This is a genomic window from Serratia bockelmannii, assembly GCF_008011855.1.
In the GTDB taxonomy this organism is placed as follows: domain Bacteria; phylum Pseudomonadota; class Gammaproteobacteria; order Enterobacterales; family Enterobacteriaceae; genus Serratia; species Serratia bockelmannii.
The window spans coordinates 114,995-215,372 of sequence record NZ_VOUX01000032.1; the positions used below are offsets into that span (position 1 = coordinate 114,995).

Annotated in this window: 91 protein-coding genes (1 of these 91 only partly in view); 56 read left to right on the forward strand and 35 right to left on the reverse strand. The window is 60.6% G+C overall.

The genetic code is table 11. The annotated features are described in order from the left end of the window. The 5 genes from glgB to glgP all read left to right on the forward strand — a co-directional run. Positions 1-2,111 carry the 3' portion of a 1,4-alpha-glucan branching enzyme gene (glgB, locus tag FOT55_RS16135; protein WP_025304568.1) on the forward strand. It extends 76 nt beyond the left edge of the window, so 2,111 of the gene's 2,187 nt are visible here — the last part of the coding sequence; the start codon falls outside the window, past its left edge; the stop codon is at positions 2,109-2,111. Continuing rightward, a complete protein-coding gene (gene glgX / locus FOT55_RS16140) occupies positions 2,108-4,090 on the forward strand; it encodes a glycogen debranching protein GlgX (protein ID WP_060435146.1) in 1,983 nt (660 codons plus the stop codon). Before glgB ends, glgX begins: the two co-directional genes overlap by 4 nt. Before the next feature lie 15 nt (positions 4,091-4,105). Further along, positions 4,106-5,383 (forward strand): glucose-1-phosphate adenylyltransferase, encoded by a 1,278-nt coding sequence (gene glgC / locus FOT55_RS16145; RefSeq protein WP_025304566.1) that lies wholly within the window; start codon positions 4,106-4,108, stop codon positions 5,381-5,383. 135 nt (positions 5,384-5,518) lie between these two features. Continuing rightward, positions 5,519-6,949: a glycogen synthase GlgA gene (gene glgA / locus FOT55_RS16150; protein ID WP_147823716.1), complete on the forward strand. Its 1,431-nt coding sequence runs from the start codon at positions 5,519-5,521 to the stop codon at positions 6,947-6,949. Between the two features lie 141 nt (positions 6,950-7,090). Beyond that, positions 7,091-9,538, forward strand: a complete 2,448-nt coding sequence (gene glgP / locus FOT55_RS16155; RefSeq protein WP_025304564.1) for a glycogen phosphorylase — start codon at positions 7,091-7,093, stop codon at positions 9,536-9,538. Between the two features lie 59 nt (positions 9,539-9,597). Here the strand turns inward: glgP and glpD are convergent, their stop codons facing one another. From glpD to malT, 5 genes are all read right to left on the reverse strand, one after another. Next, the gene (glpD, locus tag FOT55_RS16160) at positions 9,598-11,106 is read right to left on the reverse strand and encodes a glycerol-3-phosphate dehydrogenase (RefSeq protein WP_043138961.1); all 1,509 of its coding nucleotides are present in this window, start codon (positions 11,104-11,106) and stop codon (positions 9,598-9,600) included. A gap of 246 nt (positions 11,107-11,352) precedes the next feature. Next, entirely contained in the window at positions 11,353-12,111 is a 759-nt protein-coding gene (locus FOT55_RS16165; RefSeq protein ID WP_004930797.1) for a DeoR/GlpR family transcriptional regulator, read from the reverse strand. Between the two features lie 50 nt (positions 12,112-12,161). Continuing rightward, positions 12,162-12,998: a rhomboid family intramembrane serine protease GlpG gene (gene glpG / locus FOT55_RS16170; protein WP_043138958.1), complete on the reverse strand. Its 837-nt coding sequence runs from the start codon at positions 12,996-12,998 to the stop codon at positions 12,162-12,164. A gap of 172 nt (positions 12,999-13,170) precedes the next feature. Next, positions 13,171-13,497, reverse strand: coding sequence for a thiosulfate sulfurtransferase GlpE (gene glpE / locus FOT55_RS16175; RefSeq protein WP_004930790.1), 327 nt, complete (start codon positions 13,495-13,497; stop codon positions 13,171-13,173). Between the two features lie 82 nt (positions 13,498-13,579). Beyond that, the gene (gene malT, locus FOT55_RS16180; RefSeq protein ID WP_147823717.1) at positions 13,580-16,294 is read right to left on the reverse strand and encodes an HTH-type transcriptional regulator MalT; all 2,715 of its coding nucleotides are present in this window, start codon (positions 16,292-16,294) and stop codon (positions 13,580-13,582) included. A 460-nt stretch (positions 16,295-16,754) separates the two neighbouring features. Here malT and malP point away from each other — a divergent pair, with 460 nt between their 5' ends. Together malP and malQ are read left to right on the forward strand one after the other, a co-directional pair. Beyond that, a complete protein-coding gene (malP, locus tag FOT55_RS16185; protein ID WP_147823718.1) occupies positions 16,755-19,160 on the forward strand; it encodes a maltodextrin phosphorylase in 2,406 nt (801 codons plus the stop codon). A 9-nt stretch (positions 19,161-19,169) separates the two neighbouring features. Next, on the forward strand, positions 19,170-21,260 hold the full coding sequence (gene malQ, locus FOT55_RS16190; protein WP_147823719.1) for a 4-alpha-glucanotransferase: 2,091 nt from the start codon (positions 19,170-19,172) through the stop codon (positions 21,258-21,260). Positions 21,261-21,444: 184 nt separating this feature from the next. Here malQ and nfuA read toward each other — a convergent pair whose 3' ends face one another. Further along, positions 21,445-22,020, reverse strand: coding sequence for a Fe-S biogenesis protein NfuA (gene nfuA / locus FOT55_RS16195; protein ID WP_025304558.1), 576 nt, complete (start codon positions 22,018-22,020; stop codon positions 21,445-21,447). Between the two features lie 58 nt (positions 22,021-22,078). Then, complete coding sequence (gene gntX / locus FOT55_RS16200; RefSeq protein WP_147823720.1) at positions 22,079-22,762, reverse strand: DNA utilization protein GntX; 684 nt, start codon at positions 22,760-22,762, stop codon at positions 22,079-22,081. A gap of 40 nt (positions 22,763-22,802) precedes the next feature. Here gntX and bioH point away from each other — a divergent pair, with 40 nt between their 5' ends. Together bioH and FOT55_RS16210 are read left to right on the forward strand one after the other, a co-directional pair. Next, positions 22,803-23,573, forward strand: coding sequence for a pimeloyl-ACP methyl ester esterase BioH (bioH, locus tag FOT55_RS16205; protein WP_025304556.1), 771 nt, complete (start codon positions 22,803-22,805; stop codon positions 23,571-23,573). A 270-nt stretch (positions 23,574-23,843) separates the two neighbouring features. Continuing rightward, positions 23,844-24,128 (forward strand): YdgH/BhsA/McbA-like domain containing protein, encoded by a 285-nt coding sequence (locus FOT55_RS16210; RefSeq protein WP_004930765.1) that lies wholly within the window; start codon positions 23,844-23,846, stop codon positions 24,126-24,128. A gap of 40 nt (positions 24,129-24,168) precedes the next feature. Here the strand turns inward: FOT55_RS16210 and FOT55_RS16215 are convergent, their stop codons facing one another. The 5 genes from FOT55_RS16215 to greB form a co-directional block, all read right to left on the reverse strand. Beyond that, positions 24,169-24,408 carry a FeoC-like transcriptional regulator gene (locus FOT55_RS16215; RefSeq protein ID WP_033639206.1) on the reverse strand — a complete coding sequence of 80 codons (240 nt, stop codon included), beginning with the start codon at positions 24,406-24,408 and terminating at the stop codon, positions 24,169-24,171. Next, positions 24,408-26,723, reverse strand: coding sequence for a Fe(2+) transporter permease subunit FeoB (gene feoB, locus FOT55_RS16220; protein WP_147823721.1), 2,316 nt, complete (start codon positions 26,721-26,723; stop codon positions 24,408-24,410). The genes FOT55_RS16215 and feoB overlap by 1 nt, the downstream gene beginning before the upstream one ends. A 62-nt stretch (positions 26,724-26,785) precedes the next feature. Then, complete coding sequence (gene feoA / locus FOT55_RS16225; RefSeq protein WP_043139125.1) at positions 26,786-27,010, reverse strand: ferrous iron transporter A; 225 nt, start codon at positions 27,008-27,010, stop codon at positions 26,786-26,788. Positions 27,011-27,616: 606 nt separating this feature from the next. Continuing rightward, the gene (locus FOT55_RS16230; protein ID WP_147823722.1) at positions 27,617-29,950 is read right to left on the reverse strand and encodes a Tex family protein; all 2,334 of its coding nucleotides are present in this window, start codon (positions 29,948-29,950) and stop codon (positions 27,617-27,619) included. Between the two features lie 157 nt (positions 29,951-30,107). After that, entirely contained in the window at positions 30,108-30,581 is a 474-nt protein-coding gene (gene greB, locus FOT55_RS16235) for a transcription elongation factor GreB (RefSeq protein WP_025304551.1), read from the reverse strand. Positions 30,582-30,811: 230 nt separating this feature from the next. On the opposite strand from greB, the gene cbpA reads away from it, so the two are divergent. From cbpA to envZ, 4 genes are all read left to right on the forward strand, one after another. Continuing rightward, positions 30,812-31,774 carry a curved DNA-binding protein gene (gene cbpA / locus FOT55_RS16240; RefSeq protein ID WP_025304550.1) on the forward strand — a complete coding sequence of 321 codons (963 nt, stop codon included), beginning with the start codon at positions 30,812-30,814 and terminating at the stop codon, positions 31,772-31,774. Between the two features lie 5 nt (positions 31,775-31,779). Further along, the gene (locus FOT55_RS16245; protein WP_004930739.1) at positions 31,780-32,085 is read left to right on the forward strand and encodes a chaperone modulator CbpM; all 306 of its coding nucleotides are present in this window, start codon (positions 31,780-31,782) and stop codon (positions 32,083-32,085) included. 256 nt (positions 32,086-32,341) lie between these two features. Next, positions 32,342-33,061 carry an osmolarity response regulator transcription factor OmpR gene (gene ompR, locus FOT55_RS16250; RefSeq protein ID WP_004709363.1) on the forward strand — a complete coding sequence of 240 codons (720 nt, stop codon included), beginning with the start codon at positions 32,342-32,344 and terminating at the stop codon, positions 33,059-33,061. Then, positions 33,058-34,428, forward strand: a complete 1,371-nt coding sequence (gene envZ, locus FOT55_RS16255) for a two-component system sensor histidine kinase EnvZ (protein ID WP_015379311.1) — start codon at positions 33,058-33,060, stop codon at positions 34,426-34,428. Before ompR ends, envZ begins: the two co-directional genes overlap by 4 nt. A 32-nt stretch (positions 34,429-34,460) precedes the next feature. On the opposite strand, the gene FOT55_RS16260 is transcribed toward envZ, so the two are convergent. From FOT55_RS16260 to FOT55_RS16290, 7 genes are all read right to left on the reverse strand, one after another. Continuing rightward, positions 34,461-34,940, reverse strand: a complete 480-nt coding sequence (locus tag FOT55_RS16260; RefSeq protein WP_016930378.1) for a type II toxin-antitoxin system VapC family toxin — start codon at positions 34,938-34,940, stop codon at positions 34,461-34,463. Then, positions 34,937-35,200: a FitA-like ribbon-helix-helix domain-containing protein gene (locus tag FOT55_RS16265; protein ID WP_004930730.1), complete on the reverse strand. Its 264-nt coding sequence runs from the start codon at positions 35,198-35,200 to the stop codon at positions 34,937-34,939. The genes FOT55_RS16260 and FOT55_RS16265 overlap by 4 nt, the downstream gene beginning before the upstream one ends. Positions 35,201-35,326: 126 nt before the next feature. Beyond that, entirely contained in the window at positions 35,327-36,946 is a 1,620-nt protein-coding gene (gene pckA / locus FOT55_RS16270; RefSeq protein WP_043138920.1) for a phosphoenolpyruvate carboxykinase (ATP), read from the reverse strand. Positions 36,947-37,140: 194 nt separating this feature from the next. Continuing rightward, positions 37,141-38,019 carry an Hsp33 family molecular chaperone HslO gene (gene hslO / locus FOT55_RS16275; RefSeq protein ID WP_147823723.1) on the reverse strand — a complete coding sequence of 293 codons (879 nt, stop codon included), beginning with the start codon at positions 38,017-38,019 and terminating at the stop codon, positions 37,141-37,143. A gap of 25 nt (positions 38,020-38,044) precedes the next feature. Further along, entirely contained in the window at positions 38,045-38,452 is a 408-nt protein-coding gene (gene hslR, locus FOT55_RS16280) for a ribosome-associated heat shock protein Hsp15 (RefSeq protein WP_025304547.1), read from the reverse strand. After that, positions 38,449-39,129 carry a GMP/IMP nucleotidase gene (gene yrfG / locus FOT55_RS16285; RefSeq protein WP_025304546.1) on the reverse strand — a complete coding sequence of 227 codons (681 nt, stop codon included), beginning with the start codon at positions 39,127-39,129 and terminating at the stop codon, positions 38,449-38,451. Before yrfG ends, hslR begins: the two co-directional genes overlap by 4 nt. 99 nt (positions 39,130-39,228) lie before the next feature. Then, positions 39,229-41,364: an intracellular growth attenuator family protein gene (locus tag FOT55_RS16290; protein ID WP_025304545.1), complete on the reverse strand. Its 2,136-nt coding sequence runs from the start codon at positions 41,362-41,364 to the stop codon at positions 39,229-39,231. A gap of 445 nt (positions 41,365-41,809) precedes the next feature. Here FOT55_RS16290 and nudE point away from each other — a divergent pair, with 445 nt between their 5' ends. Then, a complete protein-coding gene (gene nudE, locus FOT55_RS16295; RefSeq protein WP_015379304.1) occupies positions 41,810-42,364 on the forward strand; it encodes an ADP compounds hydrolase NudE in 555 nt (184 codons plus the stop codon). A gap of 51 nt (positions 42,365-42,415) precedes the next feature. Here nudE and mrcA read toward each other — a convergent pair whose 3' ends face one another. Then, entirely contained in the window at positions 42,416-44,974 is a 2,559-nt protein-coding gene (gene mrcA, locus FOT55_RS16300) for a peptidoglycan glycosyltransferase/peptidoglycan DD-transpeptidase MrcA (protein WP_025304544.1), read from the reverse strand. Positions 44,975-45,095: 121 nt separating this feature from the next. Between mrcA and pilM the strand changes: the two genes are divergently transcribed. The 12 genes from pilM to trpS all read left to right on the forward strand — a co-directional run bounded on the left by pilM (position 45,096) and on the right by trpS (position 55,125). Then, a complete protein-coding gene (gene pilM / locus FOT55_RS16305; RefSeq protein ID WP_060435129.1) occupies positions 45,096-45,929 on the forward strand; it encodes a type IV pilus biogenesis protein PilM in 834 nt (277 codons plus the stop codon). Next, positions 45,929-46,468: a PilN domain-containing protein gene (locus FOT55_RS16310; protein WP_147823724.1), complete on the forward strand. Its 540-nt coding sequence runs from the start codon at positions 45,929-45,931 to the stop codon at positions 46,466-46,468. Before pilM ends, FOT55_RS16310 begins: the two co-directional genes overlap by 1 nt. After that, on the forward strand, positions 46,461-46,955 hold the full coding sequence (locus FOT55_RS16315; protein ID WP_147823725.1) for a hypothetical protein: 495 nt from the start codon (positions 46,461-46,463) through the stop codon (positions 46,953-46,955). Before FOT55_RS16310 ends, FOT55_RS16315 begins: the two co-directional genes overlap by 8 nt. Next, on the forward strand, positions 46,948-47,310 hold the full coding sequence (locus FOT55_RS16320) for a HofP DNA utilization family protein (RefSeq protein WP_025304540.1): 363 nt from the start codon (positions 46,948-46,950) through the stop codon (positions 47,308-47,310). The genes FOT55_RS16315 and FOT55_RS16320 overlap by 8 nt, the downstream gene beginning before the upstream one ends. After that, the gene (gene hofQ / locus FOT55_RS16325; RefSeq protein ID WP_049294948.1) at positions 47,307-48,551 is read left to right on the forward strand and encodes a DNA uptake porin HofQ; all 1,245 of its coding nucleotides are present in this window, start codon (positions 47,307-47,309) and stop codon (positions 48,549-48,551) included. The genes FOT55_RS16320 and hofQ overlap by 4 nt, the downstream gene beginning before the upstream one ends. Positions 48,552-48,900: 349 nt before the next feature. Next, a complete protein-coding gene (gene aroK, locus FOT55_RS16330; protein WP_004391482.1) occupies positions 48,901-49,422 on the forward strand; it encodes a shikimate kinase AroK in 522 nt (173 codons plus the stop codon). Between the two features lie 106 nt (positions 49,423-49,528). Beyond that, on the forward strand, positions 49,529-50,629 hold the full coding sequence (gene aroB / locus FOT55_RS16335) for a 3-dehydroquinate synthase (RefSeq protein ID WP_025304538.1): 1,101 nt from the start codon (positions 49,529-49,531) through the stop codon (positions 50,627-50,629). Positions 50,630-50,785: 156 nt separating this feature from the next. Next, positions 50,786-51,799, forward strand: a complete 1,014-nt coding sequence (locus FOT55_RS16340; protein ID WP_049206049.1) for an SPOR domain-containing protein — start codon at positions 50,786-50,788, stop codon at positions 51,797-51,799. Positions 51,800-51,883: 84 nt separating this feature from the next. Beyond that, positions 51,884-52,696, forward strand: a complete 813-nt coding sequence (gene dam, locus FOT55_RS16345; RefSeq protein WP_147823726.1) for an adenine-specific DNA-methyltransferase — start codon at positions 51,884-51,886, stop codon at positions 52,694-52,696. A 50-nt stretch (positions 52,697-52,746) separates the two neighbouring features. Further along, on the forward strand, positions 52,747-53,424 hold the full coding sequence (gene rpe, locus FOT55_RS16350; RefSeq protein WP_004930320.1) for a ribulose-phosphate 3-epimerase: 678 nt from the start codon (positions 52,747-52,749) through the stop codon (positions 53,422-53,424). Continuing rightward, positions 53,417-54,115 carry a phosphoglycolate phosphatase gene (locus FOT55_RS16355; protein WP_043138894.1) on the forward strand — a complete coding sequence of 233 codons (699 nt, stop codon included), beginning with the start codon at positions 53,417-53,419 and terminating at the stop codon, positions 54,113-54,115. The genes rpe and FOT55_RS16355 overlap by 8 nt, the downstream gene beginning before the upstream one ends. Positions 54,116-54,117: 2 nt before the next feature. After that, positions 54,118-55,125, forward strand: a complete 1,008-nt coding sequence (trpS, locus tag FOT55_RS16360; RefSeq protein WP_043138891.1) for a tryptophan--tRNA ligase — start codon at positions 54,118-54,120, stop codon at positions 55,123-55,125. Between the two features lie 51 nt (positions 55,126-55,176). Here the strand turns inward: trpS and cysG are convergent, their stop codons facing one another. Genes cysG through nirB form a run of 4 tightly spaced genes read right to left on the reverse strand, consistent with a single transcriptional unit; the run spans position 55,177 to position 60,321 of the window. Further along, entirely contained in the window at positions 55,177-56,580 is a 1,404-nt protein-coding gene (gene cysG / locus FOT55_RS16365) for a siroheme synthase CysG (protein ID WP_147823727.1), read from the reverse strand. Between the two features lie 51 nt (positions 56,581-56,631). Next, the gene (nirC, locus tag FOT55_RS16370; protein WP_141999090.1) at positions 56,632-57,432 is read right to left on the reverse strand and encodes a nitrite transporter NirC; all 801 of its coding nucleotides are present in this window, start codon (positions 57,430-57,432) and stop codon (positions 56,632-56,634) included. A 16-nt stretch (positions 57,433-57,448) separates the two neighbouring features. After that, the gene (gene nirD, locus FOT55_RS16375) at positions 57,449-57,775 is read right to left on the reverse strand and encodes a nitrite reductase small subunit NirD (protein ID WP_019456155.1); all 327 of its coding nucleotides are present in this window, start codon (positions 57,773-57,775) and stop codon (positions 57,449-57,451) included. Next, positions 57,772-60,321, reverse strand: a complete 2,550-nt coding sequence (gene nirB / locus FOT55_RS16380; RefSeq protein WP_147823728.1) for a nitrite reductase large subunit NirB — start codon at positions 60,319-60,321, stop codon at positions 57,772-57,774. Before nirB ends, nirD begins: the two co-directional genes overlap by 4 nt. A gap of 303 nt (positions 60,322-60,624) precedes the next feature. Here nirB and FOT55_RS16390 point away from each other — a divergent pair, with 303 nt between their 5' ends. Beyond that, positions 60,625-61,893, forward strand: coding sequence for a cytosine deaminase (locus FOT55_RS16390; protein WP_269149658.1), 1,269 nt, complete (start codon positions 60,625-60,627; stop codon positions 61,891-61,893). A gap of 54 nt (positions 61,894-61,947) precedes the next feature. Here FOT55_RS16390 and tsgA read toward each other — a convergent pair whose 3' ends face one another. The 4 genes from tsgA to FOT55_RS16410 form a co-directional block, all read right to left on the reverse strand. After that, positions 61,948-63,132 (reverse strand): MFS transporter TsgA, encoded by a 1,185-nt coding sequence (gene tsgA, locus FOT55_RS16395; RefSeq protein ID WP_147823730.1) that lies wholly within the window; start codon positions 63,130-63,132, stop codon positions 61,948-61,950. Between the two features lie 191 nt (positions 63,133-63,323). Further along, positions 63,324-64,304: a LacI family DNA-binding transcriptional regulator gene (locus FOT55_RS16400; protein ID WP_147823731.1), complete on the reverse strand. Its 981-nt coding sequence runs from the start codon at positions 64,302-64,304 to the stop codon at positions 63,324-63,326. Between the two features lie 70 nt (positions 64,305-64,374). Then, a complete protein-coding gene (locus FOT55_RS16405; RefSeq protein WP_025304526.1) occupies positions 64,375-65,682 on the reverse strand; it encodes a 6-phospho-beta-glucosidase in 1,308 nt (435 codons plus the stop codon). Then, positions 65,679-66,017 carry a PTS lactose/cellobiose transporter subunit IIA gene (locus FOT55_RS16410; protein WP_025304525.1) on the reverse strand — a complete coding sequence of 113 codons (339 nt, stop codon included), beginning with the start codon at positions 66,015-66,017 and terminating at the stop codon, positions 65,679-65,681. The genes FOT55_RS16405 and FOT55_RS16410 overlap by 4 nt, the downstream gene beginning before the upstream one ends. Positions 66,018-66,369: 352 nt before the next feature. Here FOT55_RS16410 and ppiA point away from each other — a divergent pair, with 352 nt between their 5' ends. The 6 genes from ppiA (at position 66,370) to argD (ending at position 73,177) form a co-directional block, all read left to right on the forward strand. After that, positions 66,370-66,939, forward strand: coding sequence for a peptidylprolyl isomerase A (gene ppiA, locus FOT55_RS16420; protein WP_025304524.1), 570 nt, complete (start codon positions 66,370-66,372; stop codon positions 66,937-66,939). A gap of 155 nt (positions 66,940-67,094) precedes the next feature. Continuing rightward, positions 67,095-68,780 (forward strand): sensor histidine kinase, encoded by a 1,686-nt coding sequence (locus FOT55_RS16425; protein ID WP_043138870.1) that lies wholly within the window; start codon positions 67,095-67,097, stop codon positions 68,778-68,780. Further along, the gene (gene btsR / locus FOT55_RS16430; RefSeq protein WP_025304522.1) at positions 68,780-69,505 is read left to right on the forward strand and encodes a two-component system response regulator BtsR; all 726 of its coding nucleotides are present in this window, start codon (positions 68,780-68,782) and stop codon (positions 69,503-69,505) included. The genes FOT55_RS16425 and btsR overlap by 1 nt, the downstream gene beginning before the upstream one ends. A gap of 151 nt (positions 69,506-69,656) precedes the next feature. Continuing rightward, entirely contained in the window at positions 69,657-71,180 is a 1,524-nt protein-coding gene (locus tag FOT55_RS16435; RefSeq protein WP_033645261.1) for a helicase HerA-like domain-containing protein, read from the forward strand. Between the two features lie 72 nt (positions 71,181-71,252). Then, positions 71,253-71,828, forward strand: coding sequence for an aminodeoxychorismate synthase component II (locus FOT55_RS16440; protein ID WP_025304520.1), 576 nt, complete (start codon positions 71,253-71,255; stop codon positions 71,826-71,828). A gap of 131 nt (positions 71,829-71,959) precedes the next feature. After that, the gene (gene argD, locus FOT55_RS16445; RefSeq protein ID WP_025304519.1) at positions 71,960-73,177 is read left to right on the forward strand and encodes a bifunctional acetylornithine/succinyldiaminopimelate transaminase; all 1,218 of its coding nucleotides are present in this window, start codon (positions 71,960-71,962) and stop codon (positions 73,175-73,177) included. 40 nt (positions 73,178-73,217) lie between these two features. Here the strand turns inward: argD and FOT55_RS16450 are convergent, their stop codons facing one another. Together FOT55_RS16450 and crp are read right to left on the reverse strand one after the other, a co-directional pair. Further along, positions 73,218-75,296: a YccS/YhfK family putative transporter gene (locus FOT55_RS16450; RefSeq protein WP_147823732.1), complete on the reverse strand. Its 2,079-nt coding sequence runs from the start codon at positions 75,294-75,296 to the stop codon at positions 73,218-73,220. A 50-nt stretch (positions 75,297-75,346) separates the two neighbouring features. Then, a complete protein-coding gene (crp, locus tag FOT55_RS16455; RefSeq protein WP_004090925.1) occupies positions 75,347-75,979 on the reverse strand; it encodes a cAMP-activated global transcriptional regulator CRP in 633 nt (210 codons plus the stop codon). Positions 75,980-76,361: 382 nt separating this feature from the next. On the opposite strand from crp, the gene FOT55_RS16460 reads away from it, so the two are divergent. After that, positions 76,362-76,769, forward strand: a complete 408-nt coding sequence (locus FOT55_RS16460; RefSeq protein WP_025304517.1) for an OsmC family protein — start codon at positions 76,362-76,364, stop codon at positions 76,767-76,769. Positions 76,770-76,807: 38 nt separating this feature from the next. Here the strand turns inward: FOT55_RS16460 and FOT55_RS16465 are convergent, their stop codons facing one another. From FOT55_RS16465 to FOT55_RS16475, 3 genes are all read right to left on the reverse strand, one after another. After that, complete coding sequence (locus FOT55_RS16465; protein WP_025304516.1) at positions 76,808-77,677, reverse strand: phosphoribulokinase; 870 nt, start codon at positions 77,675-77,677, stop codon at positions 76,808-76,810. A 151-nt stretch (positions 77,678-77,828) separates the two neighbouring features. Beyond that, a complete protein-coding gene (locus tag FOT55_RS16470; RefSeq protein WP_004930376.1) occupies positions 77,829-78,062 on the reverse strand; it encodes a YheU family protein in 234 nt (77 codons plus the stop codon). Next, on the reverse strand, positions 78,059-79,039 hold the full coding sequence (locus FOT55_RS16475; RefSeq protein WP_147823733.1) for a hydrolase: 981 nt from the start codon (positions 79,037-79,039) through the stop codon (positions 78,059-78,061). The genes FOT55_RS16470 and FOT55_RS16475 overlap by 4 nt, the downstream gene beginning before the upstream one ends. Before the next feature lie 118 nt (positions 79,040-79,157). On the opposite strand from FOT55_RS16475, the gene FOT55_RS16480 reads away from it, so the two are divergent. From FOT55_RS16480 to tauD, 6 genes are all read left to right on the forward strand, one after another. Continuing rightward, on the forward strand, positions 79,158-79,760 hold the full coding sequence (locus FOT55_RS16480; RefSeq protein WP_025304514.1) for a LysE family translocator: 603 nt from the start codon (positions 79,158-79,160) through the stop codon (positions 79,758-79,760). A gap of 10 nt (positions 79,761-79,770) precedes the next feature. Continuing rightward, on the forward strand, positions 79,771-80,553 hold the full coding sequence (locus FOT55_RS16485; RefSeq protein WP_025304513.1) for a PhzF family phenazine biosynthesis protein: 783 nt from the start codon (positions 79,771-79,773) through the stop codon (positions 80,551-80,553). A gap of 114 nt (positions 80,554-80,667) precedes the next feature. Further along, positions 80,668-81,663 (forward strand): taurine ABC transporter substrate-binding protein, encoded by a 996-nt coding sequence (gene tauA, locus FOT55_RS16490; RefSeq protein WP_049294937.1) that lies wholly within the window; start codon positions 80,668-80,670, stop codon positions 81,661-81,663. 9 nt (positions 81,664-81,672) lie between these two features. Beyond that, positions 81,673-82,440: a taurine ABC transporter ATP-binding subunit gene (gene tauB / locus FOT55_RS16495; protein ID WP_025304511.1), complete on the forward strand. Its 768-nt coding sequence runs from the start codon at positions 81,673-81,675 to the stop codon at positions 82,438-82,440. Beyond that, positions 82,437-83,273 (forward strand): taurine ABC transporter permease TauC, encoded by an 837-nt coding sequence (gene tauC / locus FOT55_RS16500; protein ID WP_033631937.1) that lies wholly within the window; start codon positions 82,437-82,439, stop codon positions 83,271-83,273. The genes tauB and tauC overlap by 4 nt, the downstream gene beginning before the upstream one ends. Further along, on the forward strand, positions 83,270-84,118 hold the full coding sequence (tauD, locus tag FOT55_RS16505) for a taurine dioxygenase (protein WP_060448454.1): 849 nt from the start codon (positions 83,270-83,272) through the stop codon (positions 84,116-84,118). The genes tauC and tauD overlap by 4 nt, the downstream gene beginning before the upstream one ends. A gap of 6 nt (positions 84,119-84,124) precedes the next feature. Here the strand turns inward: tauD and FOT55_RS16510 are convergent, their stop codons facing one another. After that, positions 84,125-86,038: an ABC transporter ATP-binding protein gene (locus tag FOT55_RS16510; RefSeq protein ID WP_049206067.1), complete on the reverse strand. Its 1,914-nt coding sequence runs from the start codon at positions 86,036-86,038 to the stop codon at positions 84,125-84,127. Between the two features lie 129 nt (positions 86,039-86,167). On the opposite strand from FOT55_RS16510, the gene kefG reads away from it, so the two are divergent. The 7 genes from kefG (at position 86,168) to FOT55_RS16545 (ending at position 93,305) form a co-directional block, all read left to right on the forward strand. After that, complete coding sequence (kefG, locus tag FOT55_RS16515; protein ID WP_025159909.1) at positions 86,168-86,719, forward strand: glutathione-regulated potassium-efflux system ancillary protein KefG; 552 nt, start codon at positions 86,168-86,170, stop codon at positions 86,717-86,719. 2 nt (positions 86,720-86,721) lie between these two features. Further along, positions 86,722-88,530 (forward strand): glutathione-regulated potassium-efflux system protein KefB, encoded by a 1,809-nt coding sequence (kefB, locus tag FOT55_RS16520; RefSeq protein WP_147823734.1) that lies wholly within the window; start codon positions 86,722-86,724, stop codon positions 88,528-88,530. A 14-nt stretch (positions 88,531-88,544) separates the two neighbouring features. Continuing rightward, on the forward strand, positions 88,545-88,748 hold the full coding sequence (locus FOT55_RS16525; protein ID WP_015379274.1) for a YheV family putative zinc ribbon protein: 204 nt from the start codon (positions 88,545-88,547) through the stop codon (positions 88,746-88,748). Positions 88,749-88,860: 112 nt separating this feature from the next. Beyond that, a complete protein-coding gene (gene slyD / locus FOT55_RS16530) occupies positions 88,861-89,448 on the forward strand; it encodes a peptidylprolyl isomerase (RefSeq protein ID WP_004930407.1) in 588 nt (195 codons plus the stop codon). Positions 89,449-89,540: 92 nt separating this feature from the next. Beyond that, on the forward strand, positions 89,541-90,569 hold the full coding sequence (locus FOT55_RS16535) for a LacI family DNA-binding transcriptional regulator (RefSeq protein ID WP_060448453.1): 1,029 nt from the start codon (positions 89,541-89,543) through the stop codon (positions 90,567-90,569). A gap of 122 nt (positions 90,570-90,691) precedes the next feature. Continuing rightward, the gene (nhaC, locus tag FOT55_RS16540) at positions 90,692-92,131 is read left to right on the forward strand and encodes a Na+/H+ antiporter NhaC (RefSeq protein ID WP_147823735.1); all 1,440 of its coding nucleotides are present in this window, start codon (positions 90,692-90,694) and stop codon (positions 92,129-92,131) included. 1 nt (position 92,132) lies between these two features. Continuing rightward, complete coding sequence (locus FOT55_RS16545; RefSeq protein WP_025304504.1) at positions 92,133-93,305, forward strand: MalY/PatB family protein; 1,173 nt, start codon at positions 92,133-92,135, stop codon at positions 93,303-93,305. 15 nt (positions 93,306-93,320) lie between these two features. On the opposite strand, the gene FOT55_RS16550 is transcribed toward FOT55_RS16545, so the two are convergent. After that, a complete protein-coding gene (locus FOT55_RS16550; RefSeq protein ID WP_025304503.1) occupies positions 93,321-93,548 on the reverse strand; it encodes a SlyX family protein in 228 nt (75 codons plus the stop codon). Between the two features lie 356 nt (positions 93,549-93,904). Between FOT55_RS16550 and fkpA the strand changes: the two genes are divergently transcribed. The 9 genes from fkpA to FOT55_RS16595 all read left to right on the forward strand — a co-directional run. Continuing rightward, complete coding sequence (gene fkpA / locus FOT55_RS16555) at positions 93,905-94,744, forward strand: FKBP-type peptidyl-prolyl cis-trans isomerase (RefSeq protein ID WP_025304502.1); 840 nt, start codon at positions 93,905-93,907, stop codon at positions 94,742-94,744. Positions 94,745-95,117: 373 nt separating this feature from the next. After that, positions 95,118-95,840 (forward strand): helix-turn-helix transcriptional regulator, encoded by a 723-nt coding sequence (locus FOT55_RS16560; RefSeq protein ID WP_004930418.1) that lies wholly within the window; start codon positions 95,118-95,120, stop codon positions 95,838-95,840. After that, positions 95,840-96,229, forward strand: a complete 390-nt coding sequence (gene tusD / locus FOT55_RS16565) for a sulfurtransferase complex subunit TusD (protein WP_060435108.1) — start codon at positions 95,840-95,842, stop codon at positions 96,227-96,229. The genes FOT55_RS16560 and tusD overlap by 1 nt, the downstream gene beginning before the upstream one ends. Before the next feature lie 7 nt (positions 96,230-96,236). Beyond that, on the forward strand, positions 96,237-96,596 hold the full coding sequence (gene tusC / locus FOT55_RS16570; RefSeq protein WP_025304500.1) for a sulfurtransferase complex subunit TusC: 360 nt from the start codon (positions 96,237-96,239) through the stop codon (positions 96,594-96,596). Positions 96,597-96,605: 9 nt separating this feature from the next. Next, the gene (gene tusB, locus FOT55_RS16575; RefSeq protein WP_025304499.1) at positions 96,606-96,893 is read left to right on the forward strand and encodes a sulfurtransferase complex subunit TusB; all 288 of its coding nucleotides are present in this window, start codon (positions 96,606-96,608) and stop codon (positions 96,891-96,893) included. 143 nt (positions 96,894-97,036) lie between these two features. Then, positions 97,037-97,411 (forward strand): 30S ribosomal protein S12, encoded by a 375-nt coding sequence (gene rpsL / locus FOT55_RS16580; protein ID WP_004930426.1) that lies wholly within the window; start codon positions 97,037-97,039, stop codon positions 97,409-97,411. A gap of 96 nt (positions 97,412-97,507) precedes the next feature. After that, positions 97,508-97,978, forward strand: a complete 471-nt coding sequence (rpsG, locus tag FOT55_RS16585; RefSeq protein WP_004956203.1) for a 30S ribosomal protein S7 — start codon at positions 97,508-97,510, stop codon at positions 97,976-97,978. Positions 97,979-98,071: 93 nt separating this feature from the next. After that, on the forward strand, positions 98,072-100,186 hold the full coding sequence (gene fusA / locus FOT55_RS16590; RefSeq protein ID WP_025304497.1) for an elongation factor G: 2,115 nt from the start codon (positions 98,072-98,074) through the stop codon (positions 100,184-100,186). 70 nt (positions 100,187-100,256) lie between these two features. After that, the coding region (locus tag FOT55_RS16595) for a GTP-binding protein (protein ID WP_004202223.1) at positions 100,257-100,378 on the forward strand (122 nt) is incomplete at its 3' end.

Sequence of the window (100,378 nt, forward strand, 5' to 3'; positions counted from 1 at the left end):
GCATGCATGCGACCGATAACGGTCTGCAGGTGCGCGCGCTGCTGCCGGACGCCGGCGCAGTCTGGCTGGTAGAACAGCAAACCGGCCGGCGGCTGGTGCAGCTGAACTGCGACGATCCGCGCGGTTTCTTCAGCGCCGTGGTGCCGCGGCGAAAAAATCCTTTCCGCTATCAGCTGCAGGTCAGCTGGCGCGATCACCAACAGACTGTCGACGATCCCTACCGGTTTGGCCCGCTGCTGCAGGATATCGACAGTTGGCTATTGGCCGAGGGCACGCATTTGCGTCCCTATGAACGGCTGGGCGCCCACCTCGTTACGCTGGATGGCATCGACGGCGTCAGTTTTGCGGTCTGGGCGCCCAACGCCCAGCGCGTCTCGGTGGTGGGGGAGTTCAACTTCTGGGACGGCCGCCGCCATCCGATGCGTCTGCGGCGTGAGAACGGCATTTGGGAGCTGTTCCTGCCCGGCGTGCGGGCCGGCCAGCTGTACAAATATGAAATCGTCGATTGCTACGGCAATACCCAGCTGAAAGCCGATCCTTACGCCTTTGAGGCGCAGATGCGCCCGGATACCGCCTCGCTGGTGGCGCCGCTGCCGGAGGGGGTGCCGTCGACGCCGGCGCGCCGCCGCGCCAACGATTTTGACCAGCCGATCGCCATCTACGAGGTGCATCTTGGCTCATGGCGCCGCCACACCGATAATCACTTCTGGCTTAGCTATGGCGAGCTGGCGGTGCAGCTTATCGACTATGTGAAGGACATGGGATTCACCCATATCGAGCTGTTGCCGATCAACGAGCACCCGTTCGACGGCAGCTGGGGCTATCAGCCGCTGGGGCTGTATGCGCCGACCCGTCGCTTCGGCACGCCGGCCGATTTCAGGGCGTTCGTGGCGGCGGCGCATGAGGCGGGCATCAACGTGATCCTTGACTGGGTGCCGGGGCACTTCCCGAGCGACGCCTACGGCCTGGCGAATTTCGACGGCACCGCGCTGTACGAATACGCCGATCCGCGTGAGGGCTACCACCAGGACTGGAATACGCTGATCTACAACTACGGCCGTCACGAGGTGCGCAACTACCTGGCGGGCAACGCGCTGTATTGGCTGGAGCGTTTCGGTATCGATGCGCTGCGGGTCGATGCGGTGGCGTCGATGATTTATCGCGACTACAGCCGCGCCGACGGCGAGTGGGTGCCGAATTACTACGGTGGCAACGAGAACCTGGAGGCCATCGCCTTCCTGCGTTATACCAACCAAACTATTGGCCAGGCGCAGCCGGGCGCGGTGACGCTGGCGGAGGAGTCCACCGACTATCCCGGCGTCACTCTGCCGCCGGACGCCAACGGCCTGGGGTTCCACTACAAATGGAACCTCGGCTGGATGCACGACACGCTCAATTATATGAAGTGCGATCCGGTGCACCGCAAATATCACCACAACCAGATGACCTTCGGCATGCTGTATGCCTATACCGAGAACTTCGTGTTACCTATCTCGCACGATGAAGTGGTGCACGGCAAAAAATCGGTCCTCGACCGCATGCCGGGCGACGCCTGGCAAAAGTTCGCCAACCTGCGCGCCTATTACGGGTTTATGTGGGCGCATCCGGGCAAAAAGCTGCTGTTTATGGGCTGCGAATTCGCGCAGGGGCGCGAGTGGAATTTCGATACCAGCCTCGACTGGCATTTATTGGAAGGGTTGGATAACTGGCATAACGGCGTGCAGCGGCTGGTGCGCGATCTGAACCACTGCTACCGGCAGCAGGCGCCGCTGTACGAGCGCGACTACCGGCCGGACGGCTTCGAGTGGCTGGTGGTCGACGATCACGATAACTCGGTGTTCGCCTTCGCGCGCTACGATTCGCAGGGCAATGAGCTGATCGCCATCAGCAACTTTACCCCGGTGCCGCGCTACCGCTACCGCATCGGCCTCTCGCGCGCCGGTGACTACCGCGAGATCCTCAATACCGATTCGCACCACTATCACGGCAGCAACGCCGGCAATCAGGGGCGGGTCTCTTCTGAAGCGGTCGGCAGCCACGGCCGCGACTTCTCCATCTGCGTAACGCTGCCGCCGCTGGCGACCATTTATCTGCTGCGGGAGGCGCCATGACGGAGCTGACGGCCGGCCTCGCCGCGCCGCTGGGCGCGCATTACGACGGCGAAGGCATCAACTTTACCCTGTACTCGGCGCACGCCGAGCGGGTGGAGCTGTGCCTGTTCGACGGCCAGCAGCGCGAAGTGCGCCTGCCGCTGCCGGCGCGCAGCGGCGATATCTGGCATGGCTATTTGCCGGGCGGAAGGCCGGGGCAACGTTACGGTTACCGGGTCTACGGCCCGTTTGACCCGGCGAACGGACAGCGTTTCAACCCCAACAAACTGGCGCTCGATCCAGCCGCGCGCGCGGTGGAAGGGCCGGTGGGGGACCACCCGCACCTGCACGGCGGTTACGAGCAGCCGGACCCGCACGACAGCGCAGAGCTAATGCCGAAATGTGTGGTGGTGGACGAACGGTATGACTGGCAGGACGATCGCCCGCCTGCCACGCCCTGGGGCCAGACGGTGATTTATGAAGCGCACGTGCGCGGCCTGACGCTGCTGCACCCGAAGATCCCGCCGGCGCTGCGCGGCAGCTTCGCCGCATTGGGGCACCCGGCGATGATCGCCCACTTCAAACGCCTCGGCATCACCGCGCTGGAACTGCTGCCGGTGCAGCAACATACCTCCGAACCGCGCCTGCAGCGGTTGGGGCTGATCAACTATTGGGGCTATAACGTGCTGGCGCCCTATGCGCCGGACAACCGCTACGCCAGCCTGAGCACCGATGCCACGCCGCTGAACGAATTCCGCGATGCGGTCAAGGCGCTGCACCAAGCCGGCATCGAGGTGATCCTGGACGTGGTGTTTAACCACAGCGCCGAGCTGGATAGGGACGGGCCGATGCTGTCGCTGAGCGGCATCGATAACCTGAGCTACTACTGGCTGACGCCCGAAGGGGACTATGTCAACGACACCGGCTGCGGCAACACGCTGCGGTTGGATCAACCGCAAGGCGTGGCCTGGGTGATGGATTGCCTGCGTTTTTGGGTGCGGGAGTGCCACGTCGACGGCTTCCGTTTCGATCTGGGCAGCGTGCTCGGCCGCACGCCGGAGTTCGATCGCGATGCCCCGCTGTTCCAGGCGATGCTGGCGGACGATGTGCTGTCGCGCTGCAAGCTCATCGCTGAACCCTGGGACGTTGGCCCCGGTGGCTATCAGGTGGGGGCGTTTCCCGGCCGCTTCGCCGAATGGAACGACCATTACCGCGATGACATGCGCCGTTTCTGGCTGCAGAGCGGCGTGTCGCTCGGCCAGTTCGCCCGGCGTTTTGCCGCTTCCAGCGATCTGTATAACCAGCGCGGGCGAGCGCCTTACGCCACCGTCAATATGCTGACCGCCCATGATGGTTTTACCCTGCAAGACGTGGTCAGCTTCAATGAGAAACACAATCAGCCCAACGGCGAGGGCAACCGCGACGGCAGCGATCGCAATTTCAGCAACAACCACGGCGTCGAAGGCCTGGTGGCCGACGACGCCATTGTGCAACGCCGCAGGGCCAGCCAGCGGGCGATGCTCGCTACGCTGTTGCTGTCCCAGGGAACGCCGATGCTGCTGGCCGGCGATGAACAGGGACACAGCCAGCAGGGGAACAACAATGCCTATTGTCAGGACAACGCCACCACCTGGCTCGATTGGGCCACGGCGGACGATGCGCTAACCGATTACGTCGCGGCGCTGATCGCGCTGCGCCGCCAGATCCCCGCGCTGCAGCAGGACCGCTGGTGGCAGCAGGATGACGGCAGCGTGCAGTGGCTGAACGCGCAAGGGCAGGCGCTCGACGCGCAGCAGTGGGAGCAGGGCGAGCCGCTCATGCAGATCCTGCTGTCGCAGCGCTGGCTGCTGCTGATCAACGCCACGCCGCAAACGACGGAGATGAGGTTGCCGGAAGGCGATTGGCAGGTTGTCGCCCCGTTCACTCAGGAAGACTCACGGGCGGTATTGCCCGCCTGGCACCAGGCCGCGCGCTCGCTTTGCGTACTGGTACGGAAATAATAAAAGGAGTCCGCTATGGTTAGGTTTGAAAATAAAGACCCCCTGATGTTGGCGCGCCAGTTGCCGATTAAATCCGTAGCGCTGATCCTGGCCGGCGGCCGCGGTTCACGTCTGAAAGATTTGACCTCCACCCGCGCCAAGCCCGCCGTCCACTTTGGCGGCAAATTCCGCATCATCGACTTCGCCTTGTCGAACTGCCTGAACTCCGGCATCCGCCGCATCGGCGTGATCACCCAATACCAGTCGCACACGCTGGTGCAGCACATTCAGCGCGGCTGGTCGTTCCTCAACGAGGAGATGAATGAGTTCGTCGATCTGCTGCCGGCCCAGCAGCGCCTCAGCACCGAGCATTGGTACAAGGGCACCGCCGACGCGGTGTACCAGAACCTGGATATCATCCGCCGCTACGAGGCCGAATACGTGGTGATCCTGGCGGGCGATCACATCTACAAGATGGATTATTCGCGCATGCTGATCGACCACGTCGAGAAGGGCGCTCAGTGCACTGTGGCTTGCCTGCCGGTGCCGCGCAGCGAGGCCGGTGAATTCGGCGTGATGAAGGTGGATGAAAGCGATCGCATCATCGAGTTTCTGGAAAAACCCACCGATCCGCCGGCGATGCCGGGCAACCCGGATATGTCGCTGGCCAGCATGGGCATCTATATTTTTAATGCCGCCTACCTGTTCCAGCTATTGGAGGAGGATATGTCGACCCCCGGCTCCAGCCACGACTTCGGCAAGGATCTGATCCCGAAAATCACCGCGCAGCAGGCGGCGTGGGCACATCCGTTTACCTTATCCTGCGTGACGTCCAACCCCGACTTGCCGCCTTACTGGCGCGACGTGGGCACGCTGGACGCCTACTGGCGCGCCAACCTCGATCTGGCGTCGGTAACGCCGGAGCTGGATATGTACGACCGCGCCTGGCCGATCCGCACCCACATGGAGCCGCTGCCGCCGGCCAAGTTCGTGCAGGATCGCTCCGGCAGCCACGGCATGACCATGAACTCGCTGGTGTCCGGCGGCTGTATCGTCTCGGGCTCGGTGGTGGTGCATTCGGTGCTGTTCCCGCGCGTGCGAGTGAACTCGTTTTGCACCATCGACTCTACCGTATTGTTGCCGGACGTGAACGTCGGCCGTTCCTGCCGCCTGCGGCGCTGCATCATCGACCGCGCCTGCCATATTCCGGAGGGCATGGTGATCGGGGAAAACGCCGATGAGGACAGCAAGCGTTTCTATCGCTCGGAAGGCGGCATCGTGCTGGTGACGCGCGAAATGTTGTCAAAATTGTGAGTTAACGTGGGCGGCAGAACGATAGCCTGCCGCCCGATGAACGGTTCGATGGCTTGCGCAACGCGGCACACATAACAGCGGCAAGCCTGCTTTATTTCTTATCCAGAGGCCTTCGGCCGACTTTCAGGAGTGATAATGCAGGTCTTACACGTATGTTCTGAAATGTTCCCCCTGCTGAAAACGGGCGGACTCGCAGACGTGGTTGGCGCACTGCCGGCGGCGCAAATCGCCGAAGGCGCCGATGTTCGGGTGCTATTGCCCGCTTTCCCTGACGTACGCAACGGCATTCCGGACACCGTGCTGGTGGCGGAAATCGATTCGTTCGCCGGCCGGGTGGGCCTGCGTTACGGCACCTATCATGGCGTGGGCATTTACCTGAACGATGCGCCCTGGCTGTATGACCGGCCGGGCAGCCCGTACCACGATCAGTCCATGTACGCCTACCCCGACAACCACCGGCGCTTTGCGCTGCTGGGCTGGATGGCCTGCGAGCTGGCCAAGGGGCTGGATCGCTACTGGCGCCCGCAGCTGGTGCACGCCCACGACTGGCACGCCGGTCTCAGCTGCGCCTATCTGGCCGCCAACGGCCACCCGGCGCGTTCGGTGTTCACGGTGCACAACCTGGCCTACCAGGGGCTGTTCTCCGCCCATCACGTGACCGAGCTGTGGCTGCCGGCGTCGTTTTACAACGTCTATGGCCTGGAGTTCTACGGCCAGATGTCGTTCCTCAAAGCCGGGTTGTTTTATGCCGACCACGTGACCGCCGTCAGCCCGACCTATGCGCGCGAGATCACCCGGCCGGAGTTCGGCTACGGCATGGAGGGGCTGCTGCAGGAGCGGCAGCGGCAGGGCAGGCTGAGCGGCATCCTCAACGGCGTGGACGACAAGATTTGGGATCCGGCCCACGACCCGCGGCTGAGCGCCCGCTATGACGCCGACGATCTGAAAAGCAAGGTCAAAAACAAGCTGCATCTGCAAAAGGCCATGGGACTGAAGGTGGACGAATCGCTGCCGGTGTTCGCGGTGGTGAGCCGATTGACCAACCAGAAAGGCCTCGATCTGGTGCTGCAGGCGTTGCCCGAATTGCTGGCGCAGGGCGGGCAGTTGGCGCTGCTGGGCGCCGGCGACGCGGTGCTGCAGCAGGCGTTTCTGGCCGCCGCCGCCGACTACCCTGAGCAGGTCGGCGTGCAGATCGGTTATCACGAATCCTTCTCCCACCGCATCATCGGCGGCGCCGACGTCATTCTGGTGCCGAGCCGCTTCGAGCCCTGCGGCCTGACGCAGCTCTACGGCCTGAAATACGGCACGCTGCCGCTGGTGCGCCGTACCGGCGGGCTGGCGGACACGGTGGTGGACTGCGCCCTAGAGAACCTGGCCGACGGCACCGCCAGCGGCTTCGTGTTCGACGATTGCGACGCCGTCGCGCTGGGCAACGCCATCCGCCGCGCCATGGTGCTGTGGAGCCGGCCGAAACACTGGCGCCACGTTCAGCGCCACGCCATGAGTGTGGACTTCGGCTGGCCGGTGGCGGCGAAAGAGTATTTATCGCTTTATCAACGCTTGTAGCCCGCGTTTCGCGTCTCGGGTTGACGCACGGCGGGCAGCCGTAAGGGTAGATTGTCGGGGCGCGGTGTACCGCGTCCATGTTCAGCGGAGCCCGCTATTCCGCGGCGAATGGCGGGGCTCCCTACAAGGGATTAAAAAGCCATGACTTCACCGTTTAGTTACACCTCACCTACGGTCAGTGTGGAAGCGCTGAAACACTCCATCGCCTATAAGCTGATGTTTATCGTCGGCAAGGATCCGGCTATCGCCAACCGGCACGATTGGCTGAACGCCGTGCTGTTCGCGGTGCGCGATCGCATGGTGGAGCGCTGGCTGCGTTCCAACCGCGCCCAGCTGTCTCAAGACGTGCGGCAGGTGTATTACCTGTCGATGGAGTTCCTGATCGGCCGCACTCTGTCTAACGCGCTGCTGTCGATGGGCATCTATCAGGATATCGACAATGCGCTGAATGAGATGGGGCTGAACCTGGCGGAGCTGCTGGAGGAAGAGAACGACCCCGGGCTCGGTAACGGCGGTCTGGGCCGGCTGGCGGCCTGCTTCCTCGACTCGCTGGCCACGCTGGCGCTGCCGGGGCGCGGCTACGGCATTCGCTATGAATACGGCATGTTCAAGCAGAACATCGTCAACGGCCAACAGATGGAATCGCCGGACTACTGGCTGGAGTACGGCAATCCGTGGGAGTTTCCGCGCCATAACACCCGCTACAAGGTGCGCTTCGGCGGCCGCGTGCAGCAGGAGGGCGCCAAGGCGCGTTGGCTGGAGACCGAAGAGGTCGTGGCCATCGCCTACGATCAGGTGATCCCCGGTTTTGACACTGACGCCACCAACACGCTGCGGTTATGGGGCGCGCAGGCCAGTAACGAGATCAACCTCGGCAAGTTCAACCAGGGCGATTACTTCGCGGCGGTGGAAGATAAAAACCATTCGGAGAACGTGTCGCGCGTGCTGTATCCGGACGATTCGACCTCCTCCGGGCGCGAACTGCGGCTGCGGCAGGAGTATTTTCTGGTGTCGGCCACGGTACAGGATATCCTCAATCGCCATTGGCTGATGCACAAAACCTTCGACAACCTGGCGGACAAAATCGCCATTCACCTCAACGACACCCACCCGGTCTTGTCGATTCCCGAGCTGATGCACCGGCTGATCGACGAGCACAAATTCAAGTGGCTCGACGCCTGGGAAGTGGTGGAGCAGGTGTTCTCTTACACCAACCACACGCTGATGAGCGAGGCGCTGGAAACCTGGCCGCTGGACATGATAGGCCGCATCTTGCCGCGCCACCTGCAGCTGATTTTCGAAATCAACGATCACTTCCTCAAGATGGTGCAGGAAGTGGCGCCGGGCGACAACGATCTGCTGGCGCGGGTCTCGATCATCGACGAAACCAACGGCCGCCGGGTGCGCATGGCGTGGCTGGCGGTGGTGGCCAGCCACAAGGTCAACGGCGTTTCCGCTCTGCATTCCGAACTGATGGTGCAGTCGTTGTTCGCCGACTTCGCCCGGCTGTTCCCGACTCGTTTCTGCAACAAAACCAACGGGGTAACGCCGCGTCGTTGGCTGGCGCTGGCCAACCCGCCGCTGGCGGCGGTGCTGGACGACTGCATCGGCCAAACCTGGCGAACCGATCTCAGCCAGCTGAGCGAGATCCAGGCCAATATCGACTACCCGAGCTTCCTGCAGGCGGTACAGCGCGCCAAGCGGCAGAACAAGGAGCGGCTGGCGCTGTATATCGCCAAAACGCTCAACGTGGTGGTTAACCCGGATGCGTTGTTCGACGTGCAGATCAAGCGCATCCACGAGTACAAACGGCAGCTGCTCAACGTGCTGCACGTCATCACGCTGTATAACCGTTTGCTGGACGATCCGGAGATCGAGCGCGTGCCGCGGGTGGTGATCTTCGCCGGCAAGGCGGCCTCGGCCTACTATGCCGCCAAGCAGATCATCCGCTTGATCAACGACGTGGCCAAAGTGATCAACAACGATCCGCGCGTGCATACCCAACTGAAGGTGGTGTTCATTCCGAACTACGGCGTCAGCCTGGCGCAGATCATCATCCCGGCGGCGGATCTGTCCGAACAGATCTCGCTGGCGGGCACCGAGGCCTCGGGCACCAGCAATATGAAGTTCGCGCTGAACGGCGCGCTGACCATCGGCACGCTGGACGGCGCCAACGTCGAGATGCGCGAGCATGTGGGGGAGGAGAACATCTTTATCTTCGGCAATACCGCCGAGCAGGTCGAGGAGCTGCGCCGCAACGGTTACAACCCGCGCCAGTACTATGAGCAAGACCCGGAGCTGCATCAGGCGCTGACGCAGATCGCTACCGGCGTGTTCAGCCCGGAAGAGCCGAAACGCTATGGCAATCTGTTCGACTCGCTGGTCAACCTCGGCGACCACTATCAGCTGTTGGCGGATTACCGCAGCTATGTGGACACGCAGGACAAGGTGGACGAGGTCTATCTCAATCAGGACGAATGGACGCGGCGTGCGGTGCTGAACATCGCCAACATGGGCTACTTCTCCTCCGATCGCACCATTCAGGAATACGCGGACGAAATCTGGCACATTCAGCCGGTGAAGCTGTAAAGCGGGACAGGAAAAAAGCAAAGGGCCGGATAACCGGCCCTTTTTCGTTACGCTGCGGCTCAGGAAGCCAGAGACAGCGCTTTCGTTTTCGCGTGTTCTGCCAGCCAGGCTTTCACTCGCGCCTGCTGCGCCTCGTCCAGCCACATACCCAGCTTGGTACGGCGCCAGATGGCGTCGGCCAGTTCTACGACCCACTCTTTCTCGGTCAGGTAGCGCAGCTCGGCTTCATACAGACCGTGGCCGAAATCTTCGCCCAGATCGGCGAGGCCGTTGGCGCCGGCCAGGATCAGCTCGCTCTGGCTGCCGTAGGTGCGGGCATAGCGGCGCGCGAGAGCTTCCGGCAACCAGCCGTGCGCACGGCGCAGTTTGGCCGCGTAGCCGTCGCGGTCGCCGTCGATGTCACCGCCCGGCAGCGTGGCGTTTTTGGTCCATGCCGGGCCGCAGCCTGGGTAGTAGTGGGCCAGTTTTTCCATCGCATGCTCGGCCAGCTTGCGGTAGGTGGTCAGCTTGCCGCCGAAGACCGACAGCAGCGGCGCTTTGCCCTGCTCATCGTGCACGTCCAGCGTGTAATCGCGGGTGATCGCCTGCGGTGAATCGGACTCGTCGTCGCACAGCGGACGCACGCCGGAGTAAGTCCAGACGATGTCGTCGCGGCCCAGCTGCTTCTTGAAGTGATCGTTGTACACTTTCAGCAGATAAGCGATTTCGTTCTCGTCGATCTTCACGTCCTTCGGATCGCCTTTGTACTCCACGTCGGTGGTGCCGATGATGGAGAACTCGTCATTCCACGGGATCACGAACACGATGCGGTGGTCTTCGTTCTGCAGAATGTAAGACTGCGGCTGATCGTGCACGCGCGGCACCACGATGTGGCTGCCTTTGATCAGACGGATGCCGTAAGGCGATTTCAGCTTCAGGCCGTCGTCGAAGAAGTTTTTCACCCACGGGCCGGTGGCGTTCACCAGGCCTTTGGCGCGCCAGGTGAAGGTTTTGCCGCTGTCGATATCGACCGCTTCCACCATCCACAGGCCGTTTTCACGCCATGCGCGGGTCACTTTGGTGCGGGTGCGCACTTCGCCGCCGCGTTTTTCCACTTCCTGCGCGTTCAGCACCACCAGGCGAGCATCGTCAACCCAGCAGTCGGAATATTCGAAACCGCGCTTCAGTTCAGGCTTCAGCACCGACTCTGGTCCAAAGCGCAACCCCTTGCTGCCCGGCAGGCTGGTGCGTTTGCCCAAGTGATCGTACAGGAACAGGCCGATACGGATCATCCAGGCCGGACGCAGGTGCGGCTGGTGCGGCAGGCGGAAACGCATCGGGAACGCGATGTGCGGTGCCAGCTTCAGCAGCACTTCACGCTCGGCCAGCGCTTCGCTCACCAGACGGAATTCGTAGTGTTCCAGGTAGCGCAGGCCACCGTGGATCAGTTTGGAACTGGCGGAAGACGTAGCACAGGCCAAGTCTTGCGCTTCCAGTAGCAGTACCGACAGCCCGCGCCCGGCAGCATCCGCCGCGATGCCGGCACCGTTGATGCCGCCACCGATAACGATCAAGTCTTTGGTTTCCACGTCATCTTCCTCCAGATGTTCGAAATAGCTCTTTCATGTTCGTTTTCGCTCATGATTGTAATCAAAAACCAACAAGCAAGCCAAGACTTAACCAAACAAAAACATTTAGGCGTGATAGAGGTAACAGTTTGGTGATGATAGTCACATAAATGATGTGGATATGGCGCGAGCGCGCAAACGGCTGTCGATGAAGAGGACGGGGAGTAGGAAACGGGGCGGCGGCGCGCCCCGCAGGTTAACAGCGGATCAGCACAGCTCCAGTTGCACGTCGTACTGCTCGATGATTTTCATCACGCTCGGCGGCGGCAGCTGGTCGGTAAACAGGTAGTCGATCAGGTTCATGTTGCCCAGGTTGACCATGGCGTTGCGGCCGAATTTAGAGTGGTCGGTGACCAGCATCACGCAGCGGGAATTTTCGATAATCGCGCGTTTGGTGCGCACTTCGTGATAGTCGAATTCGAGCAGCGAGCCGTCCATATCGATGCCGCTGATGCCGAGAATGCCGTAATCGAGGCGGAATTGAGAGATAAAGTCCAGGGTGGCTTCGCCCATGATGCCGCCGTCACGGGTGCGCACTTCGCCGCCGGCCAGGATCAGGCGGAAGTCTTCCTTGGCGGTCAGCAGGGTGGCGACGTTGAGGTTGTTGGTGACCACGCGCAGGTTCTTGTGGTTCATCAGCGCATGGGCCACCGCTTCCGGCGTGGTGCCGATATCGATGAACAGCGTGGCGCCGTCCGGGATCTGGCTGGCGACGCGCTGCGCGATGCGGGCTTTCTCTTCCGACCACATCACCTTGCGATCGTTATAGGCAGCGTTGACCGAGCTGGAAGGCAGCGCCGCGCCGCCGTGGTGACGCTGGATCTTGTTCTGGTCGGCCAGGTCATTCAAATCGCGGCGAATCGTTTGCGGGCTGACGTCAAAATGTTCCACCAGCTCTTCCGTGCTGACGTAACCCTGCAGGCGCACCAGCTCGATAATTGCGTCATGACGCTGTGTTTGCTTCACGATAATCCCCTAAAACGCCCGCCATGCCCGCTGGGCACAGCTCCCGGCTGTTATTGTTCGTTGTGTGCGCGATGACGCGTATCCCAAAATGCCATCAATAACCCTAACACTAAACCGGCTACGTGTGCCGCGTTGGCGATCGACATTCCTAAAATATCGAAATATCCGGCCACCAGCCACAGCACCGAGAACACCATCAGGCCGCGTGGCAGCATCAGGCCGCGCTCCGGCGCCCGTTCCCCCGTCAGCCACACATAGCCCATCAGCGCATAGACCACGCCCGACAGCCCGCCGAACAGCGCGCCGCTGAACAGCGATTGCGCCCAGCCGCTGAAGAAGGCCGACACTACCGCCAGCACGAACAGCTTGCCGGCGCCGAGGCGTTTTTCCATCTGGCCGCCGAGATACCACCACCACATCAGGTTGAACAGAATATGCAGCAGGGAGAAGTGCAGGAACGCATGGCTGACCCAGCGCCACAGCTGCGTGTATTGGCTGCTGTCTTGCGGCCAGGAGAGCCAGTACATCACGGTATCGTCACCCAGCACCTGCATCAGGATGTAGACCGCGATGCACAGTACCATCACGCCGAGCGTCAGCGGCCCGGCCTTGCTGCGCAGGGTGTGCAGGTAGGATTCGCTCTGATAGTGCAGGCCGGCGTCGGTATGGCCGGTCTGCCAACTGGCGGCCTGATAACGGCGGTTGAGCGGATCGACCAGAAACTGCTGCAGCTCGTGTTGCACCTGCTCGAGGTGGCTGTCGTCGGCCAGCCAGATTTCCGCCGCCTCGCCGCTGTTGCGCAGCTCAAGCCGGATGCCCTGGGTCGCCATATAGTCGACAAAGGCCAGCGCCAGGCGCGGGTTGGATATGGCGATTACTCTAACCATTGCTCTTCCGTCGTAAGTGAATGATTTTGGCCGCGGCTTGCTCGCCGATGACCCTGACGGCCGATTATAACGTCGAAATCCTGAGCGCTGGCAAACGGATCTGCGAAAAACCCGCGAAAACGCGCATAAAATCGAAGGGAAAAGCCCGCCGATGCGCAGCGGGCGGCGGGGATCAGGCAGAGGTTTCCACGTCTTGCGGGTACTGGCGGGCCCAGGCTTCGAAACCGCCGTCGATGCTGTAGACCGCGTCGAACCCCTGGTGCAGCAGGTATTGCGCCGCGCTGCGGCTGCTGTTGCCGTGGTAGCACATCACCATCACCGGCCGCTCGAAGTCGTTTTGCTGCATAAAGGCCGACAGGGTGGCGTTGGTGAGGTGAAAGGCGCCCGGCGTATGCCCGGCTTCAAAACTTTGCGGATCGCGGATGTCGACCAGGGCGGCGCTGCCCTCTTTCCAGCGGGTGTACGCCTGCTCAACGTTGATCGCTTCGAACTGTTCCATACTGCTGACTGCCTCGTTATTGGGGGACGCCGCTATTGTAACCAACTCGGCGGCGTTTAAGACCAGAGGGATATCAGGGTTTTTACGCGCCGTACCCCATCATCTTCAGCAGCTGCTGCGCCTGCTGCACCGCCTCCTGGCGATGGGTCACGCCCAGTTTCTGATACAGGTTGCGGATGTGCGTCTTGATGGTGGTGGCCGCCACGTCCAGCTCGCCGGCGATCTGGTCGTTGCTGTAGCCGGAATAGATCAGCCCCAGCACCTGCCATTCACGCTGGGTGAGCGGGCTGGTGCGGATCAGCTCCGGCACCTGCGGGTGGGTCAGCAACTTATCGACGAAGTTCTCGTCGAAATGCGCGAATTTGTGCCGATGATGCTGGTTGATGTCGCGCAGGATACGCTGGGCGCGATGCTGCTCCAGCTCCGGCAGCGTGTTGAGCTGGATCAGCTGGCGCAGCTGCTGCGCCATCGCTTCGCCTTCGATGACGAAGTGGCTGATAAAGCCGGTGCGGTTAGCCAGCGACAGTGCTTCGATCAGCGCCTGCTGCGCTTCGCCCTTGCGCTCTTGCAGCCAGTACAGCTGGTTGCTGAGCAGCAGATTGCGGTTGAGATCGCTCACCAGCCGCAGGCGGCGGGCATTTTCGTTCAGTTCATCCAGCACTACGCCGGCCTCTTCATACTGGCCGAGTAGGATCTGCACCCGCGCGATGTTGCGCCATTGGCCCTGCGTGAAGTGGTTGTCCGCCATACCGGGTTTTTCGGTGTGGCGCAGCCACTGGGCGGCGGCGGCGGTGTCGCCGGTCATCTGCCAGTGGATCACCCGCGATTTGTCGGTGTTGGTCAGCCAGTCGCGATGATAATGAGCGCCGTGCAGAAGGGCTTCGCACCGCTGCAGATGGGTATTGGCGTTGTCCAGGTCGCCGCGCGCCAGCGAGCATTTTGCTAACATGGCGATGCACTGCAGCTGCTGTTGCGGTTGGTAGTTCGCCAGAATTTTCAGCCCGGTGCGCGCCGCGTCTTCCGCTTCGTCCAGCCGCGACCACGACCACAGGATCTGCGCGCGAATGCGCAGCAGGAATTCGTGCATCGGCAGCTGTTCCAGGTGCTGTTCGCGGATCAGTTCGAAGGCCTTATCCTGGGTTTCGTAAGCGGCCTGCAGGTAGCCTTGGGCGATAAGAATTTCGCTCTGCTGCAGCAGCGCCCAGAGCGCGTAATGGTTGGCCTGATGACGACGCGCCATCTGTTCGGTTTGCTGCATCATCGGCAGCGCGCGCGCCAGCTCGCCCTTGCAGTGGTGCACTTCGCCGGTCACCGAGGTGGCGACGATGCGGCTGTAGTAGCTGGACAGCGGCAGGAATTTCAACGCTTCGGTCGCCAGCCGCTCGGCTTCTTCCGGTTTGCCGGCGTTGATCGCCACCTGGGCGCGCAGGGCGTCGAACTCGGCGTGCAGCGTTTGGTCTATCTCGATTTTCTGTTCGCGCATGGTGCGCTCGGCGCGCTCCAGCAGGGTATTGACCTCGCTGTAGCGGTGCTGGCTCTGCGCCAGCCAGGCCTGCAGCAGCGCCAGCTTGGGGTTTTGGATCAGGCGCTCATAGGGCAGCGCGTTGAGGCACTCCTCCAGCAAGGCCAGTTCGCTGTGGTGGAACAGCGACCAGGCGTGTTGCAGCAGGATGTCGCGCAGCATGCTGACGTCGCTGGCCGCCAACGCGTGGTGAATGGCCTCCGCCGGATACCCCAGCGCCAGCCAGCCCTCGGCGGCGGCGCGGTGCAACCCCGGCAGCTCCAGCGCCAGTTCCCACTGGCAACGCTGGCGCAGGAAAGAGGCGAACAGCGGGTGGAAGTTGAACCATTCTCCGGTGTCGTCCATGCGGTGGATAAACAGCCCCTGGCGCTCCAGCTCCTCCAGCCGCTGCTGGCCGTTGTCTTCGCCGGTCAGTCGCACGATCAGCGCATCGTTCATCGAACGCAGCACCGAACAGCGCAGAAGGAAAGCGCGCGCATCGGCATCGACGTGGTCCAGCACTTCGTCTACCAGGTAGTCGGACAGGTGACTGGCGTTCAGCCCCGCCAGGCGCTTGGCCGACAGCTGAGCCGACGAGGCGGACTGGCGGGCCGACAGCGCGATCAGCTGCAGCGCGGTGGCCCAGCCTTCGACTTCGTCGCACAGGCGGCTGCTGTCCTGCTGTTCCATCGGCGCCGCCAGGCGGCAGTCGAAGAACTGTTTGGCTTCCTGGTGGGTGAATGCCAGCTGCTGCGTGCCCATTTCCAGCAGCTGATCGCGCACCCGCAAATTGGCGATGCCGAGCGGCGGCAGGGTGCGTGAGAGCAGGATCAGCGTCAGGTTTTCCGGCTGATGGCGCAGGAAGAAGCGCATGGCTTCGTGGATGGCGTCGTTGGTGATCAGGTGGTAGTCGTCGATCACCAGGTACAGCGGCTGGTGCCAGTCGGCCAGCTCGATAAACAGCTGGGCGAACAACGCCGACAGGCTGGCGTACTGGTGTTTCTGGCTCAGCACCTCGCTCTTGACGCAGCGGCCGCCGCTGGCCTGCTGCAGCGCGGCAATCAGGTAGCTGGCGAAGCGCTCCGGCTGGTTGTCGCTCTCATCCAGCGAATACCAGCCCAGATCGGCCTTGCCGGCCGCCCATTGGGCGATCAGCGTGGTTTTCCCGTATCCCGCCGGGCAATTGACCAGTGTCAGGCGATAGTTGCCCGCGCTGGCCAGTTTGGCCAGCAGGCGATCGCGGATCACGGTATTTTGCAGCCGTACCGGGCGGCTCAGTTTTGATGGGATCAGCATAGTATTCCAGGGTATAAATCGCGGTTCCCGCCGGGATTGGAGTGGCGCTAATTATTTTATGGTTCGTAATTAATAGCTCCCCCTAACTTCTGCCAACCCTAAACGTATTGCAACAAGCTTCCGCATCGGCTTGGAGTTAAGTTGCTATCGATCACACTTTTTTACGTTTGGCGCCGGCGCGCGGCGATGCGGTCGCGGATCGCATTTCCGGCCATGGACAAAACTTCAGCAGCGCGAATACTTGTGCTAACGTCATGGTTAACGTTCTCAGTGCTCGCCGCACGCGTTGGCGGGCTTTTTTGCATCGTTGCAAGGGAGTCAAACAGTGCCTGAGATCACAATTCCAGCTACGCCCCAATCCTCCTCCCCAGCTAATCCCCAGGCGGGATGATGCCGTCAGACTTTCTCACCGGCACGATAGCGGCAATTTGACCCACTTACTGGATAGAGAGTTTTCCTTATGTCACAGCCTACGCTCAAGAAGGATGCTTTTCTGGCGGCGCTCGCCCGTCAGTGGCAACGGTTCGGCCTCAGTTCCGCACAGCAGATGACGCAACATCAATGGTGGGAAGCCGTCAGTGCGGCGCTGGCCGAGCAGTTGGCCGCACAGCCGGCGCCGCGCAAAAGCGCCAAACCGCTGCGCCACGTGAACTACATCTCGATGGAGTTTCTGATCGGCCGGCTGACGGCGAACAACCTGATCAACCTGGGCTGGTACGACACCGTCGAGCAGGCGCTGGCCGAGCAGAACGTCAAGCTGGCGGATTTGCTGGAGCAGGAAACCGATCCGGCGCTGGGCAACGGCGGGCTGGGGCGTCTGGCGGCCTGTTTCCTCGACTCGATGGCGACGGTGGAACAACCGGCCACCGGCTATGGGCTGAATTACCAGTACGGGCTGTTCCGCCAGTCGTTCCGCGAAGGGCAACAGCAAGAGGCGCCGGATAACTGGCAACGCGAGAGCTACCCGTGGTTCCGCCACAACGCCGCGCTGGCGGTGGACGTGGGCATCGGCGGCAAGCTGGAAAAGCAGGCCGACGGCCGCGAACAGTGGCGCCCGGCCTTCACCCTGCGCGGCGAAGCCTGGGATCTGCCGGTGCTGGGCTATCGCAACGGCGTGGCGCAGCCGCTGCGCCTGTGGCAGGCGACCCATCAGCATCCGTTCAACCTGAGCGATTTCAACGACGGCAAATTCTTGCAGGCGGAGAAGCAGGGCGTAGAAGCCGACAAGCTGACCAAGGTGCTTTACCCGAACGACAACCATCAGGCCGGCAAGCGCCTGCGCCTGATGCAGCAGTATTTCCAGTGCGCCTGCTCGGTGGCGGACATTTTGCGCAAGCACCATCAGGCCGGCCGCAAGATTGAAGAGCTGCCGAAGTACGAAGTGATCCAGCTGAACGACACCCACCCGACCATCGCCATTCCGGAAATGCTGCGCATTCTGCTGGACGAGCATCAGCTGGAATGGGAGGCGGCCTGGGCGATCACCAGCAACACCTTCGCCTATACCAACCACACCCTGATGCCGGAAGCGCTGGAGTGCTGGGATGAAAAACTGGTGCGCAGCCTGCTGCCGCGCCATTTCTCCATCATCAAACAGATCAACGCCAGGTTTAAAAAATTGGTGGATAAGCACTGGCCGGGCGACGAGGCGGTGTGGGCCAAACTGGCGGTGCACCATGACAAGCAGGTGCGCATGGCCAACCTGTGCGTGGTCAGTGGCTTTGCGGTCAATGGCGTGGCGCAGCTGCATTCGGATCTGGTGGTGAAAGATCTGTTCCCGGAATATCACCAGCTGTGGCCGAACAAATTCCATAACGTCACCAACGGCATCACGCCGCGCCGCTGGCTGAAACAGTGCAACCCGGCGCTGTCGGGCCTGATCGACGAGACGCTGAAGGTGGAGTGGGCGAGCGATCTCGACGCGCTGCGCGGGCTGGAAAAATTCGCCGACGACGCGGCGTTCCGCCAGCGTTATCAGCAGATCAAACGCGACAACAAGGTGGCGCTGGCCCATTACGTACACGGCGTAATGGGGCTGACACTTGACCCGGACGCGATCTTCGACGTGCAGATCAAGCGTCTGCACGAGTACAAACGCCAGCACCTGAACCTGCTGCACATCCTGTCGCTGTATCGTCAGCTGCGCGACAACCCCAACCTGGACATCGTGCCGCGCGTCTTCCTGTTCGGCGCCAAGGCGGCGCCGGGCTACTACCTGGCGAAGAACATCATCTACGCCATCAATCAGGCGGCCGAGAAGATCAATAACGATCCGTTGGTGAAAGATCGCCTGAAAGTGGCGTTCATCCCTGACTACCGCGTGTCGGTGGCCGAACTGATGATCCCGGCGGCGGATATCTCCGAACAGATCTCCACCGCCGGCAAAGAGGCCTCCGGCACCGGCAACATGAAGCTGGCGTTGAACGGCGCGCTGACGGTCGGCACGCTGGACGGCGCCAACGTCGAAATCGCCGAGCAGGTGGGCGAAGACAATATCTTTATCTTCGGCAATACCGTGGAGCAGGTGAAGGCGATAGTGGCGAAGGGTTACGATCCGCTCAGCTACCGCAAGAAAGACAAGCACCTGAAGGCGATTCTGGACGAGCTGGCGAGCGGCACCTTCAGCCACGGCGACAAGCACGCGTTCGACATGATGCTGCACAGCCTGCTGGAAGGCGGCGATCCCTACCTGGTGCTGGCGGACTTTGCCTCGTACTGCCAGGCGCAGCGCCGGGTCGACGAGCTGTATCGCGATCGGGACGAATGGACGCGGCGGACTATCCTTAACACCGCGCGCGTCGGCATGTTCAGCTCGGATCGCTCGATCCGCGATTACCAGCAGCGTATCTGGCAAGCCAAACGTTAAGGAGAGCGAATGGATCGCAAGCGTATCGATCAGGCGGCAGCGCAGGCGGGGATCGCCGCCGATTTCATCAATGCCCACGGCAAGCGGCAGGCGATTGAACCGCAGACCAAGCGCAAGCTGCTGGCGGCCATGAACCGAACCGATGCCGAGCAGGAAGGAGCGGCGCCGCCGTTACCGGCGGTCAAGGTGTTCTATCAGGGCGCGCCGCTGGCGCTGACCCCGGCGGGCGAAGGCGAGTACCTGTGGGCGCTGCAACGTGAAGACGGCGAATGCCTGCAGGGGCGCATCGGCGCGCGCAAGACCCTGACGCTGCCCGGCGATCTGCCGGTGGGTTACCACCAATTGACGCTGAGCCAGGGCGAGCAGCAGTGGCCATGCCGGCTGATCGTCGCGCCGAGACGCTGCTTCGAGCCGGACGCCTTGCTGACCGGTAAGAAGCTGTGGGGCGCTTGCGTTCAGCTGTATACGCTGCGCTCCGATCGCAACTGGGGCATCGGCGATTTCGGCGATCTGCGTCTGATGGTGGAGCAGGTGGGGGAGCGCGGCGGCGCCTTCGTTGGCCTTAACCCGATCCATGCGCTGTATCCGGCTAATCCGGAGAGCGCCAGCCCTTACAGCCCCTCGTCGCGCCGCTGGCTGAATCTGGCGTATATCGACGTCAACGCGGTGGAGGATTTCCAGCGCAGCGATGCGGCGCAGCGCTGGTGGCAGAAGCCGGCGACGCAGAAGCAGCTGGCCAAGGCGCGCGCCGCGGAGTGGGTGGATTACACCGCCGTGATGCAGCTGAAGCTGGCGGCGCTGAAGCTGGCGTTTCCGCTGTTTCAGGCGCGCAAGCCAAACGACGGGCAGCGTCAGGCGTTCGAACAGTTCGTCAGCGAGGGCGGCGACAGCCTGTATCAGCAGGCGGCGTTCGACGCGCTGCATGCCCATCTGGCGGCCAAAGATGCCCACCAGTGGGGCTGGCCGGCCTGGCCAGAGCGCTATCGGCAGGGGCAGAGCGAAGCGGTACGGCTGTTCTGCTCCGAACATCAGGACGCGGTCCGCTTTTACCTGTGGCTGCAGTGGCTGGCGGCCACGCAGTTCGCGCAGTGTTTTGACCAGAGCCGGCAGCAGCAGATGCCGATTGGCCTGTATCGCGATCTGGCGGTCGGGGTGGCGGAAGGCGGGGCGGAAACCTGGTGTGACCGCGAACTGTACTGCCTGAAAGCGTCGGTCGGGGCACCGCCGGATATTCTGGGGCCGCTGGGGCAAAACTGGGGCCTGCCGCCGATGGATCCGCACGTGATGGCGGCACGCGGGTACCAGCCGTTTATCGATCTTTTGCGCGCCAACATGACCAACTGCGGCGCGCTGCGCATCGATCACGTCATGGCGCTGCTGCGGCTGTGGTGGATCCCGTATGGCGAAACCGCCGATCGCGGCGCCTACGTCAAATACCCGGTGGACGATCTGCTGGCGGTGTTGGCGCTGGAAAGCCAGCGCCACCGTTGCATGGTGATCGGCGAAGATCTCGGCACGGTGCCGGTGGAAATCGTCGGCAAGCTGCGCGACAGCGGCGTCTATTCCTACAAAGTGCTCTATTTCGAAAGCGACGGTGAATACCATTTCCGCGCGCCGCAGGCCTATCCGGTGCAGGCGATGGCGACCATCACCACCCACGATCTGCCGACGCTGCGCGGCTACTGGCAAAGCGACGATCTAACGCTCGGCAACCGGCTGGGTCTTTACCCGGACGCGGAGATCCTGCGGGCGCTGTTCGCCGATCGGGAACGCGCCAAGCAGGGGCTGCTGGATGGATTGCATCGTTATGGCTGCGTGCCGCAGAAGGTGGGCAAGAAGGCAGCGCTGCTCGGCATGAGCCCGCTGCTCAACCGCGGCCTACAGCGCTATGTCGCCGACAGCGCCAGCGCCTTGCTCGGCCTGCAGCCGGAAGACTGGCTGGATATGGCCGATCCGGTCAATATTCCCGGTACCAGCGATCAGTACCCTAACTGGCGGCGCAAGCTGACCCAGACGCTGGAGGAGATGTTTGCCGACCCGCACATAAACCGCTTACTGAAGGATTTGGACAAGCGGCGCCGCAAGGTGTCGGTGGGGTGACGATGAGGTGTCGTTGTATTAGGTCAAAGGACGAGAACTTTAGTCCCATCCAAATGACGGATACCCGAATTAATTGGCGTTGCAGCTAGGCGGCAAGTGCGTAAATCCCCAGGAGCTTACTTAAGTAAGTGACTGGGGTGCGCGCATGCGGCCAACAACGCTGCAACTTCAAGTAAGAAGGGTATCAATAGTAGGAGTGCTCGCCGCGCTGGTGCTCGGTCAGGTCACGCACGCCTTTCAGCTCCGGGAATTTCTGCAGCAGCTCTTTCTCGATGCCTTCTTTCAGCGTGACGTCGACCATCGAACAACCGTTGCAACCGCCGCCGAACTGCAGGATTGCCATGTTGTCGTCGGTGATCTCCATCAGCGTTACGCGGCCGCCGTGGCCCGCCAGCTGTGGGTTGATCTGCGACTGCAGCACGTATTCCACGCGCTCCATCAGCGGCGCGTCGTCATCGACCTTGCGCATTTTGGCGTTTGGCGCTTTCAGCGTCAGCTGAGAACCCAGTTGGTCGGTCACGAAGTCGATTTCGGCGTCTTCCAGATACGGCGCGCTCAGCTCATCGACATAGGCGGACAGTTTGTCGAACTTCAGTTCGGTATCCGTCGCTTCTACCGCGTCCGGCGGGCAATAAGAGACACCGCATTCGGCCGTCGGCGTGCCCGGGTTGATCACGAATACGCGGATTTGGGTGCCTTCTTCTTGATTTGCCAGCAGTTTGGCAAAGTGTTCCTGTGCAGTATCTGTTATACGGATCATAGCATTAGCTCAATAGTTGACTTCTATAGTCGGTTATAATACGCCCATTGCCGTGGCACTACAACGTGCGGCAAATGCACCATATCTGCACCGAGGCGGCGCCTTGCCGCTGCAGCAGCGCCGCTATCTGCGCGACGGTGCTGCCGGTGGTCACCACGTCATCCACCAGGGCGATATGCCGGCCGGCGACCGATGCCACGCAAACGAACGCGCGTTGCAGATTGCGCCTGCGTACCCCGGCGCTCAGCCGCTGTTGCGGGGCGGTTTTGCGCACCCGGCGCAAGGCGGCGGGCTGATAGGTGCAGCTCAGCCAGCGCGCCAGCGGCCGGGCCAACAGATCGCTCTGGTTATAACCACGGTGCCAGCAGCGTGTTGCATACAAGGGTACCGCTAAAATCAGGTCGGGTCTGTTCAGATACTGCTCTCTGCGCGCCTGCTGCCACCGCAGCAACATCAGGCGCGCTAGCGTCGGCGCCAGCTCGGGCGCGCGGTGGAACTTGAACCTTTTTACCAGTTGGCTGAGGGGCGCAACGTAGTCGCCGACGAACACCAGCCGTTGCCAGGGCGGTGGCCGTTGCAGGCAGCGGCCGCAGGGCGTTCGCGTCTTCCCGGCGGGCAATCCGCAGCGCGGGCAACACGGCGGGTGGGCCGGCAGATGACGCAGGCAACAGCTGCAGATGCCATGACGGATCAGGCTCAACGGTTGTCGGCATAGCCAACAACGGCTGCGGATTGATAGCATAGCGTCTCCGTGACGGATAAGTATGAAAGGACAATAACCAATGACAGCGCTGTACTGGCAAACAATAGGCGAAGGCGAACGCGATCTTGTGCTGCTGCACGGCTGGGGATTGAACGCCGAAGTGTGGAGTTGCATTCAGGCGCGACTGACGCCGCATTTTCGCCTGCACCTGGTCGATCTGCCGGGGTACGGCCGTAGCCAGGGGTTCGGTGCCCTGTCGCTGGAGCAGATGACGGAAATCGTGCTGGCGGCTGCCCCGCCGCAGTCCTGGTGGCTTGGCTGGTCGCTCGGTGGGCTGGTGGCCAGCCAGGCGGCGCTGATGCAGCCCGAGCGAGTCAAGGGGCTTATCACCGTAGCCTCCTCGCCGTGCTTTGCCGCCCGCGATGAGTGGCCGGGGATCCGCCCGGACGTGCTGAGCGGTTTCCAGCATCAGCTGAGCCTGGATTTCCAGCGCACCGTCGAGCGTTTTCTGGCGCTGCAGACGCTGGGCACCGAGAGCGCGCGTCAGGATGCGCGCCAACTGAAAGCGGTGGTGCTCAACCAACCGACGCCGAGCGTCGAGGTGCTGAACGGTGGGCTGGAGATCTTGCGCACAGCCGATCTGCGTGCACCGCTGGCGGAGTTGACGCTGCCGCTGCTGCGGATCTACGGCTATCTGGACGGGCTGGTGCCGCGCAAGGTCGCCGAGCTGCTCGACGCCGACTGGCCGAACTCTACGTCGCAGATCGTGGCCAAAGCCGCCCATGCGCCATTTATCTCTCATCCCGATGAATTTGTGACGATGATCGAAGCGTTTATTGCAGCACATTGAATGCAGCGTGAAAACGCACGATAGAGCGCGAAAAAAAACGCCGCCGGGTGGATAAAAGACAAAGCTGTTCAATACTTAGTGAGTCAATGCGTTGGCTGCAAAATGAAAAGACCGCGTGCGGCGCTTTTCATTTTGGCGTTTCGTCTCTGGGAAACAGGCCCCGTCAGGGAAAGCAACGAGGCCTGAGGATGTCGCGGCAGCCTGCGGTACTACGCATGGATCCTTGACGGCTTTCATAACAGATAAATTATCCATTGAGAGGTTAGTGTCATGAAATCATTGAAGATGATTATTGCAGCGGCAGTGCTGGGTTCGGTGTCTTTCGGCTCCATGGCGGCAACCCTGCTGACCAAGGAAGATCTGGATAAGAATCCGGGTAAATACGAGAAGATCGGCACCGTCACCACGACGGCGGAAACCACGTCACCGATGGATGCCAAGGAAGAGCTGTCCAAACTGGCAGACGAAAAGGGCGGTCAATACTACGTGATCCTGGCGGGCCGCGAACACGGTAAATTCAGCGCCATCGCCGAAGTTTACAAAGACAAGCAATAAGCCTTGAACGGCAAGGGGCGCGCTGCGGCGCCCCTGATCGTCAGGCCTTCAGCCGGTAGAACACCGTGCTGCATCCCTGGCCCTGCGGGCAGCTTTTGCAACTGCCGCTCAGACAGGCGCCGCCATCCTGTTCGATACGTTCCACTTTCCCCATTGCCGTCAAACGATCCAGCATCGCCTGCACCAGCGGCAGCGGCGTCGCCAGCGATTGGCTGAGCTGCTGCGCCTGGGCGCTGCCGCGCAGCGCCAGCGCATCGCGCACCTGCAGCAGCCCGGCCATCAGTGACAGCTCCCTTTGGCGCTCTGGCAACAGGCCGCCGGTGTGGCGTTGCCCAGGCGCACCGTGACGCGGCTGCGCGCCCGGCGCAGGCCGAACAGCACCAGCAGGTTCACCAGCACCACCGCCAGGATCGCCGTCAGGCTGTACTGCGGGTGTTGGTTGAAGGTCGCCGCCTGATAGAACAGCGTCGCCAGCGAGTAGGCCACGTTCAGCCCCCACAGGATAGAGAAGGTCATCCAGCCGCGGCTTGATTCACGTGCGATGGCGCCCATCACCGAAACGCAAGGCACGTACAGCAACACGAAGATCAGGTAGCTGTAGGCGGAAATGCCGGAGCCGAATTTGCTGCTCATCACGCCCATCGAACCGACGCCCATCTCGCCGTCGCCCTTGCTGGCTTCGATCGGGTTGGAGAGCACGCTCAGGCTGAAGGTATTTTTCAGGCCGTCCCAGGTTTCCTGCAGCGCGCCGCCCAGCTCATCGAGCAGGTTGAAGTTGGCGGCGTCGAACGCCTCTTTGTTGATGTGCTCGGCGGTATACAGCGTATTCAGCGTGCCGACCACCACTTCTTTCGCCATCGCGCCGGTCACCAGACCGACGGTGGCCTGCCAGTTATCGCTGTGGACGCCCATCGGCTGCAGCAGCGGCGTCAGCACCTTGGAGACCGAAGCCAGCGCGGAGTCGTTGATGTTGTCGACCGTTTTGCCGCTGAACGAGAAGCTGTTCAGGCCGCCGATGAATATGCTGGCTACCACGATCACCTTACCGGCGCGCAACACGAAGCCTTTCAACCGCTGCCAGGTTTGCAGCAGCAGGCTTTTCAGGTGCGGCACGTGGTAAACCGGCAGCTCCATGACGAACGGTGAGGCTTCGCCGCGCATGAGGGTATATTTGAGTACCAGGCCGGTCAGGATCGCCACCGCGATGCCGAGCATGTATAGCGAGAACACCACCCCAGCACCGTCCTGGCCGAAGAAGGCGGCGGCGAACACCGCGAAGATCGCCAGACGGGCGCCGCACGACATGAACGGCGCCATCATGATGGTGATCAGGCGCTCGCGCTGGGCGTCCAGCGTACGGGCGCCCATGATGGACGGCACGTTGCAACCGAAGCCGACGATCAGCGGCACGAAGGATTTGCCCGGCAGCCCGAGCGCCTGCATCAGGCGATCCATCACGAACGCCGCGCGCGCCATGTAGCCGGAGTCTTCCAGGAATGACAGGAACAGGTACATCATGCCGATCTGCGGCACCAGCGGCAGCACGGTGTTGATGCCGCCGCCGACGCCCTGCGCCAGGAATACGGTCAGCCAGCCGGGGAAGTGCAGGGTGTAGCCGAGCCACTGAATGCCCTGAATGAAGATCGCCGCCGAGCCGATATCGAAGATCGGCTGCAGCGCGCCGCCGATATTGATCGCCAGCAGGAACATCAGGTACATCACCAACAGGAAGATCGGCACGCCCAGCCAGCGGTTGAGAATCACGTTATCCAGCATATCGGTCAGGCGGTTGGGCATCGCCTGCTGCGAGTTGCTGACCGCGTCGCTCAGGGTGGCGATAGACTGGTAGCGCGCGTCGGCGATCACCAGCGCCGGGTCTTCTTGCTCCTGCTGTTGCAACGTCTGAATGGCCGCAGGCAGCAGCGCGACGGCGGGACCGGCCAGCCGGTGGCTGTAGATGTCGCCCTCCAGCATCTGCAATGCCAGCCAGCGGCGCTGTACTGCCGGCAGCGTTTGCGGCATGGCGTTGCTCAGCGTGGCGACCGCTTTCAGCAGCAACGGTGGGTAGTTCACCAGCGCCTGCTGTTCGTTGATGCGATGATTGTCGATCATCTGTTTCAGCACGCCGATGCCGTCGGCGCGGGTGGAGATCATCGGTACTACCGGGCAGCCGAGGCGCGCCGACAGCGCGGCGACGTCGATATCGATATGCTGGCTTTTGGCGATGTCGAGCATGTTCAGCGCCACGATGCAGGGGATGCCCAGCTCCAGCAATTGCAGCGTCAGGTAGAGGTTGCGCTCCAGGTTGGAGGCGTCGACCACGTTGATCAGCAGATCGGCGTCGCCGCTCAAAATGTAATGGCAGGCGATCTGCTCATCGAGCGACGTTTGCTCTGAAATGGTGGTCAGGGAGTAGGTGCCGGGCAAATCGACTAGCCGCACGTCGGACTGCGGGGTGGTGAAATGGCCTTCTTTGCGTTCGACCGTCACGCCCGCCCAGTTGCCGACCCGTTGGCGTGCGCCGGTCAGCTGGTTGAACAGCGTGGTTTTGCCGGAGTTCGGGTTACCGATTAAGCCGATGGTGAGTTTTTTCATAGTTCAGCGTGTCGTCTTCAAGGAGAACAGCGCCGGCGCAAGAGCGCGTCGGCAAACGGAGGTCAGGGCTGGCCGTCGAGCTGCAGCAGCGCCAGATCCTTCTTGCGCAGCACCAGGCTGACGCGGCGAGTTTTAATTTCTATCGGATCGCCCAGTGGCGCGACGCGCACTACGTCGAATGAAGAGCCAGGCAGCATGCCGAGCGATAACAATTTCTGGCGGTAGGCCGGCGCAATTTCACCGGAAAAGCCGACAATCTTATACGTGCGTTTAGGTTGAAGCTGCATGTGATTAACCTTCCGGGTGCCGATGAACATCGGGCTGATGATAATTGGACGTTGCCGGCGAAAATGCCACGCCGTCGGCGGTATTCATCCATAAGGTCATGCAATAAAGTGAGTGCAAATAATAGTAATTATCATTATCGCGTTCAATACAAAAAGTAAGGGTATTGTAACCAATTATTATGGTGACGGCAGTTTTTAATGGCGTTGTCTTGATTAACGATGTTTTATCACTGCTTGCACTTGGGAACAAATGAGAATGGCGAGTTAAATCAGTTACATATTTGTAGCCGAGTTTTCTCGTTTGCAAATATCGATGGCTTTTTCCCTTTATTTATTTCCGCTGAAAGGCAATTCGATAACATTATTCCACCGTAATGCGAGCGGTAACCATTTGTGTTTCTCTCACAATTCGCGAGATGAAAAATGCGTGTTAACGGAGTTGTTAATAAATGGCTGCAGAAGGAATTTTTGTTGCCTGAATAATGGGAGGGCGGTCACGCAGGAACGGGAAATAAAAAGATGATGGTTTATTGAGACGGGTCAAGAAATGCAGCAAGTTTTCTTCATCAGAAAGGGCGGAGCAGGCTCCGCCCTATTGGCTCTGACTTAGCGTTTCTTGCCGAATGCCGCCGCCAGCGCGTCGCCCATGGCGCTGTTGCCGGCCGGCGCCGCATTGCGCGGTTTGGCCTTGTTGCCGCCTGCCGAACGGTTGGCGTTGTCGCGTGCCTGTGCCGGCGCGTTGCCGCCGCGGCGCGGTGAACCTTCGCCCGGTTGCTCATCCAGGCGCATGCTCAGCGCGATGCGTTTACGCTGCAGATCGACTTCCATCACCTTCACTTTGACGATGTCGCCGGCCTTCACCACGGTGTGCGGATCTTCGACGAACTTGTCCGCCAGCGAGGAGATGTGCACCAGGCCATCCTGATGCACGCCGATATCCACGAAGGCGCCGAAGTTGGTGACGTTAGTGACCGACCCTTCCAGGATCATCCCCGGCTGCAGATCGTTGAGGGTTTCCACGCCTTCGGCAAAGGTGGCGGTTTTGAACTCCGGACGCGGGTCGCGGCCCGGCTTCTCCAGCTCTTTCAGGATGTCGGTGACCGTCGGCACGCCGAACTTGTCGTCGGTGAAATCGACCGCTTTCAGGCTGCGCACCGCCGAGGCGTTGCCCATCAGGTCCTGCAGCGCCTGCTCGGTGGCGGCCAGGATGCGCTGTACCACCGGGTAGGCTTCCGGGTGAACGGTGGAGGCATCCAGCGGGTTGTCGCCGTGGTTGATGCGCAGGAAGCCGGCGCACTGTTCGAAGGCCTTCGGCCCCAGACGGCTGACTTTCAGCAGCTGTTCACGGTTGCTGAAGCGGCCGTTCTCGTCGCGCCAGTTGACGATGTTCTGCGCCATCATGCGCGTCAGGCCGGCCACGCGGGTCAGCAATGGTACCGATGCGGTGTTCAGATCGACGCCGACGGCGTTCACGCAGTCTTCCACCACCGAATCCAGCTTCTTCGCCAACTGGCTCTGGCTGACGTCGTGCTGATACTGGCCGACGCCGATGGATTTCGGATCGATCTTCACCAGCTCCGCCAGCGGATCCTGCAGGCGACGGGCAATGGATACCGCGCCGCGCAGCGACACGTCGAGATCCGGGAATTCCAGCGCCGCCAGTTCTGACGCGGAGTACACCGATGCGCCCGCTTCGCTGACGATCACTTTCTGCGCCCGGACGTCGCTGAACTGCTTTTGCAGGTCGAGATAGAAACGCTCGGTCTCACGCGAAGCGGTGCCGTTGCCGATGGCCACCAGCTCTACATTGTGTTTGATGCACAGTGCCGCGACGATGGCGGCGGCTTTGGCCGCTTGCCCGGTGTGCGGGTAAACGGTGTCGGTGGCCACCAGTTTACCGGTCGCGTCGACCACGGCGACTTTCACCCCGGTGCGCAGGCCTGGATCGAGGCCCATGGTGGCGCGCATGCCGGCCGGCGCGGCCATCAGCAGATCATGCATGTTGCGGGCGAACACGTTGATTGCTTCGTCTTCCGCGCGTTCGCGCACCGTGCCCATCAGCTCGGTTTCCAGGTGCAGGAGCACCTTGATGCGCCAGGTCCAGTTGACCACCGCCTTACGCCAGGCGTCGGCCGGGGCGTTGTTCAGGCGCAGGTTGAGGTGATTGATGATGATCAGCTCCGCCTGGCTTTCGCGCGGCGCTTCCTCAAATTGCGGATCGGCGTTCAGCGCCAGCTGCAGCACACCTTCGTTGCGGCCGCGGAACATTGCCAGCGCGCGGTGCGAAGGCACCTGGGAAATCGGTTCGTGGTGATCGAAGTAGTCGCGGAACTTGGCGCCTTCGTCTTCCTTGCCCTCGACCACTTTGGACACCAGATGGGCGTTTTTCCACAGGTAGTCGCGCACCTTGGCCAGCAGCGCGGCGTCTTCGGCGAAACGCTCCATCAGGATATAGCGCGCGCCGTCGAGGGCGGCTTTCACGTCCGCCACGCCCTTGTCTGCGTCGACGTAGCGTTCAGCCAGCTGTTCCGGCTGCTGTTGCGGATCCTGCCACAGCGTGTCCGCCAGCGGTTCCAGACCGGCTTCGATGGCGATCTGGCCACGGGTGCGGCGCTTCGGTTTGTACGGCAGGTAGAGGTCTTCGAGTTCGGTCTTGCTCAGCGTGGCGTTGATCGCCCCCGCCAGCTGTTCGGTCAGTTTGCCCTGTTCATCGATCGACTTCAGGATGGTCTGACGACGATCTTCCAGTTCACGCAGATAACCCAGGCGGGTTTCCAGCTGGCGCAGTTGGGGGTCGTCCAGGCCCCCGGTGACTTCCTTACGATAGCGTGCAATAAAGGGCACGGTATTACCTTCATCCAGCAGACGGATGGCGGAGTCGACTTGCTCCGGCCGGGCCTGCAGTTCTGTTGCAATAATGCGGCTCAGTGGGTCATTCATAGGTCTGGTATCTGTATTGAGAACGGTGAATAAACAGGGGACAGTTATACGTATTGATCGCGGAAAATGCCAGTGGAGCGGGCCGCCGCCGCGCGGCCGCGGCGTGGAGAACAGCTCAGGCGGCGGCGTTGGCGGCGGTTCGGAAAAAGCTGAAAGCTTACTTCGGGTAGTTTATCTCATTTACGTACCACTGTGCCTCGCCCAGCGGCGTATTGACGGTGGCGATGTCCCCGACCTCTTTTTTCAGCAGGGCGCGCGCCATCGGCGCATCGATGGAGATGTAATCCTTGCGGCCGAAAATCTCGTCGTAACCGACGATGCGAAAGCGTTTGGTCTCGCCGTCGTCATTCTCCACCTCCACCCAGGCACCGAAGAACACCTTGCCTTCCTGCTGCGGGGAGTAATCGACGATCTTCAACTGCTCCAGGCATTTGGTCAGATAGCGGACGCGGCGGTCAATTTCGCGCAGCCGCTTCTTGTTGTACTGGTAGTCGGCGTTTTCGCTTCTGTCGCCCAGGCTGGCGGCCCAGGTCACTTTTTTGGTCACCTCGGGGCGTTCTTCACGCCAGAGGTAATCCAGCTCTTGTTTGAGCTTGTCATACCCTTCACGGGTTATCAGTTGAGTTCTCATCGTGATTTATCTTTATGGGGCCACCGCCACAGTGTACGTGAATGCGGGGGGCTTTAGAAATGGCGCGCGGGCCTGCGCCTTGTCGCACGGTTTTTATTCAGTTTGCGCAGCTTTTAACAATCGGGAGTATGCTTAGCGATAGCGGAAAAGGAATGTGACGAAAGGAGGATATCTGGCGAGAGAGACAAGGAATTTTGGCGCACAACCCAACACATTGAAGGTATTACCGCATGGAATTTAAAGATTACTACGCCACGATGGGCGTTGAGCCCAACGCCGATCTGAAAACCATCAAAACGGCCTACCGCCGGCTGGCGCGTAAATATCACCCTGACGTGAGCACTGAAGACGACGCCGAGAGCAAGTTCAAGGAGCTGGCCGAAGCCTATGAGGTGCTGAAGGACGACGAGCGCCGCGCCGAGTACGATCAGATCCGGCTGCACCGCAACGATCCGAACTTTGGCCGCCAGGCGCGCGGCGATCACGGCGGCTATCAGCAGAGCGCTTCATGGCACGGCGGCGGCGCCGACGCGCAAGACTTCTCCGACTTCTTCGAGAGCATGTTCGGCGGGCGTGCGGCGGGCGGGCACCGCTCCGCTTCGCACTCGCACGGCGGGCATGGCTTCCGCGGCCAGGATCTGGAGATGGAGGTGCCGCTGTTCCTCGAGGAAACGCTGCATGGCCAAAGCCGCGAGATCTCCTATACGCTGCCGGTGTATGACGAGCTGGGGCGGCAGGTGAGCGAAGCCAACAAAACGTTGAACGTGAAAATCCCGGCCGGCGTGGGCGATGGCGAGCGCATTCGCCTCAAGGGGCAGGGCGTTGCCGGCGTGGGCGGCGGCCAAAACGGCGATCTGTATCTGGTCATTCGCCTCGCGCCGCACCCGCTGTTTGAGATAGATGGCCACAACCTGAGCATCGTGGCGCCGCTCGCTCCGTGGGAAGCGGCACTGGGTGCCAGCATCGAGGTGCCGACGCTGACCGGCAAAATCGCGCTGACCGTGCCGGCCGGCAGCCAGAGCGGCAAACGGCTGCGGGTCAAAGGCAAAGGGTTGGCGGGCAAGAAAGAGCCCGGTGACCTGTACGTTATTCTCAAGGTGGTGATGCCGCCGAAGCCGAACGAGAAGGCCAGCGCCCTGTGGCGGGAACTGGCTGAACAGGCGGCATTCAACCCGCGCGCGGAATGGGAGTAAAGCAGATGATGAAAAAAGAGATCACTTTCACCGTGGTGGAGCTGTGTCAGAGGGTGGAGATTTCAGAGGACGAGCTGGTCGAGATCGTCGGCCTGGGCGTGATCGTGCCGCTGGAGCCGGCGCAGCCGCGCTGGGAGTTTGATTATCCGGCGCTGAGCCATCTGCAGCGCGCACGCAGGCTGCGGGCGGAGCTGGATCTGGACTGGCCGGGGATCGCCATGGCGCTGACGCTGCTCGACCGGGTTGATGCGCTACAGCAAGAGAACCGGCAGCTGCGCAGGCAGCTGGCGCGTTTCCTGCAAACTTCCTGACCCGAGAGCTGAACGCCACCGGGTGCTTCCCGGTGGCGAAATTGCACAAAATTGGGCCGTCGCCCCACATTGCGCCGACAAAGGGCGAAATTTTGACGAACCCCCGTCGACATTCACTGAAAATTGTTGATAAATGGGGAAAAGAATAAGCTTTGTAACAATTTCGTCTAGAATACATACCATTAAACGCTGTCTCAAATGGCAAGGTTTTCTAACAATATTCGAGTCAGGCAATAAAGCCTTTGGGAGTAATACCATGCAAGAGAATCATAAGATCCTGGTTGTCGATGATGACATGCGCCTGCGCGCGCTTTTAGAACGTTATTTAACCGAGCAGGGCTTCCAGGTTCGCAGCGTTGCCAACGCTGAGCAAATGGATCGCTTGCTGACTCGTGAATCCTTCCATTTGATGGTGCTCGATCTGATGTTGCCGGGCGAAGACGGCCTGTCCATCTGCCGCCGCCTGCGCAGCCAGAGCAACCCGATGCCGATCATTATGGTCACCGCGAAAGGCGAAGAGGTCGATCGCATCGTGGGCCTGGAAATCGGCGCCGACGACTACATTCCTAAACCGTTCAACCCGCGTGAGCTGTTGGCTCGTATCCGCGCGGTGCTGCGCCGCCAGGCGAACGAACTGCCGGGCGCGCCTTCGCAGGAAGAGGCGGTGATCGCGTTCGGTAAATTCAAACTGAACCTCGGCACCCGCGAGATGTTCCGCGAAGACGAGCCGATGCCGTTGACCAGCGGCGAATTCGCGGTACTGAAGGCGCTGGTCAGCCACCCGCGTGAACCGCTGTCGCGCGATAAGCTGATGAATCTGGCGCGTGGCCGCGAATACAGCGCCATGGAGCGCTCCATCGACGTGCAGATCTCTCGTCTGCGCCGCATGGTTGAAGAAGATCCGGCGCATCCGCGTTATATCCAGACCGTGTGGGGTCTCGGCTACGTCTTCGTCCCGGACGGCAGCAAGGCATGAGGCGATTGCGCTTTTCACCGCGTAGCTCGTTTGCCCGAACCCTGTTGTTGATCGTCACTTTGCTGTTCGTCAGCCTGGTGACGACCTATCTGGTGGTGCTGAACTTCGCCATCCTGCCCAGCCTGCAGCAGTTCAACAAGGTACTGGCTTACGAAGTGCGTATGCTGATGACCGATCGGCTGCAGCTGGAGGACGGCACGCTGTTGGAAGTGCCGCCAGCGTTCCGTCGTGAGATCTACCGCGAGTTGGGCATTTCTCTCTACACCAACTCGGCGGCGGAGGAGAGCGGCCTGCGCTGGGCGCAGCACTACCAGTTCCTCAGCCAGCAGATGGCGCAGCAGCTCGGCGGGCCGACCGATGTGCGGGTGGAGGTGAACAAGAACTCCCCGGTGGTGTGGCTGAAAACCTGGCTGCAACCCGATATCTGGGTGCGCGTACCGCTGACGGAAATCCATCAGGGCGACTTCTCTCCGCTGTTCCGTTATACGCTGGCGATCATGCTGCTCGCGATCGGCGGTGCCTGGCTGTTTATTCGTATTCAAAACCGCCCGCTGGTGGAGCTGGAACATGCGGCGCTGCAGGTGGGCAAAGGGATTATTCCGCCGCCGCTGCGCGAGTATGGGGCTTCCGAAGTGCGGTCGGTGACTCGCGCATTCAATCAGATGGCGTCGGGCGTCAAGCAGCTGGCGGACGATCGCACCTTGCTGATGGCCGGGGTCAGCCATGATCTGCGCACGCCGTTGACGCGTATCCGGCTGGCGACGGAGATGATGAGCGCCGAAGACGGTTATCTGGCCGAGTCGATCAATAAAGACATCGAAGAGTGCAACGCCATCATCGAGCAGTTCATCGATTATCTGCGCACCGGGCAGGAGATGCCGACCGAAAGCAGCGACCTGAACGCCATTTTGGGCGAGGTGGTTGCGGCGGAGAGCGGTTATGAGCGGGTGATTGAAACCGCGTTGTCACCGGGCGAACTGATGATGAACGTGCACCCACTGTCGATTAAGCGGGCGGCGGTGAACATGGTGGTGAACGCGGCGCGTTACGGCAACGGCTGGATCAAGGTCAGCAGCGGCCGCGAGCTGCAGCGCGGCTGGTTCCAGGTGGAAGATGACGGCCCGGGTATCAAGCCGGAAGAGTTGAAGCACCTGCTGCAGCCGTTCGTACGCGGTGACAGCGCGCGCAGCACCAGCGGCACCGGTCTGGGGCTGGCGATCGTGCAGCGTATTATCGACGCGCATGACGGCGAACTGGATATCGGCACCAGCGAGCGCGGCGGGCTGTTGATCCGCGCGTATATTCCGTTGCCGATGGAGAAAAAAGAGTCGACCAACGGTCATCAAACGGCCAGGGAAAACGCCTGACCTCTGGTGTGGGCCGAGCCGCTGCGGCCCCGTCAGGACTTTCTGCTCATCACGTAGTATTCCGCCGCATCCTCATGCAACCGGCGGCCGGTCGGCGCCTGCCACGGATCGATTAATTCGATACCGCAGTGGAGGAAGTCTTTGGTATTGCGGGTGGCCAGGGCGGCACCGTAATGCAGGCAGGTGGCGGCGATTTGGGTATCCGGCACGCTCATCGCTTTACCCAGCAGCCGATTCCTTGCCGTCAATTCCGCGTATTGCATCGCGCACAGCCCATCAAACGGCAATATCTGCCCCTCGAACTTCAATTCAATGGCGTCCGCCAATTTCAGCTTGAGATCCCGCTGGCGCTTGCCGTCAGGCATGCAGGCGACACCGCTGAACAGTTCGGCGAGGACAATGGCGCTGAGATAGAGCTCGTCATTGTCCTTTTCATTTAACCAGTTAATGACGTTGTAGTACGGGCTGGGACGCAGCGTTTCTGAAATGACGTTGGTGTCGATAATGATCATGCGTTGTCATCTTCATCATCAAAGGTGACGATGCGTGGCGGCACGGCGTCACGCGGTGGGATCTCCAGCTCAACGCCGCCGAATTCGGCGAAGTGCTGATGCATCCAGGTACCCAATCCATAGCGCGGCGGCTTTTTCACCAGCGCCTGTTTCAGGATCATGCGCGCTTCCTCTTCCATAGAATGGCCGTTTTTCGCCGCTGAGATACGCAGCAGCTCTTTGATTTCGTCGTCCAGATTTCTGACGGTGATAGTCGCCATTTAAACCTCCTTTGCTATCAATGATTGCATTGACTTATTTTCTCGCCTTACTGGTTAAAAAGCAATCGATGAAAATAAAAAAAGGCGCGGGATCCGCGCCTTAGCTGAAGAGGTAACGCTACCGAATTACAGCTTCGGGCCGGCGCTAACCAGCGCGGCGCCCGCAGGCGTGTCGGTGTATTTGTCGAAGTTGGTGATGAAGCGCTCGGCCAGATCCTGCGCTTTTTCCTGCCACTGCTCGAGGCTGGCGTAGGTATTGCGCGGATCGAGGATCTCTGGGTTCACGCCCGGCAGCGCGGTCGGCATCGCCAGATCGAAGATTGGCAGGGTAACGGTTTCCGCCTTGTCGATTTCACCGCTCAGGATGGCGTCGATGATGCCGCGCGTATCTTTGATCGAGATGCGTTTGCCGGTGCCGTTCCAGCCGGTGTTGACCAGGTAAGCCTGGGCGCCGGCGGCCTGCATGCGTTTCACCAACACTTCGGCGTACTGCGTCGGGTGCAGTGACAGGAACGCAGCGCCGAAGCAGGCGGAGAAGGTTGGCGTTGGCTCGGTTACGCCGCGTTCGGTGCCGGCCAATTTGGCGGTGAAACCGGACAGGAAGTGATACTGAGTCTGGTTGGCGGTCAGACGCGATACCGGCGGCAACACGCCGAAGGCGTCGGCGGTCAGGAAGATCACTTTGGTGGCGTGACCCGCTTTGGACACCGGCTTGACGATGTTTTGGATATGGTAGATCGGGTAAGAAACGCGGGTGTTCTCGGTTTTCGAACCGTCGTTGAAGTCGATGCTGCCGTCGGCCAGCACGGTGACGTTTTCCAGCAGCGCGTCGCGTTTGATGGCGTGATAGATGTCCGGCTCGGCTTCTTCAGAGAGCTTGATGGTCTTGGCGTAGCAGCCGCCTTCGAAGTTAAACACGCCGTCGTCGTCCCAGCCGTGCTCGTCATCGCCGATCAGCTGACGCTTAGGATCGGTGGAAAGGGTGGTCTTGCCGGTACCGGACAGGCCGAAGAACACCGCCACGTCGCCTTTCTCGCCCACGTTGGCCGAGCAGTGCATCGAAGCGATGCCTTTCAGCGGCAGCAGGTAGTTCATCATCGAGAACATGCCTTTCTTCATTTCGCCGCCGTACCAGGTGCCGCCGATCAGCTGCATGCGCTCGGTCAGGTTGAAGGCGACGAAGTTCTCCGAGTTCAGGCCTTGTTGCTGCCAGTTCGGGTTGGTGCATTTGGCGCCGTTCATCACCACGAAGTCCGGCTCGAAGTCAGCCAGCTCGTCGTCGCTCGGGCGGATGAACATGTTTTTCACGAAGTGCGCCTGCCAGGCCACCTCGGTGATGAAACGCACTTTCAGGCGCGAGTCAGCGTTGGCGCCGCAGAAGGTATCCACCACGAACAGACGTTTGCCGGAAAGCTGCTCGGTGACCAGGTGTTTCAGATCGGCCCACACTTCCGGGCTGAGAGGTTTGTTGTCGTTTTTGCCTTTGCCCTGATCGGCCCACCACACGGTATCGCGGGTGATGTCGTCGCGGACGATGTATTTGTCTTTCGGCGAACGGCCGGTGAAGATGCCGGTATCGACGGAGACGGCACCCAGCTTGGTGACTACCCCACGCTCAAAACCTTCCAGAGATGGGTCTGTTTCTTCCTTAAACAGCAGTTCATAGCTCGGGTTGTGAACGATTTCGCTAACGTCGTGAATGCCGTAAGCGGCCAGATCCTGAGGGGTTATACCTTTAACGCGCATGTTACTACTCCTTGGTCACAGAATTTCTGGCGGCAATTGTAGGGATCTAACGGTGAGTAACCGCGATGGGTATCAAATATTTAACGTTTTAGGCGGTATTTCGTTACGATCTGAGAGATAGCACACGGAAAAAAGCAAACGTGCAAACGGCGGGCGTTGGCGGGCGCCGGGGGCGCCCGCCGAAAAGGTGTTACTTAGTGCAACTGGTCGCTTTCACTGGTGTTACCCGCATACAACGCGGCAACATCAACCGGGTCAAAGACATAGTGGCTGCCACAGTAGTCGCAGTGCATGTCGATATTACCGTCCTGCTCCAGCATGTCCGCCACTTCATCGGTCGGCAGGGTCATTAGCGCGTCGGCGCAACGCTGGCGCGAACAGGTGCAACGGAACTGCACGTCCTGCGGTTCGTACAAGGTGACCTCTTCCTGATGGTACAGGCGGTACAACACTTCGTTGGCCGGCAGGCCGAACAGCTCTTCGCTTTTGACCGTGTTGGTCAGTTGCACCAGATGATCGAAATCATCGAGGTTGCCGTCCTGCGCCGGCAGCACCTGCAGCAGCATACCGGCTGCTGCGGCATTGCCTTCCACTTCGCCGGTGCGGATGAACAGGCGGGTTGGCAGCTGCTCGGACTGGCGGAAGTAGGCTTCCAGGCATTCTGCCAGGGTTTCACCTTCCAGGCCGACCACGCCCTGATAGCGCTCGCCTTCCGTCGGGGAAATGGTGATGACCATGACGCCGTTGCCGATCATCTGATGCAGGGTGCTGTCGTCGGCGATAGGCGCCTGGGTGCGCGCAACGCCACGCATCTCCTGGCGGTTGTTGCCGTTGATCACCGCCAGCTTCAGCGGGCCGTCGCCCTGCAGCTGCACGGTGATGTCGCCGTCGAACTTCAGGGTTGCGGTCAACAGACTGGTGGCGACCAGCAGTTCACCCAGCAGCTTTTGCACCGGCGCCGGGTAGTCGTGGTTGTTCAGGATCTGCTGATAGGTTTCGCTGACGGTAACCAGCTCGCCGCGCACCGCGTAGTTTTCAAACAGGTAACGGTGCAATTGGTCATGGTTGGACATAATCTTCTCTCATTACGGTGAGGGGTTATTCCGGCTCACCAAATTTAAATTTCATCAGGTCGCGCCGCTCCTTTTTGTCCGGACGACGGTCCGGATGCGGCATGGTCAACGCGTTCATCTTGCGCGCCAGCGCCATTTTTTCGCGGTTGGCGATGCTGGCTTCGGTTTCCTGATACATTTGCTGCGCCTCGTTGGCACCGCGGCGTTGGCTGGTCAGCGCCAGCACGATCACCGTACGTTCTTCGTTGCCCTGCCGCAGCTTAAGCTCGGCATTGAGTTCGACAATCTTGCTCGGTTTGCCGCGCTGGCCGTTGTAATGCACCTTGCCGCCGTCGATCATTTCGCGCGCCAGCGCGCGAGTCTTATAGAAGCGTGCGGCCCACAGCCACTTATCCAGTCGGACCGCGTCGTCGCGCGTCGCTTTTTCCTTCATGCTTCCCCCTTGGCCAGCGCCGGTATCAGCAGACGGTAGTCGCGCATCGACGGATGGCGCTGGAAGCTTTTTTCCGCCGTGCTGGAGTCCGGGTTTTGCACGCCCAGGCAGTAACGAATGCCGAAAGTGCGCGCCGCGTCGAGGATCGGCTCGCCGTCATCGACAAACAGCGTGCGCTGTGGGTTGAACCCGGTGTGCTGTTGCACCGCCTGCCACAGACGCTGATCTTCTTTCGGATAACCAAATGTGTGGGTGGAAAACAATAAATCAAGGTGCCGATCGAGGCCGGTATGCTCGATTTTCACCGCCAGGCTGTGAGGATGGGCGTTGGTCAGCAAAATGGTTTGCAGACCGGCGTCGCGCAGCGCCCGTAAAAACGGCTCGGTGTCTTCGCGCAGCCGCGCGCGGCTACCGACTTCGCTGGTCATGCGGTAGATGTCCAGATCCAACCGCTCGCTCCAGTAATCGAAGCAATACCAGTTCATGGTGTGCTGCACCGCCTGATATTCCCGTTCAATGATATGACGGGCTTCGTCGAACGGAATGGCGCGCCTTTCGCTCAGCGCTTGCGGCACCAGGCTGAGCCAGAAGTGGCTGTCGAACTCCAGATCCAGCAAGGTGCCGTCCATATCCAGCAGCACGGTATCGATCTGCGGCCAATCAAACTCGGGAACCATAAAAACTCCATGGGCGGACCGACGGGCGGTCCGCAGATGAGAATAATAGCGTTAGCGTAGCATAAGCAGATGACAGGGCGGAGACCCCCGGCGTCAGGTTCAGGCCATCGGCCGCATTGACATCGGATTGAGCTGCGGATTGAAGCAGCTGTCGTAGTAACGCTGGATATCGGCGACGCGGTGCTGATTGATGCGCCGACGCTGTACCAGCCGCCAGGCGTTATAGCCCAGGCTGACGACCACCGCCAGCAACAGCAGGCTGGTACCGAGGTAGCGCCACAGGGTGATCATGTCCGGTTCGCTGTGCAACGCCACGTGGCGGGTGCCGTTGGCATCGACGCTGAGGCTGGTGATCACCCCCTGCGCCTGGAATGGGGTATGCAGCAGCAGAGTGGAAAGGCGCTGCAACTCATTCCACTGGTCAAGAGCGTTGTATTCGCTCTGCGGCGCTGAGGATTGCGGATGGCTGACCAACTGTCGACCTTCATCGCTGCGGATCAGGAAACCGCCCGGCGGCGGGCTGTTGAGCGCCGCGGCGGCCAGACGCGTTTCATTGAAGATGAACGACGACGTGGCCACTTTGGTCAGGCTTTCCAGCGACTCGGCGCTTACCGGGCGCAGCAGGACGTTGACGCCTTGCAGCGCGCCTGATCTGGCGCGTTTCACCAGGCCGCTCCAGTTTTTGGCGTTGCCCAGGTTGACCAGCGCGTTTTTCAGCCGCACACAGTCGTTTTCTGCCTGGCATAAATCCTGTGTTTTCAAAACGATATCAGAAAAGTCATCCAACAGGATCATGCCGGATTTCTCGATGGCGCTGGCCAGCTGCGGGTTGATCTTCTGATCGGTACCGCTCGGATGCAGCTGGCTGTTGACCGTGGCCAGCAGGGCCGTCGCTTTGTCTATGACTTCTGATTCCGGCTGCGGCAGCGGGGCGGCGTTGTTCCAGTAAATGCCGGAGCAATCGAACGGCGCAAAATTGACGGCGCCGCCACCGTTGGCCGGCGGCGGCACATAGCACATGCCGCTGCCGCGCACCTTCAGGGTGTCGCCGATGCGCAGCGGCGTAGCTTCCAGCGCCTGTACGCTGGTCACTTCCACTTTTTGCGCGCCTTGCAGCCAGGCCATGCTGAGGGTCAGCGGCAGATTGAGCGGGATATAGATCAGCAACAACAGCAGTACCAGTGCCGAACTGGCGACCAGCACCGCGTTGCGGCCCCACTGCTGCAGCGGAAAATTCTTCACTTCGTCATGCAGCGAGAGGAAACGGCCCTGGCGCACCACCTGCCGATTGAGGTAGACGTCCACATCGGTGGTCTTGCCCAAGTCTTGCGTCAGGTACGGCTGCCAGTGCGGCGGGTAGATAAGATCGATGATGCCGAGTGAAATGTTGCTGATCTGTCCCTGGCCGGATTCGCCGAACAGTCCCCAGCGCTTCGGCGTGCCGCGCAGGCAGTGGATCTCTTTCAGCTCGCGTGACGCCGGACGGCGGAACAGGTTCCAGCATCCCCAGGCGATCATCAGCACCGCCACGAAAATCATCCACGGGATCACCAGCACCGGGCTGATCAGGCTGAAGAACAGCAGCAGCAGCGCGGCGGAGATGATGACGGCTTCACGGATGCCGTTCGGCCGGTTCAGCGCATGCTCTTCCGGCGTTTCCTTACGAATGTTCACCAGCTCGACATGTTCGCTCTCTTCCTTGCGGATGGAAGCGTTTTTGGTCGGCGCGGCGGTCACCACCGGCGGCTGCGGCCGGTCGTGAATATGATCTTTCAGCGAGTGCCCGTTGAGCGAAATCACCAGTGGCAGCGTCTGGGTTCGGATCACTTCCACATGGTTGTCGGCGGTGATGTAGGGTTCCCAAAACGGCGGCAGATGTACCTCTTCGGCATCGAGGTAATAGCGCCATTTATTGGGATCGTCGCTGGCCAGACCGTAGCGGGTGATGGCGTGCGTGACGGGATAAACGTTATCGCTTTGCGGGGTGAGCGCCAGTTTGGCTGCGGGCAGCGTAGCGCCGCCGCCGGGCAACAGTTTGTTGCTCAGCTTGTTTTGCTGATTGAGGTAGAACTCGACCGCGGCGCGCTCTTCATCGGTCAGCTTGCGGTGGGCAGGCTTGATAAACGGCAACGCGTGCGCCAGCGCCGACGGGTTGCGGGCCTTGAACCACAGGTACAGGCCGGCGGCAATCAGGCAGACAAGCACTAAGGCCAATATCAACACTATTGTGCTCATGCAATCCCCATCTCACACCCGTGAATTTCGCCAACCTGATGAAAAGCTGAATATTATACGGAGTAAACCGCCAGGAGGCACCCAGAACTAATGAGGGAACAAACAGATTCTCGCTCTGGATCTCATTCCTTCATGACGCAAGGCCATTTTATCACTGATTCTTGCCTGCGTGATACTAGCAACCGGCCTCTGCCGTCGATATCGGCATTATCCTATTTTCATGCGTGCTGTTTGCTGAATCAGTACGGAAAATCGCCCGCCGCTGGCTACGCTTGTTAAAAGAAAGTAAATTACTGTTCATGCTCGTTGCGGCGGAGCTTGCCATTAACGCACAATGTGATCAGGATCGAGTTTGGTCAGCATTTGAGCGCCAACGAGCCGTGCGTTACGCCAATCATTATTTCGGTTGCCCCGTCCACGCCTGGGTAACCTCTTTGAGGCAATCATGGATAAACACCTGCAAAAACCTAAAATTCTGAAAGTGGAAACGGTCGCGCGTTCGCGTTTGTTCAACGTCGAGTCGGTCGATTTGGAATTCAGCAACGGGGTTCGGCGGGTGTATGAGCGCATGCGGCCTTCGGATCGCGAAGCGGTGATGATCGTGCCGGTGATTGGCGATGACCTGCTGCTGATCCGCGAATATGCGGTGGGCACTGAATCCTATGAGCTGGGTTTCCCGAAAGGGTTGATCGATCCCGGAGAGGGCGTGCTGGAAGCGGCCAACCGCGAGCTGATGGAAGAGGTGGGATACGGCGCGAAGCGCTTTGATTTTCTCAGCAAGCTGACGATGGCGCCATCCTACTTTTCCAGCAAAATGAATATCGTGCTGGCCCACGATCTCTACCCGCAGAGCCTGGAAGGGGATGAACCGGAGCCCTTGCCGCAGGTGCGCTGGCCGATCGCCAACATGATGGCGTTGCTGGCGGAACCGGATTTCCGTGAGGCGCGCAACGTCAGCGCGCTGTTTCTCTCCGAGGCGTTTTTGCGCGCGTCGCGCTGATACGCTTCGCGCCGAATAAAAAAAGGGCCAGATTTCTCTGGCCCTTTTCGATCAGAACAGCTCGTGGCTTTCACCGCCCGGATCGGTCAATGTGGTGCCGGTATCGCGCGATGGGTAGTCCGTCGGCTGCGTCCCTTCGATAAAGTACTCGGAACGGCTGCCACCGCCACCGCCGGAGAGCTTGCCGCTGCTTTTGTCGATGGTGACGCTGATGATGCCTGGCGGCGGCGTGACTTTCTGCTCCGGAATGCCTTCCAGCGCGGTCTTCATGAAGTCGTCCCACGCCGGCTGGGCGCTCTTGGCTCCGCCTTCACCGCCGGAAATCTGATCCGGGATAGCGCCGGATACCGTCGAACGGCCCAGATCGCGGCGGTGATCGTCGAAACCGATCCACACCGACGTCACGGTATCCGGGCCATAGCCGGAGAACCAGGCGTCTTTGGAACTGTTGGTGGTACCGGTTTTGCCGCCGATATCATGACGTTTCAGATCGCGCCCGGCACGCCAGGCAGTGCCCATCCAACCCGGTTCGCCGAAGATGTTGCTGTTCAGCGCGTCGTGGATCAGGAAGGCCAGCGGCGTGCTGATCACGTGCGGCGCATACTGTTGGTCACCGTCCTGCTGCACCTGAGCCGGGGTAACCTGCTCCAGCTGCGGCATCGGCACCGTGCTGTTGCTGCCTTCCTGCGAGGTGGCGACGTTTTCGATGTTGTCGTCGGACAGCACCGCCGAACGGTGGGTGTCGCCGTAGATCACCGGCAGGTTGCAGCTGCTGCACACCACTTTCGGTTTAGCTTCGAACACCGTATTGCCGTTGTCGTCTTCAATCTTGGTGATGAAGTACGGGTCAACCAGGTAACCGCCGTTCGCCAGCACCGCGTAGCCGCGTACCAGCTGCATCGGGGTAAAGGAGGCGGAACCTAGCGCCAGCGATTCGGTATGCACGATGTTCTGTGCCGGGAAGCCGAAGCGCTGCAGATATTCCGCCGCGTAGTCGACGCCCATCGCACGCATTGCGCGCACCATCACCACGTTCTTCGATTGCCCCAGCCCCTGCCGCAGGCGAATCGGGCCGTCGTAGGTCGGCGGTGAGTTCTTCGGCCGCCAGTCGGTGCCGGCGCCGGCATCCCAGCGGGTGATCGGCAAATCGTTCAGGATAGTGGCCAGCGTCAGGCCTTTATCCATCGCGGCGGTGTACAGGAACGGTTTGATGTTTGACCCCACCTGACGCAGGGCCTGCGTCACGCGGTTGAACTTGCTCTGGTTGAAGTCGAAGCCGCCGACCAGCGCTTTCACCGCGCCGTCGTTCGGGTTGATCGAGACCAGCGCCGAGTTGACGTCCGGCACCTGCGACAGCCACCAGGCGTCGTTCACTTTACGCACCCATACCTGCTGACCTGTCTGCACCACGTCAGTGACGCGTTTCGGCGTTGGGCCTTGCTGAGTGTCTGAACGGTACGGCCGCGCCCAGCGCATGGTGGCCATCGGCAGGGCAATGCTGCTGCCATCGGCCAGCATCGCCGTCGCTTCCTGCGGGTTAGCAGCGGTGATGACCGCCGGCGCCAGTGGGCCGTAGCTCGGCAAGTTTTTCAGCGAGTCGACAATCTGTTTGCGATCCCAGGCCGCTTCGCCGACTTTCCACAACACGTTGGATGGGCCGCGGTAGCCGTGGCGCATGTCATAGGCCAGCACGTTGTTGCGTACCGACTCCTGCGCCGCCAGCTGCAGCCGTTTGGTGACGGTGGTGTAAACCTTGTAACCGTCGGTATAGGCGTTTTCACCGTAGCGCTTGATCATCTCCTGACGCACCATCTCGGAGAGATACGGCGCGGAGAAGCTGATTTCCGGCGCATGGTAGTTGGCGACCAGATCTTCGGCGCGCGCCTGATCGTACTGCGCCTGCGTGATGTAATGCTCGTCCAGCATGCGCGACAGCACCACGTTGCGGCGGGCAACGGCGCGATCGTGCGAATAGAGCGGGTTGAAGGTAGACGGGGCTTTCGGCAGGCCGGCGATGGTCGCCATCTCGCTCAGGGTGAGCTGGCTGACGTCTTTGCCGAAATAGACCTGTGCGGCGGCGCCCACGCCGTAGGCGCGGTAACCCAGATAGATCTTGTTCAGATACAGCTCAAGGATTTCATCCTTGGTGAGCATCTGCTCGATGCGTACCGCCAGGAAAGCTTCCTTGATTTTACGCATCAGGGTGCGTTCCGGGCTTAAGAAGAAGTTACGCGCCAGCTGTTGGGTAATGGTACTGGCCCCTTGCGAAGCGTGGCCGGAGACCAGCGCGATTGAGGCGGCGCGGAAGATGCCGACCGGATCGACGCCATGGTGATCATAGAAGCGGCTGTCTTCGGTGGCGATAAATGCGTGCACCATCACCGGCGGAATTTGATCCAGTTTCAGCGGAATGCGGCGCTTCTCACCGTATTGGGCGATCAGTTCGCCATCGGCGCTGTAAACCTGCATCGGTATCTGCAGCCGTACGTCTTTCAGCGTTGCGACGTCGGGCAGCTGCGGCTCGACATATTTGTACAAGCCGAAAATCGAGGCTGCTCCCAGCACGATGCAACATACTGCAAGGATTAGTAAATACTTTACGAACTTCACCTGAGATTTCCCATTTCTAAGTCATTTGGGCAGTTTATAAACAACCGCGCGGTAGTATAAAGGCAAGCCTGCGACATGGATATGTTCTTTTATCATCTGATGTTATGGAGGCTTGCGAAACATGTTCCCTCAAGCATGGCAGGTGGGGCTGGATATACAAATCGACTGCGTGCGCGCGGTGGCGGCCCAACGCCGCCGCAATGGCTGGCAGTTGCGCCACTGGTGGCAGCAGGCGCTGCCGCAGGCGGTTTTACGCGATGGCTGCCTGGAACCTTCCGAATTCCTGATCCGGGCGCTGCGGCAATGGCGCGTTCAACTGCCGCGACATATTTCCTTACGCATTGCTCTGCCGGCGCAGCGCGTGTTGCAGCAGCGCATGGCGCAGCCGGACGCGCGGCTGCGCGAGCCGGAACGCAGCGACTATATCGGTGGCCACGGTTTGAAGCAGTTTCCGCTCGATGGCCAGACGCTGGCGCTCGACTATCGCACCGCGCCGGCGGATGAGGCGGCGCTGTTGCTGACCGCCGCGCGGCGGCAGGAGCTGCAGCAGTGGCTGCATTGTTTGCGTCAGGCTGGCCTGCATCCGCAAGCGGTCGATATCACCCCTTGTGCGCTGCGGATGATGGCGACGGCGGCAGGCGTACCGCCCGCTGCGGGGCTGATGCACCGTCTCGAACGAGAATGGCTGTGGGTGGCGCCGGCTGACGGCGCGTTCGCCTTTGGTCTGGCGCCGGGCGACGATGACGCGCAGGCGCTGCGGGCGCTGCAAGCCCAGATGCCGGCGGGCGACGATCGGCCGGTCTATGCCGGCAGCGTGCTGGCAGGTGCCTTGCCCGCCGGTTGCCTTGCCTGGTCGCCGCTCAGCGCCTTCACGCAGTTGCGCCCACCGTTGCCTGCGCATCCTGCGGCGTTCGCATTGGCCGGTGGTCTGGCGCTGCGCGAGGAGGATCGCTGATGTATCAGGTCAACTTTCTGCCCTGGCGACAGCGCCGCGATCGGCGGCGCGGCTGTTTCTGGCTGGGTGCGCTGCTGTTGCAGGTAACGCTACTGCTGCTGGCGCTGTTTCTGGTTGCCGGCCAACTGCGTCACCAACAGGCGCAGCGGCAGGCGCGGCTAACGATGCTGGGTGAAGAGCTGGCGGCCTTGACGTTGCTCGCCCATCAGCAGAAGCAAGAGCGGGCGCAGCGAGCGCTGCACAGCGCCCGCGCCGAACGGCAGGCGCGCAACGGCCAACATAACCGGCGTTATTTGCAGTTGCTTCAGCAATTGTCCTTCAGCATTCCTCCACCGCTGTGGCTCACGGCGCTGGACAGCGATGCGACGAACGGTCTGCGGCTGCGTGGATTGAGCCGCTCTCCTGCGGCCATCACGCAGTTCGAACGGCGGCTGGCGGGGATGCCTGCGTTGCCACGGCTGCGTTTGGCTGAGGTAACGCAACGGGACGACGGTCTGTATTCCTTTCATCTGGCGGCGCAGTGGGGGCGTGATGGATAGCCGTTTGTCATCCGGGCTGCGCTTTTGGCTGAACTTGCCGGGCTGGCTATTGCTGGTGGCGCAAGGGCTGGGCATCGGCACGCTGGCGCTGTTGGGCGGCGGTTGGCTGCTGCAAGACGAATGGCGTCAGCGGGAAAACGCGGCGGAGCGGCAACAGCGCCTGTTGCAACAGATTTCCATGGTACAGCACCAACTGGACGAGGCGCCGGAAGCCCCTATGCCGCCAACGCCGATCGGTCCGACCACCACCGGCGATCTGGCGAACGTGCTGCAACAAGCGGGGGGCGCCTTGTTGCGCTGGCAGCGGCAGGAAAAACCGCTGCGGCAAACGCTGAGTTTGCGCATTGATTATGCCGGTTTGTTGGCGCTGTTGGAGGCGCTGCCCGCCAATTTGCGTCTCGAACAATTGAGTGTGGAAACGCCGCCGCAGGGCATGACGGCGCGGTTGGTGTTGCAGGATGCCGCCGAGGAGCAGGCCGATGAGTAAAAGACCGGGCCGTTGGTGGTGGCTGCTATGGCCGTGGGCCTTGTGTGCAGAACCGCGCGATCCGTTTGCGCCGCCTCCGCTGCCTGTTTGTGCCCATCAGGAGGCATCGCCAGCGGGTTGGCGACTGAAAGGCGTCATCGGGCAACCGCCGCTGCGCTATGGCTGGGTGGTGACGCCGGCAGGGCAGTGGTTGCGCCTGCGGCCGCAGCAGTGGGTGCTGGACGAGCGTTGGCAGGTGGCGCAGGTGCGGGCGCGCAGCCTGACGTTAACGGCGCTGGCGGCCGAACCGGATTGTCCGGCGAGCCAGGGCGACATCTCGCTCATGATGGACAACAACAAGGATGGCAAACCATGAAAGGACTCGCTGGATTGGGCGTGGCGTTGTGGTGTCTGTCGCTCGGCATCGTCCAGGCGCAGGATAAACAGCAGGTTTCCCTGGAGTTCCAGGATGCGCCAGTGACGGTCATCCTGCAGGCGCTGGCGGATTATCGGCAGATGAACCTGATCGTCGCGCCCGGCGTAAGCGGCAATCTGACGCTGCGGCTGGAGAATGTGCCCTGGCCTCAGGCGCTGGCGCTGACCCTGCGTATGGGCAAGCTGACGATGACGCGGGAGGGGAGCGTGATGCTGGTCGCCCCGGAGCCGGACGCGCAGGAAAAAAAACAGCAGCGAGAAGCGCTGGCGCAGCGGCAGCCTTTGCACAGCTTGACCCTGACGTTACAAAACGGCGATGCGGCGGAGATTGCCGAAAGCCTCAATGCTCAACGCGGCGCCTTGCTCAGCGAGCGTGGCAGCGTGCTGGCGGATAAGCGCACCAATACGCTGTTACTGCGCGACACGGCGCCAATCCTGGCGCAGTTGAAAAAAAGGGTGACGGAAATGGACGCGCCGCTGGCACAGGTGCAGCTGGCGGCGCATATCGTGACCATCAACAGCGAAAGCCTGCGTGAACTTGGTGTGCGTTGGGGATTGGCGGCCGACGAAAAACCGACGCGGCCGCTGCGGCCGGGCAATCTCGGCGTTAATCTGCCGTTGGAGCGCAGCGCGGTGAGCGCCGGTTTCCATTTGGCGCGCATCAGCGGGCGTTTGCTGAGCCTCGAGCTGACGGCGCTGGAGCAGGAGAATCAGGTGGAGATCATCGCCAGCCCGCGTTTGCTGACGGCGCACCTGCAAACCGCCAGCATCAAACAGGGGACGGAGATCCCTTATGAAGTGTCGAGCGGCGCCAGCGGTGCGACCGCGATTGAGTTCAAAGAGGCGGTGCTGGGCATGGAGGTGACGCCGAAAGTGTTGCCGGACGGGCGCATCACGCTGACGTTGCACATCAGCCAAAATATGCCGGGGCGTGCCATCAGCCGCGGGGCGGGGGAGGCATTGACCATCGATAAACAGGAGATTAAGACGCAGATCACGGTGAAAAGCGGTGAAACCCTGGTGCTCGGCGGTATTTTTCAACGGCATAGCGGCAAGACGGCGGACAAGGTGCCGGGATTGGGAGATGCGCCACTGCTGGGGGGCTTGTTCCGGCAAAGTGGCGTACAACAGAAAAAACGCGAGCTGGTGATCTTCATTACGCCGACCTTGATTAAGGGATAAGCGGCTGCCTGTCGGCTGGGCGGCAAATCTCCTAAAGTTGATGAGCAGATACACTTTTTTATCCCCTTGGGGGGATCTGCGTTTGACGCTGCGGCCGATTTAGCTTACAAGGGTTACCGAATTGAGCACCGAGGTTTTTTGTTAGCGTCAAGACGCCGTTAAAAACATATGGTTTCCCTCCCGCGGCGTGGATTGCGATTTATTCGGTTGCCAAACTACCAAGAGTGTTGAGATAATTTTTCGTCTGATCTCGCACTATCGCTCATGAGGTTTCAGTTTAGGTCCCGCCGCTGATTTGATTGGCGGGGCGGGTTAACATTAACGAATTGTCTTAGTAATACCGAAAAACATGGCAGAGAAACGCAATATCTTTCTGGTTGGGCCTATGGGTGCCGGCAAAAGCACTATTGGCCGTCAGTTAGCTCAGCAACTCAATATGGAGTTCTTCGACTCCGATCAAGAAATTGAGCGACGTACCGGAGCTGACGTGGGCTGGGTATTCGACGTGGAAGGGGAAGAAGGTTTCCGCGATCGTGAAGAAAAAGTCATTAATGAACTGACGGAAAAACAAGGGATTGTGTTGGCGACCGGCGGCGGTTCGGTGAAGTCGCGCGAAACGCGCAACCGTCTGTCCGCGCGCGGCGTGGTGGTCTATCTGGAAACCACGATCGAGAAGCAGCTGGCTCGCACTCAGCGTGATAAAAAACGCCCGCTGCTGCAGGTTGATTCTCCGCCGCGTGAAGTGCTGGAAGCCTTGGCGAAAGAACGTAATCCGTTGTATGAAGAGATTGCCGATGTCACCATCCGCACCGACGATCAGAGCGCTAAAGTGGTTGCTAACCAGATCATCAACATGCTGGAAAGCAACTGATTGCCAATTTTCGCGTTCGCCGTCGGCCAATGCGAAAAACTGATTTGTGTTCCCCGCTGTTGCGGGGATCAACCACCGCCGCACCATACAGAGAACTGAGCGCGACATGGAGAGAATTACTGTAACGCTTGGGGAGCGCAGCTACCCGATTACCATTGCCGCCGGATTGTTTAACGATCCGGCTTCTTTTATGCCGTTAAAGGCGGGTGAGCAAGCGATGTTGGTCACCAACCAGACCCTGGCGCCGCTCTATCTCGAGCGTGTCCGGCAGGTGCTGGAGCAGAGCGGCGTCGTGGTGGATCAGGTGATTCTTCCCGATGGTGAGCAGTACAAATCTCTGGCGGTGTTGGAGCAGGTGTTTTCGGCGCTGCTCGAAAAACCGCACGGTCGCGATACCACGCTGATCGCCCTCGGTGGCGGCGTTGTCGGCGATTTGACCGGTTTTGCCGCCGCGTGTTACCAACGCGGCGTGCGCTTCATTCAGGTTCCCACCACGCTGTTGTCGCAGGTGGACTCCTCCGTAGGCGGCAAGACCGCCGTCAACCACCCGCTCGGCAAAAACATGATCGGCGCTTTCTATCAACCCGCTTCGGTGGTGGTTGATCTGGATTGCCTGAAAACGTTGCCGACGCGTGAACTCTCTTCCGGCCTGGCTGAAGTCATCAAATACGGGATCATCCTCGATCGCGAGTTCTTCGTCTGGTTGGAAAATAACATCGATGCGCTGATGGCGTTGGATATGCAGGCGTTGGCCTACTGTATCCGCCGCTGCTGCGAACTGAAGGCCGAGGTGGTGGCCGCCGACGAACGCGAAAGCGGTCTGCGCGCCCTGCTGAATCTGGGCCATACTTACGGTCATGCTATCGAAGCCGAGATGGGCTACGGCGTGTGGCTGCACGGTGAAGCGGTGGCTGCAGGCATGGTGATGGCGGCGGAAACCGCGCACCGTCTCGGCCAGTTCTCTGTTGAAGACATCGAACGTATCAAAGCGCTGCTGCTGCGCGCCGGCTTGCCGGTCTGCGGGCCGCAGGAAATGACGCCGGAATCCTATCTGCCGCACATGTTGCGTGACAAGAAAGTGCTGGCGGGTGAACTGCGTCTGGTGCTGCCGACCATGATCGGTGCGGCGGAAGTGCGCGGCGGCGTAGGGCATGAGCTGGTGCTGGCGTCGATCGCCGCCTGCTTGCCTGAGCAGCAGCGTAATTAAATCGGACTAAGTAACAGTGGCTTAGCCGCCATTTGCATCTATATTAATACAGTGAGCAGAGCACGACGGGTGTCGCTTTGCCATCATCGGGTTAATCTGCCCGTGCCACGGTAGGTCTACGGTGGTGGGCTTTTGCCTCTAGTTGGAGGGTTTCAGATGGACGAGTTTAAACCGGAAGACGATCTCAGACCTGATAGCAGCGATCGTCGTCCTACGCGTTCGCGCAAGCCGGCCGCCGCGCCGCGCTTCGCCGTTTCGCGCCAGCATTTGATGATTGGCATCGGCATTTTGGTGCTGTTGCTGCTGATTATCGGCATCGGTTCCGCCCTGAAGGCGCCAACCAAACATGAAGCGGCTCAGGAGAGCGGCGCGCAAAACGGCGCGGCCCGCGATATCAACCTGTCCGGTTCTTCGTCGCTGACCACCGCCAATAACGGCGTGCCGGGCGGCACGACGGATACCCACGATAACAACGGCGTGAGCGCGACTCAGCCGCAGCAACCGCAGAACGTCAGCGTTCCGCCGATCTCCGGCACACCGACCGAAGCGCAAACGCAGCCTCAGCAGGGCGGCGCGCAGCAGCGCGTCGATTTGCCGGGCAACATGGCGGATGCGCTGTCGCAGCAGCAGGGGCAGGTGGATGCCGCGACTCAAGGCATGACCGGCGCAGCGTCGACGCTGCCGACCGCACCGGCGACGGTGATGAGCGGCGCCGCGGCGCGCGAAGCGACGCGTCCTGTGCAGGGCACCGCACCGCAACAGCATAAAACGCCGGCGAAAACCGCCGCCACCAAACCGACCGCGACGCAGCATAAATCACCGACCACGGTGTATACGCCGCCGGCCAAGCCGTCTTCCACCGCGAAAGCGGGAGCGGTCGCCAGCAGCGGCAGTTCACTGCAGTCTGCGCCGGGCAGCCACTATACCTTGCAGCTGAGCAGCGCTTCGCGTTCCGACACGCTGAACGCCTACGCCAAACAGCAGAAGCTGCAGAACTACCTGGTGTACGCCACCAAGCGTGACGGCAAACCGTGGTACGTGCTGGTGAGCGGCAACTATGCGTCTTCTGCGGAAGCGAAGCGCGCCATTGCTTCGTTGCCGGCGGATGTGCAGGCGAAAAAACCGTGGGTCCGACCTGTACACCAAGTGCAGCAAGATCTTAAAAAATAAATCATTTAAATTTGTGCGCTGATGTGCTGTCTGAAACAGAGTACAATCCGCCGCTCTGAATTGTATAAGTAGCTAATTGACGGCATGAAGAAAAACCGCGCTTTTTTAAAATGGGCTGGTGGAAAATACCCGCTGGTAGATGAGATTCGTCGCCATCTGCCGGCGGGAGACTGCTTAATCGAGCCCTTCGTGGGTGCGGGATCCGTCTTTCTGAATACGGATTACGACGCCTACATTCTCGCCGACATCAATAGCGATCTTATCAACCTGTATAACATCGTTAAGCTGCGCACGGATGACTTCGTGCGCGATGCCCGCACGCTTTTCGCCGATGAATTCAATAACTCGGATCAGTTTTACCTGCTGCGAGAAGAGTTCAATACTAGCATCGAGCCTTACCGCCGGGCGCTGCTGTTCCTGTACCTGAACCGTCACTGCTATAACGGCCTGTGTCGCTATAACCTGCGCGGCGAGTTCAACGTGCCGTTTGGCCGGTACAAGAAACCGTACTTCCCGGAAGAAGAGCTCTACTGGTTTGCCGAAAAATCGCGCAATGCCACTTTTGTCTGCGAGCATTACCGCGATACCATGGCGAAGGCCGTGGCCGGTGCCGTGGTGTATTGCGATCCGCCTTATGCGCCGCTGTCGGCGACGGCGAATTTCACCGCTTACCACACCAACAGCTTCAGCATCGCCGATCAGCAGAGCCTGGCGCAACTGGCGCACCAGCTCTCGGTAGAGAGCCAGGTACCGGTATTGATTTCCAATCACGATACCGAGCTGACGCGCGACTGGTACCAGAATGCTGCGCTGTATGTGGTGAAAGCGCGCCGCACAATCAGCCGCAACATTCTCGGCCGCAGCAAAGTGAACGAGCTTTTGGCGCTGTATCGCTAAGCCGGGGCACCCCGGCGCATAACAACTCGACCCTACGTTTGGAGAAGCGGATGAAAAAGTTTTTGATTGCCCCGTCCATTCTGTCGGCAGATTTTGCCCGGTTAGGTGAAGATACCGCTAACGTGCTGGCTGCAGGCGGCGACGTGGTGCACTTCGACGTGATGGATAACCACTACGTGCCCAATCTGACCATCGGTCCGATGGTGTGCGAAGCGCTGCGCAACTACGGCATTACTGCGCCGATTGACGTGCACCTGATGGTCAAGCCGGTGGACCGCATCGTGCCTGATTTCGCCAAGGCAGGCGCGTCTTATATCTCTTTCCACCCTGAAGCTTCCGAGCATGTCGATCGCACCATTCAGCTAATTAAAGAGCACGGCTGTAAAGCCGGCCTGGTGTTCAACCCGGCGACGCCGCTGAGCTACCTCGATTACGTGATGGATAAAATCGACGTGATCCTGCTGATGTCGGTCAACCCGGGCTTCGGCGGCCAATCGTTCATCCACGGTACTCTGGACAAGCTGCGCCAGGTGCGCAAATTGATCGACGACAGTGGTCGAGATATCCGCCTGGAAGTCGACGGCGGTGTGAAGGTGGATAACATCGCTGAAATCGCCGCCGCGGGCGCCGATATGTTCGTCGCCGGTTCCGCCATCTTTGGCCAGCCGGACTACCGCAAGGTGATCGACGAGATGCGCAGCGAGCTGGCGAAGGTTACCCATGGCTGATTTCGGCGCGATCCGCGCATTGGCCTTCGATCTGGACGGCACGCTGGTCGACAGCGCGCCGGGTCTGGCGGCGGCCATCGATATGGCGCTGGAAGAGACGGGCCTGCCGCAAGCGGGTGAGGAACGGGTCGGCACCTGGATCGGCAACGGCGCCGACGTGCTGGTGCAACGCGCGCTGCGCTGGGCGGAAGCGGAAGGCACGCCGGCGCAGTGCAGCCGGCTGCGTGAGCGTTTCGACCATTTCTACGCGCAGACCGTTGACAGCGGCAGCCGCCTGTTCCCGCAGGTGCAAGAGACGCTGGTCCGCCTGGCCGCACACGGTTACCCGATGGCGCTGGTGACTAACAAGCCGACGCCGTTCGTGGCGCCGCTGCTGGCATCGTTGGGCATTGGCGATTATTTCTCGCTGGTGATCGGCGGCGACGACGTGACGGAAAAGAAACCGCACCCGGCACCGCTGTACCTGGTGCTCGGCAAGCTTGGGCTGCGTGCGCATGAACTGCTGTTCGTTGGCGACTCGCGCAACGATATTCAAGCCGCACAGGGCGCCGGTTGCCCGAGCGTCGGCTTTACCTACGGTTATAACTACGGTGAATCGATCGCCCTGAGCCACCCCGATCGGGTGTTGGAGCGCTTCGCCGATTTATTGCCCGCTCTTGGGCTGTCATCTTTAGAGAATCAGGAAATTTAAACATGAGTAAGCCCATCGTATTTAGCGGCGCGCAGCCGTCCGGCGAACTGACCATCGGCAACTACATGGGTGCGCTGCGTCAGTGGGTGCAGATGCAGGACGACTACGACTGCATCTACTGCATCGTCGATCTGCATGCCATCACCGTTCGCCAGGACGCCGAGAAGCTGCGCAAGGCCACGCTGGATACGCTGGCGCTGTACCTGGCCTGCGGTATCGATCCGGAAAAAAGCACCATCTTCGTGCAGTCGCACGTGCCTGAGCACACGCAGCTGAGCTGGGTGCTGAACTGCTACACCTATTTCGGCGAACTGAGCCGCATGACGCAGTTCAAGGACAAATCCGCGCGCTACGCGGAGAACATCAACGCTGGGCTGTTCAGCTATCCGGTGCTGATGGCGGCAGACATCCTGCTGTATCAAACCAACCAGGTGCCGGTGGGCGAAGACCAGAAACAACACCTGGAGCTGAGCCGCGACGTGGGCCAGCGTTTCAACGCGCTGTACGGCGACGTGTTCAAAGTGCCGGAGCCGTTTATTCCTAAATCCGGCGCGCGCGTGATGTCGCTGCAGGAACCGACCAAGAAGATGTCCAAGTCGGACGACAACCGCAACAACGTGATCGGCCTGCTGGAAGATCCGAAAGCGGTGACCAAGAAGATCAAACGCGCAATGACCGACTCGGAAGAGCCGCCTGTCGTGCGTTACGACGTGGTCAACAAGGCGGGCGTCTCCAACCTGCTGGATATTCTCGCCGGTGTGACCGGCAAGAGCATCGTGCAGCTGGAAGCCGAGTTCGAAGGCCAGATGTATGGTCACCTGAAAGGCGCGGTGGCGGAAGCCGTCTCCGGCATGCTGGGTGAGCTGCAGGAGCGCTATCACCGCTTCCGTAACGACGAAGCCTATCTGCAGCAGGTGATGCGCGACGGCGCCGCCAAGGCCCGCGCACGCGCGCAGGAAACCCTGGCGAAGGTCTATCAGGCCGTCGGTTTCGTACCGCCGCAGGCATAACGCCGGCGCAAATAGAAAAAGCGGCCACAGGCCGCTTTTTTTACGTCGGTCTTACGCCATTTGCGCCAGGTTGGCAGGCGATTCTTCGCTGGCGAACCAATTGAGCTTGCTGCGCAGGCTGACCACGCTGCCGACGATGATCAGGCTGGGGCTGGCGGCCTGCAATGACAGGGAACCCAGTTGGCGGAGCTCCCCTTCGATCACCCGTTGGCGGCAAGAGGTGCCGTTTTCCACCAGTGCCACCGGCGTGGCGGCTGGCAACCCGTTAGCGATCAGCTGGCGCTGGATTTCAGCCGCTTGCGACAGCCCCATATAGAACACCAGCGTCTGTTGCCCGGCGGCCAGCGTCGCCCAATCCAATCCACCGTCGGCCTTGGCGTGGCCGGTCACCAGGCGCACGCTCTGCGCATGGTCGCGGTGGGTGAGCGGGATGCCGCTGTAGGCGGAACAGCCCGAGGCGGCGGTAATGCCCGGCACCACCGAGAACGGCACGTTGGCGTCTGCCAGCGTCTCCAGCTCTTCGCCGCCGCGGCCGAAGATAAAGGGATCGCCCCCTTTCAGGCGCACCACGCGTTTGCCTTGCTGCGCCTGCTGCAGCAGGATTTGATTGATCTGCTCCTGCGGCACGCAGTGGTGGCCGGCGCATTTGCCGACGAAGATACGCTCGGCGTCGCGGCGCACCAGCGTCATGATCTCTTCGGAGACCAGCCGGTCGTAAACCACCACGTCGGCCTGCTGGATTTGTTGCAGCCCTTTCAGCGTAAGCAGGCCGGCATCGCCCGGCCCGGCGCCCACCAGAACCACTTCACCGCGATCTGCCGGCTGTTCGCTGAACAGCTGCTCGAGCTGGCGTTCAGCCAGCGCGGCGTCGTCGTTGGCCAGCGACTGCGCCAGCCGATCGTGAGCGAACAACCGTTCCCAGAAGCGCCGACGCGCGCCGAGGCTGCTGAAGCGTTGTTTTACCCGCTGGCGCAGCGAGCCGCCCAGTTGGGCCAGCTTGCCGAGGTGCTGTGGCAGCATCGCTTCCAGCTTCTCGCGCAGCAGCCGCGCCAACACCGGCGCTTTGCCGCCGGAGGACACCGCGACCATGATCGGCGAACGGTCGATAATCGACGGCATGATAAAGCTGGCGCGTTTCGGATCGTCCACCACGTTGCAGAACACCCGCTGCTGGTTGGCGCACTGATACACCCGTGCGTTGACCTCTAGCCGGTCGGTAGCGGCGATCACCAGCCATTTTTCCACCAGCAGGGCCGGGCTGAATTCGCCTTCGGCCAGCGTCAACCGGCCTTCTGCCGCCCACTGGCGGAACTGCGGGGTGAAGTCTACGGCGTTGACGGTCAGCGCCGCACCGGCGTCCAGCAGCAGGCGCGCCTTGCGTTCGGCGATCTCGCCGCCGCCGACCAGCAGGCAGGCTTTGTGTTGCAGTTGGCAGAAAATCGGCAGGTAGTCCATCGGCACTCCTCGGGGGTAATCAGTGTGGGGGCGAAATGCGCCCCCGAAAACTTAGGCGGTCTGACGTACGGCGGCTTTCGCCGCCTGCGGGCGTTCGGCGCGCGGCGTGGCGTACCAATACCCCAGACCCATTAGCACCGAGCCGGACAGGATGTTGCCCAGCGTCACCCACAGCAGGTTGTGGCCGATGCCGGCGAGGGTGTAGGCCTCGCTGTGGTTGCCGAACCAGGAGAGGGCAAACAGCGTCATGTTGGCGACGGAGTGTTCGTAACCCGAGGCGATAAAGGCCAGCAGACACCACCAAATGGCGATGAACTTGGCGGCGCCTTCTACGCGGATCGCCATCCAGATCGCCAGGCAAACCAGCCAGTTGCACAGCACGCCCTTGAAGAACAGCACCTCGGCCGGCGCGGTGGTTTTTGCCAATGCGGCGCTGTGCACCAGACTGGTATCCACTGGCAGCAGGCTACCGCCGCCGTAGTAATACATCAGCGCCACCAGCACCGAGCCGAGCAGGTTGCCGAACCAGGTTTGCGGCAGCACTGCCCACATCTGGCTTTGGCGGATGGTGCCGGCCTTGACGCCGAGCGTCAGGAACATCGTATGGCCGGTGAACAGTTCGGAACCGGCGATGATCACCAGCGTCAGCGCGATGCCGAAGGTGGCGCCCATCACCAGCGGCCGCACGCTTGGGTCGACCAGGTTGCCGAGGGTGAAGATCAGGATGATGCCAAGGCCGACGTAGGCGCCCGCCATCGCCGAGCTGATCCAGAAGCCGAGCGGGCTCTCCTTCGCCAGGCGGACGATGCGCGCCGCGTTGGCGGCGCATTTGTTTATCGTGTCGGTAAACATGTTGCCTCCCGAAAGGTTATGCCGCGACTTGCACGATGCCGTCGACCACCCGGCTGGCGAAGCTGGCGACGGAACGGCTGTCATCTTCCAGACAGTGACCGTCGTACAGGCGGAAATGCTGTTTCTTCAGCGGGCTGGCGACCCACAGTTCGCCCTGATGCTCGGCGATCAGCCCGCGTGACAGCACGCTGGCCTGGGCGAACGGGTCGATATTGCTGATGGCGAACACCTGTTCGTCGGCATAGGGGCGGAACACCGCCACCTGCCGATCGCCGATCAGGGCACATACGCCGGTGCCGGGCAGAATGTCGGCGACGGGACAAACGGTAATCCACTGGCTCATGCGTGGCTCTCCTCGGTATCGATCAGGGTGACGGGAATGCGCTCATCAGGGCGCGCCGGGCGGTGCTGGTCGCGTTCGGCCACTACCTGCACATTCGGATCGCGCAGCGGGCTGTTGATGAAGTGAGCGAAGCGAAGCTGCGTTTCCGGATGCTCGACGGTCTCTTTCCACTCGCAGACCACCGCGTCGCGCAGGCGGGCGATCTCCGCTTCCAACTGCTCGTTGATGCCGAGCTTATCGTCGACGATCACCTTGCGCAGGTAATCGATGCCACCTTCCAGGCTCTCCAGCCATACCGAGGTACGCTGCAGCTTATCGGCGGTGCGGATATAGAACATCATGAAGCGGTCGAGGTAGCGCACCAGGGTCTCGCGATCGAGATCGGCGGCCAGCAGGTCGGCGTGGCGTGGTTTCATGCCGCCGTTGCCGCAGACGTACAGGTTCCAGCCGTTCTCGGTGGCGATGATGCCGACGTCCTTGCCCTGCGCTTCGGCGCATTCGCGGGTGCAGCCCGAGACGCCGAACTTCATTTTGTGCGGGGTGCGGATGCCTTTGTAGCGATGTTCCAGCGTGACGCCGAAGCCGACGCTGTCGCCGACGCCGTAGCGGCACCAGGTGCTGCCGACGCAGGTTTTCGCCATGCGTAGCGCCTTGGCGTACGCGTGGCCGGTTTCAAAGCCGGCGGCGAGCAGCTTGCTCCAGATGGCCGGCAGATCGTCTTTCTGCGCCCCGAACATGCCGATACGCTGCGAACCGGTCATTTTGGTGTAGAGGTTGTACTCCTTGGCGATCTGGCCGATGGCCAGCAGGCCATCCGGGGTGATTTCGCCGCCGGCGGAGCGCGGGATCACCGAGTAGGTGCCGTCTTTTTGGATATTGCCGAGGAAGTTGTCGTTGGTATCCTGCAGCGGCGTATGCTGCGGCTTGAGGATGTACTCGTTCCAGCATGAGGCCAGCAGCGAGCCGACGGTCGGTTTACACACTTCGCAGCCGTAGCCTTTGCCGTATTTGGCCAGCAATGCCTCGAACGACTTGATGCCTTCGACGCGGATCAGGTGGAACAGCTCCTGGCGTGAATAGGCGAAGTGTTCGCACAGGTGGTGGTTGACCTCGATGCCTTGCTTGCTCAGCTCGGCGTTCAGTACCTGGGTGAGCAGCGGGATGCAGCCGCCGCAGCCGGTGCCGGCCTTGGTTTCGGCCTTTAGCGCCGCCACGGTGTGGCAGCCTTTGTTGACCGCCTGGATGATGTCACCTTTGCTGACGTCGAAGCAGGAGCAGATCTGCGCGCTTTCCGGCAGCGAATCTACGCCGATGGCCGGTTTGCTGCCCGCATGGGCCGGCAGGATCAGGCCGTCCGGGTTTTCCGGCAGCTCGATGCCGTTCAACGCCAGCTGCAGCAGGTTGCCATAATCGCTGGTGTCGCCTACCAGCACCGCGCCGAGCAGGGTTTTATTGTCGGCGCTGACCACGATACGTTTGTAGACTTCTTTGCTTTCATCCAGATAAACGTAGCTGCGGGCGCCTTCGGTGCGGCCATGGGCATCGCCGATGCCGCCGACGTCCACGCCCAGCAGCTTCAGCTTGGCGCTCATGTCGGCGCCCTGGAAGCCGTTTTCGCGGTCCAGCAGGTGATCGGCGGCCACCTGCGCCATTTTGTACCCCGGTGCCACCAGGCCAAAGGTGCGATCGCGCCAGGCGGCGCACTCACCGATGGCGTACACGTCCGGATCAGACGTTTGGCAGCTGTCGTTGATGGCGATGCCGCCGCGGCGGCCAACCTCCAGCCCGCACTGACGCGCCAGCTTGTCCTGGGCGCGGATGCCGGTGGAGAACACGATGAAGTCCACTTCCAGCAGGCTACCGTCGGCGAAATGCATGGTTTTGCGCGCCGTGCCGCCGCCGTTGACGATCTCCTGGGTATTTTTGCCGGTGTGAACCTTGACGCCCATGCGCTCGATCTTGTGGCGCAGCTGGTCACCGCCCATCGGGTCGAGCTGTTCGGCCATCAGTACCGGAGCGAACTCGATCACGTGCGTTTCCACCCCCAGGCTTTTCAGCGCGCCGGCGGCTTCCAGCCCTAACAGCCCGCCGCCGACTACCGCACCGCGTTTGCTGCGGCGCGCGCAGGCTTCGATGGCGTTCAGGTCTTCGATGGTGCGGTAAACGAAGCAGTCCTGGCTATCCGAGCCCTTAATCGGCGGGATCCACGGATAGGAACCGGTGGCCATGATTAGCTTGTCGTAATAGACGGTGCGGCCGGTGTTGGAGTGGATCACTTTCTCGTCACGATTGATGGTGATAGCGCGTTCGCCGACCAGTACCTTTACGCCGTGTTTTTCGTAAAAGCCTTCGCGCACCAGCGACAGCTCTTCGGCGGTGTGGTGAGAGAAGTAGGAAGAGAGGTGCACGCGATCGTAAGCGATACGCGGCTCTTCGCAAAATACGGTGATTTCGAACTGGTCTTTGTCTGCTTTATCCAACAGATCTTCGATGAACCGGTGGCCGACCATGCCATTGCCGACGACGGCAAGTTTGACTCTGCTCATTATTGCCTCAAAATTCTGGTTTCCTAGGGTTACCTTATCCCTCCCGATGAGCAATTTATTGATGCAAATCAATCACACTCCCATATACCTCCAATGTGGTATATAAATGATTTTTCACGTTTTTTGATAAGTTGCGGATTTTATTCATCTTTAGCTGAAGCGAGTCAGTTTGCAGGTAAATTACCCCGCAGGGAGTAAACGCAAGGGGTAGGCATGGCACGGCGACTTTGTCAGCGCGATCCGCTGCCAGTATGATGAAGAAAACCAGCGCAACGGCAGAGGTGAAGGGTGGCGAAACGTCCATTGAAGTTTATCGACAACCTGCGTTTAAGCGGGCATGAAGGATTGTGGCAACTGGCAATCGAGCAGGGGCGCATCGCGCATCTGGTGCCACAGCCGGAAGGACAGGAGTGGCGCAGCGACGTGCTGGATGCGCAGGGCGGGTTGGCGTTGCCGGCGTTCGTCGAACCGCATATCCACCTGGATACCACGCAGACCGCCGGTCAGCCGGCCTGGAACCAGTCCGGCACGCTGTTCGAGGGCATTGAGCGCTGGGCTGAACGCAAAGCGCTGCTGACTCATGAAGACGTCAAACAGCGCGCCTGGCAAACGCTTAAGTGGCAGATCGCCAACGGCGTGCAGTATGTGCGCACCCACGTCGACGTTTCCGATCCCACGCTGACCGCGCTGCGCGCCATGCTGGAGGTGAAGCAGGAAGTGGCGCCTTGGGTGACGCTGCAGATTGTCGCCTTCCCGCAGGAGGGGATCCTTTCCTACCCCAACGGCGAAGCGTTGCTTGAAGAAGCGTTGCGGCTCGGGGCCGACGTGGTGGGCGCCATTCCGCACTTCGAATTCACCCGCGAGTACGGCGTGGAGTCGCTGCATAAGGCGTTCGCGCTGGCGCAAAAATACGATCGGCTGGTGGACGTGCACTGCGATGAAATCGACGACGAGCAATCGCGCTTCGTCGAGACCGTGGCGGCGCTGGCACTGAAGCTGGAGATGGGAGCGAAAGTCACCGCCAGCCACACCACGGCGATGCACTCTTACAACGGCGCTTACGCCTCGCGGCTGTTCCGTCTGTTGAAGATGTCCGGCATCAACTTCGTCGCCAATCCGCTGGTGAACATTCACCTGCAGGGCCGTTTCGACAGTTACCCGAAACGGCGCGGCGTGACCCGAGTGAAGGAGATGCTGGAGGCGGAGATCAACATCTGTTTCGGCCATGACGACGTGTTCGATCCTTGGTACCCGCTCGGCACCGCCAACATGCTGCAGGTGCTGCACATGGGGCTGCACGTGTGCCAGCTGATGGGCTATGGCCAAATCGACGACGGACTGAAGCTGATCACCCACCATAGCGCGCGCACGCTTAACCTGAGCGACTACGGCCTGGCGGCCGGCAACAGCGCCAACCTGGTGATCCTGCCGGCGGAAAGCGGCTTCGACGCAGTGCGTCGCCAGACGCCGGTGCGTTATTCGATTCGCCAGGGTGCGGTGATCGCCGAAACGCGGCCGGCGGAAACCACGCTGCATTTGCAGCAGGAGGAGACGGTGGATTTTCGGCGCTAAGGCGCAAAAAAAGGGCGCCTTGCGGGCGCCCTTGATGTATTTGATGCGAAGAAATCAGTGCGTTACGTGACCGTGGCTGCGGTGCTTGGTCACGAAGCCCAGCAGCAGACACATCACAAACACCGCCATGTACAGGCCGTTGGCGGTGGTCAGCGCCGCATGCGCGCCGCCTTTCGCCACGATCGGGCCGGTGACCACGAAGGTCAGCATGGTGCCGATGGTGCCGCAGGTCAGGATAAAGTTGACCAGTTTCGGCGAGGAAGCCTTGGTCTGCAGCGAGCCGAGGGTGATCAGCGTGGTGTAGATGGCGCTGGAAACGAAGCCCAGGGCCATGATGTAGTAGCCCAGGTGCTCCGGATTGTCGGTGCTGACGAACAGGTACATCGCGCCGGTAGCCAGCGCGGCCAGCACGGTGACGATGCGTTGCAGATCGAAGAAGCGCAGGATGAAGCTGAACACCCACATGCCAACCATATAAGAGGTCCAGAAGTCGCTCACCAGCTTACCGGCCTGGCCGATGTCCATGTTGAACGACTTGGTGGCGTACTCAGGCACCCACTGAATGAAGCCCAACTGGCCGAGGATGTAGCACAGCGCGGCGATCGATAGGAACAGCACGCCGATGCCCCATTTTTCTTTCTCGACTGGTTGACCGGCATCGGCGCCTTTCTTGCCCAGCACCGGGAAGTCGGAGCACAAGGTCAGCACGAAGATCCCCACGTACAGCAGGCCGATGCAGGCATAAACCCAGTACCAGCCGATATGGCGGGCCAGCAGCATCGCGGCGACGATCGGGAAGATCATCCCGGCCATGCTGAAGAAGGAATCGGTGAACAACAGGCGCGAACCGCGCTGGCGGCCGGCATACATGTGGGTGATCAGGAAGGTGCCGATCGACATGGTGATGCCGCTCACCACGCCGAGGATAAACATGCACAGCGAGAACATGGTCAGGCTCTTGCCGAGCATCAGCCCCGCGACTGCCAGCACCATCAGGACAAAGCCGAAGATCAACTGACGCTTCAGCGGGATGATTTCCATCAGCCAGGCATTGAGGAAGATCGAAATCAAAATACCGGCGTTGAGGAAAGTAAAGGTGTTACTCATGCTGGAAACCGGCAGATTAAAGTACTCTGCAATGTTTCCCATCACCATCCCTGTGACGATCACTAAAGCACCGGTCAGCGCGTACGAAAAGAAGCTGATCCAGGTAAGCCGTATGCGGTTACTGTCATTCATTGTATAGGCCTGAATATGTCTGTTAGAGGTTTTAAAGCTGGCATAAGGCCGCTGGCTTTTCCTGGCAAACGCAGAAAAAAGTCCCGATCAGGCCACCAGGGGGCGGATCCTAGCACAGACAACGGGATTTTTTGTGATGGCTGTCGATTTTTTGATGCAACCCATGAAGGGATGATACGCATTATTGTGATCTATTTGCGTACCGTCACAATGGAATCACGGTGGACGATCGTCGGCTCAAACCGGTGCGCCGGGGTGGCAGGGTCGATCAGCCTGCGCGCCGCGTATTGGGCCATTTCGCTGATGGGAAAATGTACGCTGCTCAACGCCGGGCGCACGAAAGGTGCGCGTTCGCCGCTGTCGTAACAGATCAAGGAGATATCCTGCGGTACCCGCAGGCGGTGCTCGTTGATCGCCAGCAGCGCGCCGATCGCCATCTCTTCGTTGCAGCAGTAGATGGCGCTGGGCCGTGCGGTTTGCTGCAGCAGATGATCGGCGCAGCGGTAACCGCTTTCCAGATCGTAGACGCCCTCCAGACAGGCTACCGGCTCGATATTCGCCGCCTGCATAGCCTCTTCAAATCCTTGCAGCCGCAGGCGGCTCGACGGGCGCTCGCGCGGGCCGCTGATGCAGGCGATGCGCCGGTGCCCGGCGTCGAGTAACTGCTGCGTCGCCATGCGGCTGGCAAGCGGGTGATCGAAGGTGACGCAGCGGTCTTCCAGCCCCGGCACCAGACGATCGAGCAACACGAAATCACGTTGCTCCGCCGCCAGCTGGCGCAGCCGATCGTCGCTGAGAAAACGCACGTGCAGGATCACGCCGTCGCAGCGCAGGCTGAACAGCCGCTGCACCGCCTGCCATTCGTTTTCGGCACTGTTGCGGCCCTGGGTCACCAGCAGCTGCTTGCCGTGGGATTCGGCCTCGGTCTGCACGAAGTCCATCAGCGCGCCGAAGAAGCCACCGCGGTACGACGTCGTGACCAACCCGAGGGTATTGCTGTGGCTGGAGGCGAGCGCACGGGCCGCCGGGTTGGGGGTATAACCGAGCTGGGCGACGGCGCGTTCAACCTTCTCGCGGGTCGGCGCCTTGACGTTGCTGTCGCCGTTCACTACCCGCGATACGGTGGCGCGCGATACGCCCGCCAGCGCCGCGACATCTTCCAGTGTCACCATCGTCCAACTCCTGATTACGGCTAAAAAAATGGGTTCGGCGTGCCGAACCCCTGTCATACCGCGCCGGCGCTTACCTGAACTGCGGCAAGTACGGCGCGTTTATCGTCAACACCTCGTCCAGCAACGGCTGTGCCAGGTTGGCGTTGCCCACCAGCGGGTTGGCGATCAGCGCCAGCAAGCCGCTGCGGCGATCGCCGTGCACTGCCGCCTCGATGGTCAGGCGCTCGTAGGCTTTTACCTGCTGCGTCAGCGCCTGCATCGGTTCCGACAGCGGGCCGAACGTCAGCGGATGCGCGCCCTGGGCATCGACGATACAGTTGATTTCTATCACAGCATCGTCCGGCAGGCCATGGATTGCGCCGCGGTTTGCGGTGTTGACCACTAATTGCGTGCCGAGATTATTATGGATAGCACGGATCAGCTCCAGCGCAACTTCGGAATAGAAAGAACCGCCGCGGAAGCTGAGTTGCTCCGGTTTACTGTTCAACTGCGGATCGGCATACAGCTCGAACAGCTCTTTTTCTACCTGCATCACCTGCTCGGCGCGGGTGCCGCGCTCGCCGGCGGCAGCCATCTCTTCCGCCAGCATCTCGCGGGTCTGGTAAAAATAGCGGTGGTACGGGCAGGGGATGGCGCCGAGCGCGCGCAGGAAGTCCGGCTGCCAGGGCTCTTCCTTGATGTTGTTCATGGTCAGCGCCGCGCCGTCGCACAACATGTCGATCACGTTGCCGGTGACGTCGCGCCCCTGCTGCGTGACCTGATGCACCCAGACCATGTGATTCAAACCGGCGAACCGCAGCTGCACGTCGGCGTAAGGCGCCTGCAGCATGTTGGCGATCATGTGATGCATGCTGATCGGTACGTTACACAGGCCGATGATCTTCGCTTTGGTAAAGCGGGACACCGCCTCGGTGACGATGCCGGCCGGGTTGGTGAAGTTGATGATCCAGGCGTCCGGCGCCAGCTTTTCCACCCGACGGGCGATATCCAGCATCACCGGAATGGTGCGCAGCGCCTTGGCGAAGCCGCCGACGCCGGTGGTCTCCTGGCCGAGCAGCTGGTATTTCAGGCCCAGCCGTTCATCGGCGGCGCGCGCCGGCAGTTGCCCGACGCGGAACTGGGTCAGCACGAAAGCGGCGCCGTGAATGGCGTCGTCCAGCGCGAAGTGCACGCTGACCTTCACCTGTTCCAGCCCGTGGCGCGCCAGCATGCGGCGGGTCAGGGCGGCGATGGTTTCCACTTTTTGGCGGCCTGGCTCGACGTCCACCAGCGCCAGTTCGGTGACCGGCAGCTCATCGATGCGTTGGATCAGCCCATCGACCAGTTCGGGAGTGTAGCTGCTGCCACCGCCAATCACCGCGATTTTGAGCGTGTTCATGAGCGGCCCTCCGTCTGTGACTGACGGCGATAGAGCTCGATCATGTCGTCGGCCAGATCCTGGATGACCATGGCGTTCATCAGATGATCCTGCGCATGCACGGTGATCAGGTTGATCGCCAGCTTGCCGCAGCCTTCGTCCAGGCCGATCAGCTCGGTCTGGATCAGGTGCGCCTTCTTCACCCATTCTTTGGATTCGACCATGTGTTTGGCCGCGGCGGCGAAGTCACCGGCGCGCGCTTGCCGCAACGCCATCAACGCATTACTGCGCGCGCTGCCGGAGAACACCAGCAGTTCCATGATGGTGCTTTCAAACTCGGGGCTGACTTCAGTCATCAATTCACTCACGTCATTTCTCCAGGGGTTGCGCGGCTACGCCGCCGTGGGATACCTCAGTATCCGTTCTTTTATAATGAGAGCGCTCTCATTTATATAGGGTAACGGCAACGGGTGTGCAAACTGGGAGGTAGATCGCAAAAAACGCCCCGGGGCGGCGCTGGGCAAAAAATGCGTGACGCGGTTGGCAAAAAAGCCTTCTGCGCCCATACTTTCCGCAGCAAAATTCAGGGCCGCCTAGGATATGTCCCGTAATTGGGTAAATATAGGTAAATGGCTGGTACTTGCCGATACAGCTCTTTAGAATCAAAGCGCTTTTCCGTTGTTTGTCTCTCAGAGAAAGGACCCGTTAATGTTCAAACGTACTTTAGTGACCTTCGTCGCGCTGTGTTCCCTGACAGCGATGGCGCCAGCGGCGCTCGCCGCCGGTGAAACCCACGTCATGCTGACCACCTCGGCAGGGAATATCGAGTTGGCGCTCGACAGTCAGAAGGCACCGGTTTCCACCCAGAATTTCGTCGATTACGTGAACAGCGGGTACTACAACAACACCATTTTCCATCGCGTGATCCCGGGCTTTATGGTTCAGGGCGGCGGTTTCACCGCTGACATGCAGCAGAAATCCACCAAGGCGCCAATCAAGAACGAAGCCGACAACGGCTTGCGCAACCTGCGCGGCACCATTTCGATGGCGCGCACCGCCGACAAGGACAGCGCCACCAGCCAGTTCTTCCTGAACGTGGCGGATAACGCCTTCCTGGATCACGGCCAGCGCGATTTCGGCTACGCCGTGTTCGGCAAAGTGGTGAAAGGCATGGACGTCGTGGACAAGATCGCTCAGGTGCCGACCGGTAACGTCGGCCCTTACCAGAATGTGCCGACCAAACCGGTGGTGATTCTGTCGGCCAAGGTGTTGCCGTAAGTTTTTTGGCCGATCCCGCCGGGGTCGGCCGTCCTTCCTCACGAAGCCTTGCCTTCATCACTGTTTTCTCCCGTGCCCCATGCTCTAATCGGCAGACAATAACCAGACCGGAAATCCGGCGTTCGCCCTTTGTTGTCTCTGGATGAGTTGCTGCCATGTATGAATTTAACCAGGTGCTGTTGCTGTTGCAGCAGATGTGCGTCTATCTCGTCATCGCCTATCTGCTGAGCAAAACCCCGCTGTTTATCCCGCTGATGCAGGTGACTATTCGCCTGCCGCACAAGCTGCTGTGCTACGTGATCTTCTCGGTGTTCTGCATCATGGGCACCTATTTTGGGCTGCACATTCAGGATTCGATCGCCAACACCCGCGCGATAGGCGCGGTCCTGGGCGGGCTGCTGGGCGGGCCGTCGGTGGGCTTTCTGGTCGGGCTGACTGGCGGCCTGCACCGGTATACGCTCGGCGGCATGACCGACGTGGCCTGCGCGATTTCCACGGTGTCGGAAGGCCTGGTCGGCGGCATCGTACACAGCATCGCCATGCGCCGCGGGCGCATCGAGCTGCTGTTCAATCCGCTGTTCGTCGGCGGCGTGGCACTGGTGGCGGAAGTGCTGCAGATGGCGATCATCCTGGCGGTGGCGCGCCCCTACGACGAAGCGTTGCAGCTGGTAGAGCACATCGCGCTGCCGATGATGATCGCCAATACCGTCGGTGCGGCGATGTTCATGCAAATCCTGCTGGATCGGCGCGCGATGTTTGAGAAATACACCAGCGCTTTCTCTTCCAAGGCGCTGAAGATCGCCGAGCGCACCGAGGGCATCCTGCGCCAGGGCTTCGATCAGGAAAACAGCATGAAGGTCGCCCGGGTGATTTATCAGGAGCTGGGTATCGGTGCAGTGGCGATCACCGATCGTGACAAGCTGCTGGCGTTTATCGGCATCGGCGACGATCACCACCTGCCGGGCACGCCGATCGCCTCGGTGCATTCGCATCGCGCCATCGACAACAACGAGGTGGTGTACGCCGACGGTAATCAGCTCTCTTACTGCTGCTCGATCAATCCGGCCTGCAAGCTGGGATCGACGCTGGTGATCCCGCTGCGCGGCGAAAACCAGCGGGTCATCGGCACCATCAAGCTGTACGAACCGAAAAGCCAGCTGTTCAGCACCATCAACCGCACGCTGGGCGAAGGCATTGCCAGCCTGCTGTCGGCGCAGATCATGGCCGGACAGTACGAGCGCCACAAGCAGCTGCTGGCGCAGTCGGAGATCAAGCTGTTGCATGCGCAGGTCAATCCGCATTTCCTGTTCAATGCGTTAAATACGCTGGTGGCGGTGATCCGCCGCGATGGCGAACGCGCCTGCGATCTGGTGCAGTCCCTCTCGACTTTCTTTCGTAAAAACCTCAAACGTTCGGATGATGAAGTCAGCCTGGCGGACGAGATTGAGCATGTGAACGCCTACCTGCAGATTGAGAAAGCGCGCTTCGCCGATCGGCTGGAGATCGCGGTATCGCTGCCGGAGGCGCTGCTGGCGGCGCGGCTGCCGGCGTTTTCGCTGCAGCCGATCGTCGAGAACGCCATCAAGCACGGCACCTCGCATCTGTTGGGCGTGGGCCGCATCGAAATCGGCGCCTGCTGCGAAGGCGAGCATCTGCTGCTGCAGGTGACGGACAATGCCGGGCTGTTCCAGCCGAAGCCGAACTGCAGCGGGCTGGGGATGAACCTGGTGGATAAGCGCATTCGCGTGCGCTATGGCGAAGGCTATGGCGTGCGGGTGGATTGCCGGCCGGACGCCTATACCCGCATTACGCTCAATGTTCCCATGGAGAGGGCCGCCTGATGTTAAACGCACTGATTGTTGACGATGAGCCTTCCGCGCGCGACAACCTCCGCCATCTGCTGGAGGCCGAAGCGGGGATCACGATCATCGGCGAATGTGCCAACGCCATCGAAGCCATCAGCCAGATCCACCGGCTGCAGCCGGACGTGGTGTTTCTCGATATCCAAATGCCGCGCATCAGCGGGCTGGAAATGGTCGGCATGCTGGATCCCAACCGCATGCCGCACATCGTGTTTCTGACCGCCTACGACGAATACGCGGTGCAGGCGTTCGAGGAGCACGCCTTCGACTATCTGCTGAAGCCGGCGGAGCCGAAGCGGCTGAGCAAGACGCTGCAACGCCTGCGGCAGCGCAGTGCGCCGCAGGACGTGACGGCGCTGGATGAGAGCGCCGGTTACCTGAAATACATTCCCTGCACCGGCCACAGCCGCATCTATCTGCTGCGGTTTGACGAGGTGTTGGCGATCCGTTCCAAACTGAGCGGGGTATTCGTGGTGCGCAGCGACGGCATGGAGTGTTTCACCGAATTGACGCTGCGCACGCTGGAAAGCCGTACGCCGCTGGTGCGCTGCCATCGGCAGTATTTGGTCAACCTGGAGCAGGTGCGCGAGATCCGCTTCGAAGAAGGCGGCGCGGCGGAGATGATCATGTCCGCCGGCGATCCGGTGCCGGTCAGCCGGCGCTATTTGAAAGCGCTGAAGGAGCAACTGGGGCTGCGGGGGTGATGCAGGTCTTAGGGGGATTCTGAAAAGACAGGCATCATGGGCGTCCCGACGGCGCCCATTTTGTTTGTCCTTGACGGGGTTACGCGGCGCTTATAGCTTTATTGCATCAACAGGCGCGTTTCGCGCCGCGTCAGCGTCAAAGGAACAGAAAATGAGTGAACCACGGATTATCGCCAAAGCGATGAAAGACGGAAAACCGGAACAGGATCTGGTGATTTTGCCGGCGTTGGCCAACCGCCACGGGCTGATCACCGGGGCAACCGGCACCGGCAAGACGGTGACGCTGCAGAAAATGGCCGAGCAGTTCTCGCGCATCGGCGTACCGGTGTTCCTGTCGGATGTGAAGGGCGATCTGTCTGGCATCGGCGCCGAGGGCGTACCGTCCGAGAAGCTGCAGGCGCGCCTGGCGGCGATCGGCGTCACCGACTGGCAGCCACAGGCCTGCACCATTATCCCGTGGGATATTTACGGTGAAAAGGGGCATCCGATCCGCGCCACCATTTCCGATCTCGGGCCGCTGCTGCTGGGGCGCCTGTTGGATCTGAACGAGGTGCAAAGCGGCGTGCTGCAGCTGGTGTTCAAAATCGCCGATGACAACGCGCTGCTGCTGTTGGACATGAAAGACCTGCGCGCCATGGTGCAGTTCGTCGGCGATAACGCCAAACAATTCCAGACTCAGTACGGCAACATCTCTGCCGCGTCGATCGGCGCCATCCAGCGCGGGTTGCTGACGCTGGAAGAGCAGGGCGCCAACCAGTTCTTCGGCGAGCCGATGCTGGACATCAACGATCTGATGAAAACCGACGCCAACGGTCATGGCGTGATCAACCTGCTGGCGGCGGACAAGCTGATCAATCAGCCGAAGCTGTATTCAGTGTTCCTGCTGTGGCTGCTGGCCGAGCTGTTTGAACATCTGCCGGAAGTGGGCGACCCTGAACAGCCGAAGCTGGTGTTCTTCTTCGATGAAGCGCACCTGCTGTTCAACGACGCGCCGGCGGCGCTGTTGACCAAGATCGAACAGGTGGTGCGCCTGATCCGCTCCAAAGGCGTCGGCATTTACTTCGTCACCCAGAATCCGCTGGATATCCCGGACAGCGTGCTGGGCCAGTTGGGCAACCGCGTACAGCATGCGCTGCGCGCCTTCACGCCGCGCGATCAGAAGGCGGTGAAAACGGCGGCGCAAACCCTGCGCGCCAATCCGGCCTTCGATGCCGAAACGGCGATCACCGAGCTGGGCGTGGGCGAAGCGCTGGTGTCATTCCTCGACGAGAAGGGCCGGCCGAACGTGGTGGAGCGGGCGATGGTCATCGCGCCGGAATCCAAGATGGGCATGCTCGGTGCGGAAGGGCTGAACAGCGCGATCAACAAGTCGCCGCTGTATGGCCGCTATGAAGACATGATTGACCGCGAGTCCGCCTACGAGAAGCTGTCGTCGGGCGGCTTCGCCACCGTCGGTACTGCGCAGCAGGGGCAGCAACCGCAGGCGCAAGCGCAGCAACAGACGGGCGGCGGCCTGATGGACGGATTGAACGAGCTGCTGTTCGGTTCCACCGGCCCGCGCGGCGGCAAACGCGACGGCATCGTCCAGACCGCTGCCAAGAGCATGGCGCGCGATCTCGGCCGGCAGATCCTGCGCGGCGTACTGGGCTCGATCACCGGCGGCCGTAAAAAGTAAGCGGAAATTATCGTCGGCAGCGGCGGGTTAAATCAGTAAACTATGGCGGCGTTTTTCTCTGCCGGACCTAACATGCTGCTGCTGATCGATAACTACGACTCCTTTACCTATAACCTTTACCAGTACTTCTGCGAATTGGGCGCCGAGGTGCTGGTGAAGCGCAACGATGAGCTGCAGCTGGCCGATATCGCGCGGCTGGCGCCGCAGCATCTGGTGATTTCCCCTGGCCCCTGTACCCCGAACGAAGCGGGTATCTCGCTGGCCGCCATTCGTCATTTCGCCGGCAAGCTGCCGATCCTCGGCGTATGCCTGGGGCACCAGGCGCTGGGGCAGGCGTTCGGCGCCGAAGTGGTGCGCGCCCGCGCGGTGATGCACGGCAAAACTTCGGCGATTCGCCATCTGGGCGTCGGCGTGTTTCGCGGCCTGAACGATCCGCTGACCGTGACCCGATATCACTCGCTGGTGCTGAAAGCCGATACGCTGCCGGATTGCTTTGAAGTGACCGCCTGGAGCGAACGCGACGGCGTGCGCGACGAGATCATGGGCATCCGCCACCGCACGCTGGCGCTGGAAGGGGTGCAGTTCCACCCGGAAAGCGTGCTCAGCGAGCAGGGCCATCAGCTGTTGGATAATTTTCTCAGGCGTTAATCCCTTCGCGTTTTTTTCGCCCGTCAGGCGTTTTGCATTTGCGCTTTAGTGTTTTTTTATGCATATTTCGTGATTATATTTTCACTATAACATCGCGATAGCGCTGAAAAACCTTCAGGGTGGAGCCGAAAATGACTGACAAATCCGCAGTGAGCCGCAGCACCTTTGACCAGGTGATCCTGCCTGTTTATGCACCCGCCCAGTTTGTTCCGGTGCGCGGCAAAGGCAGCCGGGTCTGGGATCAGCAGGGAAAAGAGTACATCGATTTTTCCGGTGGCATCGCGGTGACGGCGCTGGGACACTGCCACCCGGCGCTGGTCGAGGCGCTCAAACGCCAGGGCGAAACCCTGTGGCATACCAGCAACGTCTTCACCAATGAACCGGCGCTGCGTTTGGCGAGCAAACTGATCGACGCCACCTTCGCCGACCGGGTGTTCTTCGCCAACTCCGGCGCAGAGGCCAACGAGGCGGCGTTCAAACTGGCGCGTCATTACGCCATCACCCGCCACAGCCCGTACAAAACCAAAATCATCGCCTTCTATAACGCGTTTCACGGCCGCACGCTGTTCACCGTGTCGGTGGGCGGGCAGGCCAAATATTCCGACGGGTTCGGGCCGAAGCCGGCCGACATCGTGCACGTGCCGTTCAACGATCTGGCGGCGGTGAAAGCGGTAATGGACGACCATACCTGCGCGGTGGTGATGGAGCCGATTCAGGGAGAGGGCGGCATTACGCCGGTCGACGCCGACTTCCTCAAAGGCGTGCGCAAACTGTGCGACCAACATCAGGCGCTGCTGGTGTTCGACGAAGTGCAAAGCGGCATGGGGCGCAGCGGCAAGCTGTTCGCCTATATGCATTATGGCGTGACGCCGGACATTCTCACCACCGCCAAGGCGCTGGGCGGTGGTTTCCCGGTCAGCGCCATGCTGACCACCGAAGAGATTGCGTCGGTGATGCAGGTGGGCACTCACGGCACCACCTACGGCGGTAACCCGCTGGCCTGCGCGGTGGCGGAGGCGGCGCTGGATGTGATCAATACGCCGGAGGTGCTGAGCGGCATCGAGCAGCGCCACGCGCTGTATGTGCAGGCTTTGCAGGATATCGGCGATAAATACGGTATTTTCACCGCCATTCGTGGCATGGGGTTACTGATCGGCGCCGAGTTGACGCCGCATTATCACGGCAGAGCGCGCGATTTCCTCACCGCCGCCGCTGCGCGTGGGTTGATGATCCTCAACGCCGGGCCGAACGTGATCCGCTTCGCGCCGTCGCTGGTGGTGGAGCCGCAGGACATCGAGGCCGGCATGGCGCTGTTCGAGCTGGCGGTGCAGGATGTGATCAACGCCTGAAGCCCGTGTGACGAATAACGGGGCGCGGCATGCCGCGCCCTTATTGATCGCGGAGTTTGCGCTTGAGCCAAATGCCGTGGTGCGGGCGTTGGCGCCAGGCCAGCGACGAAATGGTGTGCATCACGCTCAGGTGCGACAGAATACGCCGCAAATGACGCTCCATCTCGGTAACGGGCATCTCCGGATGCAGGTCCGGCGGCTGCATGATGCCGCTGCTGCCGCTGCTCGGGCCGTCGTACTCCAGGCGTTGCTGGCAGCTCTGCAGCGCAATTTCACAGGTTTGCAGATACGTTTCCGCCAGCTTCGGCGTCAGCATATAGTGCTCGCGCGCCAAAATGGTCATGGCATTCAGGTGTTCGACGATAAACTGGCTGTGAGTGACCCATAAACGCATATCCGCCAGATAGTTCGACGCGAATCCCGGCTCCTGCATCGCCTGATTGAGCGAGGTGAACAGCGCGTTGTGCGCCTGGTTGACCTGCATGCGGGCATAGGCCAACGCGGTGGCGTCCGGCTCCGGCTGTTCCAGCATCAGCCGCAGCGCGGCTTGATCGTTTTCCAGTGCCTGATGGGCATTCTTGCGCAGCAGCCCGCTTTGCCACTGCGGCCATAGCCAAATGGTGCCGCCGAACGCCAGCACGCAGCCGATCAAGGTATCAATCAGACGAGGCACCAGAAAATGCGAGCCGTTCAGCGCCAGCAGCTGCAAGGTGTAAACCGCCGTCACCGTAAAGCCAATCACCGATAGCCCGTAGTTCTTGCGTGAAACCAGGTAGGCTAGCAGCGTGATCACCAGCATGATGCTCAGCGTTTCGCCTTCCGGTAACTGCTGCTGCAGCAGCCCGGCCGCCAGCAACAGCCCGGCAATCGTGCCCAGCGCACGGTGCTGAATACGCACCCGGGTGGCGTTATACCCGTTTTGGCTCACCAGCATGATGGTGAGCAGGATCCAGTAAGGCTTCGGCAGGTTGAACACCGCCCCCAGACTGCTGCCGACCGCCAGCGTCACCCCCAGCCGCGCGGCGTTGCGCAGGGCGGTAGATTTGAACGACAGATAGCTGGCTAGCGCCGGCCAAAACGGCAGGCGGTGCTGGCCGGGCATCAGATCGCGGCGGTACAGCGGATGCTGGGTGCGCAGCAGGCGGGCGATGCGGCTGAAGTGGTAATAACAAAACTGGCCGACCGGGTTATCGGGATGCTGCGCCGCCATTTTTTCCAGCGCCGCCAGCTCGTGGGCCATGGAAAAGCGCTTCGAATGTTGATGGTAGAGTATATCGTGCGCCACCACGCGCAGCCGGCCGGCGATCACCTGAGCGTTGCGGCGAATGATCGCTTCGGCCTGGCTCTGCTCCACCAGTTTTTGCACTTCCTCCGGCAGATGCAGGCTGACGGTGATGTGCTCCTGCAGATCCATCGCCACCTGAAAGGCGCGCTGCAGTCGCTTTTGATCGAGGTTGTTGGCGTGCGGCAGGAAATTAAGCTGTTGGTACAGCAGGCTGATCAGATCCATCACCTTTTGCTGGCGCACCAGCAGTGGCGGCAGCGCGGTCTGCGGATCGGTGTGCTGAGTCAGCAGGGAGTATTTGGCTTCGAAGTAGTCCGCCAGTTCCAGATAGAGCTGGCTGAGCGTCTCGCGCATCGGTTGCTCTTTCCACAGCCGGAACCAGAACCAGGTGAATAAGCCGTACCAGACGGTGCCGATCGCGTACAGCAGCGGCGCCTGCCAGACAGGCACCGTGCCGGCCGTGCTGAGAGCGAAGATGGCGGCCACCAGCGCCGCCGGCAACAGCCGGGCGTGCAGCGGGCTGATTTCGCCGGTAACGCCGAGCAGCAGCGCCAGGCCCAGCATCAGCGCCGGCAGCGGCACGTGCCACAGAAGTGCCTGTTGCAACAGCACGCTGCTGAAGGCGAACAGCGAGCCGCCGACGATCAGCCGTTTAAAGAAGCGCTTATGCGGCGTGTCCAGACCGGCGATATTGCAGCAGGCGGGCACCAGAGAGAACATCAGGCCGAGCTGCAGCTGGCCTATCAACAAGCCAAACAGCACCGGCAGGCACAACACCAGCGTTTGTCGCAGTGCGTAGTTGATTTCCGGGTGGTAGATCAGACGGCGCCACATGGCAGAGAGCAGACAAAAAAACGGCGCAGATTGCGCCGTTTCTTCAGGGATTAACGGGTGCCGTAGACGACAATGGTTTTGCCGTGGGCGGAAATCAGGTTTTGATCTTCCAGCATTTTCAGAATACGGCCAACGGTTTCACGCGAGCAGCCGACGATCTGGCCGATCTCCTGACGGGTGATCTTGATCTGCATGCCGTCCGGGTGAGTCATGGCGTCGGGTTGCTTCGCCAGATTCAGCAGGGTTTGCGCGATGCGGCCGGTCACGTCCAGGAAGGCGAGGTTGCCCACTTTTTCGGAGGTAACCTGCAGGCGGCTCGCCATTTGGGCGGACAGGCGCATCAGGATGTCCGGGTTCACCTGGATCAGCTGGCGGAATTTCTTGTAGGAAATTTCGGCCACTTCACAGGCGGTTTTCGCGCGAACCCAGGCGCTGCGCTCCTGGCCTTCTTCGAACAATCCGAGCTCGCCGATGAAATCCCCCTGGTTGAGGTAGGACAGGATCATCTCTTTACCTTCTTCATCCTTGATCAGCACCGCGACGGAGCCTTTCACGATGTAGTAAAGCGTTTCGGCCTTTTCACCTTGGTGAATCAGCGTACTCTTCGATGGATATTTGTGGATATGGCAATGAGACAGGAACCATTCGAGAGTAGGGTCTGTTTGCGGTTTGCCGAGAACCATTCGCTGTTATCCTCTGTTGTTATCGCTGCCTTGTGTCACAGGGGTCAGAGTTCCCTGTAAAACCCGCCTGTAGCCGCAGTCATGAGCGAGGGCTACCGGCAAGTTTTGAGGCGTGTCATAAAAATACGCTGTCGCTCTAGCATATTAACTTGCCGTAAGCGCTGCAAGCTACATTCTGTTAACATACCGGTAAAGGAGCCTTTCTCTGGGCGTTTCCCTGAAATTCAGTGTCCCGGAAAGATTTATTGCGGCTCTGTTTGTAGCACAGAGTAAGGCGGGTGTCTCGTGTTGTCTCGCTTCAGCATGATTAGCATCAGGTTACGTTGCCTGTTTCTATGCGAAAGCGTACTCTGATTTTAAGAAATTAACCGGAGTGACCAGAATGCAGGCAAGAGTTAAGTGGGTGGAAGGGTTAACGTTTTTGGGTGAATCGGCCTCCGGCCACCAGGTGCTGATGGACGGCAACGCCGGCGATAAAGCGCCGAGCCCGATGGAGATGGTGCTGATGTCGGTGGGCGGCTGCAGCGCGATTGACGTGGTGTCCATCCTGCAAAAAGGGCGCAACGACGTGCGCGACTGCGAGGTGAAGCTGACCTCCGAGCGCCGTGCAGAAGCCCCGCGGTTGTTCACCCATATCAATCTGCACTTCATCGTCACCGGTCAGGATCTGACCGACAAAATCGTAGAGCGTGCGGTGAACCTGTCGGCGGAGAAATACTGCTCGGTGGCGCTGATGCTCAACAAGGCTGCCACGGTGACCCACAGTTTCGAGATCCGCCAACCGGCGTAATCGAGACGGAGCGCGGCCCGCCGCCGCGCTCAACGCATTTATTCGATCTTCTTGCCTTCCAGCAATCGCTGCACCAGCGGCGCCATGATCAGCTCCATCGCCAGCCCCATCTTGCCGCCCGGCACCACTAACGTATTGATGTGCGAGATAAACGAGCCCTGCAGCATCGCCAGCAAATAGGGGAAGTCAATCTGATCCAGCCCGCGGAAGTGGATCACCACGAAGCTTTCATCCAGTGAGGGAATGGCTTTGGCGGCGAACGGGTTGGAAGTGTCCACCGTCGGCACACGCTGGAAGTTGATGTGGGTGCGCGAGAACTGCGGCGTGATGTAGTTGATGTAATCTTCCATCGAACGCACCACCGAATCCATCACCGCCTCGCGGGAGTGGCCGCGCTCGCCGGTATCGCGGATCAGCTTCTGGATCCACTCCAGGTTGACGATCGGCACCACGCCGACCAGCAGATCGACGTGGCTGGCCACGTCATGGTGTTCGGTGACCACACCGCCGTGCAGCCCCTCGTAGAACAGCACGTCGGTCGGCGCCGGCAGCGGCTCCCATGGGGTGAAGGTGCCCGGCACCTGATTGTAGGGCACCGCTTCGTCGTAGGTGTGCAGGTACTTGCGCGAACGGCCGGTGCCGTTTTTGCCGTACTCGATAAAGCTCTGCTGCAGCAGGCCGAAGTCGTTGGCCTCGGGGCCAAAATAGCTAATGTGCCTGCCCAGATCGCGCGCCTTGCGGATCGCCGCGTCCATTTCCGGCCGGGTGTAGCGGTGGAAGCTGTCGCCCTCCAGTTCGGCGGCGCGAATGTTGAGCTGTTGGAAGATTTTGCGGAACGCCACGCTGGTGGTGGTGGTGCCGGCGCCGCTGGAACCGGTCACCGCGATAACGGGATGTTTGGCAGACATGGTGGTTGTCACTCCGTGTTGAATGCGCCGGCGTCAGGGGATTATTGTGGCTCTTGTTGACGCTCTCTATGTCAGGAAAAAATGGCGCTCGCTGGTTTGCAATGTCCCATTGTTACCTGATTTTTTCCGTCAGTCATAGAACCGAACGCCACTAAATTTCTTCCTGCCCGGCGCGGAACTGGCCGCGCGGCATGATGTTGACGCTCTCATGCAGTTCTGACCACACCAGCACCACTTCGCCGTTTTTCAGCTGGCGGCGCACGTCCTCCACCTTCTGTTCCAGCGATCGTTCGTGCTCGCCGTAATCGGTGCCTTCGCGCAGCACAAAGGATTCGATCAGGCTGTTCAGGGTGTCGGTTGCCAGTTCTTGCCAGGGAATGATCACGTCGGGATGTCCAGATAAGGGGAAAGCCAGGCCGGAATGCGATGCTCCAGCCACATGTGCGGTTTTTTCAGCGTGCCGCCGACAAAGCCGACGTGGCCGCCGAACTCGGTCAGCTGATATTCGATATTGCGCGGCAGGCCAGCGACATCGGGGATCACCTCATGGGTCATGAAGGGATCGTCCTTCGCATGGATGATCAGCAGCGGCGTTTGGATCGCCGGCAACAGCGGCAGAGCGCTGCAGCGGCGATAATAGTCGGTGGCGTCGCTGAAGCCGTGAATGCGCGAGGTGATGGCGTCGTCGAACTCGCGGATGCGCCGCAAACCGTTCAGCTGTGACAGCTTGAGCGGCAGGGTGTCCGGGTAGTGCAATAGTTTGCGGGTGGCGTTTTGTTTCAGTTGCCCCAGCAAATAGCGCTGATAGACGCGGGAGAAGCCTTGCTCCATGCGGTAGGCGCAGGGTTCCAGCATCAGCGGCGCTGAGACCACCACCGCCGCCTGCAGCAGGCTGTCGGCGCCTTGCTGCGCCAGATAACAGGCCAGCATGTTGCCGCCGAGCGAAACGCCTACCGCCGCGGTTGGCACCTCACCGTAGCTGTCGCGCAGCCAGCGCAGGAAGAAACGCGCGTCTTCGGTTTCGCCGGAGTGGTAGATGCGCTGTTTGCGGTTGGGCACGCCGCTGCAGCCGCGAAAGTGCATCACCACGCCGAGCCAGCCGCGCTCACGCCAGGCGTTGAGCAGGCCATGCGCGTAGGGGCTGTAGAAGCTGCCTTCCAGGCCGTGGAACAGCACCGCGCGCGGTTTGTCGCGCGCCTGCGCCGGATCCTCGCTCCAGGCAAGATCGACGAAGTCGCCGTCGGGCAATTCCAGCCGTTGCCAATGCGGTTTCAATAACACGCGGCGGCGCACCAGCCGCGGCAACAGCGTTTGCAGGTGCGGGTTACTGGCCCCGGTCAGGGGGCGAAAGGTGTTAGGCATAGGCTGAGTAAAATGTTGTGGGCGGCTATTGTGAGATCCCTAGCGCACTGTTAGCTTCAATACCAAGAATTAACAATGATACTGCAAAAAAGCGCCTTGGGTGAGGAGCACCCGTGCCATGGAACCGAGTTTATTCCTTTCGATGCTGGGCTTCCTGTGGGTCGCCGCCATCACGCCAGGCCCCAATAACCTGCTGCTGACCACCTCCGGCGCTAACTTCGGCTTTATGCGTTCGCTGTGGCTGATGATCGGCATCATGCTCGGCATGCAAAGCATTTTGCTGCTGGTGGCCTTCGGCGTCGGCAGCCTGATCCTGGTTTACCCGTCGCTGCACCTGATCCTGAAAATCCTCGGCAGTTTGTACCTGCTGTGGCTGGCGTGGAAAGTCGCCACCGCCGCCTATGAAAAGCTGGAAACCGACGTGGCGCCGCCGCAGCCGGTGCGGCTGTATCAGGGCTGGCTGCTGCAGTTCCTCAACCCGAAAGCCTGGCTGATGGCGCTGGGCGCGGTGGCCAGCTTCAGCCTGGCGGGCGATAAGTACAACGGTTCCATTGCGGCGATCGCGCTGGGCATTTTGGCGGTAAACATCGTCGCCGGCGTTATCTGGCTGGCGTTCGGTACCCTGATCGGCCGCCTGCTGCGCAGCAAAAAGGCCTGGGTTATCTTCAACGTTTCCATGGGGTTGTTGACCGCAGCCTGTGTGTTACTGATCTGGCATTAAGGAGTGAACGATGGCGGAAAATTATTATCACGTGGTTGCTTTTACCGGCAAAGGGCTGCGCGGCAACCCGGCCGGGGTTTGCCTGCTGACGCAGCCGCTGCCGGCGGAGCGGTTGCAGGCGATCGCCAACGAGATCGGCCTGCCGGAAACCAGCTTTGTTTGGGATGACGGCGACATGACCGCCATTCGCTGGTTTACCCCGGAGCGTGAGGTTGATCTTTGCGGCCACGGCACGCTGGCGGCGGCGCATGTGATGTTCAGCGCGGTTAACCCGGCGCTGAAGGATATTCGCTTCCGTTCGGCCGGCGGCGAGCTGTTCGTCAAGCGCGATGAGCGGGACGGGGAGCGGCTGGTGCTTGATTTCCCCGCCAGGCCGCCGCAAAAAGTCGCCGAACCGGCGGGCCTCGCGGCGCTGCTGGGCGTGCAGCCGCAGGAAGTGTGGCAGGCGAAAGCGCTGCTGGTGGTGGTGGAAAATGAGGCGCAGGTGCGCGCGCTGCGCCCGGACATCCCGGCGCTGATCGCATTGGCCGGCCGCGCGGTGATCGTCACCGCGCCGGGTGACACCGTGGACTTCGTTTCGCGCTATTTCACGCTCGACGGCGGCGAGGATCCGGTGACCGGCTCCGCGCATTGCACATTGATGCCTTACTGGACGGCGCGCCTCGGCCGCCATCGGCTGCATGCGCAGCAGATCTCGGCACGCGGCGGCGAACTGTTCTGCGAACTGCAAGGGGATCGCACGCTGCTCGGTGGCTATGCTCATGTGTTCCTGCACGGAAGTATCGCGCTGTAATCTGCGGTTATATTACTCAAGGTAATAAAGAAGACTTTTTTATTCTTTTATCGCCCGTCATCGCTCAGATAAAACTGTCAGCAACTGAACAGATTTTTATCAACGGAGCGGAACATGGCGGGCAAACTCTTTTCCTTACGTAACGTGGCGCTGCTGGCGTTGTCGCTCAGCGCGGCCAGCGCCTACGCGGTGGACGTGACCGTGGCGTACCAGACGTCGGCAGAACCGGCCAAGGTGGCGCAGGCGGAAAACAGCTTCGCCAAACAGTCCGGTGCGACCGTCGACTGGCGTAAGTTCGACAGCGGCTCCAGCGTGCTGCGTGCGCTGGCCTCCGGCGACGTGCAGATCGGCAATATCGGCTCCAGCCCGCTGGCGGTGGCCGCCAGCCAAAAACTCCCCATCGAAGTGTTCCTCATCGCCTCGCAGCTCGGCAGTTCTGAAGCGCTGGTGGTGAAGAATGACATCAAAAACCCGCAGGATTTGATCGGCAAGCGCATTGCGGTGCCGTTTATTTCTACGACTCATTACAGCCTGCTGGCCTCGCTCAAACATTGGGGCATCAAGCCTGAACAGGTGAAGATCCTCAATCTGCAGCCGCCGGCCATCGCCGCCGCCTGGCAGCGCGGCGACATCGACGGCGCCTACGTCTGGGCGCCGGTGGTCAACGAACTGGCCAAACAGGGCAAGGTGCTGACCGACTCCGCGCAGGTGGGCGAGTGGGGTTCACCGACGCTGGACGTGTGGGTGGTGCGCAAAGACTTCGCCGAGAAACATCCCGACGTGGTGACCGCCTTTGCCGCCAGCGCCCTGCAGGCGCAAAAGGCCTACCTGACGGCGCCGGAACAGTGGCTGAAAGATTCGAGCCATCTTAGCACCTTGGCGCGCTTGAGCGGCGTACCGGAAGCGCAGGTGCCGGAACTGGTGAAGGGGAACCGTTATCTGCCGGTGGCCGATCAGGTTGCCCAGCTCGGCCAGCCGGTGGACAAGGCAATCCGCGATACCGCCGAATTCCTCAAGCAGCAGGGCAAGATCCCGCAGGTCGACAGCGACTACAGCGCTTACGTCACCGACCGTTTTGTGAAACAGGTGCAGGCTGCGCCGCAGTCGTAAGGAAGCAGGATGCTAAACGTCAATCATCTTTCAGCAGAGTATCAGGGGCGGCCCGCGCTGCGTGACGTGTCGTTCCAGATCGCCGCCGGGCAACTGGTGGTGGTGCTCGGCCCATCGGGCTGCGGCAAGACCACGCTGCTGAATTTGATCGCCGGGTTTATCGAGCCTTCAGCTGGCAGCATCACGCTGGATGGAACGCCCGTTCACGGCCCGGGCGCTGAACGGGGCGTGGTGTTCCAGCATGAGGGTTTACTGCCGTGGCGTAACGTGGTGGACAACGTCGAGTTCGGCCTGCAGCTGGCCGGCGTCGGCAAGGCGCAGCGCCGCCAGGTGGCGGAGCAGATGCTGCAGCGCGTCGGTCTGGCCGGTTACGAGCGGCATTTCATCTGGCAGCTTTCCGGCGGCATGCGCCAACGCGTCGGCATCGCCCGCGCCCTGGCCGCGGATCCGCGCCTGCTGTTGCTGGATGAACCGTTCGGCGCGCTGGACGCGTTTACTCGCGAGCAGATGCAGGAGCTGTTGCTGACTATTTGGCGCGATACCGGCAAGCAGGTGCTGCTGATTACCCACGATATCGAAGAGGCGGTGTTCCTCGCCAGCGAGCTGCTGCTGCTGTCGCCGGGGCCGGGGCAGGTGGTGGAGCGACTGTCGCTGAACTTCGGCCAACGCTATGCCGACGGCGAAGCCTGCCGCTCGATTAAGTCCGATCCTGAATTTATCGCGCAGCGCGAATACGTGCTGGGCAAAGTTTTCCAACAGCGCGAGGCCTTGCTATGAGCCTGCATTCCACGTTAAAGGCCGCGGCGCAGCCGCAGGGCAAAGCGGCGCGCCGTTTCAGCGTGCCGCGCAACGTTTGGTTGAGCGGCGCCACGCTGTTGACGGTGTTGATCGTCTGGTGGGGCGTGACGGCGCTGCAGCTGATCAGCCCGCTGTTCCTGCCGGCGCCGCAGCAGGTGCTGCATCAACTGATCACCATCGCCAGCCCGCAAGGCTTTATGGACGCCACGCTGTGGCAGCATCTGGCGGCCAGCCTGGGGCGCATTTTGGTGGCGCTGCTGGCGGCGGTGATCGTCGGCATTCCGGTGGGCATCGCCATGGGGCTGAACGACACGGTGCGCGGCATCCTCGATCCGCTGATTGAGATCTATCGTCCGGTGCCGCCGTTGGCGTATTTACCGCTGATGGTAATTTGGTTCGGCATCGGCGAGACCTCGAAAATCTTGTTGATTTATCTGGCGATTTTCGCGCCGGTGACGCTCTCCGCCGTGGCCGGCGTGCGCAGCGTGGCGCAGGTGCGGGTGCGCGCCGCCCGCGCGCTGGGCGCCACGCGTTGGCAGGTGCTGCGTTTCGTGGTGCTGCCGAGCGCGCTGCCGGAGATCCTGACCGGCATCCGCATCGGGCTGGGCGTCGGCTGGTCGACGCTGGTGGCCGCCGAACTGATCGCCGCCACGCGCGGCCTGGGATTTATGGTGCAATCCGCCGGTGAGTTTTTGGCGACCGACGTAGTGCTGGCCGGCATCGGCGTGATTGCGGTGATTGCATTTGGGTTGGAGCTGGGGCTGCGCGCCCTGCAGCGCCGATTGACCCCGTGGCATGGAGTACAGCAATGAACGAACGTCTGAATATCACCCCGCTGGGGCCTTACATCGGGGCGCTGGTGGAAAACGTCGAGTTGGCCCGGCCGTTGGGCGATGGCCAGTTTGAACAGCTTTATCATGCGCTGCTCAAGCATCAGGTGCTGTTCTTCCGCAACCAGCCGATCACGCCGCTGCAGCAGCGCGATCTGGCCGGCCGCTTCGGCGATCTGCACATCCATCCGGTCTATCCGCACGCCACCGACGTGGAAGAGATCATCGTGCTCGATACCCACGACGACAACCCGCCGGACAACGACAACTGGCACACCGACGTGACCTTTATCGAGAACCCGCCGCTGGGGGCGATCCTGGCGGCCAAGACCTTGCCTTCCACCGGCGGCGATACGCTGTGGGCCAGTGGCATCGCGGCCTACGAGGCGCTGTCGGCGCCGTTCAGAACGCTGCTCGCGGGGCTGCGCGCGGAACATGACTTCACCAAGTCGTTCCCGGAGTACAAGCATCGCGGCAGTGAAGAAGAACACCAGCGTTGGCAACTGGCGGTGCAGAAAAATCCGCCGCTGCTGCATCCGGTGGTGCGTACTCACCCGGTCAGCGGCCGGCAGGCGCTGTTCGTCAATGAAGGGTTCACCACGCGGATCGTGGATGTGGCGCCGAAGGAGAGCGACGCTTTACTGAACTTCCTGTTTGCTCACATCACCAAACCGGAGTTTCAGGTGCGCTGGCGCTGGCAGGAAAATGACGTGGCGATCTGGGATAACCGCGTGACGCAGCACTACGCCAACGCGGATTATCTGCCGCAGCGGCGCATCATGCACCGCGCGACCATTCTGGGGGATAGGCCCTTTTACAAGGCGTAACAACGTTTAGGCGTCGAACGCCTGCGTTAACTGCTCCAGCTGTTCCTGCGCATCCAGCCAGGTCATTTCCGTCTCTTCGAGCGCGGATTTGGCCTGGCTTTGCTTTTGCAGGCAGTCGGTCAGTTCGGCCTTGCGGCTGATGTCGTACAGTGCGGGATCCGCCAACTGCTCTTCCACCGCCGCCAGTTCGGCGCCCAGTTTTTCCATCTGCTGTTCCAGCTTGGCGATCTGCTTGCGCAGCGGTTGGGTCTGCGTACGGAACTCCGCCTCGCGGCGTTTTTGGTCCTTGCGCGCCTGCGCGCTGTTGCCGCCGCTCTCTTTTTCCGGTGCATCCTGCTGGTTTTCCTGGCGCTGCAGGTCGACAAGCCACTGCTGGTAGTCGTCGAGATCGCCCTCGAAAGGCTCGACCTGGCCGTCGTGTACCAAGTACAGATCGTCGGTGGTGGAGCGCAGCAGGTGACGGTCGTGCGAGACCACCACCAACGCGCCTTCGAAATCGATCAGCGCCTCGGTCAGCGCCTGACGCATGTCGAGATCCAGGTGGTTGGTCGGTTCATCGAGCAGCAGCAGGTTCGGGCGTTGCCAGACGATCAGCGCCAGCACCAGCCGCGCCTTCTCGCCGCCGGAGAAACGTTCGGTCACTTCGCTGACCTTGTCGCCCTGGAACCCGAAACCGCCCAGGTAATCTCGCAGCTGCTGCTCCAGCACCCGTGGCGCGATGCGGCTCAGATGCTGCAACGGCGATTCGTCGGCGCGCAGGAATTCCAGCTGGTGCTGGGCGAAGTAACCCAGCTTGATGCCTTTCGCCAGGCCGATCTCGCCGCTCAGCGGTTCCAGGGTGCCGGCCAGCAGTTTGATCAACGTCGATTTACCGGCGCCGTTGCGGCCGAGCAGGCCAATGCGTGAACCGGGTACCAGGTTCAGCTTGATTGACTTCAAGATCACTTTATCGCCATATCCGGCGCTGACTTTTTCCATGCGCAGCAGCGGGTTCGGCAGGCTTTCCGGCGGGCGGAAGCTGAAGGTGAACGGGTTGTCGACGTGCGCCGGGGCGATCAGCTCCATGCGCTCCAACATCTTGATGCGGCTCTGCGCCTGCTTGGCCTTGGAGGCCTTCGCCCGAAAACGGTCGATATAACTTTGCAGGTGCGCCACTTTTTCTTGCTGATGCTGATACAGCGACTGTTGCTGCGCCAATTTGGTGGCGCGCTGGCGTTCGAACGACGAGTAGTTGCCGGTGTATTCGTTCAGGGTCTGCTGTTCGATATGCAGGATCTTGTCGACAATCGGATCGAGGAAGTCGCGGTCATGCGAGATCAGCACCAGCGTGCCGGGGTAGCTTTTCAGCCAGCGCTCCAGCCAGATCACCGCATCGAGATCCAGGTGGTTGGTCGGTTCGTCGAGCAGCAGCAGGTCGGAACGGCACACCAGCGCCTGCGCCAGGTTGAGACGCATGCGCCAGCCGCCGGAAAAGTCGCGCACCGGGCTTTGCAGCTGTTCGTTGGAGAAGCCGAGGCCGTGCAGCAGGCTGGCGGCGCGGGAACGGATGGTCCAGGCGTCGATGGCGTCCAGCTTACCGTGCAGGGTGGCGATGGCGTGGCCGTCGTTGCGGTCGTTGGCGGCCTGCAGTTCGGCTTCGAGCTGGCGAAACTCGCGGTCGCCGTCGATAACATACTCGATCGCCGGCACATCCAGCGCCGGCGTCTCCTGGTTGACCCAGGCCAGCGCCCAGTTGCCGGGGAAGGTAAAGCTGCCGCCATCCGCCGCGATCTCGCCCTTCAGCAGCGACAGCAGCGTGGATTTGCCGCAGCCATTTTTGCCCACCAGGCCGACCTTCTGACCTGGATTAACCGTCGCCGTGGCGTTGTCCAGCAGGACGCGGATGCCGCGTCGGATTTGTAGCGAGGAGAATACAATCATAAAGCGCCGTATGTTCAGAGTATGTTAAATTATCATTAAGGTAACAGAACGCGCACCGCGCGCTGTTTTTGTCTTTGCGATGCATGGTAGCGGAAAACCGCTACTCTGACGACGCTTTGGAGGGGAATGATGTCGCAGCCGCCCAAGGTCTTGCTGCTGTATGCCCATCCGGAATCCCATGACTCGGTGGCGAACCGGGTTTTGCTTCGACCGGCGCAGCAGTTGGAACATGTCACCGTGCACGATCTCTACGCGCACTATCCTGATTTTTTTATCGATATTCATCACGAACAACAGCTGCTGCGTGAGCATCAGGTCATCGTGTTTCAGCACCCTCTGTATACCTACAGCTGTCCGGCGCTGCTGAAGGAGTGGCTGGATCGCGTGCTGTCGCGCGGCTTCGCCAGCGGGGTGGGCGGCAATGCGCTGGCGGGCAAATACTGGCGCTCGGTGATCACCACCGGTGAGCCGGAAGGCGCCTACCGCACCGGCGGTTATAACCACTATCCGATGGAAGATATCCTGCGGCCGTTCGAGCTGACCGCCGGGATGTGCCATATGCACTGGCTGACGCCGTTCGTGGTCTATTGGGCGCGGCGGCAGAAGCCGGAGGTGTTGCGCAGCCATGCAGACGCCTACGGCGAGTGGCTGAGCCACCCGCTGCCGCACGGAGGGCGGTGACCATGGAAGGATCGACCTTACTGACCGCCATTTTGCTGTTCCTGTTTGCCGCGGTGGTGACGGTGCCGATCGCCCGTCGCCTGGGGATCGGCGCGGTGCTGGGCTATCTGATCGCCGGCATTGCCATCGGCCCTTGGGGATTGGGCTTCATCCGCGACGTTGACGAGATCCTGCACTTCTCCGAGCTGGGCGTGGTGTTCCTGATGTTCATCATCGGTCTGGAGCTGAACCCCAGCAAGCTGTGGGAACTGAGGCGCTCGATTTTCGGCGCCGGCGCCGGCCAGGTGTTGCTCACCGCGGCGGTGCTGGGCGCGTTGCTGTACCTGACGCACTTCGCCTGGCAGGCGGCGGTGATCGGCGGTATCGGCCTGGCGATGTCTTCCACCGCCATGGCGCTGCAGCTGATGCGCGAAAAGGGCATGAACCGCAACGAAGGGGGGCAGCTCGGTTTCTCGGTGCTGCTGTTCCAGGATATGGCGGTGATCCCGGCGTTGGCGTTGATCCCCATTCTGGCCGGCGCCGGCGGCACCAGCGACGACTGGGCGAAGATCGCGCTCAAGGTCGCGGCGTTCGGCGGCATGCTGATCGGCGGACGCTTTCTGCTGCGGCCGCTGTTCCGCTATATCGCCGCCTCCGGCGTGCGCGAGATTTTCACCGACGCGGCGCTGTTGTTGGTGCTCGGCTCGGCGCTGTTTATGGAGGCGCTCGGCCTGTCGATGGCGCTCGGCACCTTCATCGCCGGGGTGCTGTTGGCGGAGAGCGAATATCGCCACGAACTGGAGATCTCCATCGAGCCGTTTAAAGGGCTGCTGCTGGGGCTGTTCTTTATCTCGGTGGGCATGGTGTTGAATATCGGCGTGCTCTACACCCACCTGGCCGAGGTGTTGATCGGCGTACTGGCGCTGGTGGCGGTCAAATCCGGCGTGCTCTATGGCGTGTCGCGTCTGTTCGGCCTGCGTAGCTCGGTGCGGCTGCAGTTTGCCGGGGTGCTCAGCCAGGGCGGTGAGTTTGCCTTCGTGCTGTTTTCGGCGGCGGGGGCGCAAAAGGTGCTGCAGCCGGATCAACTCTCTTTGCTGCTGGTGGTGGTGACGCTGTCGATGATGACCACGCCGCTGCTGATGCAGGCCATCGACCGCATTTTGGCGCGCCGCTATAACGCTAAAGGCGAAGACGAGGAAACGCCGTACGTAGAGGATGACGATCCGCAGGTGATCATCGTCGGCTTCGGGCGTTTCGGCCAGGTGATCGGCCGCCTGTTGATGGCCAACAAAATGCGCATTACCGTGCTGGAGCGCGATGTCAGCGCCGTCGGCGTGCTGCGGCGTTACGGTTACCAGGTTTATTACGGCGACGCCACCGAGCTGGAGCTGCTGCGCGCGGCGGGCGCCGAGAAGGCCAAGTCGATCGTGATCACCTGCAATGAGCCGGAAGACACCATGGAGATCGTGCGGCTGTGCCAACAGCACTTCCCGAACCTGAGCATTCTGGCGCGTGCGCGCGGCCGCGTGGAGGCGCATGAGCTGCTGCAGGCGGGCGTGAAACAGTTCAGCCGCGAAACCTTCTCCAGCGCGCTGGAACTGGGGCGCAAGGCGCTGATGGAGTTGGGCATGCACCCGCATCAGGCTTTCCGCGCCCAGCAGCATTTCCGCCGCCTGGATATGCGCATGCTGCGTGAGCTGATGCCGCCGCATCAGGGCGACGTGGCGCAAATTTCCCGCGTGAAAGAGGCGCGGCGCGAGCTGGAAGAGCTGTTCCATCGCGAAATGCAAAAAGAAAGTCGCCAGTTCGACGGCTGGGACGAATACGAATAAGCGGGAGCATAACGATGTCTGCAACACGTAAGAGATTTATCGCCGGGGCGGTGTGCCCGAGCTGTAGCGCTATGGATACGTTGGCGGTATGGCGGGAGGATCAGGTGGAAGTGGTGGAGTGCGTCAAGTGCGGACACCATCAGCGCCAGACCGAACAGCAGGTGGAAAAACACGTTCGCCCGCAAGAGCAGGTGATCGGCATTTTCCAGCCGAAGTAGCGTTTTTTTATCCCGGAGGGTACAGCGAGGCAGATTTCCGTTACAATCTGTCCGGAAAAGGCGCGCATCCCGATAACGGTGCGCGTCCTAGTAGCCAACGGTAGGAGATATCATGAAAGTAGCAAAAGACTTGGTGGTCAGCCTGGCTTACCAAGTACGTACAGAAGACGGTGTTTTGGTTGATGAGTCTCCGGTGAGCGCACCGCTGGACTATCTGCACGGGCATGGTTCTCTGATCGCAGGTCTGGAAAAAGCACTCGAAGGCCACGACGTTGGCGATCGTTTTGACGTTCACGTCGGCGCGAACGACGCGTACGGCAACTACGACGAAAACCTGGTGCAGCGCGTACCGAAAGACGTCTTCATGGGCGTTGACGAACTGCAGGTCGGCATGCGTTTTCTGGCTGACACCGATCAGGGCCCGGTACCGGTTGAAATCACCGAAGTTGACGGTGACCACGTCGTGGTTGACGGCAACCACATGCTGGCCGGCCAAAACCTGAACTTCAACGTGGAAGTTGTCGCGATCCGCGAAGCGACCGCAGAAGAGCTGGCGCACGGTCACGTACACGGCGAGCACGACCATCACCACGAGCACGGTGAAGGTTGCTGCGGCGGTCACGGCCACAGCCACGATCACGACCATGGTCACGACCACGGTAAAGGCGGTTGCGGTAACGGTGGTTGCGGCTGCCACTAAGCAGAACGCAATCCCGAGACAAGAGGGCGGCCATTGGCTGCCCTTTTTTATGCGCGGCGCACCAGGCGCCGAACGGCACAACAGGACATGCCATGGCCACCATGAAAGACGTTGCGCGCCGCGCCGGCGTTTCCACGGCCACCGTCAGCCGGGTGATCAATAATACCGCCTACGTTGAACCGGTGACCCGCGAACGCGTCGAGAAAGCGATGCGCGAGTTCAATTACCACCGCAACGCCGCCGCGCTGGCACTGGCGAAAAGAAGCGGCAATATGCTGGGGTTGCTGACCGGCAACCTCGACGATCCGTTTTTCTCGCGCCTGGCGCGGGGCGTGGAAGACATCACGCGGCAGGCTGGCGTGCGTTTGATGTTGTGCAGCGGCGGGCATCAGGCCGAACTGGAAAAAAGCGGCCTCGACTTTCTCATCAATCAGGGATGCGAAGCCATTGTGGCGCACGTCACGCGCATGGGAGAAGAGGAGCTGCTGCGCTACGCCGCCCACACGCCCGCGCTGGTGCTGGTCAATCGCTACCTGCCGGCCATCGCCAATCGTTGTATTTGGCTCGACAATGCCAAGGCGGCACAGGCGGCGACCGAGCTACTCATTCGCCAGGGGCATCGGAGAATCGCCTGCGTGACGGCGGATTTGCCGATCGACGACCGCGCACAGCGGTTAGCGGGTTACCGCAAGGCCATGGCCGCCGCTGGTATTGAGGTGCCCGGAGCCTGGATCATCAGCGTGCCCTTCAACGAGAAAGGGGGCGAGTTGGCGGCCGAGCGCGTGCTGGCCAGCGACCCACGCTTCACCGCCGCAGTGACGTTCAACGACGTGATGGCCGCCGGCATGATGCGCACCTGCCATCAACGGCACATTCAGTTGCCCGATGCGCTGTCGATCGTTGGCTTTGACGACATTGCCCTGGCGAAATATCTCCACCCTTCGCTGACCACTGTGCATTACCCCATCGAGAAAATGGCCCGACGCGCCGCGCGCCTCGCGCTGCAGATCCACAGCGGCAGCGACGTCGCGCCGCAGAACAACCGCTTTTCGGCCGAGCTTATCCTGCGAGACTCTGTCACCGACGGCGAGCCGCATGAGCAAAGCAAGCGCGGCGAATGAGAGGCAAGTCACACAACGTGAGCGCATGAAACCGATTACATGGCCGGTTGCCTGCGCTCACATCCTCCGATTATCGAAGCCATTACGCTGTTGCAGTACCCCATCTTCAACAGGAGCCGTATATGGATAATAAGAAAACGCTCAACCTTGGGTTGGCGACGCTGCCGATTGTGGCCATGCTGTTGCTGCTCATCATCGGCTATGGCCAGTTTGGCCTGCGCATTGAACCGCTTCTGCTGGTTTCCGCCGCCATCACCGCCGCGCTGGCCTGGTGGCAAGGTTACCGCTGGGACGACATCATCGAGGCCATCGTGGCCAAGCTGGCGAAGGCCATGCCGGTGATCATGATCCTGATCTGCGTAGGTGGCCTGATCGGCACCTGGATGATCAGCGGTACAATCCCTTACATGGTGTATTGGGGGCTGAAGCTGATCAGTCCGCAATATATTCTGATTGCCGCGTTCTTCATCACCAGCGTGATCTCGGTGTGCACCGGCACCTCGTGGGGGGCAGCCGGCACCGTGGGCGTGGCGCTGATGGGCGTGGCCGCCGGTTTAGACGTGCCGCTGGCCGCCGCGGCTGGGGCGGTGGTGTCCGGCGCCTACTTCGGCGACAAAATTTCGCCGTTGTCCGATTCGACGAACTTCGCGGCTATCGTTGCGGATACCGATCTCTACAGCCATATCCAGCATCTGATGTACACGACGTTGCCGAGCTTCATCCTGGCCGCCGTGGTGTACCTGATCGCCGGCCACACCGGCGCGGTGGGCAGCGTGGCAACGCCGGAAAAAGTGACCGAAATCGTCAGCGCGCTTGAGGGGCTGTACCATTTCAACCTGCTGTTGATCCTGCCACCGGTGCTGGTGCTGTGGGGCGCAGTGACCAAACGGCCGGTGATCCCTGTCATGCTGGCCGCCTGCGCGCTGGCGATCGCCATCGGCGTCGCGCTGCAGGGTTTTAGCCTGCAACAGGGGCTGAATGCGTTGATGGACGGCTTCAATCTGTCGATGTTCGCCAGCCAGGGCCATAACGTCGAAGGGATCGTCGCCGATGTGCCGCGCCTGCTGAACCGCGGCGGCATGTTCTCGATGATGAGTACGATCCTGCTGGTGTTCTGCGCCTTTTCCTTCGCCGGCGCCCTGACGCTGACCGGCGCCCTGACGGTGATCATCAGCCGGCTGCTGCACGTGGTGCACACCACCGGCCAACTGATCGCCGCCACCGTTGCCACCACGATCCTGGTGACCGGCGCGACCAGCGACGGCAAGCTGGCGCTGCTGATCCCAGCGGAGCTGTTCAAAGGGGCCTATCGGCGCATGGGGCTGGACAACAAAAACCTGTCGCGCACCGTCGAGGATGCGGGCACCGTTATCGAGCCGCTGATCCCGTGGACGGCCGCCGGTATTTACATGGCGACCACGCTGGGGGTCAGCACGCTCGATCTGCTGCCGTGGGCGATCCAATGTTATGCCGCGGTGGTGTTCGCCCTGATTTATGGGTTCGCCGGCTTCGGTATCGCCAAACTTCAACCTCAGAACGATTTGCAGCGTAAGGAAGCCTGACATGACGAGTCATTTCAACGCCATCATCGATCGCCACAACACCAGCTCCGTGAAGTGGGACTTCATCGACCGCTATCTGCAACTGGATGGCAGCGAACTGTTGCCGATGTGGGTGTCCGATTTCGATTTTCCATGTCCGCCAGAGGTGCAACAGGCGCTGCATCAGCGGGTGGACCACGGGGTCTTTGGCTACAGCGAACGTGACGACGCCTACTATCAGGCGGCGATCGACTGGTTCGCCAAACGGCACGACTTGCCGCTGCGGCGTGAGTGGTTTACGTCGATTGAGGGGGTGGTGCCCGGATTGGCGATGCTGATCCAACTGCTCAGCAAGCCGGGGGACGGTGTGGTGGTGCAGGGGCCGTATTATGGCTCGTTCGCCAAGATAGTCACCATGAATGGCAGAGAGGTGCTTGAGAATCCTCTGTTGAAAACTCCGCAGGGATATCGGATCGATTTCGACCAGTTGGCTGCCTGTCTGGCGCAGCGTAAACCGCCGCTGTTGTTGCTGTGCAATCCGCACAATCCGACAGGCCGTTGCTGGCGCCGCGATGAACTGGAGCGGCTCATGGCGCTTTGCCATACCCACGACGTTACGGTGATCTCCGATGAGATCTGGGCCGATCTGCTGCTGCCCGGCGAGACGTTTACGTCGGTGTTGCATCTGGACAAGAAATATCGCGAGCGAGCGATTGCGGCGACGTCCGCCAGCAAAACGTTCGGCCTTTCCTCGCTGCGCATTTCGAATTTCCTGATCCCCAACGCTCGGCTTCGGCAGGCGTTTGTCGATCGGCTGAATGCCCACGGGCTGGATGTGTTCAACGCGCTATCGATGACGGCGGCGACCGCGGCCTATCAACGGGGTGCTGTCTGGCTTGATGAGCTGCTCAGCTACCTGGCGGAGAATCGGCGTTGGTTTGAACGGGCGCTGGCGGCCGCCGCGCCCTGGTGCACGATGACCCAGGCAGAAGGGACCTATCTCGCCTGGCTGGATTGCCGTGCACTGGGTTTGAGCGATGCTGACTTACAGCAGGCGCTGGTGGCGGTGGCAAAGCTGGCTCCGTCGATGGGCAGCGGTTTCGGCCCGCAGGGGAGCGGTTTTATCCGCATCAACCTGGGGTGCCCGCGCCGGTATCTCGAGCGTGCCGTCGATGGGTTGGCACGCCTGAAATAACCGCGCAACGGACCCTCAATAGTGCGGCGGAGGGGTTTCTTCCGATTGCGAGGCGATCATTGAGGTTTGGGTCGAGCGCAGCTTGTCGGTCAACATGCGCAGGTGTTCGCGCATCTTCAGCATTTCCATTTGATGCTGGGTAACGGTCTGGTTGAGCTCTTCGATGGTGAGCTCTTGGAAAGCCTGACGGCTCTCCAGTTCTTCAAGCCGCTGTAGCAGGCGTTGAATGTCGGCGTTGTGCATGAGGCTACCTCTGACGCGATAAAATCCTGATTCGGCGCTATGGTAACAGCTGGCGCCGGGTTTGCTCGCGCTATTTCTTCAGACGGCGCGCAACGTTGCGATCGGCAGTGTAAAGTGCTGAAAAGTTGCGCGCCCGATACGCTGTTTTTTGCTAACCTCGCCGAATATTCTGCAAGAAAAATCTGATTTATCATGCGAGTAGCACTCAGGGGGAAACTTCTCGGCAAAGTGGGAGTCACACTTTGACTCGATTGGTTACCTGTGCGACTGTTTTGTTTTGTTTCAGGCAGCTATAGTAGCCCGGTTATCTTACCTAATGATTGTTTGGGGCATTGCTTCAGACACTGGAGAAATGGATGAAATCTTTGTTTAAAGTCACGCTTCTGGCAACCACCATGGCTTTTGCTCTGAATGCGACCCAGGTCATGGCAGCCGATGCCGCCAAACCGGCAGAAGCCGCTAAACCAGCGGACGCGGCAGCAGCGCCAAGCACCGGCAAGTTCAAAAACGACGACGAGCAAGCGGCCTACGCACTGGGCGCCTCTCTCGGCCGTTACATGGACAACTCTCTGAAAGAGCAAGAGAAGCTGGGCATCAAACTGGACAAAGATCAGCTGATCGCCGGCGTTCAGGACGCGTTCGCCAACAAGAGCAAGCTGAACGATGCCGACATCGAGAAGACCCTGCAGGGCTTCGAAGCGCGCGTGAAGGCTTCCGCTCAGGCGAAGATGGAGCAGGACGCCAAGGACAACGAAACCAAAGGCGCCAAGTATCGCGACAGCTTCGCTAAAGAAAAAGGCGTGAAGAAAACCGAATCCGGCCTGCTGTATCAGGTAGAGAAACCGGGCGCGGGTGAAGCGCCGAAAGACAGCGACACCGTGGTGGTGAACTACAAAGGCACCCTGACCGACGGCACCGAGTTTGATAACTCCTATACCCGCGGCGAGCCGCTGTCGTTCCGTCTGGACGGCGTGATCCCTGGCTGGACCGAAGGTCTGAAGCACATCAAGAAAGGCGGCAAAATCAAGCTGGTGATCCCGCCGGCCTTGGCCTACGGCAAAACCGGCGTTCCGGGCATCCCGGCTAACTCCACGCTGGTCTTCGACGTTGAGCTGCTGGACGTGAAAGCGGCGCCGAAAGCCGACGCTAAAGCCGAAAAACCGGCTGACGCGAAAGCCGATACCAAAGCGAAATAATCTCGTCGCTTTGTTTGCCACCGCCGCGGATGCCCTCCGCGGCGGTTTTCATTTTGGCCGCCGCCACCTCTCTCGCCATTGAACGCTTGACGCCTGCCGGGCATCGGGCTTAACGTCAATACCACGCGCAAACGCAAGGACTTTGCTCCGGCCGCTTTGCTAGACTAATAATTCTGACTTATCAGTCATGCGTCTGCCCCTTAGGGCGTGTACCTAAAATTGTTCCCGGCCGCCTCGCCCGCGGATGTCATCGTGCCGTTTTATGCGGCTCTCAGCCAGCCGCGCGGCGGCATGCCGACGACGGCAGCGATCCGGTCCGAGCGGTTTTAGCTGCGCCCCCTGGCACAGGCGATCTATGAGGGTGGTATCTTCGATGTCGAATTCGCTTTTATCCAGCGAAGCCAGCGAACTTGATTTGCTGAATGAACGTCCGTTTACTCAAACGGATCATGAAATCCTGAAATCCTATGAAGCGGTGGTCGACGGGCTGGCGATGTTGATCGGCGGCCACTGTGAGATCGTATTGCACGCGCTGGAAGACCTGAACAGCTCGGCGGTGCGCATCGCCAACGGGGAACACACCGGGCGCAAAATCGGCTCGCCGATCACCGACCTGGCGCTGCGCATGTTGCACGACATGGCCGGCGACGACAGCAGCGTGTCGAAAGCCTACTTTACCCGCGCCAAGAGCGGCGTGTTGATGAAATCGGTGACCATTGCCATTCGCAATCGCGAGCAGCGGGTGATCGGCTTGCTGTGCATCAACATGAACCTCGACGTGCCGTTCTCGCAGATCATGCAGACTTTTATGCCGCCGGCCACGCAGGACGTGCCGTCGTCGGTGAATTTCGCCTCTTCCGTCGACGATCTGGTGGCGCAGACGCTGGAGTTCACCATCGAAGAGGTGAACGCCGACCGCTCGGTGTCCAATAACGCCAAGAATCGCCAGGTGGTGCTCAACCTCTATGAGAAAGGCATCTTCGATATCAAGGATGCGATCAATCAGGTGGCGGATCGCCTGAATATCTCCAAACACACCGTGTATCTGTACATCCGCCAGTTCAAGAGCGGCGATCTGTTGGGAAGCGACCGTTGATGCTCGATTATTGTCTGTTGGTCACCGGCCCGGCTTACGGCACTCAGCAGGCCAGCAGCGCCTATCAGTTCGCTCAGGCTTTGCTGGCGAAAGGGCACCGGCTTTCCAGCGTTTTTTTCTACCGTGAAGGGGTGTTGAACGCCAACCAGCTGACCGCGCCGGCCAGCGACGAGTTCGACCTGGTGCGCGGTTGGACGCAGCTGGCGCAGCAACACGGCGTGGCGCTCAACGTCTGCGTTGCTGCCGCGCTGCGCCGTGGCATCACCGACGAGCAGGAGGCGGCGCAACAGGGGCTGGCAAGCGCCAACCTGCAGCCCGGCTTTACCCTGAGCGGGCTGGGTTCCCTGGCCGAAGCGTCGCTGAGTTGCGACCGTCTGGTGCAGTTCTGAGGATATGATGAAACGAGTCGCTTTTGTTTTCACCCACGGGCCGCACGGCGGTGCCGGCGGCAGGGAAGGGCTGGATGCGCTGCTTGCCACATCGGCGCTCAGTGAGGATTTGGGGGTGTTTTTTGTCGGCGATGGCGTATTGCAGCTGTTGCCGGGCCAGCAACCGGAAAAAATCTTGGCGCGCAATTACATCGCCACCTTCGGCGTGCTGCCGTTGTATGACGTGGAGCGCTGCTATCTATGCCAGGCTTCGCTGCAGGAGCGTGGGCTGAGTCAGGTGACCGATTGGGTGCTGGATGCCGAGGTGCTGGCGCCGGATGAATTGCGCCGCCAATTGGCCGGTTACGACGCCGTGATGACGTTTTAGGATCTTCTGATGCTGTATACCCTGAGCCATTCGCCAAACCAATGTGACTTACCTGCGCTGCTGCGCCTGGCGGCGGAGGGCGACGCGCTGTTGCTGCTACAGGACGGCGTGCTTGCAGGCCTTGCCGGCAGCGCTCATCTTGAATTGCTGCTCGCCGCCCCCATATCCCTTTATGCGCTGCAGGATGACCTGGAAGCTCGGGGATTGGTTGGTCATTTTTCGCACAAAATCACTGTCATCGGCTATAATCACTTCGTTGAATTAACCGAACAACACCGCAGCCAAATGGCCTGGTAATGAGAGTGATGTTGTATATTTCTTGACACCCATACTGGTCAGCCCTAAAATTCTGCGTCCTCGTACTCTGCCAATAGTGCATACGAGGGGATTTATCACATGTTTACGAAGCTAGTACGAAGCAAAAACCAGGAGCTTTTTTAATGGCAACAATTAACCAGCTGGTTCGCAAACCACGCTCTGTGAAGGCTGCTAAAAGCAACGTTCCAGCGCTGGAAGCCTGCCCGCAGAAACGTGGCGTATGCACCCGCGTATATACCACTACCCCGAAAAAACCAAACTCCGCACTGCGTAAAGTTTGCCGTGTGCGTTTGACTAACGGTTTCGAAGTGACTTCCTACATCGGTGGCGAAGGCCACAACCTGCAGGAACACTCCGTAATCCTGATCCGTGGCGGTCGTGTAAAAGACCTGCCAGGTGTGCGTTACCACACCGTCCGTGGTGCACTTGACTGCTCCGGTGTTAAAGACCGTAAGCAAGCTCGTTCCAAGTACGGCGTGAAGAAGCCAAAGGCTTAATGGTTCTCCGTTAAGTAAGGCCAAACGTTTTAACTTTAATGTCAAAATAAACTCGTAGAGTTTTGGACAATCCTGAATTAACAACGGAGTATTTCCATGCCACGTCGTCGCGTAATCGGCCAACGTAAAATCCTGCCAGATCCTAAGTTCGGATCTGAGCTGCTGGCCAAATTTGTAAATATCCTGATGGTAGACGGTAAAAAATCTACTGCAGAAGCAATCGTCTATACCGCGCTGGAGACCCTGGCTCAGCGTTCTGGTAAAGATCACCTGGAAGCTTTCGAAGTCGCTCTCGACAACGTTCGCCCGACTGTAGAAGTTAAGTCGCGTCGCGTTGGCGGTTCTACTTATCAGGTACCAGTTGAAGTCCGCCCGGTTCGTCGTAATGCTCTGGCAATGCGTTGGATCGTTGATGCTGCACGTAAACGCGGTGATAAATCCATGGCTCTGCGCCTGGCGAACGAGCTGTCTGACGCAGCAGAGAACAAAGGTTCTGCTGTTAAGAAGCGTGAAGACGTTCACCGTATGGCCGAAGCCAACAAGGCGTTCGCCCACTACCGCTGGTAATCACCTGGCTGTAGTCATGCTAACCAAGCGGGCGCGTCAAATCGGCCCGCTTGGGTTAACTGAACTTGAACGCCCTAGGAATAGAGGAATCAAATGGCTCGTACAACACCCATTGCACGCTACCGTAACATCGGTATCAGTGCTCACATCGACGCCGGTAAAACCACCACTACCGAACGTATTCTGTTCTACACCGGTGTAAACCACAAAATCGGTGAAGTTCATGACGGCGCTGCCACCATGGACTGGATGGAACAGGAGCAGGAGCGTGGTATTACCATCACTTCTGCAGCGACTACTGCTTTCTGGTCTGGTATGGCCAAGCAGTTCGAACCGCATCGCGTAAACATCATCGACACCCCAGGGCACGTTGACTTCACCATCGAAGTAGAACGTTCCATGCGTGTGCTGGATGGCGCGGTAATGGTTTACTGTGCTGTTGGTGGTGTTCAGCCACAGTCTGAAACCGTATGGCGTCAGGCTAACAAATACAAAGTGCCACGTATCGCGTTCGTTAACAAAATGGACCGTATGGGCGCTAACTTCCTGAAAGTTGTTGGCCAGATCAAATCTCGTCTGGGCGCTAACCCTGTTCCTCTGCAGCTGGCTATCGGCGCAGAAGACAAATTCACCGGCGTTATCGACCTGGTGAAAATGAAGGCGATCAACTGGAACGAAGAAGACGCAGGCGTAACCTTCGAATACGAAGACGTCCCGGCTGACATGATGGATCTGGCTGAAGAATGGCGCCAGAACCTGATCGAGTCCGCTGCGGAAGCTTCCGAAGAGCTGATGGAAAAATACCTGGGCGGCGAAGAGCTGACCGAGGAAGAAATCAAAGCAGCTCTGCGTCAGCGCGTACTGAACAACGAAATCATCCTGGTTACCTGTGGTTCTGCGTTTAAGAACAAGGGCGTGCAGGCGATGCTGGATGCGGTAATCGAATACCTGCCGGCACCAACTGACGTTCCTGCGATCAACGGTATCCTGGACGACGGTAAAGACACTCCGGCTGAGCGTCACGCAAGTGATGACGAGCCGTTCTCTGCGCTGGCGTTCAAAATCGCTACCGACCCGTTCGTAGGTAACTTGACCTTCTTCCGCGTGTACTCCGGCGTTGTTAACTCCGGCGACACCGTGCTGAACTCCGTTAAGTCTGCGCGCGAGCGTTTTGGCCGTATCGTTCAGATGCACGCCAACAAGCGTGAAGAGATCAAAGAAGTTCGCGCAGGCGACATCGCCGCTGCGATCGGTCTGAAAGACGTGACCACCGGGGACACCCTGTGTGATCCAGACTCTCCAATCATCCTGGAGCGTATGGAATTCCCTGAGCCGGTAATCTCTATCGCCGTTGAACCGAAAACCAAAGCTGACCAAGAAAAAATGGGTCTGGCTCTGGGCCGTCTGGCTAAAGAAGACCCGTCGTTCCGCGTATGGACTGACGAAGAGTCTAACCAGACCATCATCGCCGGTATGGGTGAACTGCACCTTGACATCATCGTTGACCGCATGAAGCGTGAATTCAACGTTGAAGCTAACGTGGGCAAACCTCAGGTAGCTTACCGCGAAGCGATTCGCGCGAAGATTACCGACGTTGAAGGTAAGCACGCCAAGCAGTCTGGTGGTCGCGGTCAGTACGGTCACGTTGTGATCGACATGTACCCACTGGAGCCGGGCTCTAACCCGAAAGGTTACGAGTTCGTCAACGACATCAAAGGTGGTGTAATTCCTGGCGAATACATCCCTGCCGTTGATAAAGGCATCCAGGAGCAGCTGAAGTCTGGTCCGTTGGCTGGTTACCCGGTAGTAGACATGGGTATTCGTCTGCACTTCGGTTCTTACCACGACGTTGACTCCTCTGAACTGGCGTTTAAACTGGCCGCGTCTATCGCCTTTAAAGAAGGCTTTAAGAAAGCGAAACCAGTTCTGCTTGAGCCTATCATGAAGGTTGAAGTTGAGACTCCAGAAGAGAACACCGGTGACGTTATCGGTGACTTGAGCCGTCGTCGCGGCATGCTGCGCGGTCAGGAATCTGAAGTGACTGGCGTTAAGATCCACGCTGAAGTACCGTTGTCCGAAATGTTCGGCTACGCAACTCAGCTGCGTTCTCTGACTAAAGGTCGCGCATCATACACCATGGAATTCCTGAAGTATGATGATGCACCGAACAACGTCGCTCAGGCCGTAATCGAAGCCCGTGGCAAATAAGCCGCAGGGTTAAAACCAAAGTCCCGTGCTCTCTCCAGAAGGGGAGAGCGCTATAGTAAGGAATATAGCCGTGTCTAAAGAAAAATTTGAACGTACAAAACCGCACGTTAACGTTGGTACTATCGGCCACGTTGACCACGGTAAAACTACCCTGACTGCAGCGATCACCACCGTTCTGGCTAAAACCTACGG

Excerpts from the sequence above, each read along its gene's own strand:
- glgX (WP_060435146.1), top strand. The coding sequence starts at position 2,108 with ATGACGGAGCTGACGGCCGGCCTCGCCGCGCCGCTGGGCGCGCATTAC.
- glgC (WP_025304566.1), top strand. The coding sequence starts at position 4,106 with ATGGTTAGGTTTGAAAATAAAGACCCCCTGATGTTGGCGCGCCAGTTG.
- glgA (WP_147823716.1), top strand. The coding sequence starts at position 5,519 with ATGCAGGTCTTACACGTATGTTCTGAAATGTTCCCCCTGCTGAAAACG.
- glgP (WP_025304564.1), top strand. The coding sequence starts at position 7,091 with ATGACTTCACCGTTTAGTTACACCTCACCTACGGTCAGTGTGGAAGCG.
- glpG (WP_043138958.1), bottom strand. The coding sequence starts at position 12,998 with ATGGTTAGAGTAATCGCCATATCCAACCCGCGCCTGGCGCTGGCCTTT.
- glpE (WP_004930790.1), bottom strand. The coding sequence starts at position 13,497 with ATGGAACAGTTCGAAGCGATCAACGTTGAGCAGGCGTACACCCGCTGG.
- malT (WP_147823717.1), bottom strand. The coding sequence starts at position 16,294 with ATGCTGATCCCATCAAAACTGAGCCGCCCGGTACGGCTGCAAAATACC.
- malP (WP_147823718.1), top strand. The coding sequence starts at position 16,755 with ATGTCACAGCCTACGCTCAAGAAGGATGCTTTTCTGGCGGCGCTCGCC.
- malQ (WP_147823719.1), top strand. The coding sequence starts at position 19,170 with ATGGATCGCAAGCGTATCGATCAGGCGGCAGCGCAGGCGGGGATCGCC.
- nfuA (WP_025304558.1), bottom strand. The coding sequence starts at position 22,020 with ATGATCCGTATAACAGATACTGCACAGGAACACTTTGCCAAACTGCTG.
- gntX (WP_147823720.1), bottom strand. The coding sequence starts at position 22,762 with ATGCTATCAATCCGCAGCCGTTGTTGGCTATGCCGACAACCGTTGAGC.
- bioH (WP_025304556.1), top strand. The coding sequence starts at position 22,803 with ATGACAGCGCTGTACTGGCAAACAATAGGCGAAGGCGAACGCGATCTT.
- FOT55_RS16210 (WP_004930765.1), top strand. The coding sequence starts at position 23,844 with ATGAAATCATTGAAGATGATTATTGCAGCGGCAGTGCTGGGTTCGGTG.
- FOT55_RS16215 (WP_033639206.1), bottom strand. The coding sequence starts at position 24,408 with ATGGCCGGGCTGCTGCAGGTGCGCGATGCGCTGGCGCTGCGCGGCAGC.
- feoB (WP_147823721.1), bottom strand. The coding sequence starts at position 26,723 with ATGAAAAAACTCACCATCGGCTTAATCGGTAACCCGAACTCCGGCAAA.
- feoA (WP_043139125.1), bottom strand. The coding sequence starts at position 27,010 with ATGCAGCTTCAACCTAAACGCACGTATAAGATTGTCGGCTTTTCCGGT.
- FOT55_RS16230 (WP_147823722.1), bottom strand. The coding sequence starts at position 29,950 with ATGAATGACCCACTGAGCCGCATTATTGCAACAGAACTGCAGGCCCGG.
- greB (WP_025304551.1), bottom strand. The coding sequence starts at position 30,581 with ATGAGAACTCAACTGATAACCCGTGAAGGGTATGACAAGCTCAAACAA.
- cbpA (WP_025304550.1), top strand. The coding sequence starts at position 30,812 with ATGGAATTTAAAGATTACTACGCCACGATGGGCGTTGAGCCCAACGCC.
- FOT55_RS16245 (WP_004930739.1), top strand. The coding sequence starts at position 31,780 with ATGATGAAAAAAGAGATCACTTTCACCGTGGTGGAGCTGTGTCAGAGG.
- ompR (WP_004709363.1), top strand. The coding sequence starts at position 32,342 with ATGCAAGAGAATCATAAGATCCTGGTTGTCGATGATGACATGCGCCTG.
- envZ (WP_015379311.1), top strand. The coding sequence starts at position 33,058 with ATGAGGCGATTGCGCTTTTCACCGCGTAGCTCGTTTGCCCGAACCCTG.
- FOT55_RS16260 (WP_016930378.1), bottom strand. The coding sequence starts at position 34,940 with ATGATCATTATCGACACCAACGTCATTTCAGAAACGCTGCGTCCCAGC.
- FOT55_RS16265 (WP_004930730.1), bottom strand. The coding sequence starts at position 35,200 with ATGGCGACTATCACCGTCAGAAATCTGGACGACGAAATCAAAGAGCTG.
- pckA (WP_043138920.1), bottom strand. The coding sequence starts at position 36,946 with ATGCGCGTTAAAGGTATAACCCCTCAGGATCTGGCCGCTTACGGCATT.
- hslO (WP_147823723.1), bottom strand. The coding sequence starts at position 38,019 with ATGTCCAACCATGACCAATTGCACCGTTACCTGTTTGAAAACTACGCG.
- hslR (WP_025304547.1), bottom strand. The coding sequence starts at position 38,452 with ATGAAGGAAAAAGCGACGCGCGACGACGCGGTCCGACTGGATAAGTGG.
- yrfG (WP_025304546.1), bottom strand. The coding sequence starts at position 39,129 with ATGGTTCCCGAGTTTGATTGGCCGCAGATCGATACCGTGCTGCTGGAT.
- FOT55_RS16290 (WP_025304545.1), bottom strand. The coding sequence starts at position 41,364 with ATGAGCACAATAGTGTTGATATTGGCCTTAGTGCTTGTCTGCCTGATT.
- nudE (WP_015379304.1), top strand. The coding sequence starts at position 41,810 with ATGGATAAACACCTGCAAAAACCTAAAATTCTGAAAGTGGAAACGGTC.
- pilM (WP_060435129.1), top strand. The coding sequence starts at position 45,096 with ATGTTCCCTCAAGCATGGCAGGTGGGGCTGGATATACAAATCGACTGC.
- FOT55_RS16310 (WP_147823724.1), top strand. The coding sequence starts at position 45,929 with ATGTATCAGGTCAACTTTCTGCCCTGGCGACAGCGCCGCGATCGGCGG.
- FOT55_RS16315 (WP_147823725.1), top strand. The coding sequence starts at position 46,461 with ATGGATAGCCGTTTGTCATCCGGGCTGCGCTTTTGGCTGAACTTGCCG.
- FOT55_RS16320 (WP_025304540.1), top strand. The coding sequence starts at position 46,948 with ATGAGTAAAAGACCGGGCCGTTGGTGGTGGCTGCTATGGCCGTGGGCC.
- hofQ (WP_049294948.1), top strand. The coding sequence starts at position 47,307 with ATGAAAGGACTCGCTGGATTGGGCGTGGCGTTGTGGTGTCTGTCGCTC.
- aroK (WP_004391482.1), top strand. The coding sequence starts at position 48,901 with ATGGCAGAGAAACGCAATATCTTTCTGGTTGGGCCTATGGGTGCCGGC.
- aroB (WP_025304538.1), top strand. The coding sequence starts at position 49,529 with ATGGAGAGAATTACTGTAACGCTTGGGGAGCGCAGCTACCCGATTACC.
- FOT55_RS16340 (WP_049206049.1), top strand. The coding sequence starts at position 50,786 with ATGGACGAGTTTAAACCGGAAGACGATCTCAGACCTGATAGCAGCGAT.
- dam (WP_147823726.1), top strand. The coding sequence starts at position 51,884 with ATGAAGAAAAACCGCGCTTTTTTAAAATGGGCTGGTGGAAAATACCCG.
- rpe (WP_004930320.1), top strand. The coding sequence starts at position 52,747 with ATGAAAAAGTTTTTGATTGCCCCGTCCATTCTGTCGGCAGATTTTGCC.
- FOT55_RS16355 (WP_043138894.1), top strand. The coding sequence starts at position 53,417 with ATGGCTGATTTCGGCGCGATCCGCGCATTGGCCTTCGATCTGGACGGC.
- trpS (WP_043138891.1), top strand. The coding sequence starts at position 54,118 with ATGAGTAAGCCCATCGTATTTAGCGGCGCGCAGCCGTCCGGCGAACTG.
- cysG (WP_147823727.1), bottom strand. The coding sequence starts at position 56,580 with ATGGACTACCTGCCGATTTTCTGCCAACTGCAACACAAAGCCTGCCTG.
- nirC (WP_141999090.1), bottom strand. The coding sequence starts at position 57,432 with ATGTTTACCGACACGATAAACAAATGCGCCGCCAACGCGGCGCGCATC.
- nirD (WP_019456155.1), bottom strand. The coding sequence starts at position 57,775 with ATGAGCCAGTGGATTACCGTTTGTCCCGTCGCCGACATTCTGCCCGGC.
- nirB (WP_147823728.1), bottom strand. The coding sequence starts at position 60,321 with ATGAGCAGAGTCAAACTTGCCGTCGTCGGCAATGGCATGGTCGGCCAC.
- tsgA (WP_147823730.1), bottom strand. The coding sequence starts at position 63,132 with ATGAATGACAGTAACCGCATACGGCTTACCTGGATCAGCTTCTTTTCG.
- FOT55_RS16400 (WP_147823731.1), bottom strand. The coding sequence starts at position 64,304 with ATGGTGACACTGGAAGATGTCGCGGCGCTGGCGGGCGTATCGCGCGCC.
- FOT55_RS16405 (WP_025304526.1), bottom strand. The coding sequence starts at position 65,682 with ATGAACACGCTCAAAATCGCGGTGATTGGCGGTGGCAGCAGCTACACT.
- FOT55_RS16410 (WP_025304525.1), bottom strand. The coding sequence starts at position 66,017 with ATGACTGAAGTCAGCCCCGAGTTTGAAAGCACCATCATGGAACTGCTG.
- ppiA (WP_025304524.1), top strand. The coding sequence starts at position 66,370 with ATGTTCAAACGTACTTTAGTGACCTTCGTCGCGCTGTGTTCCCTGACA.
- FOT55_RS16425 (WP_043138870.1), top strand. The coding sequence starts at position 67,095 with ATGTATGAATTTAACCAGGTGCTGTTGCTGTTGCAGCAGATGTGCGTC.
- btsR (WP_025304522.1), top strand. The coding sequence starts at position 68,780 with ATGTTAAACGCACTGATTGTTGACGATGAGCCTTCCGCGCGCGACAAC.
- FOT55_RS16435 (WP_033645261.1), top strand. The coding sequence starts at position 69,657 with ATGAGTGAACCACGGATTATCGCCAAAGCGATGAAAGACGGAAAACCG.
- FOT55_RS16440 (WP_025304520.1), top strand. The coding sequence starts at position 71,253 with ATGCTGCTGCTGATCGATAACTACGACTCCTTTACCTATAACCTTTAC.
- argD (WP_025304519.1), top strand. The coding sequence starts at position 71,960 with ATGACTGACAAATCCGCAGTGAGCCGCAGCACCTTTGACCAGGTGATC.
- FOT55_RS16450 (WP_147823732.1), bottom strand. The coding sequence starts at position 75,296 with ATGTGGCGCCGTCTGATCTACCACCCGGAAATCAACTACGCACTGCGA.
- crp (WP_004090925.1), bottom strand. The coding sequence starts at position 75,979 with ATGGTTCTCGGCAAACCGCAAACAGACCCTACTCTCGAATGGTTCCTG.
- FOT55_RS16460 (WP_025304517.1), top strand. The coding sequence starts at position 76,362 with ATGCAGGCAAGAGTTAAGTGGGTGGAAGGGTTAACGTTTTTGGGTGAA.
- FOT55_RS16465 (WP_025304516.1), bottom strand. The coding sequence starts at position 77,677 with ATGTCTGCCAAACATCCCGTTATCGCGGTGACCGGTTCCAGCGGCGCC.
- FOT55_RS16475 (WP_147823733.1), bottom strand. The coding sequence starts at position 79,039 with ATGCCTAACACCTTTCGCCCCCTGACCGGGGCCAGTAACCCGCACCTG.
- FOT55_RS16480 (WP_025304514.1), top strand. The coding sequence starts at position 79,158 with ATGGAACCGAGTTTATTCCTTTCGATGCTGGGCTTCCTGTGGGTCGCC.
- FOT55_RS16485 (WP_025304513.1), top strand. The coding sequence starts at position 79,771 with ATGGCGGAAAATTATTATCACGTGGTTGCTTTTACCGGCAAAGGGCTG.
- tauA (WP_049294937.1), top strand. The coding sequence starts at position 80,668 with ATGGCGGGCAAACTCTTTTCCTTACGTAACGTGGCGCTGCTGGCGTTG.
- tauB (WP_025304511.1), top strand. The coding sequence starts at position 81,673 with ATGCTAAACGTCAATCATCTTTCAGCAGAGTATCAGGGGCGGCCCGCG.
- tauC (WP_033631937.1), top strand. The coding sequence starts at position 82,437 with ATGAGCCTGCATTCCACGTTAAAGGCCGCGGCGCAGCCGCAGGGCAAA.
- tauD (WP_060448454.1), top strand. The coding sequence starts at position 83,270 with ATGAACGAACGTCTGAATATCACCCCGCTGGGGCCTTACATCGGGGCG.
- FOT55_RS16510 (WP_049206067.1), bottom strand. The coding sequence starts at position 86,038 with ATGATTGTATTCTCCTCGCTACAAATCCGACGCGGCATCCGCGTCCTG.
- kefG (WP_025159909.1), top strand. The coding sequence starts at position 86,168 with ATGTCGCAGCCGCCCAAGGTCTTGCTGCTGTATGCCCATCCGGAATCC.
- kefB (WP_147823734.1), top strand. The coding sequence starts at position 86,722 with ATGGAAGGATCGACCTTACTGACCGCCATTTTGCTGTTCCTGTTTGCC.
- FOT55_RS16525 (WP_015379274.1), top strand. The coding sequence starts at position 88,545 with ATGTCTGCAACACGTAAGAGATTTATCGCCGGGGCGGTGTGCCCGAGC.
- slyD (WP_004930407.1), top strand. The coding sequence starts at position 88,861 with ATGAAAGTAGCAAAAGACTTGGTGGTCAGCCTGGCTTACCAAGTACGT.
- FOT55_RS16535 (WP_060448453.1), top strand. The coding sequence starts at position 89,541 with ATGGCCACCATGAAAGACGTTGCGCGCCGCGCCGGCGTTTCCACGGCC.
- nhaC (WP_147823735.1), top strand. The coding sequence starts at position 90,692 with ATGGATAATAAGAAAACGCTCAACCTTGGGTTGGCGACGCTGCCGATT.
- FOT55_RS16545 (WP_025304504.1), top strand. The coding sequence starts at position 92,133 with ATGACGAGTCATTTCAACGCCATCATCGATCGCCACAACACCAGCTCC.
- FOT55_RS16550 (WP_025304503.1), bottom strand. The coding sequence starts at position 93,548 with ATGCACAACGCCGACATTCAACGCCTGCTACAGCGGCTTGAAGAACTG.
- fkpA (WP_025304502.1), top strand. The coding sequence starts at position 93,905 with ATGAAATCTTTGTTTAAAGTCACGCTTCTGGCAACCACCATGGCTTTT.
- FOT55_RS16560 (WP_004930418.1), top strand. The coding sequence starts at position 95,118 with ATGTCGAATTCGCTTTTATCCAGCGAAGCCAGCGAACTTGATTTGCTG.
- tusD (WP_060435108.1), top strand. The coding sequence starts at position 95,840 with ATGCTCGATTATTGTCTGTTGGTCACCGGCCCGGCTTACGGCACTCAG.
- tusC (WP_025304500.1), top strand. The coding sequence starts at position 96,237 with ATGAAACGAGTCGCTTTTGTTTTCACCCACGGGCCGCACGGCGGTGCC.
- tusB (WP_025304499.1), top strand. The coding sequence starts at position 96,606 with ATGCTGTATACCCTGAGCCATTCGCCAAACCAATGTGACTTACCTGCG.
- rpsL (WP_004930426.1), top strand. The coding sequence starts at position 97,037 with ATGGCAACAATTAACCAGCTGGTTCGCAAACCACGCTCTGTGAAGGCT.
- rpsG (WP_004956203.1), top strand. The coding sequence starts at position 97,508 with ATGCCACGTCGTCGCGTAATCGGCCAACGTAAAATCCTGCCAGATCCT.
- fusA (WP_025304497.1), top strand. The coding sequence starts at position 98,072 with ATGGCTCGTACAACACCCATTGCACGCTACCGTAACATCGGTATCAGT.